This window comes from Streptomyces sp. NPDC004610, assembly GCF_040609715.1.
Taxonomy (GTDB): domain Bacteria; phylum Actinomycetota; class Actinomycetes; order Streptomycetales; family Streptomycetaceae; genus Streptomyces.
This window is the reverse complement of record NZ_JBEXLA010000009.1, coordinates 113038-228380: the sequence shown is the minus strand read 5'-3', so window position 1 is coordinate 228380 and position 115343 is coordinate 113038. Positions and strand designations below refer to the sequence as shown.

89 protein-coding genes, 1 tRNA gene and 3 pseudogenes (1 of these 93 running past the window's edge) are annotated in these 115343 nt (G+C 71.4%); 34 read left to right on the top strand and 59 right to left on the bottom strand.

Annotated features, from left to right (window positions below):
* Nucleotides 1-323: 323 nt before the first annotated feature.
* Nucleotides 324-1466: an ATP-grasp domain-containing protein gene (locus ABZX40_RS12750; protein ID WP_355732190.1), complete on the top strand. Its 1143-nt coding sequence runs from the start codon at nucleotides 324-326 to the stop codon at nucleotides 1464-1466.
* 71 nt (nucleotides 1467-1537) lie between these two features.
* Nucleotides 1538-3217 carry a carbohydrate binding domain-containing protein gene (locus ABZX40_RS12745; protein ID WP_355732192.1) on the top strand — a complete coding sequence of 560 codons (1680 nt, stop codon included), beginning with the start codon at nucleotides 1538-1540 and terminating at the stop codon, nucleotides 3215-3217.
* 75 nt (nucleotides 3218-3292) lie between these two features.
* On the opposite strand, the gene ABZX40_RS12740 is transcribed toward ABZX40_RS12745, so the two are convergent.
* Both ABZX40_RS12740 and ABZX40_RS12735 read right to left on the bottom strand, forming a co-directional pair.
* Nucleotides 3293-4174, bottom strand: a complete 882-nt coding sequence (locus tag ABZX40_RS12740) for a sulfotransferase (protein ID WP_355732683.1) — start codon at nucleotides 4172-4174, stop codon at nucleotides 3293-3295.
* Nucleotides 4175-4414: 240 nt separating this feature from the next.
* Nucleotides 4415-5755 carry a 6-phospho-beta-glucosidase gene (locus tag ABZX40_RS12735; protein ID WP_355732194.1) on the bottom strand — a complete coding sequence of 447 codons (1341 nt, stop codon included), beginning with the start codon at nucleotides 5753-5755 and terminating at the stop codon, nucleotides 4415-4417.
* A gap of 322 nt (nucleotides 5756-6077) precedes the next feature.
* Here ABZX40_RS12735 and ABZX40_RS12730 point away from each other — a divergent pair.
* The 3 genes and pseudogenes from ABZX40_RS12730 to ABZX40_RS12720 form a co-directional block, all read left to right on the top strand.
* A pseudogene (locus ABZX40_RS12730) lies at nucleotides 6078-6982 on the top strand (Tat pathway signal sequence domain protein); the annotation flags it as partial.
* Between the two features lie 262 nt (nucleotides 6983-7244).
* Complete coding sequence (locus ABZX40_RS12725; RefSeq protein ID WP_355732196.1) at nucleotides 7245-8555, top strand: histidine kinase; 1311 nt, start codon at nucleotides 7245-7247, stop codon at nucleotides 8553-8555.
* The gene (locus tag ABZX40_RS12720) at nucleotides 8552-9223 is read left to right on the top strand and encodes a response regulator transcription factor (RefSeq protein WP_355732198.1); all 672 of its coding nucleotides are present in this window, start codon (nucleotides 8552-8554) and stop codon (nucleotides 9221-9223) included. Before ABZX40_RS12725 ends, ABZX40_RS12720 begins: the two co-directional genes overlap by 4 nt.
* 562 nt (nucleotides 9224-9785) lie before the next feature.
* Here the strand turns inward: ABZX40_RS12720 and ABZX40_RS12715 are convergent.
* Entirely contained in the window at nucleotides 9786-10226 is a 441-nt protein-coding gene (locus ABZX40_RS12715; RefSeq protein ID WP_355732200.1) for a VOC family protein, read from the bottom strand.
* Between the two features lie 236 nt (nucleotides 10227-10462).
* On the opposite strand from ABZX40_RS12715, the gene ABZX40_RS12710 reads away from it, so the two are divergent.
* The 7 genes from ABZX40_RS12710 (at nucleotide 10463) to ABZX40_RS12680 (ending at nucleotide 21096) form a co-directional block, all read left to right on the top strand.
* Nucleotides 10463-12565, top strand: coding sequence for an MMPL family transporter (locus ABZX40_RS12710; RefSeq protein WP_355732201.1), 2103 nt, complete (start codon nucleotides 10463-10465; stop codon nucleotides 12563-12565).
* A 548-nt stretch (nucleotides 12566-13113) separates the two neighbouring features.
* Nucleotides 13114-14361, top strand: coding sequence for an Ig-like domain-containing protein (locus ABZX40_RS12705; protein WP_355732202.1), 1248 nt, complete (start codon nucleotides 13114-13116; stop codon nucleotides 14359-14361).
* Nucleotides 14362-14546: 185 nt separating this feature from the next.
* On the top strand, nucleotides 14547-15920 hold the full coding sequence (locus ABZX40_RS12700) for a glycoside hydrolase family 16 protein (protein WP_355732204.1): 1374 nt from the start codon (nucleotides 14547-14549) through the stop codon (nucleotides 15918-15920).
* A gap of 122 nt (nucleotides 15921-16042) precedes the next feature.
* Nucleotides 16043-17602: a glucose-6-phosphate dehydrogenase gene (zwf, locus tag ABZX40_RS12695; protein WP_355732205.1), complete on the top strand. Its 1560-nt coding sequence runs from the start codon at nucleotides 16043-16045 to the stop codon at nucleotides 17600-17602.
* Complete coding sequence (gene opcA, locus ABZX40_RS12690) at nucleotides 17599-18537, top strand: glucose-6-phosphate dehydrogenase assembly protein OpcA (RefSeq protein ID WP_355732207.1); 939 nt, start codon at nucleotides 17599-17601, stop codon at nucleotides 18535-18537. Before zwf ends, opcA begins: the two co-directional genes overlap by 4 nt.
* A gap of 108 nt (nucleotides 18538-18645) precedes the next feature.
* Entirely contained in the window at nucleotides 18646-19542 is an 897-nt protein-coding gene (gene gnd, locus ABZX40_RS12685) for a phosphogluconate dehydrogenase (NAD(+)-dependent, decarboxylating) (RefSeq protein ID WP_355732209.1), read from the top strand.
* A 90-nt stretch (nucleotides 19543-19632) separates the two neighbouring features.
* Nucleotides 19633-21096 carry a membrane-associated oxidoreductase gene (locus ABZX40_RS12680; RefSeq protein ID WP_355732211.1) on the top strand — a complete coding sequence of 488 codons (1464 nt, stop codon included), beginning with the start codon at nucleotides 19633-19635 and terminating at the stop codon, nucleotides 21094-21096.
* Nucleotides 21097-21106: 10 nt separating this feature from the next.
* Here ABZX40_RS12680 and ABZX40_RS12675 read toward each other — a convergent pair whose 3' ends face one another.
* Nucleotides 21107-21556, bottom strand: coding sequence for a PPOX class F420-dependent oxidoreductase (locus ABZX40_RS12675; RefSeq protein WP_355732213.1), 450 nt, complete (start codon nucleotides 21554-21556; stop codon nucleotides 21107-21109).
* A 254-nt stretch (nucleotides 21557-21810) separates the two neighbouring features.
* Here ABZX40_RS12675 and ABZX40_RS12670 point away from each other — a divergent pair, with 254 nt between their 5' ends.
* A complete protein-coding gene (locus ABZX40_RS12670) occupies nucleotides 21811-23043 on the top strand; it encodes a serine hydrolase domain-containing protein (RefSeq protein ID WP_355732214.1) in 1233 nt (410 codons plus the stop codon).
* A 71-nt stretch (nucleotides 23044-23114) separates the two neighbouring features.
* Here ABZX40_RS12670 and ribA read toward each other — a convergent pair whose 3' ends face one another.
* Nucleotides 23115-23774: a GTP cyclohydrolase II gene (gene ribA, locus ABZX40_RS12665; protein WP_355732215.1), complete on the bottom strand. Its 660-nt coding sequence runs from the start codon at nucleotides 23772-23774 to the stop codon at nucleotides 23115-23117.
* A gap of 162 nt (nucleotides 23775-23936) precedes the next feature.
* Here ribA and ABZX40_RS12660 point away from each other — a divergent pair, with 162 nt between their 5' ends.
* Complete coding sequence (locus ABZX40_RS12660; protein WP_355732686.1) at nucleotides 23937-24653, top strand: creatininase family protein; 717 nt, start codon at nucleotides 23937-23939, stop codon at nucleotides 24651-24653.
* Nucleotides 24654-24802: 149 nt separating this feature from the next.
* Here the strand turns inward: ABZX40_RS12660 and ABZX40_RS12655 are convergent.
* From ABZX40_RS12655 to ABZX40_RS12635, 5 genes and pseudogenes are all read right to left on the bottom strand, one after another.
* Nucleotides 24803-25732, bottom strand: a pseudogene (locus tag ABZX40_RS12655) (lysylphosphatidylglycerol synthase transmembrane domain-containing protein); the annotation flags it as partial.
* Nucleotides 25729-26580, bottom strand: coding sequence for a class I SAM-dependent methyltransferase (locus tag ABZX40_RS12650; protein WP_355732217.1), 852 nt, complete (start codon nucleotides 26578-26580; stop codon nucleotides 25729-25731). The gene ABZX40_RS12650 and the pseudogene ABZX40_RS12655, both read right to left, overlap by 4 nt.
* Nucleotides 26577-27683, bottom strand: coding sequence for a glycosyltransferase family 4 protein (locus ABZX40_RS12645; protein ID WP_355732689.1), 1107 nt, complete (start codon nucleotides 27681-27683; stop codon nucleotides 26577-26579). Before ABZX40_RS12645 ends, ABZX40_RS12650 begins: the two co-directional genes overlap by 4 nt.
* Before the next feature lie 146 nt (nucleotides 27684-27829).
* On the bottom strand, nucleotides 27830-28228 hold the full coding sequence (locus ABZX40_RS12640) for a 6-carboxytetrahydropterin synthase (RefSeq protein WP_355732219.1): 399 nt from the start codon (nucleotides 28226-28228) through the stop codon (nucleotides 27830-27832).
* Nucleotides 28229-28330: 102 nt separating this feature from the next.
* Nucleotides 28331-29314 (bottom strand): zinc-binding alcohol dehydrogenase, encoded by a 984-nt coding sequence (locus ABZX40_RS12635; RefSeq protein ID WP_355732221.1) that lies wholly within the window; start codon nucleotides 29312-29314, stop codon nucleotides 28331-28333.
* Between the two features lie 106 nt (nucleotides 29315-29420).
* Here ABZX40_RS12635 and ABZX40_RS12630 point away from each other — a divergent pair, with 106 nt between their 5' ends.
* Nucleotides 29421-30314: a CDP-alcohol phosphatidyltransferase family protein gene (locus tag ABZX40_RS12630; protein WP_355732223.1), complete on the top strand. Its 894-nt coding sequence runs from the start codon at nucleotides 29421-29423 to the stop codon at nucleotides 30312-30314.
* Between the two features lie 143 nt (nucleotides 30315-30457).
* Here the strand turns inward: ABZX40_RS12630 and ABZX40_RS12625 are convergent, their stop codons facing one another.
* The 10 genes from ABZX40_RS12625 to ABZX40_RS12580 form a co-directional block, all read right to left on the bottom strand.
* Complete coding sequence (locus ABZX40_RS12625; RefSeq protein ID WP_355732225.1) at nucleotides 30458-31618, bottom strand: MFS transporter; 1161 nt, start codon at nucleotides 31616-31618, stop codon at nucleotides 30458-30460.
* Complete coding sequence (locus tag ABZX40_RS12620) at nucleotides 31615-33330, bottom strand: ABC transporter permease subunit (protein WP_355732227.1); 1716 nt, start codon at nucleotides 33328-33330, stop codon at nucleotides 31615-31617. The genes ABZX40_RS12625 and ABZX40_RS12620 overlap by 4 nt, the downstream gene beginning before the upstream one ends.
* An 11-nt stretch (nucleotides 33331-33341) precedes the next feature.
* Entirely contained in the window at nucleotides 33342-34865 is a 1524-nt protein-coding gene (locus ABZX40_RS12615; RefSeq protein WP_355732229.1) for an ABC transporter substrate-binding protein, read from the bottom strand.
* A gap of 8 nt (nucleotides 34866-34873) precedes the next feature.
* Nucleotides 34874-35404: a GNAT family N-acetyltransferase gene (locus tag ABZX40_RS12610; protein ID WP_355732231.1), complete on the bottom strand. Its 531-nt coding sequence runs from the start codon at nucleotides 35402-35404 to the stop codon at nucleotides 34874-34876.
* Between the two features lie 234 nt (nucleotides 35405-35638).
* Nucleotides 35639-37012, bottom strand: coding sequence for a GH1 family beta-glucosidase (locus tag ABZX40_RS12605; protein ID WP_355732233.1), 1374 nt, complete (start codon nucleotides 37010-37012; stop codon nucleotides 35639-35641).
* A gap of 23 nt (nucleotides 37013-37035) precedes the next feature.
* Nucleotides 37036-37875 (bottom strand): carbohydrate ABC transporter permease, encoded by an 840-nt coding sequence (locus ABZX40_RS12600; protein WP_355732692.1) that lies wholly within the window; start codon nucleotides 37873-37875, stop codon nucleotides 37036-37038.
* Nucleotides 37876-37939: 64 nt separating this feature from the next.
* Complete coding sequence (locus tag ABZX40_RS12595; protein ID WP_355732235.1) at nucleotides 37940-38941, bottom strand: sugar ABC transporter permease; 1002 nt, start codon at nucleotides 38939-38941, stop codon at nucleotides 37940-37942.
* Nucleotides 38942-38952: 11 nt separating this feature from the next.
* Nucleotides 38953-40272, bottom strand: a complete 1320-nt coding sequence (locus ABZX40_RS12590) for a sugar ABC transporter substrate-binding protein (RefSeq protein ID WP_355732237.1) — start codon at nucleotides 40270-40272, stop codon at nucleotides 38953-38955.
* A 617-nt stretch (nucleotides 40273-40889) separates the two neighbouring features.
* Entirely contained in the window at nucleotides 40890-43091 is a 2202-nt protein-coding gene (locus ABZX40_RS12585) for an elongation factor G (RefSeq protein WP_355732239.1), read from the bottom strand.
* 328 nt (nucleotides 43092-43419) lie between these two features.
* A complete protein-coding gene (locus ABZX40_RS12580) occupies nucleotides 43420-44124 on the bottom strand; it encodes a nucleotidyltransferase domain-containing protein (RefSeq protein WP_355732695.1) in 705 nt (234 codons plus the stop codon).
* Between the two features lie 635 nt (nucleotides 44125-44759).
* Between ABZX40_RS12580 and ABZX40_RS12575 the strand changes: the two genes are divergently transcribed.
* Nucleotides 44760-45974, top strand: a complete 1215-nt coding sequence (locus ABZX40_RS12575; RefSeq protein ID WP_355732240.1) for an FAD-dependent oxidoreductase — start codon at nucleotides 44760-44762, stop codon at nucleotides 45972-45974.
* Between the two features lie 55 nt (nucleotides 45975-46029).
* On the opposite strand, the gene ABZX40_RS12570 is transcribed toward ABZX40_RS12575, so the two are convergent.
* On the bottom strand, nucleotides 46030-47223 hold the full coding sequence (locus tag ABZX40_RS12570; RefSeq protein WP_355732242.1) for a DUF6745 domain-containing protein: 1194 nt from the start codon (nucleotides 47221-47223) through the stop codon (nucleotides 46030-46032).
* A 219-nt stretch (nucleotides 47224-47442) separates the two neighbouring features.
* Complete coding sequence (locus ABZX40_RS12565; protein WP_355732243.1) at nucleotides 47443-47769, bottom strand: hypothetical protein; 327 nt, start codon at nucleotides 47767-47769, stop codon at nucleotides 47443-47445.
* A 224-nt stretch (nucleotides 47770-47993) separates the two neighbouring features.
* Between ABZX40_RS12565 and ABZX40_RS12560 the strand changes: the two genes are divergently transcribed.
* Genes ABZX40_RS12560 through ABZX40_RS12535 form a run of 6 tightly spaced genes read left to right on the top strand, consistent with a single transcriptional unit; the run spans nucleotide 47994 to nucleotide 54392 of the window.
* Nucleotides 47994-48950 (top strand): STM4015 family protein, encoded by a 957-nt coding sequence (locus tag ABZX40_RS12560; RefSeq protein ID WP_355732245.1) that lies wholly within the window; start codon nucleotides 47994-47996, stop codon nucleotides 48948-48950.
* 20 nt (nucleotides 48951-48970) lie between these two features.
* The gene (locus ABZX40_RS12555) at nucleotides 48971-49927 is read left to right on the top strand and encodes an STM4015 family protein (RefSeq protein WP_355732247.1); all 957 of its coding nucleotides are present in this window, start codon (nucleotides 48971-48973) and stop codon (nucleotides 49925-49927) included.
* The gene (locus ABZX40_RS12550) at nucleotides 49908-51197 is read left to right on the top strand and encodes an STM4014 family protein (protein WP_355732249.1); all 1290 of its coding nucleotides are present in this window, start codon (nucleotides 49908-49910) and stop codon (nucleotides 51195-51197) included. Before ABZX40_RS12555 ends, ABZX40_RS12550 begins: the two co-directional genes overlap by 20 nt.
* 1 nt (nucleotide 51198) lies before the next feature.
* Nucleotides 51199-52005, top strand: a complete 807-nt coding sequence (locus ABZX40_RS12545) for an STM4013/SEN3800 family hydrolase (RefSeq protein WP_355732698.1) — start codon at nucleotides 51199-51201, stop codon at nucleotides 52003-52005.
* A complete protein-coding gene (locus ABZX40_RS12540; RefSeq protein WP_355732251.1) occupies nucleotides 52002-53465 on the top strand; it encodes an STM4012 family radical SAM protein in 1464 nt (487 codons plus the stop codon). Before ABZX40_RS12545 ends, ABZX40_RS12540 begins: the two co-directional genes overlap by 4 nt.
* Before the next feature lie 27 nt (nucleotides 53466-53492).
* Nucleotides 53493-54392: an STM4011 family radical SAM protein gene (locus ABZX40_RS12535; RefSeq protein WP_355732701.1), complete on the top strand. Its 900-nt coding sequence runs from the start codon at nucleotides 53493-53495 to the stop codon at nucleotides 54390-54392.
* A gap of 141 nt (nucleotides 54393-54533) precedes the next feature.
* On the opposite strand, the gene ABZX40_RS12530 is transcribed toward ABZX40_RS12535, so the two are convergent.
* From ABZX40_RS12530 to ABZX40_RS12505, 6 genes and pseudogenes are all read right to left on the bottom strand, one after another.
* Complete coding sequence (locus ABZX40_RS12530) at nucleotides 54534-59744, bottom strand: SDR family NAD(P)-dependent oxidoreductase (protein ID WP_355732253.1); 5211 nt, start codon at nucleotides 59742-59744, stop codon at nucleotides 54534-54536.
* Nucleotides 59745-59819: 75 nt separating this feature from the next.
* Complete coding sequence (locus ABZX40_RS12525) at nucleotides 59820-60320, bottom strand: acyl-CoA thioesterase (RefSeq protein WP_355732255.1); 501 nt, start codon at nucleotides 60318-60320, stop codon at nucleotides 59820-59822.
* A 30-nt stretch (nucleotides 60321-60350) separates the two neighbouring features.
* Nucleotides 60351-60584 (bottom strand): DUF5988 family protein, encoded by a 234-nt coding sequence (locus ABZX40_RS12520; protein ID WP_355732257.1) that lies wholly within the window; start codon nucleotides 60582-60584, stop codon nucleotides 60351-60353.
* 262 nt (nucleotides 60585-60846) lie between these two features.
* Nucleotides 60847-61452, bottom strand: a complete 606-nt coding sequence (locus ABZX40_RS12515; protein WP_356162506.1) for a hypothetical protein — start codon at nucleotides 61450-61452, stop codon at nucleotides 60847-60849.
* A gap of 143 nt (nucleotides 61453-61595) precedes the next feature.
* Nucleotides 61596-61703: pseudogene (locus ABZX40_RS12510) on the bottom strand (Rieske 2Fe-2S domain-containing protein); the annotation flags it as partial.
* 312 nt (nucleotides 61704-62015) lie between these two features.
* Nucleotides 62016-62570 (bottom strand): hypothetical protein, encoded by a 555-nt coding sequence (locus tag ABZX40_RS12505; RefSeq protein WP_355732260.1) that lies wholly within the window; start codon nucleotides 62568-62570, stop codon nucleotides 62016-62018.
* A gap of 273 nt (nucleotides 62571-62843) precedes the next feature.
* Between ABZX40_RS12505 and ABZX40_RS12500 the strand changes: the two genes are divergently transcribed.
* The gene (locus ABZX40_RS12500; protein ID WP_355732262.1) at nucleotides 62844-63119 is read left to right on the top strand and encodes a hypothetical protein; all 276 of its coding nucleotides are present in this window, start codon (nucleotides 62844-62846) and stop codon (nucleotides 63117-63119) included.
* Nucleotides 63120-63224: 105 nt separating this feature from the next.
* Nucleotides 63225-63428 (top strand): hypothetical protein, encoded by a 204-nt coding sequence (locus ABZX40_RS12495; RefSeq protein ID WP_355732264.1) that lies wholly within the window; start codon nucleotides 63225-63227, stop codon nucleotides 63426-63428.
* Nucleotides 63429-63660: 232 nt separating this feature from the next.
* Here ABZX40_RS12495 and ABZX40_RS12490 read toward each other — a convergent pair whose 3' ends face one another.
* Nucleotides 63661-63861: a hypothetical protein gene (locus ABZX40_RS12490; RefSeq protein WP_355732266.1), complete on the bottom strand. Its 201-nt coding sequence runs from the start codon at nucleotides 63859-63861 to the stop codon at nucleotides 63661-63663.
* Nucleotides 63862-64217: 356 nt separating this feature from the next.
* Complete coding sequence (locus ABZX40_RS12485) at nucleotides 64218-64865, bottom strand: TetR/AcrR family transcriptional regulator (protein WP_355732268.1); 648 nt, start codon at nucleotides 64863-64865, stop codon at nucleotides 64218-64220.
* A gap of 336 nt (nucleotides 64866-65201) precedes the next feature.
* On the opposite strand from ABZX40_RS12485, the gene ABZX40_RS12480 reads away from it, so the two are divergent.
* The gene (locus tag ABZX40_RS12480) at nucleotides 65202-66710 is read left to right on the top strand and encodes a carboxylesterase family protein (protein ID WP_355732270.1); all 1509 of its coding nucleotides are present in this window, start codon (nucleotides 65202-65204) and stop codon (nucleotides 66708-66710) included.
* A 1247-nt stretch (nucleotides 66711-67957) separates the two neighbouring features.
* Here the strand turns inward: ABZX40_RS12480 and ABZX40_RS12475 are convergent.
* Nucleotides 67958-68212, bottom strand: coding sequence for a hypothetical protein (locus ABZX40_RS12475; protein ID WP_355732272.1), 255 nt, complete (start codon nucleotides 68210-68212; stop codon nucleotides 67958-67960).
* A 271-nt stretch (nucleotides 68213-68483) separates the two neighbouring features.
* Between ABZX40_RS12475 and ABZX40_RS12470 the strand changes: the two genes are divergently transcribed.
* Nucleotides 68484-69752, top strand: coding sequence for a transcriptional regulator (locus ABZX40_RS12470; protein ID WP_355732274.1), 1269 nt, complete (start codon nucleotides 68484-68486; stop codon nucleotides 69750-69752).
* A 15-nt stretch (nucleotides 69753-69767) separates the two neighbouring features.
* Nucleotides 69768-70487 carry a 5-formyltetrahydrofolate cyclo-ligase gene (locus tag ABZX40_RS12465; protein WP_355732276.1) on the top strand — a complete coding sequence of 240 codons (720 nt, stop codon included), beginning with the start codon at nucleotides 69768-69770 and terminating at the stop codon, nucleotides 70485-70487.
* Between the two features lie 67 nt (nucleotides 70488-70554).
* Here ABZX40_RS12465 and ABZX40_RS12460 read toward each other — a convergent pair whose 3' ends face one another.
* The 7 genes from ABZX40_RS12460 to ABZX40_RS12430 all read right to left on the bottom strand — a co-directional run bounded on the left by ABZX40_RS12460 (nucleotide 70555) and on the right by ABZX40_RS12430 (nucleotide 76351).
* Nucleotides 70555-71868 (bottom strand): DUF3987 domain-containing protein, encoded by a 1314-nt coding sequence (locus tag ABZX40_RS12460; protein ID WP_355732277.1) that lies wholly within the window; start codon nucleotides 71866-71868, stop codon nucleotides 70555-70557.
* Nucleotides 71869-72331: 463 nt separating this feature from the next.
* Nucleotides 72332-73051: a histone-like nucleoid-structuring protein Lsr2 gene (locus ABZX40_RS12455; protein WP_355732279.1), complete on the bottom strand. Its 720-nt coding sequence runs from the start codon at nucleotides 73049-73051 to the stop codon at nucleotides 72332-72334.
* A 454-nt stretch (nucleotides 73052-73505) separates the two neighbouring features.
* Complete coding sequence (locus tag ABZX40_RS12450) at nucleotides 73506-73766, bottom strand: hypothetical protein (protein ID WP_355732280.1); 261 nt, start codon at nucleotides 73764-73766, stop codon at nucleotides 73506-73508.
* Between the two features lie 159 nt (nucleotides 73767-73925).
* Nucleotides 73926-74834, bottom strand: coding sequence for a hypothetical protein (locus ABZX40_RS12445; RefSeq protein ID WP_355732282.1), 909 nt, complete (start codon nucleotides 74832-74834; stop codon nucleotides 73926-73928).
* A 14-nt stretch (nucleotides 74835-74848) separates the two neighbouring features.
* Nucleotides 74849-75193, bottom strand: coding sequence for a hypothetical protein (locus tag ABZX40_RS12440; RefSeq protein WP_355732284.1), 345 nt, complete (start codon nucleotides 75191-75193; stop codon nucleotides 74849-74851).
* A gap of 328 nt (nucleotides 75194-75521) precedes the next feature.
* Nucleotides 75522-76121: a hypothetical protein gene (locus ABZX40_RS12435; RefSeq protein ID WP_355732286.1), complete on the bottom strand. Its 600-nt coding sequence runs from the start codon at nucleotides 76119-76121 to the stop codon at nucleotides 75522-75524.
* A gap of 65 nt (nucleotides 76122-76186) precedes the next feature.
* Complete coding sequence (locus ABZX40_RS12430) at nucleotides 76187-76351, bottom strand: helix-turn-helix domain-containing protein (RefSeq protein ID WP_355732288.1); 165 nt, start codon at nucleotides 76349-76351, stop codon at nucleotides 76187-76189.
* Nucleotides 76352-76480: 129 nt separating this feature from the next.
* On the opposite strand from ABZX40_RS12430, the gene ABZX40_RS12425 reads away from it, so the two are divergent.
* On the top strand, nucleotides 76481-77032 hold the full coding sequence (locus tag ABZX40_RS12425) for a hypothetical protein (RefSeq protein ID WP_355732290.1): 552 nt from the start codon (nucleotides 76481-76483) through the stop codon (nucleotides 77030-77032).
* A 92-nt stretch (nucleotides 77033-77124) separates the two neighbouring features.
* Nucleotides 77125-78321 (top strand): tyrosine-type recombinase/integrase, encoded by a 1197-nt coding sequence (locus ABZX40_RS12420; RefSeq protein WP_355732292.1) that lies wholly within the window; start codon nucleotides 77125-77127, stop codon nucleotides 78319-78321.
* 88 nt (nucleotides 78322-78409) lie between these two features.
* Here the strand turns inward: ABZX40_RS12420 and ABZX40_RS12415 are convergent.
* From ABZX40_RS12415 to sucC, 4 genes are all read right to left on the bottom strand, one after another.
* A tRNA-Leu gene (locus tag ABZX40_RS12415) sits at nucleotides 78410-78497 on the bottom strand.
* A 279-nt stretch (nucleotides 78498-78776) separates the two neighbouring features.
* Nucleotides 78777-80330, bottom strand: coding sequence for an aldehyde dehydrogenase family protein (locus ABZX40_RS12410; RefSeq protein WP_355732294.1), 1554 nt, complete (start codon nucleotides 80328-80330; stop codon nucleotides 78777-78779).
* 240 nt (nucleotides 80331-80570) lie between these two features.
* A complete protein-coding gene (sucD, locus tag ABZX40_RS12405; RefSeq protein ID WP_355732296.1) occupies nucleotides 80571-81449 on the bottom strand; it encodes a succinate--CoA ligase subunit alpha in 879 nt (292 codons plus the stop codon).
* Between the two features lie 10 nt (nucleotides 81450-81459).
* Nucleotides 81460-82593: an ADP-forming succinate--CoA ligase subunit beta gene (gene sucC / locus ABZX40_RS12400; RefSeq protein WP_355732298.1), complete on the bottom strand. Its 1134-nt coding sequence runs from the start codon at nucleotides 82591-82593 to the stop codon at nucleotides 81460-81462.
* A gap of 143 nt (nucleotides 82594-82736) precedes the next feature.
* On the opposite strand from sucC, the gene ABZX40_RS12395 reads away from it, so the two are divergent.
* From ABZX40_RS12395 to ABZX40_RS12380, 4 genes are all read left to right on the top strand, one after another.
* Nucleotides 82737-84431 (top strand): thiamine pyrophosphate-binding protein, encoded by a 1695-nt coding sequence (locus ABZX40_RS12395; protein WP_355732299.1) that lies wholly within the window; start codon nucleotides 82737-82739, stop codon nucleotides 84429-84431.
* A gap of 9 nt (nucleotides 84432-84440) precedes the next feature.
* The gene (frc, locus tag ABZX40_RS12390) at nucleotides 84441-85673 is read left to right on the top strand and encodes a formyl-CoA transferase (RefSeq protein WP_355732301.1); all 1233 of its coding nucleotides are present in this window, start codon (nucleotides 84441-84443) and stop codon (nucleotides 85671-85673) included.
* A gap of 4 nt (nucleotides 85674-85677) precedes the next feature.
* On the top strand, nucleotides 85678-87822 hold the full coding sequence (locus tag ABZX40_RS12385; RefSeq protein WP_355732703.1) for an acetate--CoA ligase family protein: 2145 nt from the start codon (nucleotides 85678-85680) through the stop codon (nucleotides 87820-87822).
* Nucleotides 87823-87956: 134 nt separating this feature from the next.
* Entirely contained in the window at nucleotides 87957-89342 is a 1386-nt protein-coding gene (locus tag ABZX40_RS12380) for an OFA family MFS transporter (RefSeq protein WP_355732302.1), read from the top strand.
* A gap of 561 nt (nucleotides 89343-89903) precedes the next feature.
* On the opposite strand, the gene ABZX40_RS12375 is transcribed toward ABZX40_RS12380, so the two are convergent.
* From ABZX40_RS12375 to ABZX40_RS12305, 15 genes are all read right to left on the bottom strand, one after another.
* Nucleotides 89904-90944, bottom strand: coding sequence for a sugar phosphate isomerase/epimerase (locus tag ABZX40_RS12375; RefSeq protein ID WP_355732304.1), 1041 nt, complete (start codon nucleotides 90942-90944; stop codon nucleotides 89904-89906).
* A 97-nt stretch (nucleotides 90945-91041) separates the two neighbouring features.
* Nucleotides 91042-92496 carry a nucleotide pyrophosphatase/phosphodiesterase family protein gene (locus tag ABZX40_RS12370; protein WP_355732305.1) on the bottom strand — a complete coding sequence of 485 codons (1455 nt, stop codon included), beginning with the start codon at nucleotides 92494-92496 and terminating at the stop codon, nucleotides 91042-91044.
* Nucleotides 92493-93698, bottom strand: a complete 1206-nt coding sequence (eboE, locus tag ABZX40_RS12365) for a metabolite traffic protein EboE (protein WP_355732307.1) — start codon at nucleotides 93696-93698, stop codon at nucleotides 92493-92495. Before eboE ends, ABZX40_RS12370 begins: the two co-directional genes overlap by 4 nt.
* Nucleotides 93699-93701: 3 nt before the next feature.
* Nucleotides 93702-94550: a TatD family hydrolase gene (locus ABZX40_RS12360; RefSeq protein WP_355732308.1), complete on the bottom strand. Its 849-nt coding sequence runs from the start codon at nucleotides 94548-94550 to the stop codon at nucleotides 93702-93704.
* Nucleotides 94550-95251 (bottom strand): EboA domain-containing protein, encoded by a 702-nt coding sequence (locus ABZX40_RS12355; protein WP_355732310.1) that lies wholly within the window; start codon nucleotides 95249-95251, stop codon nucleotides 94550-94552. Before ABZX40_RS12355 ends, ABZX40_RS12360 begins: the two co-directional genes overlap by 1 nt.
* Complete coding sequence (locus tag ABZX40_RS12350; RefSeq protein WP_355732311.1) at nucleotides 95248-96408, bottom strand: TIM barrel protein; 1161 nt, start codon at nucleotides 96406-96408, stop codon at nucleotides 95248-95250. The genes ABZX40_RS12355 and ABZX40_RS12350 overlap by 4 nt, the downstream gene beginning before the upstream one ends.
* Complete coding sequence (locus tag ABZX40_RS12345; protein WP_355732313.1) at nucleotides 96405-97874, bottom strand: SCO3242 family prenyltransferase; 1470 nt, start codon at nucleotides 97872-97874, stop codon at nucleotides 96405-96407. The genes ABZX40_RS12350 and ABZX40_RS12345 overlap by 4 nt, the downstream gene beginning before the upstream one ends.
* Nucleotides 97875-98320: 446 nt before the next feature.
* On the bottom strand, nucleotides 98321-99577 hold the full coding sequence (locus tag ABZX40_RS12340; RefSeq protein ID WP_355732315.1) for an inositol-3-phosphate synthase: 1257 nt from the start codon (nucleotides 99575-99577) through the stop codon (nucleotides 98321-98323).
* Nucleotides 99578-100098: 521 nt separating this feature from the next.
* A complete protein-coding gene (locus ABZX40_RS12335; RefSeq protein WP_355732316.1) occupies nucleotides 100099-103818 on the bottom strand; it encodes a ThuA domain-containing protein in 3720 nt (1239 codons plus the stop codon).
* Between the two features lie 291 nt (nucleotides 103819-104109).
* Entirely contained in the window at nucleotides 104110-105108 is a 999-nt protein-coding gene (locus ABZX40_RS12330; protein ID WP_355732318.1) for a sugar phosphate isomerase/epimerase family protein, read from the bottom strand.
* Nucleotides 105109-105121: 13 nt separating this feature from the next.
* Nucleotides 105122-106435 carry a Gfo/Idh/MocA family oxidoreductase gene (locus ABZX40_RS12325; protein ID WP_355732320.1) on the bottom strand — a complete coding sequence of 438 codons (1314 nt, stop codon included), beginning with the start codon at nucleotides 106433-106435 and terminating at the stop codon, nucleotides 105122-105124.
* Nucleotides 106436-107620: 1185 nt separating this feature from the next.
* Complete coding sequence (locus tag ABZX40_RS12320) at nucleotides 107621-108664, bottom strand: substrate-binding domain-containing protein (protein WP_355732322.1); 1044 nt, start codon at nucleotides 108662-108664, stop codon at nucleotides 107621-107623.
* 17 nt (nucleotides 108665-108681) lie between these two features.
* Complete coding sequence (locus ABZX40_RS12315; RefSeq protein WP_355732324.1) at nucleotides 108682-109701, bottom strand: ABC transporter permease; 1020 nt, start codon at nucleotides 109699-109701, stop codon at nucleotides 108682-108684.
* The gene (locus ABZX40_RS12310) at nucleotides 109698-111215 is read right to left on the bottom strand and encodes a sugar ABC transporter ATP-binding protein (RefSeq protein WP_355732326.1); all 1518 of its coding nucleotides are present in this window, start codon (nucleotides 111213-111215) and stop codon (nucleotides 109698-109700) included. The genes ABZX40_RS12315 and ABZX40_RS12310 overlap by 4 nt, the downstream gene beginning before the upstream one ends.
* A gap of 417 nt (nucleotides 111216-111632) precedes the next feature.
* Nucleotides 111633-112814, bottom strand: a complete 1182-nt coding sequence (locus ABZX40_RS12305) for an ROK family transcriptional regulator (RefSeq protein ID WP_355732327.1) — start codon at nucleotides 112812-112814, stop codon at nucleotides 111633-111635.
* Between the two features lie 280 nt (nucleotides 112815-113094).
* On the opposite strand from ABZX40_RS12305, the gene ABZX40_RS12300 reads away from it, so the two are divergent.
* The gene (locus tag ABZX40_RS12300) at nucleotides 113095-113496 is read left to right on the top strand and encodes a PaaI family thioesterase (RefSeq protein WP_355732328.1); all 402 of its coding nucleotides are present in this window, start codon (nucleotides 113095-113097) and stop codon (nucleotides 113494-113496) included.
* A gap of 46 nt (nucleotides 113497-113542) precedes the next feature.
* Here the strand turns inward: ABZX40_RS12300 and ABZX40_RS12295 are convergent, their stop codons facing one another.
* On the bottom strand, nucleotides 113543-114220 hold the full coding sequence (locus ABZX40_RS12295) for a GntR family transcriptional regulator (protein WP_355732330.1): 678 nt from the start codon (nucleotides 114218-114220) through the stop codon (nucleotides 113543-113545).
* A 258-nt stretch (nucleotides 114221-114478) separates the two neighbouring features.
* A protein-coding gene (locus tag ABZX40_RS12290; RefSeq protein WP_355732331.1) for a beta-ketoacyl-ACP synthase III crosses the window boundary here: on the bottom strand, nucleotides 114479-115343 show its 3' portion. It continues 89 nt past the right edge of the window; 865 of the gene's 954 nt are visible here — the last part of the coding sequence; its start codon lies off the right edge, out of view — the gene reads right to left on this strand; its stop codon occupies nucleotides 114479-114481.

Sequence of the window (115343 nt, the reverse complement as noted above, 5' to 3'; positions counted from 1 at the left end):
CCTGAACCAGCGTGGATCATCCGAAGGTCACCACGAGAACACACTCCCCAGGTGGCGGGCAAGGGGCACCGGGGGCGGGTCGCCGCCCTGGCGTACGGGGGCGTCGGGACGGTGAACGGGGGGCCGCGTTCCGGGGGGACATCATCGGAAAATCCGTAACACGCATGTTGCACGCGGGGTTGCTTCAAACCCGTATGATCGCCCCGACACCACCCGCCGCGAACCCCCTGCCCCGCAGGCGGCTCGGTGTATCTCACAAACCACCCCTGTCCGGGTACGGACGTGCTTCGTCGTGCCCGCGAACCGTGGAAGGACGGCCCTGCATGGTCTCTCGCGTACGCGTCTGGCTCAACCGCACGTACGCGGAGAATGTGTTCTTCATGGATCAGCTGCGGCGAAATCCCAGCGACCGGGCCGTCGAGATCCACGCCACCCACGGTGACCCCGACTCCCCCGTGCTGGCCGCCGCCGACACCGCCGAGCTGGAGCCGGAGGGGCTGTCCCCGGCGGGGTACGTGGAGTACGCGCTCGACCAGTGCAGGCGGCGGAACATCGATGTCTTCGTGCCCCGGCTGAACCAGTCGGCGATCGTGGCGCACCGCGCCGAGTTCACGGCGGCCGGTACCGCGCTGCTGGCCCCGCCGCCGGAGGCCGTCGCGGTGTTCCGGGACAAGGTGATCGCCTATGAGGCCGTGCAGGCGATCGGGGTGCCGGTACCGCCGTGGTGGCGGGTGCGCAGCGCGGACGAACTCCTCGCCGCCGTCGAGGAGTTGGAGGCGGCCGGGCACAAGGCGTGCTTCAAGCCCGCGTCCGGGGCGGGCGGGGTCGGGTTCCGGATGATCACCCGGACGCCGTTCTCCCTGCTGCATCTCAATGGCTTCCCGACCCCCTATGTGCAGCTCGATCTGGTGCTGGAGGCGCTGCGGCAGGCGGAGGAGCCGGTGGACTGGCTGGTGATGCCCCGGCTGGAGCAGCCGGAGGTGTCGGTGGACTGTCTGACCGGGCCGGACAACCGGGTGCGGCTGGCGGTGGGCCGGACGAAGAACGGGCGGCGGCGGGGGTTCACTCTGAGCGAGCAGTGGGTGGGCCCGGCCCGGCTGACCGCGGAGGGCTTCGGACTGCACTATCTGTCGAACATCCAGTTCCGGATGTTCGGTGACCGTCCGGTGCTGATGGATGTCAACACGCGTCCGGCGGGCGGGCTGCACCAGCTGTCGCTGTGCGGGATCAACGCCCCCTGGGCGGCGGTGCAGCTGGCGCTCGGCGAGGATCCCGGCGAGATCGCGCCGCCGTTCCTCGGGCAGGACTACACGGTGGTCTCGGGGCCGCGTCCGCTGCTGGATTCCGTACCGGCGCAGCGTGTGGAGGAACCGGAGCCGGTGCGGGCCGCGCCGCCCGCCCCCCGGTCGGCGCACGCGGTCCAGACACCGGCCGAGGTGCTGCCGCTCCAGCCCTTGACACCGTAATTGGTCCATACCAACTTGGGTTGCGCACCACTCGTACTCCCGAACACCCCACACCATCCCAGGGAGATCGCGTGCGCAACCTACCTCTCAGACGTGCCCGCAGACGTCTGCTCGCCCTGTTCGGGGCCGCCGCCCTGGCGCTCGCCGGGGCCGTCGCCCTGCCCGGTACGGCCCATGCGGCCAATGTGCTGACCAACCCGGGGTTCGAGTCCGGCGCGCTCGCGCCCTGGACCTGCTCCGGCAACCTCGGGTCGGTCGTCTCCACCCCTGTGCACGGCGGTTCGCGCGCGCTCCAGGGCGCGGCGAGCGCGAGTGACATCGCCCGGTGCGCCCAGACCGTCGCCGTCCAGCCGTCCACCACCTACGCCCTGACCGGCTGGGTCCGCGGATCGTATGTCTATCTCGGTGTCGACGGCGGCGGTTCGACCTGGACGAACTCACCCTCCGGGTACGCCCAGCTCAGTCTGTCCTTCACCACCGGCGCCACCCAGACCAGCGCCACGGTCTATGTGCACGGCTGGTACGGGCAGGGCACCTACCAGGCCGACGACATCAGCCTGGACGGACCGGGCGGCAGCAACGACACCCAGGCGCCGACCGTGCCCGGCAGCCTGCGCTCCACCGCGCAGACCGCGACCAGCGTCAGCCTCGCCTGGAACGCCTCCACCGACAATGTGGGCGTCACCGCGTACGACATCTCCAACGGGGCCGGTCAGGTGCTCAGCGTCGCCGGGACCACGGCCACGGTGACCGGGCTCGCGCCCAGCACGACGTACACCTTCACGGTCCGGGCCCGGGATCTCGCGGGGAACACGTCGGGGGCGTCCAACGCGCTGTCCGTGACCACCGGGCCGGGCAACCCCGACCCCGGGTTCAAGCAGGCCGCGCCCTATCTGTACCTCGGCTGGGGTGACCCGCCGAGCGCGCCGACGGTGATGAGCGCGACCGGGATCAAGTGGTTCACGATGGCGTTCATCCTCTCCTCCGGCGGCTGCAACCCGGCCTGGGACGGCAGCCGGCCGCTGACCGGCGGCAACGACCAGGCGGTCATCAACTCCATCCGGGCGGCCGGCGGGGACATCGTGCCGTCGATCGGCGGCTGGAGCGGCAACAAGCTCGGCCCGAACTGCGCCACCGCCGAGGCCCTCGCGGGCGCCTATCAGCGGGTGATCGACGCCTACGCCCTCAAGGCCATCGACGTCGACATCGAGAACACCGATGAGTTCGAGAACGCGGTGGTCCAGGACCGGATCCTGAACGCGCTGCGGATCGTCAAGGCCAACAACCCCGGGCTGCGGACCATCATCACCTTCGGCACGACCACCACCGGGCCGACCACCTGGGGCAACCGGCTGATCGAGCAGGCGCGGGCGCTCAACGCCAATATCGACGTGTTCACCATCATGCCGTTCGACTTCGGCGGCGGCGCCGACATGTACGGCAACACGGTGAACGCGTCGGAGGGGCTGAAGAACAAGCTGAAGTCGGTCTTCGGCTGGGACGACGCCACCGCCTACGCCCATATGGGCATCTCCGGGATGAACGGGCTCAGCGACCAGCAGGAGCTGACCTCGGTGCAGACCTGGACGCAGATCCGTGACTGGGCCAACGCCCGCCATCTGGCCCGGCTCGCCTTCTGGTCCGTCAACCGCGACCGGCCCTGCCCGGGTGGCGGGGTGACCAGCAACTGCTCCGGCATCGCCCAGAACAACTGGCAGTTCACGTCGATCACGGCCGGGTTCACCGGCTAGCGCGGCAGGCGCCCAGAGACCGCGTGGGGGTACCCGGTGTCCTCGTACCCACGCCCCTGGTCCGACCGACCGGACCTAATCCGGGTACCCCCACGTCTTCGCCAGCTCCGTCAGCCGGGGCGGGAGGTCGAGGCCGGGCGCGGCGGGGCGGGCCGACTGGATGCGGCCGGACTTGATGGTGCTGCTCCAGTCGCCGAGCTGGGGCCGGAAGACACCGTGGTCCTGGCGGCCGTAGTCCAGCATCGACGCCTCCCACTCGACGCCGAGATGGCCGCACAGCTCGCGGGTGGCGGCCTCGGGTTCGGCGGTGAGGTGCTCGTAGCGGAGGACGTGGACCTGGGCCTGCGGCAGACCGGTGCGGGCCTCTTCCAGTTTCTCGCTGTAGCCGAGCACCTCCGCGCGGATCTTCTCGGGGTCGGGGTCGGTGCGGCGGCTGGTGAGGGAGGTGATCACCGCGCCGGGGTGGCGCAGCAGCAGGATGTACCGGGCGTCGGGCCAACATCGGTGCAGTCGGGGCCAGATGAGGGTGTTGGCGGGGGTCTTGTCGACGATGACGTCCTTGCCGCTGCGGTGCAGTTCCAGATGCAGCACCCGGTCCCAGAGGACATGCTCCAGCTCCTGCCTGTCCAGTGCCAGTTCCTTCATGGCGGCGGCGGTGAAGTCCCGGCCGAGCTGGACGTTCAGGGTGCGCAGATGCATCTCGTGCGGGGCGCGGATCCGGCTGTGGCTGTTGAGCAGCACTCGGAGCAGGGTCGAGCCGGAGCGGACCGAGGAGAGTATGAACACCGGGGAGTCCACCAGACGCGGGGCGAGCGGGGCGACATAGCCGTCGCGGACCGGGGTGGTGGGCTCGGCCCCGCGCGGGGCCGGGAGCGCGTTGAGGCGGCTGCGGGGCGGGCCGACCGCCTCGGCGATCAGCCGCCCGCGCCTCCTGAGTCCCTTGCCGATCGCGGACATACGCGGATCCCGCACGGTGCACCTCTTCTCCATGGACTGTCTCTGTCCGGGTGCTCCGCATCTCAGGGGCGGCAGGCGAACTCCAGATGTCCCGGAGACGACTCGGAAACGTCCTGGAGGCGACGCACCCGCGTCACCGCGCCCCCGGAATGGGGGATGATCAGCCGCTTTGCCGGTTCCTTAATTCTTCATGGGAATGGGGGCGAGAAATGCGGTCAATGGGGGATCCGGGCCAGGAAGTCAACTGAGATAGGCCAGGCCCGGATGGACCGCCGTGTACCCGTCGACCAGCCGTCGGGCCACGTTGACCGAGTCGACCAGCGGATGCAGGGCGAACGCCTTCACGGCCGTCGTCCGGGAGCCGGAGGCCGCCGCCGCCATCACCTCGCGCTCGACCGCCTTCACCGCGCACACCAGCCCGGTCGCGTGCAGGGGCAGCGGGTCGACGGTGACCGGGTGGGCGCCATGGGCGTCGACCAGACACGGCACCTCGATGACCGCCTCGACGTCCAGCGCGGCGAGGGTGGTGCGGTTGCGGACATTGAGGATCAGGGTGGTGCGCTCGTCCCGGGCGATGGCCCGCATCAGGGCCAGGGCGACCTGCTCGTATCCGCCGGACAGATCGTCGGCCTCGCGCTCGCCCGCTCCGGCGCTCTCCCGGTTCTCCGCCATATAGGTGGCCTCGCGCTCGGCGCGGGTGCGGTTCCAGGCGGCGAGGGCCGGGGCCGCCGGGTCGCCCAGTTCGGCGTAGAACCCGGCCTGCTGGTCGCGGAGGAAGGCGCCGCGGGTCCGCTCGGCCCGCCGGTAGGCGTCCACGGTCTCGCGGTTGAAGTAGTAGTAGTGCAGATACTCGTTGGGGATCGCGCCGAGCGAGCGGAGCCAGTCGGGGCCGAAGAGCCTGCCCTCCTCGAACGAGCCGAGCAGCGCAGGGTCGGCCAGCAGCCGGGGCAGGTGGTCCCGCCCGGCGACCCGCAGGCCGCGCACCCAGCCGAGATGGTTGAGACCGACGTAGTCGATCCATGCCTCGGCCGGATCCGTGACGCCCAGCACCCGGGCGATCCGGCGGCCGAGGCCCACCGGTGAGTCACAGATGCCGATGACCCGGTCGCCGAGGTGGCGGGACATCGCCTCGGTGACCAGTCCGGCCGGGTTGGTGAAGTTGATGACCCAGGCGTCGGGGGCGAGCCGGGCGACTCGGCGGGCGATGTCCACGGCCACCGGTACGGTCCGCAGCCCGTAGGCGATGCCGCCCGCGCCGACGGTCTCCTGACCGAGGACCCCCTCGGCGAGCGCCACCCGCTCGTCCTGCGCCCGCCCCTCCAGTCCGCCGACCCGGATCGCGGAGAACACGAAGTCGGCGCCGCGCAGGGCCTCGTCCAGGTCGGTGGTCGCCGTGACGGCCGGAGCGCCGGGGACCCCGGCGGCCTGCTCGGCGAGCACCCGGGTGACCGCGGAGAGGCGGGCGGCGTCCAGATCGTGCAGCACGACCTCATCGACCCGGCCCTCGCCCCGGTCGCCGAGCAGCGCCCCGTACACCAGCGGTACGCGGAATCCGCCGCCGCCCAGAATCGTCAGCCTCACGCCGTCTTCTCCGTCTCTCCGGTCGGTCGGTCGGTCACTCGGGTTGGTATCCCGGTCGGTGTCCCGGTCGGTGTCCCGGGTCAGTCGCCCGGGTCAGTCGCCCGGGTCGGCCGCCCAGGGCGGTCTCCGCTGATGAGCGATGGGTCAAGGGGTACCACTGGGCGGACACCGAAGGCACCCCGGGGCTTCAGGGCCGCTTCATCCGTGCGTCCGGGGGCCACGGCATTGTCCATCGGGTGAGTGACGGCAGACCGGCCGGACGCGCGGGCACGGGCGTCGGGCTCCATCGACACCGCGCGTTCGCGGCGCCGGTCCGGCTGGGGCGGCCAAGGGGCTGAACGCGCCGGAGCGCCGGGAGATCGAGCTGACCGGGGAGAACGACCGGTTCTCGGTGGAGATCGACTTCGGGCGGCGGTTCGCCGGGTTCGCGCCCGTGCCCGCGCGGCCCGCGCGCCCCGCCGCCGCGATGCTGGTGCGGGGCACACTGGCGTACTGGCGTACTGGCGTACTGGCGCTTCGACGGCCGTGCCGACGGCGCCGAGGTGACCGGCACGGTCCGTGATCTGTCGGGGCACGGCAACGATCTCACCCTCCAGCGGGTCCTGGACGGGACACTGACCTGGTCCGGTGACCACCACCCCGACCAGCCGGGCCACGGCAGCCTGCGGTTCGAGGCGGGCAGGTCGGCGCTGCGGGGGGGCGTATCTGCGGACCGTGGACGGGGCACCGCTCAACGCGGCGACCTTCCCGCGCGGGTACACCGTCGAGGCGTTCTACAAGGTGCCGGGCGACTGGACCGGCTCCCGCAACGCCTGGGGCGGTCTGATCAGCCGCACCGGCACCAACGGGCAGGCCGGGAACGCCGAGGGCGATCCGGAGGAGGCGCTGGCGACCCTCTCCCTGTCCGACGGGCCGGGACTCCAGTGGGCCGTGCGCCCGCTGAACCACCGGGGCATCGTCACCAACTGGAGCCATGAGACGGCCCGGGAGACCTGGTGGCACGCCGCCGTCGTCAACGACGGCCGCCACACCACGCTCTACGTCGAGGGCTGCCCGGTCGTCCGCGACCCCGCCGCCCGCACCACCGGGCTCACCTCGCTCGGGCTGCCGTGGCTGCTCGGCGGCTGTGAGTACGGGGGCCGGATCGAGCAGATCCACCATGGGTGGCTCGGCGATGTCCGAGGCGTCGAACGGGCGCTGCCGGTGTCCGGGTTCATGAACCGCTGACGCGCTACCCGGCGGTCGGCCGGTAGGCCGGTAGGTATGGGGTGGTGGCTCCCGGGTACGGGGGCGGCGGGTCCCGTGCCTCCCGGGTACGGGGGCCGTGGCTCTCGGGTGGGAGGCCCGGATATCCCTCTCATCGGTGAGGACCGGTGGGAGGGACGCGGCCGATACTGGAGCGGCCCGGTCGTCCCGCATGTGCCGGAGGGTGGCCGGTCCGGCCGGCCTCCGGCACCAGCCATCAGCCCCCGGTCCCGAGGAGCCGCCCATGTCCGTCGTCGTCCCGTCCTGGATCGCCCCCGTCGTCATCCGGCTGCGCACCACGCATCCGTATGTGGTGGACGGGGCGCTCGCCGCGCTCGTGCTGTTCGCGACCACCCTCCAGTGGATCTTTCCCGGCGAGAAGTCCGAGCAGTTGACCTGGCAGGGCTTCGTGCTGGGGGCGGCCACGGCGGTGCCGCTGGTGTGGCGGCGGCGGGCGCCGTTCCTGACGGCCTGCGCGGTGTCGGTGGTGACCCCGGTGATGGCGATCCATCACGCGCCGCCGCCGGACGTGGTGTACGGCGGGGTCGTGGCGCTCTACACGGTGGCCGCGCTGTGCCCGCCCGTGCAGCGGCGGATCATGCTGGCGGGCTGGCTGCTCGGGGTGGCGGCCACGATGAACCACTTCGAGGTGCCGAAGCCCTATGAGTACGCGTTCCATCTGATGACCGTGGTGTGCGCGTACGCGCTGGGCATGCTGGCGCGGCTCCAGCGGGCGTACACCGCCCAGTTGGAGGACCGGGCGCGGCGGCTGGAGCGGGAGCGGACCGCCGACACCCAGCGGGCCCGCGCCCAGGAGCGGTCCCGGATCGCCCGGGACATGCACGATGTGCTGGCGCACGCGGTCAGTCTGATGGTGGTCCAGGCGGAGGCCGGGCCGGTGGTGGTGCGCCGGGATCCGGAGCGCGCGGAGGCCGCGTTCGACGCCATCGCGGCCAGCGGGCGGGACGCCATGGGGCAGTTGCGGCGGATCCTCGGGGTGCTGAAGGAGGAGCAGGCCAAGGGCGTGGTGGTGGCGGAGCGGCTGCCGCAGCCGGGGGTGGTGACCCTGCCGGAACTGGTGCGTCAGGTACGGGAGTCCACCGGGCTGCGGGTGGAGATGCGGACCTCGGGTGAGCCGACGGCGCTGCCGCCGGACACCGATGTGGCCGCGTTCCGGGTGGTGCAGGAGGCCCTCACCAACACCGTCAAACACGCACACGCCTCCTCCGCCACGGTCGCGCTGGACTGGACGGAGGACGCCTTGACGCTGACGGTGACCGACGACGGGCGGGGGCCGGCCGACCTCTCCGGCCCCTCCGACCTCTCCCACCCCTCCGGCGCACCGGGCGCAGCGGGCGGGCCAGGCATGTCCGGCCGCCGCCCGCCCGGGAGACCGGAGGGTGAACCCGGTGGCGGTCAGGGGCTGATCGGTATCCGGGAGCGGGCCTCGGCCTGCGGCGGGACCGCGGAGAGCGGGCGCGGACCGCGCGGCGGGTTCCGGGTGCTGGTGCGGCTGCCGGTGGCCGCCGCCGAGCGGGAGGCGGCCGTCGGGTGAACGTACGGGTGGTGGTGGCCGACGATCAGGAGCTGGTCCGCAGCGGCTTCAGCATGATCCTGGAGGCGCAGCCGGACATCGAGGTGGTGGCGGAGGCCGGGAACGGCGCCGAGGCGGTGGCCGCGGTGCGCGACCACGCACCCGATGTGCTGCTGCTGGACATCCGGATGCCGGTGATGGACGGCCTGGAGGCGGCCCGCCGGGTGTGCGCGGGCTCCGGCTGCAAGGTGGTGATGCTGACCACGTTCGACCTGGACGAGTATGTGTACGAGGCGCTGTACGCGGGGGCGAGCGGCTTTCTGCTGAAGGATGTCCGCCGGGACGATCTGGTGCACGCGGTGCGGGTGGTGGCGGCGGGTGACTCGCTGCTGGCCCCGGCGGTGACCCGGCGGCTGGTGGCGGACATCGTGCGGCGCCGCCGGGCGGAGGCGGCGGCCGAGGTCACCCCGCGGCGGCTGGACGTGCTCACCGCGCGCGAGGTGGAGACCTTGCGCCTGCTGGCCCGGGGCCTGTCCAACGCCGAGATCGCCACGACGCTGTTCGTGAGCGAGCACACCGTGAAGACCCATGTCAGCAATGTGCTGAGCAAGCTGGGTCTGCGGGACCGGGTGCAGGCGGTGATCTGCGCCTACGAGACGGGGCTGGTGGCGCCGGGCGGTATGGGGTAGGGGTCTGGGGCGGATCCGCGATGGGGCCGGGACGGGTCCGCGTTGGGGCCGGGACGGGTCCGCGTTGGGGCCTGGGGTCCGGCCAGAGACCGGGGCCGGTCGGGGCCGGTCGGCTCGGAGACCTGGGGCCGCCGGTCGGCTCAGAGACCCAGGCCGGTCCCCTCAGGCGCCCGGGACGGGTCCGCATAGGAACCCGGGGGGCCAGCCAGAGGCCAGGGCCGGTCGGGGCCGGTCGGCTCGGAGACCTGGGGCCGCCGGTCGGCTCAGAGACCCAGGCCGGTCCCCTCAGGAGCCCGGGACGGGGCCGCGTAGGAGCCCGGGGGCCGGCCAGAGGCCAGGGCCGGTCGGGGCCGGTCGGCTCAGAGACCTGGGGCCAGTCGGCTCAGAGACTCCGGGCCGGTCCCCTCAGGCCCCCGGGACGGGGCCGCGTAGGGGCCCGGGGTCCGGTCCGCGTAGGGGCCAGGAGTCCGGCCAGAGGCCCGGGGCCGGTCGGCTCGGAGACCCCGGGCCCGGTCCCGCTCCGGCGCCCCGGGCCGGTCCGCTCAAGCGCCGGAGGCGATGCTCAGCGCTTCTCCTCGTCCAGTTCCTCGAAGAGGGTCAGTTGGAGGGCGCCCGGGGCCTCCAGACGGGAGTTGAGGGAGTTCCAGGGGGTGCGGGTCGGCTCGGCGACGATCTGCGCTCCGGCGGCGGCGAGCCGGGCCGTGGCGACCGTGGAGTCGTCGACCTGGAAGGCGACCCGGATCGGACCGGCGACGCGTCGGCCGACCTCGACGTCGTCGATGAACGCGGCGTGCTTCGGGTCGGTGATCTCCAGGGTGGCCCGGCCCGCCTCCAGGATGGTGACGTGTCCGCCGTCGGAGGAGAACGCGGCGCGCTCGGGCAGTCCCAGCACATCCCGGTAGAAGTGCAGGGCGGCGTCGTAGTCCTCGGCGGTGACGACCAGACGCAGTTCGCGGACGGGAGAGGGGGAAGAGACGGCGGGTTCGGTGGGATCGGCGGGCATGGGCGCTCCTTCGCTGGTCACGGACGATCACCTCAACCCGCGCGCGCCGGTGTCCATTCCTGGCCGGGGGCGGACACGCCGTTTCAGCGCCGCGCCCGGTCTCCCTCCCGGGAGTGAGCCGGGCCGTCGTCTCCCCCGTGCGGGCGAGTGGGAGAACCGCTCGTCCCGGCGATCCGGGCGGACCCGGTGCGCCGGGAGGCTGAGGGCATCCAGTCCACGATCTGCCGGGAGGCACCGTGTTGACCGCACTCGCCCGGACGGCGACCCGCCGCCCGCTCACCGTGATATCGCTCTGGGCCCTGTTCCTGCTGCTGGGCTTCGGGCTCGGTACGGGGGTGTTCGCCCGGCTCTCCGACAATGTCCCGGAGGTGCCGGGCACCGAGTCGGAGGCGGCGGCCCGGTATCTCGACCGGGCCGACCCCGACGGCGAGTCGATCACCGCCGTGGTGAAGGGGCCCTCCGTCGACGGCCCCGCGCTGCGCGAGGAGGTCGGGCGGGCCGTGGCCGAACTGCGGTCGCTCTCCGGGGTGGCCGCCGTCCCCGACCCGTACTCCACCCCCGGGCTGGCCTCGGAGGACGGGCGGGCCCTGCTGATCCCGGTCACCTTCGACGGCGGGCTGGACGACAGCGCCGAGGAGCGGGTCATCGACGCCACCGCCGAGCGCCTCCACGCGATCGAGTCGGCCGAGGTGCATGTCAGCGGCGGCCCGCTGCTGGGCACCCAGCTCGGCGGTCAGGCCCAGGAGGATGTGCGCAACGCGGAGCTGATCTCGCTGCCGGTGGTGCTGGCGCTGCTGCTGGTGATCTTCGGCGGGCTGCGCGCGGCCGGGCTGCCGCTGGTGATCGCGGTCAGCGGGATCGCCGGGGCGTTCCTGGCGCTGTTCGTGTTCAGCCAGGTCACCGATATCTCGGTGTACGCGATCCAGGTCACCACCATGCTGGGCCTCGGTCTCGCGGTGGACTACGCGCTGCTGATGCTGGTCCGGTTCCGTGAGGAGCGCCGGAGCACACCGGATGTGACGGAGGCGGTGCACCGGACGGTCGCGGCGGCCGGGCGGACGGTGCTGTTCTCCGGGCTGACCGTGGCGGTGAGCCTGACCGGGCTGCTGGTGTTCCCGAGCGTGTTCCTGCGCAGCATGGGGCTGGCGGTGGCCGCCGTCGTCGTCATCGACATGCTGGCCGCGCTGACGCTGCTGCCGGCGCTGCTGGCCCGGTTCGGGGCGAGGATCCCGGCGGCGAAGGAGAAGCCGGGGGGCGCGGAAGGCCGGGTCTTCGCCCGGCTGGCCCGGTTCGCCGCGCGCCGCAAGGTGGCCGTGGTCGCGGTGACCGTCCCCGCGCTGCTGGTGCTGGCGCTGCCGGTCGCCGGGCTGCGGATCAACATCGGCGACGCGACCCAGCTCCCCGCCGGCACCGAGGCCCGGCAGCTCCACGACACCCTCGGCGCGCACTTCCCGCCCGGTACCGGGGTGGCCCCCGTCACCGTCGTCATGGAGCCCGGCACCGACCCGGCGACCGCCGACCGGATCCGCGCGCTGTCGCCGCGCGCCGAGAGCAGGGAACTGCCGGGCGGCGCCACGGTCGTGGAACTCCCCCCGCCGGGCCGCGTCGACGGCGACGGGGCCACCGCCCTGGTCGAGCGAGTACGGGAGCTGCGCGGCCAGGAGCCGGTGACGGTGACCGGTACGGCGGCCCGGCTGGTCGACTTCCGGGAGATGCTGAACGAACGGGCGCCCTGGGCCGCGCTGACCGTGCTGGCGGGCATCTTCGCGCTGCTGTTCGCCTTCACCGGTTCGGTGCTACTGCCGCTGCGCACCATCGCCACCACGCTGCTCAGTCTGGGGGCGGCGCTCGGGGTGGTGGTCTGGGTCTTCCAGGACGGGCATCTGGCCGGGCTGTTCGGCTCGCAGGAACTCGGCGCGCTCAGCCTCACCGCGCCCCCGCTGATCATCGCCATCGCCTTCGGTCTCGCCATGGACTACGAACTGTTCATCCTGGCCCGGATGCGGGAGGCGCGGGCCGGTTCCGGTGACGACCGGGAGGCCGTGGTCACCGGGCTCGCCCGCTCGGGCCGGGTGGTGACCTGCGCCGCGCTGCTGCTGGCGATCGTCTTCGGCGCGTTCATGACCGGCGGTTTCGCCCCCATCCTCCAGATCGGCCTGGGTCTGACCCTGGCGGTCCTGATCGACGCGACGATCGTCCGGATGCTCCTGGTCCCGGCGACGATGGCCCTGCTGGGCCGCTACGCCTGGTGGGCCCCCGCACCCCTGCGCAGGGCCCACAACCGCATCGGCCTGACGGAAACGCCCCCGGCGCCGACACGGGAGCCTGCCCGGCTGTAACGGGGGCCCCGTCCCGGGCGGGTCGTCCCCGGGCGGGTCGTCCCCGGACGCCCTGCCCGGCCCACGGGCCCACGGGCCCACGCCCCAAGGGGACCCCACACGAGCCCCGCCCCAAGGGGGACCCCACGAGGCCCGCCCCGAGGGAGGACCTACCGGCCGGGCGGGGGCCTGCGCGCCCGGCGCCCCGGGCGGACTTCCACGGAGCCGGGAACCCTCCGGGCCCCTCCCCTCCCTTCCCCCACTCTCCCCTCCCCCCTCCCCTCCCGAGCCTGCCCCAGGGCCGAACAGGCATCGGGCAGGCCGCGAAGACCGGGCACCAGCGGGCCGGAACGGGCCATGGACGGACCGGCAAGGCCGTGGCCCCTGACCGGACCACAGTCACCCCAGCCCGAAAGCCCTCACGCGAGCCCCCGCCCGCCGCCAACCCCAGGGCCCCACGAGCCCCGGGCCCCCAGACCCCCCGGACCCCCCGGACCCCTTCACAGCCTCCCCCCAGCCAAGCAACGCACCATGCACTCACACGAGTCGTATGAACAGAAAGGCTCACCGTGGGTGTCCCGCACATACCGAACCGGCCCGGACGGCAACCGCAGGAGTGGTCGCGGCGGGGAGTGATAGCCCTGCTCGGCGCGGCGGGAGCCGCCGCACTCGCCGGGTGCACCGGCTCGGCGGACGCGAGCGAGACCGGCTCGGCGGAGTCGGGAGGCACCGCCGCCGAGTCCGCCGCGCAACGGCCCGAGATCACGGTCACCCCGGCCGACGGCACCACCGCCGCGACCTTCACCAGCCCCGTCGAGGTGACGGTAGGCGGCGGCGACGCCCAGCTGACCTCCGTACGCGTGGAGAGCAGTGACGGCGGCACCCTGGCCGGGTCGTTCGGCGCGGACCGTACGTCATGGGCATCGGACGGGAACCCGCTGTCCGGGACGGAGTACACCGTCACGGTGACGGCGGACGACGGGACGGAGTCCGTCGCCGCCTTCACCACCGCGCGGCCCGGCGAGACCTTCGTCGGCTACTTCACGCCCGAGGACGGTTCGACCTCCGGCGTCGGTATGCCGGTGTCGCTGAACTTCACCCATGCCGTCACCGACCGCGCGGCCGTCCAGCGGGCGATCACGGTGACCGCCGAGCCGCCCGTCGAGATCGTCGGCCACTGGTTCAGCGACACCCGGCTCGACTTCCGCCCCGAGACCTACTGGGCGTCCGGCACCACCATCACCCTCGGGCTGCGGCTGCGGGACGTGGCGGGCGCGGACGGGGTGTACGGCACGCAGTCCAAGGACGTCACCTTCCACATCGGGCGGGAGCAGATCAGCACGGTCGATCTGGCCGCCAGGGAGATGACGGTCCGTCGGGACGGCGAGACCTTCGCCACCTATCCGGTCACCGGCGGCGATCCCGACCATCTGACCTGGTCCGGGATCATGGTGATCAGCGAGCGGTTCAAGGAGACCCGGATGGAGTCCTCCACGGTCGGGCTCGGCGACGAGTACGACATCCCGGATGTGCCGCACGCCCAGCGGCTCACCACCTCCGGCACCTTCGTGCACGGCAACTACTGGGCCGCGTCCTCGGTGTTCGGCAGCGAGAACACCAGCCACGGCTGTGTCTCGCTGGACGACACCCGGGGCGCCGACGACTCCGCCGCCGACGGGTACCGGTTCTACGACAGCTCGATGCTCGGGGATGTGGTGATCGTGGAGAACTCCGGTGAGGTGACGGTCGATCCGGCCAATGGACTCAACGGCTGGAACCTGTCCTGGGCGGACTGGCGGGCGGGCAGCGCCCTGTAGCGGCGGCACCCGGCCACCCAGTCACCCAGTCCTCCTCCACTTTCTCAACCCCACCACCCCGGAAGGGAATTCACTGCTTCACCTCTTGACGACCGGAGTGACCGCGAGCACATTGACGGGACCTGAGAGCGCTCTCAGCCCGGTATCTCCCCGCACCCCCACTCCGTACCCGAGAGGGCCCCCACATGAGCGACTCCCCCCGCGTGCGCCGCGCCCTGCTCGCCGTGCTCGGCACCCTCGCGCTCACCGCGGTCGCCGCGACCGCCGCCGGGCCGTCGGCGAGCGCCTCCGCTCCCCCGCCGCCGTCCGGCTGGAGCCAGGTCTTCGTGGACGACTTCGACGGCCCGGCCGGGTCCGGTGTGAACACCGGCAACTGGCAGTACGCCACCGGCACCGGCTACCCCGGCGGGCCCGCGAACTGGGGCACCGGCGAGATCGAGCGGATGACGTCCAGCACCGAGAACGTGGCGCTGGACGGCGGCGGCAATCTGCGGATCACCCCGCGCCGGGACGCCTCCGGCGGCTGGACCTCGGGCCGGATCGAAACCCACCGGACCGACTTCCAGCCCCCGCCCGGCGGCACCCTGAGGGTCGAGTCCCGGATCCAGATGCCGAATGTCACGGGGGCCGCCGCGCGCGGCTACTGGCCGGCGTTCTGGATGCTGGGCTCCCCCTTCCGGGGCAACTACTGGAACTGGCCCGGCGTCGGCGAGATCGACATCCTGGAGAACGTCCAGGGCCTCAACACCGTCTGGGCCACCCTGCACTGCGGCACCTCGCCCGGCGGCCCCTGCAACGAGACCACCGGCCTCGGCGGCTCCGCCGCCTGCCCCGGCTCCACCTGCCAGTCCGGCTTCCACACCTACCGCGTGGAGTGGGACCGCTCGACGGCCGTGGAGGAGATCCGCTTCTCCGTCGACAACGTCAACTACCACACCGTGCGGGCCGATCAGGTGGACGCCACCACCTGGAACAACGCCACGAACCACGGCTTCTTCCTCATCCTGAACGTGGCGATGGGCGGCGGCTTCGTGGACGCCTTCGGCGGCGGCCCGGACGCGGCCACCGTGCCGGGGCATCCGATGGTCGTCGACTACGTCCAGGTGCTGTCCCGCTCCGGCGGCACCACCCCGCCGCCCACCGGCGACCGGGACGCCTACTCCGCCCTCCAGGCCGAGTCGTACGACGGTCAGTCCGGGACGCTGACCGAGGCGACCGGTGACACCGGCGGCGGGCAGAACCTCGGGGCGCTGTCCCACGGCGACTGGGCGCTGTACCGGGGGGTCCGCTTCGGGTCCACGCCCGCCCGGCAGTTCACGGCGCGGGTGGCGAGCGGGGCGGCGGCGGGCGTCAGCGGACTGGTGGAGGTGCGGCTCGGCAGCCGTACCGCCGCGCCGGTCGGGAGTTTCGCGGTGGGTGACACCGGGGGCTGGCAGTCCTGGCGGACCGTTCCCGCGAACATCTCCGCGGTGACCGGTACGCACGATGTGTATCTGACCTTCACCAGCGGTCAGCCGGCCGACTTCGTGAAGGTGAACTGGTTCCGGTTCGGCCACTGAGCCCGCCGGGCGGCAGGGACCCACCCCACCTTCCGGAATAAAAGTCTGACTTTTAAGGTCGAACACATCGGACCGAGCGGTCGTCACCGCTTCTGTCGATGTGTGAAGGGGACCGGCGTCAGATGAGCACGCAGAACAGGCAGACGCAGAGTCAGGGCGGCGCGTGGGTCAACCCGCTGCGCGATCCACGCGACCGGCGGCTGCCCAGGATCGCCGGTCCGTCCGGGCTGGTCATCTTCGGGGTGACCGGCGATCTGTCCCGCAAGAAGCTGATGCCGGCCGTGTACGACCTGGCCAACCGAGGGCTGCTGCCACCCGGGTTCTCGCTCATCGGGTTCGCGCGCCGGGACTGGGCGGACGAGGATTTCGCCCAGGTCGTCCACGACGCCGTCGCGGAGCACTCCCGCACCCCGTTCCGCGAGGAGGTCTGGCAGCAGCTCGCCGAGGGCATGCGGTTCATCCCCGGCGACTTCGACGACGACACCGCGTTCAAGGAGCTGCGCTCGGCGGTGGAGGAGCTGGACGCCTCCCGGGGGACCAGCGGCAACTACGCCTTCTATCTCTCCGTACCGCCGAAGTTCTTCCCCAAGGTGGTCCGGCAGCTGAAGAAGCACGGGCTGGCGGACGCCCCGGAGGGGGCGTGGCGGCGGGCGGTGATCGAGAAACCGTTCGGACACGATCTGGCGAGCGCCCGGGAACTGAACACGATCGTGCACGATGTGTTCGAGCCCGATCAGGTGTTCCGGATCGATCACTACCTCGGCAAGGAGACCGTCCAGAACATCCTGGCCCTGCGCTTCGCCAATCAGCTGTTCGAACCGATCTGGAACCGCAGCTTCGTGGACCATGTGCAGATCACCATGGCCGAGGACATCGGCATCGGCGGCCGGGCCGGCTACTACGACGGCATCGGCTCGGCCCGGGACGTGATCCAGAACCATCTGCTCCAGCTGCTGGCGCTCACCGCGATGGAGGAGCCCGCCGCGTTCGACGCGGAGTCGCTGCTCACGGAGAAGCTGAAGGTGCTGAAGGCGGTACGGCTGCCGGAGGACCTGGGGCGGCACACCGTACGCGCCCAGTACACGGCGGGCTGGCAGGGCGGTGCGCTGGTGCCCGGGTACCTGGAGGAGGACGGCACGGACCCCGGCTCGGCCACCGACACCTACGCGGCGCTGAAGCTGGCGGTCGACACCCGGCGCTGGGCGGGGGTGCCGTTCTATCTGCGCACCGGCAAGCGGCTGGGGCGCCGGGTGACGGAGATCGCGGTGGTGTTCCAGGGCGCCCCGCACTCCCCGTTCGACGCGACGGCCACCGAGGAGCTGGGCCGGAACGCGATCGTGATCCGGGTCCAGCCGGACGAGGGCGTCACGGTCCGGTTCGGTTCGAAGGTGCCGGGGACCTCGATGGAGATCCGGGACGTGACGATGGACTTCGCGTACGGCGAGTCGTTCACCGAGTCCAGCCCGGAGGCGTACGAGCGGCTGATCCTGGATGTGCTCCTCGGTGACGCCAATCTGTTCCCCCGTCACCAGGAGGTGGAAGAGTCCTGGAAGATCCTCGACCCGGTCGAGGAACACTGGGCGTCCCACGGCCGTCCGGCGCGCTACGCGTCGGGCACCTGGGGCCCCGCGGAAGCCGACGAGATGCTCGCACGAGACGGACGGAGCTGGCGCAGGCCATGAAGATCGACCTGACCGACACCACGGCAAGCAAGATCAACAAGGCGTTGGTGGAGGGCCGCCGCGCCATCGGGACACCGGCCGTGGGCATGGTCCTGACGATGGTGATCGTCACGGACGAGGAGAACGCCTACGACGCGATCCGGGCCGCCGAGGAGGCGTCCCACGAGCATCCCTCGCGCACCCTGGTGGTGATCAAGCGCCACGCCCGCACCCCGCGCGAGCGCACCCAGTCCCGGCTGGACGCCGAGATCCGGGTGGGCGCCGACGCCGGGACCGGGGACACGGTGGTGCTGCGCACCTACGGCGAGGTGTCCGACCACGCCGACAGCGTGGTGCTGCCGCTGCTGCTGCCGGACGCGCCGGTGGTGGTGTGGTGGCCGGTGGACGCGCCGGACAACCCCGCCAAGGACCCGCTGGGCGCGCTCGCGCAGCGCCGGATCACCGATCTGTACGCGGTGGAGAACCCGATGCGGGTGATGGAGACCCGCAAGCGGTCCTACGCGCCCGGCGACACCGACCTCGCCTGGACCCGGCTCACACCCTGGCGTTCGATGCTGGCCGCGGCGCTGGACCAGGGGCGGGTGGACATCGTGTCGGCGGCGGTGGAGGCCGAGGCGGAGAACCCGGCGGCCGAACTGCTGGCCCGCTGGCTGGAGGCCCGGCTCGGGGTGAGCGTGGACCGGGTGGTGACCGGCGGCCCGGTGGTCACGGCGGTACGGCTGGGCACCGCGGGCGGCGAGATCGTCATCGACCGGCCCGACGGCCCGCTCGCCACCCTCACCCTGCCGGGCCAGCCCCCGCGCACCCTCGCTCTGAAGGTACGGCCCACCTCCGAACTCATCGCCGAGGAACTGCGCCGCCTCGACGCCGACGAGATGTACGCCGTCGCCCTGCGCGGCGGGACCCGGACGGCACAGACCGGGGCGGGCGTCTGACGGACCCGGGCCGCACCACCGGACCCGACCCCACCCCACCCCACCGCACCACCGAACCGAACTGATGGAACGCACGGAACTGCGGGAACTCACGGAAAGCGAACTGACATGCAGCTGGGTCTGATCGGTCTGGGCAAGATGGGCGGCAACATGCGCGAGCGGATCCGCCGCGCGGGCCACACCGTCATCGGCTACGACCGCAATCCCGAGGTCACCGATGTCGGCAGCCTGGCCGCGCTGGTCGGGGCCCTGGAGGCACCGCGCACGGTGTGGGTGATGGTCCCGGCGGGGGCCGCCACCCAGTCCACCGTCGACGAGCTGGCCGGGCTGCTGGAGCCCGGGGACGTGGTGGTCGACGGCGGGAACTCCCGCTGGACGGACGACGAGAAGCACGCCGCCGAACTGGCCGCCCGGGGCATCGGCTTCGTGGACGCCGGGGTCTCCGGCGGGGTGTGGGGCCTGGAGAACGGCTACGCGCTGATGGTCGGCGGCGAGAAGGAGCATGTGGAGCGGCTCCAGCCGGTCTTCGAGGCGCTCAAGCCGGACGGCCCCTACGGCTATGTCCACGCGGGCAAGGTGGGCGCCGGGCACTTCTCCAAGATGGTCCACAACGGGATCGAGTACGCCATGATGCAGGCGTACGCGGAGGGCTGGGAGCTGCTGGAGAGCGCCGGTTCGGTGGACAACGTCCGGGAGGTGTTCCGCTCCTGGCAGGACGGTACGGTGATCCGCTCCTGGCTGCTGGACCTCGCGGTCAACGCCCTCGACGCCGATGAGCATCTGGACAAGCTGCGCGGCTACGCCGAGGACTCCGGGGAGGGCCGGTGGACCGTGGAGGCGGCGATCGACCACGCCGTACCGCTCCCGGCGATCACCGCGTCGCTGTTCGCCCGGTTCGCCTCCCGGCAGGACGACTCCCCGCAGATGAAGATGATCGCGGCGCTGCGCAACCAGTTCGGCGGCCACGCGGTGGAGTCCAAGGGGGGCGGGAAGCCGGAGAAGTAGCGGCACCGGGGCGGGGGTCCGGATCGCTCAACCCCGCCCCGCCCACGCCTGGTTGACAGGGCTCCGCCCTCGGGTCAGAGTCGGCCTGCGATGGAGATCAACGATCTGACGGCGGCCGAACAGCGGGTGTGGCGGGCCTTCCCCCGGGGCGCGACCGTGGACTTCCGGGCCGCGCCGGGCGAGAACGCCGAGGACGGCGCCGACTGGGGCCCGGAACGGACCCTGCGGGCCTCGGTGCTGAAGGCGCTGCTGGTGAGCGGGCCCCAGGAGGACGGCGAGGTTCCGGCGCTGCGGGTGGCCGGGGCCCGGATCACCGGCCCGCTGGATCTGACGCACGCCGTGCTGGACACCCCGATCCGGCTGAGCCGCTGTCACTTCACCGACCCGCCCGACCTCTACGGCGCCCAGCTGCGGCGGCTGAGCCTGCGCGGCTCCTCGCTGCCCGCGCTCGACCTCGGCAGTGTGCGGGTCGAGGGGCTGCTCCAGCTGTCGGACATCCGGATGCGCGGACGGATCCAGCTGGTCGGCGCCCAGCTCGGCGGCGCGCTCTTCCTGGCGCGGGCGTCCCTCACCTCGCAGGATCCCGCCAAGCCCGCCCTCCGGCTCAACCAGGCCACCATCGGCGAGGACCTGTGGGCGCCGGGACTGCGCGCGACCGGCGAGATACGGCTCAACGGGGCCACCGTCGGCGGCGGCATCGACCTCTCCGAGGCCCGCCTCGACCCGCCCTCCGGGCTCGCCCTGGACGCCCAGAAGATCACCGTCGACGGCGACCTGATCGTCAAGCGGGCCCGGGTGCGCGGCTGGATCGGGCTGCGCGGCGCCCGGATCACCGGCCGCCTGGATCTGTCGTCCATCGATCTCGCCCACCCCGGGGACACCGTGCTGCGGGCGGCCAGCGCGGTGATCGGGCAGCTCTGGCTGCGCGCCGGGCCGCCGGTCGACGGCCGGGTCAGCCTGCGGCACACCCAGGTCGACGTGCTGTTCCTGGAGCCGGACAAACTGCCGGGCACGGTCCATCTGGAGAGCCTGGTCTACACCTCCCTGATCCCCAACGAACCCGCCGCCCGCCGTCTGCCCCTGCTGGAGCGCGACGGCGACGGCTATGTCCCCTACGCCTATGAGCAGCTGACGGCCGCCTACCGCCGGATCGGCGACGAGGACGCGGCCCGGCGGGTGCAGCTCGCCAAGCAGCGCCGCCGCCGGACCACCCTGTCCTGGTACGGCCGGGCGTGGGGCGTGGTCCAGGACATCACCGTCGGGTACGGGTTCCGGCCGCTGCGGGCCGGTGGCTGGCTGCTCTCCCTGGTCGCGGTCGGCTCCCTGGTCTTCGGGCTGCACCCGCCGCGCCCGCTGAAGCCCGCCGAGGCGCCCGGCTTCGACCCCGTCTTCTACACCCTCGATCTGCTGCTGCCGGTGATCTCCTTCGGCCAGGAGTCCGCGTTCGCCCCCGACGGCTGGTACCAGAAACTGTCCTACGTCCTGGTGCTGGCGGGCTGGGTGCTGGCGTCCACGGTCGTCGCGGGCGTGGCCCGGATCGTCAACCGGCCATGATCCAGGGGGCTCAGCTCCGGGGCATGCCGTAGACCCGCTCGACCGGGATCCGCAGGACCAGGCGCCGGTCCCGGACCATCGCCGCGCGGTAGTCGTCCCAGTCGGGATGCTCCCCGGAGAGGCCCCGGTAGAGGCGGACCAGTTCGTCGACGGTGGCGTCGGCGGGGTCCGCGGCGACCGGGGTCAGCTCGGCGGTGCCCTCGGCGACGGCGTAGGCCCAGCGGTCGGCGCTGGTGACGTGGTAGGAGACCCGGGGGTCACGGCGGGCGTTGCGGGTCTTCGCCCGGTCGTCGGTGACCGAGATCCGGATGACCCGCTCCTCGGGGTCGTAGGCGTGCACCACATTGGACAGCTGGGGCCGGCCGTCGCGCTTGAGGGTGACCAGCACCCCGCCGCGCTCCTCGGCGAGCAGCCGGTGCAGCGCGTCGTCCGTCGTCTCGGTCGCGTCCTGTTCAGTCATGACCGGTCCAACGGGTCGGGGCGGAGGGCCATTCCCGGATCGGGCGGGGTTCACCGGGATGGCGGGCGGCCGGGAAGGGCGGAGCCAGTGGTGCACAACGCCGGTCACCCGTACGGCAGTAACCGGCGCCACACCCCGGATCCCGTCCTTCCACCCGCCCCCACATGCGGTTCTGCGCGACGATGAGGGCTGAGTTCGCGGAGGCGGGGGTATATCGACCCGCACTCCGTCGTAAGAAAGCTGAGGAGCGCGCGATGGCAGGACTGCGGCAAGAGGTCGACCCGGTCGAGGTGGGGCTGGACGCGAAGGCACTGGACCGGCTCGACCAGCATTTCGCGCATCTCGTGGACGAGAGGCGGCTGCCCGGGTTCCTGGTGTCCGTCGCCCGGGGCGGCCGGGTCGCCCATCTCACCGCGCACGGCGGCCGGGACCTCGCGGCCGGACTGCCGGTCGAGCCCGACACCCTGTGGCGGATCTACTCCATGACCAAGCCGGTCACCGCCGTCGCCGTGCTGATGCTGATGGAGGAGGGCCGGCTCTCCCTGGACGACCCGGTCGCCCGCCATCTGCCCGTCTTCGCCGACACCCGGGTGTACGCGGGCGGTTCGGGGGACACCCTGCGGACCCGCCCTCCTGAGCAACCGATTCTGCTCCGGCATCTCCTCACCCACACCGCGGGCCTGACCTTCGCCTTCTACCGCACCCACCCCGTCGACGCGCTCTATCTCGCCGCCGGTCTGGAGTCGTCCGTGCCGCCGGGCGCCGACCTTGAACAGACCGTCGCCGTCTACGCCGGGCTGCCCCTCCAGTTCGAGCCGGGCACCCAGTGGAACTACTCCGTCGCCAGCAATGTGCTCGGCCGGGTCATCGAGGTGGTGTCCGGGCAGCCCCTCGATGTCTTCCTCGCCGAGCGGCTGTTCCGCCCCCTCGGCATGGCCGACGCCGGTTTCGAGGTCGACCCCGGGCAAGCGCTCCGGCTCGCGGAGCTGTACGGCGACCGCGCCGACGGCGACGGCATCGAGCCGATCGCCGGGCTGCCCCTCAAGGGCCGCCCCCGGTTCCTCTCCGGCAGCGGCGGCATGGTCGCGGGCGCCCATGACATCCACCGGTTCATGGAACTGCTGCGCCGCCGCGGGGAACTGGACGGCGTACGGCTGCTGTCGCCCGCGACCGTCGCCCTGATGACCGCCAACCAGCTCCCCGGCGGCGCCGATCTGCGCGCCTTCGGCAGCCGCCCCGCCCATGACGAACCCGGCAACGAGGGCCTCGGCTTCGGTCTGGGCGTCTCGGTGGTGATCGACCCGGCCCGCACCAGGGCCCCCGCCGGGCCGGGGACGTACGGCTGGACCGGGGCGGCCACCACGACGTTCTTCGTCGACCCGGGCCGCGATCTGACCGTGCAGTTCTACACCCAGCTCCGGCCGCGCGCCTCCCACACGATCTTCCCGGACCTGAAGCGGCTGGTGCACGAGGCGGTGCTGGAGTAGGGCGGGGGGGGAGAGCGAGGGGAGTCGGGCAGGGGGCGTGGCGTGACCCCGTGGGCCCTCGCGTCCGGCGGTCATGACCAGTGGGCCGCCGCGTCCAGATGGGGCAGATGGTGGTCCAGCCGCTCCCGCTTGGTGCGCAGATAGGTGATGTTGCTCTCGCACGGCGGGATGAGCAGCGGGACCTGCTCGGTGACCTGGATGTCGTGCCGGACGAGGGCCTCGCGCTTGCGCGGGTTGTTGGAGAGCAGCCGTACCGAGCGGACGCCGAGATCGCGCAGGATCTCGGCGGCCACCCCGTAGTCGCGGGCGTCGACCGGCAGCCCGAGGGCGAGATTGGCCTCCACGGTGTCCAGGCCCTCCGCCTGGAGCGCCATCGCCCGCAGCTTGCCCAGCAGTCCTATGCCGCGGCCCTCATGGCCTCTGAGGTAGACGACGACCCCGCCGCCCGCGACCACGACCGCGCGCAGTGCCGAGGCGAGCTGATCGCCGCACTCGCAGTGCTGGGAGCCGAAGGCGTCACCGGTCAGGCACTCCGAGTGCAGCCGGGTCAGAACGTTCTCGGCGCCCGGTTCGCCGTGCACCAGGGCCACTTGCTCCTCGCCCCGGTCGTGGTCGAGATAGCCGACCGCCTGGAATTTCCCGTACACCGTGGGCAGCGGGGCATTCACCATGCGTTCCACGCCGGTCCGCTGCGGGGACTTCTTGCCGAGTACGCCGATGTTCTCTGTCATGATCTGGTTCCTAAGGATTCCTGGGATTCCTGGGCAGGGACTGAAGCGAGACAATGCGGGACGAAGGGCCGGGAAATGATGGGTGATTCGGCAATACGCTCGGCGAGCGGGACCGGGGTCGCGGCCGGGGCAGGGGCAGGGGCCGAGACCGCGAGTGGTCCGCTGCCGGTGGACACCACGGAGGAGGTACGGCGCCGTGGCGCCTGCGTGGCCACCCAGATCGCGGTGCTGCCGGTGGGGAGTTTCGAGCAGCACGGCCGCTTTCTGCCGCTGGCGACCGACACGCTGGTCGCCTGTGCCGTGGCCCGCGAACTCGCCGCCGCGTACCCGGTGCACCTCCTTCCTCCGGTGACGATCTCCTGCTCCCACGAGCACGCCGCCTGGCCAGGGACGGTGAGCATCTCCGCCGTGACCCTGCACGCGGTCGTCCGGGACATCGCCGACTCGCTGCGGCGCTCGGGGGTCGACGCCCTGGTGGTGGTGAACGGCCACGGGGGGAACTATGTCCTGGGCAACGTGGTCCAGGAAGCCTCCGCGCGCGGGGAACGGATGGCGCTTTTCCCGGCCGCCGAGGACTGGGAACGGGCGCTGGAGCGGGCCGGGGTGGAGACCTCGCTGCTCACCGATATGCACGCGGGGGAAATAGAGACCTCCATCCTTCTGCACGCTCATCCGGATATGGTCAGGCCCGGATATGAGAGCGCCGATTTCATCCGGGACGACCGGCGGCATCTGCTGACTCTCGGTATGTCCGGCTATACCGATTCGGGGGTCATCGGCCGTCCTTCCCTGGGGTCCGCGGAAAAGGGGAAGGAACTGCTGGCGAGCCTCACGGAATCCTTCGGGGCGTATGCGGCGCTGCTCGGGGATGAGGGGTAGGCGGCGGCCCGCCGTCGTGTGCGGATACGGATGCGGATTCGGGTGCGCAGTGCGGTCGCCGTGCGGGTCAGGAGGACGAGCGCGCCGGGCAGGCTCGCGGCGAAGCTGAGGACTCCGTACACCACCGCCGTCGTCAGGCCGCTGCCCGCGCCGAGGCCGGCGGCGGAGAAGGCCCAGGCGGTGACGCCCTCGCGCGGGCCCCAGCCTCCGACGTTCAGCGGGACGCTCATCGCGAGCAGGGCGAGCATCGCCAGTGGCAGCAGGGTGAGCACCGGGGCGGTGACCCCGGCGACGCGCGCCGCGACGACGAACAGTGCGAGGTGGCCCGCGAGGACGAGGAGCGAGGTGACGGCCACGCCGGGGCCGTTGCGGCGGGACAGCAGCGCCGCGCGCGCCTCGGTGAGCCAGGGGCGGGGGCGGTTGATGCCGAGGGCCACCAGGACGGCGGCGGTGCCCGCGGTGCCGATCAGGAGGAACAGGGCCAGCTGGCGGGTCTGCTGCTGGACGGGGGACGGGAGGGTGAGGAGTACGGCGGTTCCGGTGACGGCGAGGGCGAGTTGACCGGCGGTGCGCTCCAGGACGACGGAGCGGATGCCGCGGGCCAGGTCGCCGTGGGTGCGGCCGTGGCGGACGGCGCGGTCGACATCGCCGAGGACACCGCCGGGGAGGGCCGCGTTGAGGAACAGGGCGCGGTAGTAGTCGGCGACGGCCGGGGCGAGGGGGAGGTGGAGGGTGAGGGCGCGGGCGACCAGGTGCCAGCGGTAGGCGCTGAGGAGGGTGGTGAGGGCGCCTAGGGCCAGGGCGGTGGTGAGGGCGGGGGCGGTGATGCGGTGGACTCCGTCGGTGAAGGCGGAGGTGCCGAGGTTGAGGGCGAGGAGGGTGAGGATCGCCGTGCCGGCGGCTGTGCCGAGGTGTTTTTTGAGGGTGGGGGGGAGGGTGAGTTTGAGGGTGCGGGTGGGTGGGGGGTTTTTGCGCAGTTCCCCGCGCCCCTGGGGGGTGGGTGGGTGTGTGCGGGTGCGTTGTGGCTGGGTGCGCAGTTCCCCGCGCCCCTTTGGGGGCGTTGTCGTCGGGCCCGTCATGAGGTGCGGCCTGTCTTGCTGGGGAGGGCCAGGAGGTCGGTGTGGTGGATGGTGGCTCGGGGTGGGTGGGGCAGGCGGGTTTGGAGGTAGGTCGTTGCCTGGGGGTGGAGGTGGGGGGATTGTTCTGCCGCTGCCGCTACCCAGCCTCTTAGCCATTGGGTCGTCAGGGCCGCCTGGGTGGGGCCCAGGTGCCAGGGGCTCGGGCGGATGTGGACCGTGGCGCCCCGGCGGGAGAACGCCTCGCACGCCGCGGTGACCGCGTCCGGGCCGAGCAGGCCGGTGCGGCGCTGGTGGGCGTTGAACGCCTCGGTGAGTTCGCCGTCCAGGGGGTGCGCGGGGGCGAGGTCGACGCGGCCCGCGACGGAGAGGGTGAGCAGGGCCGGGCAGCCGGCGCCGGTGCAGGCGGCGGCGAGGGTGTCGATCTCGTCGGCGGTGAGGACGTCCAGCAGGGCCGAGGCGGTGACGAGGGACGCGCCGTCGAGGGCGTCCGGGGTCAGCCGGGACACATCCCCCCGGCGGGTCTCGACCGTCACCTCGCTGCCGTCGGCGGCCGAGCGGGGGGCACCGGCGGCGGCGAAGCGCAGGAGATACGGGTCGCGGTCGTGCAGGACCCAGTGCTGGGGGCCGTCGAGGCGGGGGGCGAGCCAGCGGCCCATGGAGCCGGTGCCGCAGCCCAGGTCGTGGACGACCAGCCCGCTCCCCGGGCCGAGCCGGGCGCGCAGGGGGTCGAGCAGGTCGGTGGAGCGGGCGGCGGCGTCGGCGGGCTCGCGCAGTTCCAGCCACTCGGGGGCGTAGCGCGGCGGTCCTTCGGGGCCCGCGCCCGGGAGGGTGGTGTCCGTGTCGGTCATGCCGCCCTCCTGGGTTCGCCGGGCAGCCGACTCAGTACGCCCGCCAGGGACTTGGCGGTGGAGGCCCAGCCGTCCAGGGCGGCCCGGCGGCCCCGGGCGGCGGCCTTGAGGCGGCGGCGGACGTCCGGCTCGCCGAACCAGCCGCGCAGTTCGGCGGCGAGCGCGGCCGGGTCCTCCGGCGGGACGAGGATGCCGGGGACCCCGCCGTCGGGGGCCCGCCCGACCGCCTCCGGGAGGCCGCCGACATCGGTCGCCAGCACCGGGACACCGCGCGCGAGCGCCTCCGTGACGGCCATGCCGTAGGTCTCGGCGTACGAGGTGAGGACCATCAGGTCGGCGGTGGCGTAGCTGGCGTCGAGGGCGGCGCCGGTGCGGGGGCCGGCGAGTTCGACGCGGTCGGTGAGGCCGTGCCGGGCGATGAGGGCGCGGAGCCGGTCGACGTAGGCCGGGTCCTGGGTGAGGGCGCCCACGCAGACGCAGGACCAGGGCAGTTCGGCGACCCGGGCGAGGGCCTCCACCAGCCGGTGCTGGCCCTTGCGGGGGGTCACGGCGGCCACGCACAGCAGGCGGGAGACGCCATCGGTGCCGGAGGCGAGGGGGGCGATGTCGGCGCCGGGGGTGGCGACATGGACCCGGTCGGGGGCGAGGCCGTGGTGGGCGACGAGGCGGCGGGCGGCCCAATCGCTGGTGGCGATCACCGCGGGGACCCCGCGCAGCAGGGCGCGTTCACGGGTGTCGAGTTCCCCGGCGGCCTCGGGGCCGAGGCCCGTCTCGTCGCCGAGCGGGAGATGGACCAGGACGGCGAGCCGGAGCCGGTCGGCCTCGGGGAGGACGGTCTCGGGGACCCCGCAGGCGACCAGGCCGTCCAGCAGGACGACCGCCCCGTCGGGCAGGGCGGCGAGGAGCCCGGCGAGTTCGGCGCGGGCGTCCCGGCCGGGGCGCGGCCAGGCACCGGCGACCAGGTGCCGCCGGACCCGCCAGCCGAAGCCGGGCAGGTCGAGGCAGATCCGGCGGTCGTAGGCGTTGCCGCCGCTCGGGGCGGCGGGGTCGTCGACGCCGGCCGGCATCACGAAGTGCACGGTGCGCAGGGACATGGGGATGATCCCGCCGTCGCGGGGAGCGGGCGGGGCGGCCGTGGCGGGGACGGATTCGGGGGCGGGGACGGAGGCGGGGACGGGGACGGGGGCGAGGACGGAGGCGGGGACGGAGTCGGAAGCGGGGACAGGGACGGGGAGGAGCGTCACGTCGGTCACAGGGCACGCTCGTAACTCGCCCAGGCGACATGCGACTCGTGCAGGGTGACGGAGAGGGCGGTGAGGCCGCGGGCGCCCTCGCCCAGGGCGCCCCGGTGGACGCGTTCGGCGAGCCGGTCGGCGATCACCTTCGCCAGGAACTCGGTGGAGGTGTTGACGCCCGCGAAGTCGGGTTCGTTGTCGAGGTTGCGGTAGTTCAACTCGCCGGTGACGGCGCCGAGTTCCCGGGCGGCGAGGCCCATGTCGACGACGATGTTGTCGTCGTCCAGCTGCTCCCGCCGGAAGGTGGCGTCCACCAGGAAGGTCGCTCCGTGCAGACGCTGCGCCGGGCCGAACACCTCACCGTGGAAGCTGTGGGCGATCATGATGTGATCACGGACGGTGACACTGAACAACGGGCGACCCTCCTGGTACCGGACACGGGATCCATCCGGGTGACGGGACCCGGACACCCGGTAATACGGCTGTCCGGCACCGACCGTTCACCGCCGGACGGGTCAGGTCACCGGAGGGTGGCGGACCCGGTGGCACAGGGCCGGGGTCCGGCCGGAGGCCAGCAGCGGCATGACCACGGGGAGTTCCGCGAACGCGCACTCTCCGGTGATCAGCGCGTCCAGCGCCGGATCGGTGAGCAGATCGAGGGCGAGGGCGAGCCGGTCGGCGTAGCTGCGGCTGGCGCGGCGGGCCGGGGAGACGGTGCCGACCTGGCTGCTGCGGACGACCAGCCGACGGGAATGGAAGGCTTCGCCGAGCGGCAGACTCACCCGGCGGTCGCCGTACCAGCTCAGTTCGAGGACGGTGCCCTCGGGGGCGAGGAGTTCGAGCGCGCGGGTCAGTCCCTGCTCGGTGGCGCTGGCGTGGACGACGAGATCGCGGTCGCCGAGGGCGTCCTCGGAGGCGGCGAACTCCACGCCGAGGGCGGCGGCGGTGGCCGCGCGCGCCGGGTCGGCGTCGACGAGCTGCACGTGGACGCCGGGGAAGCGGGCCAGCAGGGCGGCCACCGAGCAGCCGACCATGCCGCCGCCGACCACCGTGATCCGGTCGCCGATCAGCGGCGCCGCGTCCCACAGCGCGTTCACCGCGGTCTCCACGGTCCCGGCGAGCACGGCCCGCGCGGCGGGCACCGACTCCGGTACGGGGGTGACGGCGGCGGCGGGGACGACGTAGCGCGTCTGGTGCGGGTAGAGGCAGAAGACGGTCCGGCCGACCAGGGTGTCCGGGCCCTCCTCGACCGTGCCGACGCTGAGGTAGCCGTACTTGACCGGGGCCGGGAAGTCGCCCTCCTGGAAGGGGGCGCGCATGGTGGTGCGCTGGTTGGCGGGGACGCCGCCGCGGAAGACGAGGGTCTCGGTGCCGCGGCTGATCCCGGAGTAGCGGGCGCGGACCACGACCTCGCCGGGGCCCGGCTCCGGGAGGGTGACCTGGCGGATCTCGCCCTCACCCGGCCGGGCGAGCCAGAACGCGTGCGCGGAGCGGTTCATCCGGATCCCCCTGAACCATCGGGAAGCTGTTCACGTACCTGGTGTGCACAGGCCGCGCACAGTACGCGGCGACGAACGACTCTGTCACACGGCCGGAGGATGCGCGGTGGCCCTGAACAACGCCCTTGGAGCCAGGACCTGTCCCAGGACCCGGCCGGTTTTCCAGGAACCCGCGGTCGGCGCGGGGGCGCAGCTGCTGTTGCTGGCGCTGCTCGGCACGGCGATCGGGCTGGGTCCGGTGGGCTGGCTGAGCGGGCTGGTCTTCGCGGTCGCCCTGTGGGCGGTGCTGTCGGTGGCGCTGCGCCGCTCGCGGCTGAGCCGGTTCGGTCCGGCCAACCGGGTCACCCTGGGCCGTGCCACCCTGGTCGGCGGGGTGACGGCGCTGGTCGCGGACTCGTTCCGGTCGGCGCCGCCGGTCACCCTGCTCGTCGGTCTGACGGCGGTCGCGCTGATCCTGGACGGGGTCGACGGCAAGGTGGCCCGCCGCACCGGCACCTCCTCGGCGCTGGGCGCCCGCTTCGACATGGAGGTGGACGCGTTCCTGATCCTGGTGCTGAGCGTGTATGTCGCGATGTCACTGGGTCCATGGGTGCTCCTGATCGGCGGGATGCGGTACGTGTTCGTCGCCGCCGCCCGGCTGTGGCCGTGGCTGACCGCGCCGCTGCCGCCGAGCACGGCCCGCAAGACGGTGGCCGCGCTGCAAGGGGTGCTGCTGCTGGTCGCGGGCGCGGGGGTGCTGCCGCACGCGGCGAACGCGGTGGTCGTGGGCCTGGCCCTGGCGCTGCTGGTGTGGTCGTTCGGACGGGATGTGCGCTGGCTCTGGCGGACGTCCCGGCGGACCCGGCGCGTGACGCCGGTGGCGGTGCGGGTCGCGGTGGAGGAGGGACGGGTGCTGCGGGAGGAGGGACGGGTGATGCGGGAGGAGGGACGGGTGATGCGGGAGGAGGGACGGGTGATGCGGGAGGAAGGTCGGGTGGTACTGGAGCCGGTGGCGGGCTGATGGCCTCACGGACTGACGGGCTGATGGGCTCACGGGCTGACAGGCTGACAGGCTTACGGGCTTACGGGCTTACGGGCTGATGGCCTCACGGACTGACGGGCTGACGGACTAGCCGGCTGACGGACTAGCGGGCTGACGAGCTGTCAGTTCCGCTCCGCGGGCCGCCCCCCGCGCGGCAGCACCAGCACCGCCCCCAGCGGCACCGCCGCCAGTGCCAGCCACGGCACCGCCACCGGCAGTCCCGCGTCCAGGAGCAGCCCGGTGACCGCGCTCCCGGCCAGCACGATCAGCCCGGACACCGAGGACAGCGCCCCGGTGTAGAGCCCCAGCCGCCCGTCCTCGGCGAGGTCGGGGACGCACCCCCGGGCGGCGGGCACGACCAGCATCTGGCCGAGGGTCAGCAGCACCACGAACCCGGCGCCGGGCAGCAGCCCCGCCACCCCGGTCCACCCGGCGGGCCGCGCGAGGGCGACCACCGCGAACCCGGCCGCGATCAGCGCCAGCCCCGCCGCCATCGCCGCGCGCGGCGCGAGCCGCTCCCCCGCCCACCGGGTCACCGGCAGCTGCGCGGCCACCACCAGCAGCGAGAACAGCGCGAACAGCCAGGCCAGCGGCTGCTGGGAACCGGCGGCCCGCTCCACCTCGGCGGGCAGCGCCAGATACAGCTGGTTGTAGGCGAGCAGACAGGCCCCGTAGGCACAGCACAGGGCGAGGAAGCGCCGGTTGCGCAGCAGCGTGCCCGTACCGCCGCGCGGGCGGACCGGTTCCCGGCCGGGGACGCGCTGCGGCAGCAGCCACAGATGTCCCGCCAGCACCAGCACGAACACCCCCGCCCCGGCGAGACAGACCGTGCGGAAGCCGACCCCGAGCAGCAGCGCGCCCAGCAGCGGCCCGATGAACGCGCCCGCCTGCCCGGCGACCGTGAACAGCGCGAGCACCCGGGTGCGGGGGCCGTGCCCGGCCGTCTCCCATCGCACCGCCTGCCGGGTCACCTCGGACTCGACGGCCGGGGAGAACAGCGCGGCGGCGAACCCGGTCAGCAGTACCGCGCCGATCACCGCCCAGGTCCGTTCGGCGAACCCCAGCCAGGCGAGCGCGCCGCCGACCACGAACAGTCCCTGCTGGCTGAAGGTGCGCAGCCCGAGGACCAGCCCCACCAGCCAGCCCGCCATCCCGACCGCCCCGCCGAGATGCGCGGCGAGGAACGGCAGCACGGCGAAGAAGCCGAGGTTGAAGGCGAGCTGGGTGAGGATCAGCAGCCGCAGGAGGGGAGACAGGGGTGCGGGCCGGGCTCTCCCGCTCATCGTGTCCGGCGCCGGGGCCGTCGTACGCCGCCCGCCGTGCTCACCGCGAGGGCGCCGAGCAGGGCGAGGACGGCGGCGGGGGCGAGGACGGCCCAGGGGGCGCGCTCGGCGTAGGGCTGGTTCTCGGCGAGGAGCAGGCCCCATTCGGGGTTCGGCGGCTGGGCGCCGAGGCCGAGGAAGGCGAGGGAGGCGAGGGTGAGGGCGATACCGGGGAGGCGGAGCAGGGCGTGGCGGGTGACCGGCGGGACGATCGCGGGGAGCAGTTCGTGCCGGAGCAGGTACCAGGGTCCGGCGCCGAGGGCGCGGGTGGCGGTGAGATGCAGGGCGGCGCGCTCCTGGGCGAGCAGGGCGGCGGTGTGGGTGGCCAGCGGCGCCCAGGCGACGGCGGCCACGGCGAGGGCGGGGGTGCCGGGGCCGCGCCCGGCGAGCGCGGTGACGAGGAGGGCGCCGAGGACGGGCGGTACGGCGTTGACGGTGTCGGCGACCGGGCCGGACAGCCGGGGCAGCAGCCCGAGGACGACCCCGGCGACCAGGCTGGCGGCGGTGAGGGCGAGGGCGAGCAGCAGGGTGTCGAGGGCGCCGTGGGCGACCCGGGCGAGCAGATCGCGGCCGAGGGCGTCGGTGCCGAACGGGTGGGACCAGGAGGGGGGCCGCAGCCGCTGTCCGGTGTCGAGGGCGAGGGGGTCGCGGGGCAGCCCGGCGGCGATGACGGTGAGCAGCGTGGCGGCGAGCACCCAGGGCAGGACGGTCCGGGGCTCGGGCGGGCGGCGGTGCAGGGTGGGCAGGGCGCCGTCGGCCAGGGCGGGCCCGGTCAGCAGGCGGGCCAGCAGGTGGGCGGCGCCGGTGGCGCAGGCGGCGAGCAGGACCAGGGCGAGGGTGCCTGCCTGGAGCACCGGGAGGTCCTGGGCCAGCGCCGCCTGGAGGGTCGTCCGGCCGAGACCGGGGATGTCGAAGATCTGCTCCACGGCGACCGCGCCGCCGGTGAGGCCGACGACGAACAGTCCGGCGTTGGGCAGCAGCGCGGGCAGGGTGCGGCGGACCGCCTGGCGGGCGATGCGCCGCGCCGGTATGCCCCGGGCGGCGGCGGCCTGCGCCCAGGGTTCGGCGAAGGCGCCGGGCAGCAGATCGTCCAGCAGCCGGCCGAGGACCGCCCCGGCGGACAGTCCGAGGGCGAGGCCGGGCAGCAGGGTGTACTGGGGGCCGTACCAGCCGAGGGCGGGGAGCCAGCCGAGCTGGACGCCGACGACGGTGGCCAGCACGGACGCGGTGAGGAACTCGGGCAGCGCGGCGAGCACCGCCGATCCGCTGCCGCCGCGCCCGCCCCGGCCGCCGGTGCGCAGGGTGCGGGCGCAGACCAGGGCGGCGGTGAGCGCGGCGACGGCGAGGGCGACGGCGGTCAGCAGCAGGGAGACGCCGAGCGCCTGGAGGACGGCCGGGGCGACCTCGGTGCCGGAGATCCAGGAGCGTCCGGCGTCGCCGCGCGGCAGGCCGGTGAGCCAGTCGCCGAGCAGCCGCAGCGGGCCCCGGTCCAGTCCCAGTTCCGCCCGGACGGCGGCGAGCGCCTCCGGGGTGGGGTCGCGGTCGGCGGCGCGCGCCCGGAGCACCGTGCGGGCGGGGTCGGTGCGGGCGAGCCAGGGCAGCAGGCCGACCAGGGCGAGCAGCAGCGCGGCGAGCAGGGCACGCCAGAGCAGCGGGCCGGCCGTAGGTCGCATGGGTGGGCCCGTCAGCGCCGGGTGGCGGGGGTGACGAGGGTGCGCTCGTAGGGGTCGAGGCGGACCTCGCGCACGCTCTCGCCGACGCCGGTGATGATCCGCTGGTGGACGAGGGGGATCACGGCGTCGGTGGCCATGAGGCGGGCCTCGGCGGTCATGGTGGCGTCCCGGCGCCGCTCGGTGTCGGCGATGCCCTCGGCCTCGGCGATGGCCTGATCCACGCCCCGGTCGCAGAGGTGGGCGAGGTTGTAGCCGCCGTCGCAGGAGTAGTCGGAGGCGAGGATGGCGACCGGGTCGCCGGTGTCGACCAGGCTGTTGCGGGCGAGGACGAACGCGTCGAACTTCCCGGCGAGGGCGTCGCTCTCGATGCGTGAGTACTCGCGCACATCGAGGGTGACCCGGAACCCGGCCTCCTCCAGCTGCTGCTTGAGGACCTGGGCGGCCTCGGGCAGCTCGGGCCGGTTGTCGTAGGTGGCCAGGGTGATGGCAGTGCCGTCCGGGTCCTTGGCGTCGGCCCGTCCGGTCGGCTGCTGCCGCCGCTCCCCCGCCCAGCTGACGGCGGGCCCGTAGACCCCGGCGCCGGGGTCGGCGTGGCCCTCGTAGACACCGTCGGTGAGGGCGGCGGTGTCGACGGCGGCGCGGGCGGCGGCCCGCAGGCCCGGGTCGCGGAAGGCGCCGGTGGTGCTGTTGAGGAGCAGGTTGGTGGTGCGGGTGGTGGCGGTCTCGCGGACCGTCCCCTCGTCCAGGGTGGCGGCCTGGGCGACCGGGATCGCCTCGGCGATGTCGACCTGCCCGGTGCGCAGGGCGGCGGCGCGGGCGGTGCCGTCGGCGATGAAGCGGACGTCGATCCCGGCGGCGCGGGCGGGGTCGCCCCAGTGGTCGTCGTTGCGGCGCAGGGTGGCGGAGGTGGCGCCGGACACCTCGGTCAGCTCGAAGGGTCCGGTGGCGGTGCCGACGGGATCGACCGGGTCGCCGGTGTCGCCGGAGTACGCCTTCGCCGACAGGATCCCGAGGTTGGGGCTGGCCAGCCGCAGCGGGAGGACGGGGTCGGGGGCGCCGGTGGTGATCCGTACCGCGCGGTCGCCCCGGGCGGTGGCGGTGAGGGTGACGCCGGTCAGGGCGGCGGGCCGCGGCTCGGCCCGGGCGGCGTGGCCGAGGGCGGCGGCGACGGCGGCCGGGGTGACCTCGCCGCCGTCCTGGAAGACGGCCTCACGCAGGGTGAACTCCCAGGTGCGGTCGTTCTCCCGGGTCCAGCCGGTGGCCAGCGCGGGGACGGCGGTGCCGTCGGCGTCCAGCGCGGTCAGTCCCTCGGTGACACCGAGGCGGCTGAGGATGGTGGCGTCGGCGCCGTACGGGGAGAGCTGCTCGGCGGGCGGGAAGGCGAGGGCGATCCGCAGCCGGGAGCCGTCGGCGCGGTCGCCGGTGGTGTCCTCACCGGGGCCTGCGGAGAAGCAGCCGGCCAGCAGGGGGGTGATCAGCAGCGGGGCGAGCAGCCGGGGGCGGAACGGAGGAACGGAGGAGAAAGGGGAACGCATGGTGGTGGCTACCGGCCGATCGGTATCTCGAAGTGGATGATGCCCTGTCCGCCGCCGGGATCGTCCCGTTCGTCGTGCACGGCCCGGCCGAGCGAGCGCCAGAACGCCTCGGCGCCGGGTACGGCCGGGTCGGTGTGCAGATACACCGCCCGGTAGCCGTGTCCGGCCGCGAACTCCAGCAGGGCGGTGACCAGCCGACGGGCGATCCCGCGCCGCCGGTGCCCGGGGCGGACGTAGATCCGGCGCAGTTGCGCGGTCGGGCCGGACGGGTAGCGCGCGGCGAGGTGTGCCGGGTTGGGCGGGTGCAGGGGGCCGCGCGAGTCCAGCGCCCCGGTGCCGATCACCTCGCCGTCGGCGTCCAGCGCGACGAGGAGGGTGTGGCGGTCGGGGGCGAGGTAGGCGGCGGCCGGGTCGATGATGTCGGCGTGCCAGCGGGGCACGTATCCGGAGCCGAAGTCGCGGTAGACGGTGTCGAGCATGACCGCCCGCGCCCCGTCCACGTCCTGCGGCCTTGCCGTCCTGATGATGAACTCACACACCTGCACATCGTACGCAACAGGGTAAATGGGCTGATCAGGGGGCTGGCATCAAGGGCCGGTATCAAGCGACGGCCATCAGGGGCCGGCATCAGGGGAGGGAGCCGAGCCGGGCGGTGGGGCGCCCGGCCTGCTCTGCGCGCGTCGGTCGACCGGCCATCAGGGGTCTCGCCCCCGGCGGGGAACCGATGGGGAATCGATGGGGAACCGGCGAGGGACCGGTGCGGCCCGGAGGGTCTACGCCGCCTCGGCCGCCCGGCCCCGGTGGGCGCGGATGAGGTCGGCGTAGCGGTGGCCGGAACCCTTGATCGTGCGGCGCTGGGTGGCGTAGTCGACATGGACCAGGCCGAAGCGCTTGTCGTAGCCGTAGGCCCACTCGAAGTTGTCGAGCAGCGACCAGGCGAAGTAGCCGGCCAGCGGGGCGCCCTTGCGGGCGGCGGAGGCGCAGGCGGCGAGATGCTGGACCAGGTACTCCTGGCGCTCGGGGTCGTCGATGGTGCCGTCGGGGCGGATCACGTCCGGGTAGGCCGAGCCGTTCTCGGTGACGTACAGCCTGCGGGCGCCGTACTCCTCGGTGAGGCGGAGCAGCAGTGTCTCGATGCCGCCCGCGTCGACCTCCCAGTCCATGCCGGTGCGCGGGACGCCGCCGCGGCGGACGGTGTCGACCTGGGGGGCGGGGGCGGCGGGGTCGTCGGCGACGGTCTGCGGGAAGTAGTAGTTCAGGCCCAGCCAGTCCAGCGGCTGGGCGATGGTCTCCAGGTCGCCGGGGCGTTCGGGCAGGTCGACGCCGTAGACCTCGCGCATGTCGGCCGGGAAGCCGCGGCCGTGCACCGGGTCGAGCCACCAGCGGTTGGTGTGGCCGTCCATACGGCGGGCGGCGGCGAGGTCCTCGGCGCGGTCGGAGGCGGGCAGGACGGTGGAGAGGTTGTTGACGATGCCGACCTGGGCGCCGGGCACGGCCGCGCGGATGGCCTGGGCGGCGAGGCCGTGGCCGAGGAGAAGGTGGAAGGAGGCGCGGACGGCGGCGGTGAGATCGGTCCAGCCGGGGGCCATCTTGCCCTCCAGATGGCCGATCCAGGCGGAGCAGAGAGGCTCGTTGAGGGTGGTCCAGTGGGTGACCCGGTCCCCGAGCCGCTCGGCGACGGCGGAGGCGTACGCGGCGAAGTGCTCGGCGGTGGCGCGCTCGGGCCAGCCGCCGCGGTCCTGGAGCACCTGCGGCAGATCCCAGTGGTAGAGGGTGACGGAGGGGGTGATCCCGGCGGCGAGCAGCCCGTCGATCAGCTCGTCGTAGAAGGCGAGGCCCTTGGCGCCCACCGGGCCGTCGCCGCCGGGCACCACCCGGGGCCAGGCGAGGGACAGCCGGTAGGCGTTGGTGCCGAGCCGTCGCATCAGGTCGATGTCCTCGCGCCAGCGGTGGTAGTGGTCGGCGGCGACATCACCGTGGTCGTCGTTGTCGATCTTCCCCGGGGTGTGCGAGAAGGTGTCCCAGATCGACGGCGACCTGCCGTCCTCCGCCACGGCCCCCTCGATCTGGTACGCCGATGTGGCCGTGCCCCACAGGAAGTCGTGCGGGAGGGCGGCGAGGTCGATGCGGTCGAAACGTTCGGACACGGAAGTCCCTTCGGGAGTGTCGGTCACTTGACGGCCCCCGCCGTCAGACCGGTGACGAGATAGCGCTGGAGAAGCAGGAATCCGGCGACCACGGGCACGCTCACGACCAGCGACGCGGCCATGATCTGATTCCAGTAGACGTCGTTGAGGGTGGAGTAGCCCTGGAGGCCGACGGCCAGGGTGCGGGTGGTGTCGTTGGTCATGACCGAGGCGAACAGCACTTCGCCCCAGGCGGTCATGAAGGCGTAGACGGCGACCGCGACGATGCCGGGCACGGCGGCCGGGACGACGACCCGGAACAGCGCGCCGAGCGGCCCGCAGCCGTCCACGAGGGCCGCCTCGTCCAGATCGCGGGGCACCGAGTCGAAGTACCCGATGAGCATCCAGATCGAGAACGGCAGCGAGAAGGTGAGATACGTCAGGATCAGCCCGCCGCGCGAGCCGAACAGGGCGATCCCGGTGGCGTTGCCGATATTGACGTAGATCAGGAAGAGCGGGAGGAGGAAGAGGATGCCGGGGAACATCTGGGTGGACAGCACGGTGACCGTGAAGATCCGCTTGCCGCGGAAGCGGTAGCGGCTGACGGCGTAGGCGGCGAACACCGCGATGACGACCGAGCAGACGGTCGCCGCGCCCGCCACGATGAGGGAGTTCAGGAAGTACCGGGCGAGCGGCACGGTCGACCAGATGTCGATGTACGGGCGGACGGTCAGCCCGCTGGGCAGCCAGCGGAACTGTCCGGTGACATCGGCGAGCGGCTTGAGCGAGCTGGAGACCATCACATAGACGGGCAGCAGCACGAAGCCGGTGAGCAGGGTGAGGAAGATCCGCCGGGACCAGAGGAAGGAGCGGGGCGGGGCCATCGGGGAGCGGGGCGGGGCCGCCCTCGGGGAGCGGCTCCGGGTCGCCAGGGCGTTGCCGGGTGTGTCAGACATCGGCGGTGTTCCTCCGTCCACGCGAGGTGAGCCACAGATGGACGCCGGTCACCAGCAGCAGGAAGAGCAGCAGCAGTACGGACATGGCGGAGCCGGTGCCGAAGTTCCAGGTGACGAAGGACGCCTGGTAGATGTGGACGGAGATGAGGTCGGCGGCCTCCGGCGCGGACTTGCCGAACATCACATAGGGCGTGTTGAAATCGTTGAACGTCCACAGGAACAGCACCAGCACCAGCACCTGGTTGACCGGGCGCAGCGAGGGCAGGGTGATCCGGCGGATCTGCTGCCACAGCCCGGCGCCGTCGAGGGCTGCGGCCTCGTACAGATCGCGCGGGATGTTCTGGAGCCCGGCCATCACGATCAGGAACGCGAACGGCCAGCCCTTCCACACCGAGACGGTCAGCAGGGCGTAGAAGCTGTTGTCGCCGATCAGCCAGAAGGACGGCTCGTCGGTGATGCCGAGCTGGTCGTGCAGGACATGGTTCACCAGCCCGTTGTCGTGCTGGAACATGAACACCCAGGTGATGACGGCCGCGTAGACGGGCAGCGCGTAGGGCACCAGGAACAGGGCGCGCAGCAGGCCCCGGCCGCGGAAGGTGTCCTGCATGAAGACGGCGGCGGCGGTGCCGATCAGCCAGCACAGGCCGACCGACAGCACGGTGAAGAGGCAGGTGGTGAGGAAGGAGCGGAGCAGGGCCTCGCCGACGGGGGCGTCGAAGTCCACCGACATCGCGTAGTTGTCGAGGGCGGTCCAGGGGGCCGTGCCCCAGTCGCGGATGTAGAACTGGGTGAGTTCCTTGAAGCTCATCACGATGCCGATGACCATCGGCACCAGATGGACCAGCAGTTCCAGCAGCAGCGCGGGCAGCAGCAGGAGATACGGCAGACAGACGCGCCTGAGCCGCCCGGAGCGGCGCGGGCGGGGCGCCGTTCCGGGCGGGGACTCGCGCACCGCGCTCTCCCCTGCCTGGGCCGAGGCAGTGGTGGTGGTCACGTGGTTTGCGCTCACGCCGTCGGCATCTGCTGCTGGGCCTTCTCCAGCGCCGCCTTCACCGAGTCCTCGGTCACCGGGCGCCCGGCGGCGGCATCGGCGAACAGATCCTTGATGGCGGTGCCGACGGCGGTCTCGAACTGGGACTCGTCGGGCACCTGCGGCGCGGCGACGGCGCTGCCCGCGAGGGTGTCCTTGAGGACCGCGTTGGCGTCGGTGGAGAAGGCGGCGTCGGCCTGGGCGCCCTTGACCGGCGGGATGGAGCTGTAGGCGGTGTTGAGGATCTTCTGCTCGGCGTCGCTGGTCATGAACTTCACGAACTCGGTGGCGCCGTCGAGGTTGTCGCTGTTCTTGAAGACGGCCAGGTTGATGCCCATGACCATGGAGTTGACGCCGGTCCCGGTACCGGGGGTCCCGGTCTGGACGGGCACGGGGGCGACCCCGTAGTCCTCCTCGCTCATCCCCTGCGACTTCAGGTTGGCCGAGGCGGACTGCCAGAGCAGCATGGCCGTCTTGCCCTTGGCGAAGTCGCTGACGGACTGGTTCTGCGCGTACTCGGCGTTGCCGGGGGCGACGATCTCGTCCTTGGCCATCAGGTCGACGAACTGCTTGACGCCGGTGACGGCGGCGTCGGAGGTGAAGTCGGGCTTGCCGTCGGCGGTGAAGAAGTCGGCGCCGTGCTGTTTCACGAAGACGACGGCGTGGTGGATGTTCTCGGAAGGGTTGGAGCCCTCGACGGCGAGGCCCCATTTCCCGTCCCCGCTGAGCTTCTTGCCGTCGGCGACCAGCTCGTCCCAGGTGGTGGGCGGCTCGGTGATCCCGGCGTCCGCGAACAGTTGCTTGTTGTAGTAGAGCGCGTACGCCATCGAGTACAGCGGCACGGCGGCCGGGTCCTGGCCCTCGGCACCGGTGGAGCCGAGCGCGGAGTCCACGAAGCGGTCCTTGCCGCCGATCTTGTCCAAGGTGGCCTGGTCCCAGGGCAGCAGCGCGCCGGTCGCCTGGAGGGAGGCGCTCCAGGTGTTGCCGATGTTCAGCACGTCCGGGCCCTGACCGGAGGTGGTGGCGGTGAGGATCCGGTTCAGCAGATCCGACCAGGGGACGACCTCCAGCTCGACCTTGATGCCGGTCTGCTCCTCGAACTTGTCCAGCTCGGGCTGGAGCACGTCCTTGTCGACCTCGATGCTGGCGCCCTGGTTCGAGGCCCAGTAGGTGAGGGTCTTCGGGGAGTCGTTGGACCCCCCGCCATCGGTCGAGGACCCACCCCCACAGGCCGAGGCGGCAAGCGCGAGTGACATGGTGACGGCGCCTACGGCCGCGGCTCGGATGCTGCGCATGCAGGGGGTCCCTTCGGGAGGCCATCATGGCTTAATTTAGGACGTGAGTTAAACCGGTGAAGCGGTCGGCGTCAAGGGATTGGACGGGGGGCGGGGGGCGTTTTTTGGGGGGCTGAGAGGTGGGGTGGGGGGGATCGGGGGTGTTCCGGCCTCGGGGGGGGCGGGGGGATCGCGGGGGGGGTGAGGGCCTGAGGGGGGCGGGGGGATCGCCGGGGGTGTTCCCGCCTCGGGGGCGCGGGGGGATCGCCGGGGGTGTCACGGCCTCCGGGGGCGGGGGGATCGCTGGGGGTGTGAGGGCCTGAGGGGGTGGAGGGGGTGGAGGGGATCGCCGGGGACTGCGTCGCCGCCAGGGACGCGGAGGCATCGCCGGGGACTGCAACGCCGCCAGGGGCGCGGAGGGGATCGCCGGGGGTGCGAGGGCTGCCTGAGGGGCCGGAGGGGATCGCCGGGGACTGCGTCGCCGCCAGGGACGCGGAGGCATCGCCGGGGACTGCAACGCCGCCAGGGGCGCGGGGAACTGCGCGACCAGCCCCCACGCACCCGCAGACGACGACGGCCGGACCCCACCAGAACCCGACCGCCGTCACCCCTCAACGAGCCACAGGCTCACCTGTCAACTACCCCACGGCCACCCCACTCCCCACTTCCGCATAGCCCACCGGCCGACTCACAAACGTCCCCCGACCCCGCGTACGCCCCCGCAACCGCGTCGCATACCCGAACAGCTCCGCCAACGGCACCACCGCCCGGACCACGGTCACCCCGGCCCGCACCTCGGTCCCGGACACCCGGGCCCGCCGCGCCCCGAGATCCCCGAGCACGGCACCGACGTAATCACCACCCGGGGCACTCCCGACGGAGTCGGTCCGCGCACCCCCGACGGAGTCAGTCCCCCCGACGGAGTCACCCGGCAAGGTCACCTCAACCTCGACAACCGGCTCCAGCAAGGCCATCGCACACCCCCGCAACGCCTCCCGCAGAGCGAACCGCCCCGCCGTCCGGAACGCGGCCTCCGAAGAGTCCTTCACATGCGTCGCCCCATCCGTGAGGATGACCCGCAGCCCCGTCACCGGGTGCCCACCGAGCGGCCCCTCGGCCAACGCGTCCCGGCAGCCCGCCTCGACCGCCCGGACGAACTCCCGCGGCACCCGCCCTCCGACCACGGCCGACTCGAACACGAACCCGTCCTCACCCGGCGCCACATCGAGCACGATCTGCGCGAACTGCCCGGCCCCGCCGTCCTGCTTGACATGCCGGTACACGAGCCCGGTCACCCCCCGCCGCACGGTCTCCCGGTACGCCACCCCGGGACGCCCGACGACGAGATCGATCCCGCCCCCGAAGCCACCGGAACGCCCGCTCCCCCCGTCACCCGTGCCGCCGCCGACACCCGCACCCGCGCCCGCGCCCGCGCCCCGCCGGATCTTCTCCACCGCCACCTCCAGATGCAGTTCCCCCATCCCGGACAGCAGGGTCTGCCCGGTCTCCGGGTCGGTGCGGACCACCAGCGACGGATCCTCCTCGGCGAGCCGCGCCAGCGCCCCGGCGAGCCGTCCGGTGTCGGCGGACCGGCGTGCCTCCACCGCCACGGACACCACCGGCTCGGCGACGCCGGCAGGCTCCAGCACCAGCGGAGCGCCCGGCGCGCAGAGCGTGCTGCCCGCGCGGGCCGACTTCAGCCCGATCACGGCCACGATGTCCCCGGCGACGGCCCGTTCCAGCGGCTCGTGCCGGTCGGCCTGCACCCGCAGGATGCGCCCGATCCGCTCCGCCCGGCCCGCCGTCGCGTCCCACACGGTGTCCCCCTTCCCGATCGTGCCCGAGTACAGCCGTACATAGGTCAGCCGCCCGGTCGCCGTGGCACTCACCTTGAACGCCAGCGCGGCAAGCGGCGCACCGGGATCGGCGGCACGCTCCTCCTCCACCTCCCCGACGCCCGTACCCCGCACCGGCGGTACGTCCGACGGCGACGGCAGATACGCCACCACCGCGTCGAGCAGCGGTTCGATCCCACGGTCGCGGTACGCCGACCCGCACAGCACGACGACACCCTCACCGCTGTGGGTGAGGTCGCGCAGGGCGGTGCGCAGGGTGGCGTCCGTGAGCACGCCCTCGGCGCAGAACTCGTCCAGCGCGCCCGGATGCAGCTCCGCCACCGCCTCCTCCAGCGCCCGGCGCCGCCGCCCGGCCTCCGCCCGCAGCTCCTGCGGAACGGGCCCGTCGGCGAGCCGACCGCCGGTCCACACCAGCGCCCGCCCGCGCACCAGATCGACGACGCCCCGGAACCCGTCCTCGGCGCCGATCGGCAACTGCACCACCAGCGGGGCCGGGTGCAGCCGCGCGCGGATCGAGGCCACGGCGCTGTCGAGATCGGCGCCCGCGCGGTCCAGCTTGTTGACGAAGGCGATCCGGGGCACGCCGTACCGGTCGGCCTGCCGCCACACCGACTCGCTCTGCGGCTCCACCCCGGCCACCGCGTCGAACACCGCGACCGCGCCGTCGAGCACGCGCAGCGCCCGCTCCACCTCGTCGGCGAAGTCGACATGGCCGGGTGTGTCGATCAGGTTGAGCCGGTGCCCGTCCCACGCGCAGCTCACGGCCGCTGCGAAGATGGTGATCCCACGGTCCCGCTCCTGCGGGTCGAAGTCGGTGACGGTGGTTCCGTCATGGACCTCACCCCGCTTGTGGGTGACACCGGCCGCGAACAGGATCCGCTCCGTGACGGTGGTCTTTCCGGCGTCGACATGCGCGAGGATGCCGAGGTTGCGGACGGTCTCGATGCCGGTGGTTTCCTTGATGACGTGATGGCGGTTGCGCACGGCCCGTTGGCCTTTCAGGTGATCCTGACAGGGGCGGCGCGATTCCCGGACGAGCGGACCGCAGGGGACTACGGACCGGTGGACGAGGTCGAGGGCGGGGGGTGTCGGAAAGGTGCCGTCGCCTCAGTGACTCGTCACGGGCATCCGGTACCGGCCGCGCAGCGGGCACCGGACGCCCGGAGACACCAGGATCACCTGGTACCGGGCACGGGAGGGGGAAACGACCACAGCGGTACGGTCACGCACGGCCGGCTCCCCTCATCTCGTCTCGTCGTCGGCACGCCGAGTGTAGGGAGCGACGACCGCACCGGGCACGCCATTTAATCCACTAATCCACCCCCGCCTCCACCTCGTAGAACCGTCTCCGCACCCCCCGCAGCCACGCCTCCGCCGCCCGCTCGTCCGGCTCCGCGGGCAGGACGCCGGGGTGGGCGTCGAACGCCTCCTCGAAGTGGCGCAGCAACGGACGCGCCGCGTCCGGGTCGGCGGCGACCTGCTCACCGAACCGGTGGAACGGCTCCGGATCGTCCAGCCGCACCGTCAGCCGCCCGGTGCGGTACAGCTCATAGCCCTGGTGGCAGAGCCGTTTGAGATGGCGGGCGTGTTTGGCGGTGCGTTTGCGGGTGTCGGCGGAGAAGGTGCCGTCACCGCGCCGCTCCAGCCGGCGGAACTGCTGGACGGCGTACCCGAGATAGGCGTCCCGGACGCGGCGGGCGCTCAGGAAGCTGGCGCGGATACCGATCAGCTCCTCCCCCGCCTCGGTCCGTACCTCGTACAACTCATCAGGCAGCCAGACAAGTTCCATCACCGTGGGATTCCCGGCGAGGGCCAACCGGCACCATTTGGCCGCCTCGTGCAGGGTGCGGTCGGGGTGGGTGGTGACATACGACTGCGGGGGCGGTCGCAGACCGTGCAGTTCCTCGGTCGGTGCGGCGAAGAGACCGAGCCGGTCGACATCGGAGTCCTGATGGGCGAGCCCGTAGGCGGTGGAGCCAACGATCCCGGAAAGCAGGATGTGCCGCCCGACCCCCAGCTCCGCCTCCGCCGTCCCGGCCGCCCCCGCGTCGCCCCTCCCGCCCGCAGCCTCCGTCACACTCGCCCCCGCCGTCGCCCTCGCCCCCGCCCTCGCCGTGGCGGTCCCGGCCGCGGTCGCCGCCACCTCCGCCGTCCCGGCCGCCCCCGCATCGGCCCTCCCGGCCACAGCCTCCGTCACACTCGCCCCCGCACCCGCCCCCGCATCGGCCCTCCCGGCCACGGCCTTCCCCGCCCCCGCCCTCGCCGTGACGGTCCCGGCCACGGTCGCCGCCACCTCCGCCGCCGCCACTCCCGCCGTCCCGACCTCCACCCTCCCGACCTCGGCCGTCGCGCTCGGCGCCGCCGCGGTCAGCGCGCCGGTCAGCGCCGGGGTCCCGGCCGCCCCCGCACTCTCGCCCGCCCCCGCGCGCGTCGACGTGTTGTTCCCGTCCGTCGTGGCCATGCCTGTACCCCCTGGTGCCGAACGCGCCGCCCTCACCCGGTCGGGCGGTGGCGAACCGTCATGATGCACAGCCGCTACTCCGGACGGCCTCCCCTTTTCCGCCCCGCGCCGTCCGGGTCGTGGACGCGGACCGGCCCACCGGGTACCCCAGGAGGACGACGGCCCCGAGCAACCGACAGGAGCGGACGACCGTGCCGACCCGGACCCTCACCACCCGATGCTGTGTCGTCGGCGGCGGCCCCGCCGGAATGATGGCGGGCCTGCTGCTCGCCCGGCAGGGCGTGGACGTGACCGTGCTGGAGAAGCACGGCGACTTCCTGCGCGACTTCCGCGGCGACACCGTGCACCCCTCCACCCTCCAGATCCTCGACGAGCTGGGCCTGATCGAGGAGTTCCTGCGGATCCGGCACAGCGAGGTACGCGCACTCACCGTGGAGACCCCGGCCGGGTCCACCGAACTCGCCGACTTCTCCCGGCTGCCCGGCAAGTACCGGTACATCGCCTTCATGCCGCAGTGGGACCTCCTGGACTTCCTCGCCCGCAAGGCGCGGGAGCTGCCGTCGTTCCGGCTGATCCTCACGGCCGAGGCGACGGACCTCGTCCGGACGGACGGCCGGGTGCTGGGGGTGCTGGGGGTGCTGGCCCGGACGGAGGACGGCCCGCTGGAGATCCACAGCGATCTGGTGCTCGCCGCCGACGGACGGCACTCGGCGGTGCGCCGCGCGGCCGGGCTGCCGCTGTCGGTGAGCGAGGCCCCGATGGATGTGCTGTGGTTCCGGCTGAGCCGGGAGCCCGGCGAGACCATGAGCTTTCTGCGCACCGGCCCCGGCCATCTCCTCATCACCATCGACCGCGGCGACTACTGGCAGACGGCCTATGTCATCCCGTCCGGTACCTACGACGCCGTGCGCGCCGAGGGTCTGGCGCGGCTGCGCGAGCGGATCGCGTCCGTGCGCGGCGCGTTCGCGGACCGTCTGGAGCGGGAGATCACCGACTGGGACGATCTGAAACTCCTGAACGTACGGGTCGACCGGCTGCGCACCTGGTGGCGGCCGGGCCTGCTGTGCATCGGGGACGCCGCGCACGCGATGTCCCCGGCGGGCGGGGTCGGCATCAATCTCGCCGTGCAGGACGCGGTCGCCGCCGCGCGGATGCTCGGCCCCGCCCTCAGGGCCGGGCGCACCCCCGGCGCGCGCAAGCTGGCCGCCGTCCAGCGCCGCCGCTCGCTGCCGGTGCGGGCGGTGCAGTTCGTCCAGGTCCAACTGATGAGGGACCTGTACCCGACGGCGGCGGGAACGTCCGGCAGGCCCCCGCTCGCCGTCCGGGTCGTACGGCGGTTCCCGTTCCTGCGGCACTGGACGGCCCGGTTCATCGGACTGGGGCTGCGACCGGAGCACGTGGGCTGAACACCCCCGGCGGCTCCCGCGCCACCACCCTCCCCGGGCGGGGCCGGGCTCCGGCTCATGTCTCCCGCTCCGGCGTGTAGTCCCCCTCCTCCAGCCCGAACGTCCAGGCCACGCCCTCCTTCGCGGTCCTGATCCGCGGCGGCACCCGCAGCCAGTACGTCTTGTGCGTGCCGTCCGGCTCGGGGGTGGAGTTGACCACCTCGACCATCACCAGCGGCTCGTCCCCGACCAGTTCGATCCGCCACAGCACACCCGCCTCGTCGCGCTGCACGGGCTCGGCGCCGGACTCCTCCAGATACCGTTCGTAGCCGTAGTGCTCCAGCATCACCCGGCGCAGCTCCGCGTTCTCCTCCTCGCGGATCCGGTGCGGGGTCAGCCCGTCGAGCCCGGCGAGGAACTCGGCGGGGACGGGCATCCCGCGCCACGCGTGCAGGGCGAAGCCGTCGGGGTAGGCGAGCGCCGGGCCGTCGCCCCGGTCGAGTCGGCCCGCCTCGTCCCGGTGCAGCTCCAGTGGCCGCTCGCAGACGATCGCCGTCCGCTCGTACGGCCACCACCAGCCCGCCGCGCGGGCCACCGCGAGGACCCCGGCCAGTGACTCGGCGCCCTCCTGGCCGTCGAAGGCGGCCAGCCAGGCGGCGTCGTGCTGGCCGAGCACCGCGTCCAGCAGGGTGAGCCGCACCGCCCGTTCACCGCCGACCGCCGTCCCGGCCACGGCCTCGATGATCCCGGTCCGTATCCGCTCGGTCAGCAGCGCCGTGCCGTCCCACAGCGCGGCGCCGGTCAGCGCCCAGTGCTCGGCCCAGCCGGCCGGCCCGAGGCGGTCGAAGACCCGCTGCCGGGCGGCGGCCCAGGGCCGGGTGCGGACCGCGTCCCGCACGCTCGGACCGGCCGTCCCGTCCGCCGTCAGCCGGGCGGCGGTGAGCACGCCCTCACGCGGCGAGCCCACCCAGACGACGGCCTCCGGCTCGGCCAGCCCCGCGAGCCGGTACGCCAGCCGCACCCCTTCCTCGGCCGCCGCGCGATCGGCGGGCCAGGTCGCCGCCACGACCTCACGCCACTCGGCCGTCACGTCCCTCCACTCCTCCGACGCCACCTCGCCCCACTCGCCGTCGGCCGTAACAACCCCCACCGCCATGCCCTCATCGGGCGTGGCGCTCCCCACCGTCGCCGCGTCGTCCGCCGTCGCGGTCCCCATCGTCACCCCGCCGTCCGCCACAGCGTTCTCCGCCGTCATCCCGTGCTCCGACATCCCGTTCTCCACCCTCGCCGCTTCCATCCGTGCCGTCCCCGTCCCGCTGCCTATGCCTGTACCTGTACCTGTATCTGTACCTGTCCCCGGACCCGTCCCGATCCCCGTACCAGCGCCTGTGCCCGCGCCCGCGCCCGTCGTCATCACCGCACTCCCCCTCCCCCCTGCTCCCCCCTCCCCCCCTGCTCCCCCTCCGCCCCTCCCGGCGCAGCCGCCCGCTCAGTCCGCCACCACCCGTACCGCGCCCGGCGCGTACTCGCGCTGCCGGATCACCCGGTACCAGCCCTTGGGGAGGGGTATCGCCGCGTGCTCCTCGTGCACCACCCGGCCGCCGTCCGGGAGATGGAGGTACGCGGCGCCGAACGGACCGGCCTCGCGGACCAGCGTGCCCGGTCCGACCACGGCGTGGGCGTGGCCGGTGACCTCGCCGAGGGCCAGCACGAGCCTGCCCCGTACGTCCCTCGGCTGCTGCGGCAGCCGGTCGGTGCCCGGCGGCACGGCCGCCTCCTGGACGGGCACGATCAGGACGTCGCCCTGCCGGTACATACCTGTCTCCGTTCGCCGTTCTCCGCCGGCACCTCGCCGACCGACACCCACGACGCTACGGGGTGGCACTGACAATCCGCTCTGACCAGGCACTTCGCCGCTTCCGCAGGGTCGTCGGGGGCCAGCCGGGGCGGCAACCGGCCCTCCCGGTCGGCGCATTGTCAGTGCGGGTTGGTAGAAATCTCGCGACCACCCACTGTGTCCGGTCCCAGGAGGCCAGCACCATGTCCTATGTCGAGCATCTGAGCGAGTTGTACGGCCTCCCGGTCTTCGATTTCCCCGACCTGAAGGAGGAGAAGGCGCTGCCGGAGGCGGGCGCGGTCGCCTGGCGGCTGGCCGTCGACCCGTACGGGGACTCCTCGGACGAGGAGTTCGGCGACCGCTGGGAGCGTTTTCTGGACACGGTGGACCCGGCCGGGGTCCGGGCGATCGTGGTGGGCCCGTGGGGCGAGGTGTACGACCACGACTCCAGCGATGTCGTGCGGCGCCTGGTGGACGCGCACGAGGAGCTGACGGGGCTGCGGGCGGTGTTCCTGGGCGACCTGGTGAGGGAGGAGGCGGAGATCTCCTGGATCGAGCAGTCCGATGTGACGCCGGTCCTCGCCGCGTATCCGCTGCTGGAGGAGTTCGGGGTGCGCGGCGGCGGCGGACTGCGCTTCCCCGCCCTGGCCCACCGTGCCCTGCGCGCCCTGTCGTTCGAAGCCGGCGGGCTGCCCGGCGAGGTCGTGCGCGGTGTCGCCGCCAGTGAGCTGCCCGCGCTGGAGCACCTCGACCTCTGGCTCGGCGTGAACGAGTACGGCGGTGACGCGACGGTCGCCGACCTGGCGCCGGTGCTGGCCGGAGGGCGTTTCCCGGCGCTGCGCCACCTGGGCCTGCGCAACAGCGAGATCCAGGACGAGATCGCCGTCGCCGTCGCCGGGGCCCCGGTCGTGGCCCAGCTGACCTCCCTTGACCTGTCGCTGGGGATGCTGACCGACGAGGGCGCCATCGCGCTGCTGGACGGCCAGCCGCTCACCCATCTGACCGGCCTGGACCTCAACCACAACTACATCACCGACCCGGTGGCCCAGCGCATACAGGCGGCGCTGGAGCCGCACGGCGTCGAGGTCGACCTGTCCGAGACGGGCGAGGAATGGGACGACGACGGCGAGATCCACCGCTTCACCGCCGTCGCGGAATGATGGGGAGCGACCTGACCTCCATGGATCTCCTCGAAACCTGCCCCGGCAGGAAGACCTTCACCCTGTCCACCACCGACACCGCCCAGCACCTCCCGCCCGCCGGAGAGGTGACCTGGCGGCTGGACTGCGCGGGCGAGACACCCTTCGCCGACCTGTGGCGGTACTTCACCGAGCGGGTGGCGACCGAGGAGGTGCGGTCGCTGGTCCTCGGCCCCTGGTGGCACGACGACGACTACTCGGACCTGCGGCCCGCCCTGGAGCGGTTGCTCGCCGACGCCGACCGCTTCCCAGCGCTGCGGGCCCTGTTCCTGGCCGATGTCTCCAGCGAGGAGTGCGAGATCTCCTGGCTCATGCTGACCGACATCACCCCTGTCCTGGAGCGGTTCCCGCTGCTGGAGGAGCTGGGTGTGCGCGGCGGCGACTCCCAGGGCATGGGCGAGGAACCGCTGTCCCTGCGCCCGGTGCGGCACGAGGCGCTGCGGGTCCTGCGGTTCGAGTCGGGCGGGCTGCCCGCGCCGGTGGTGCGCGCGGTGGCCGCCAGCGATCTGCCCGCTCTGGAGCGGCTGGACCTGTGGCTGGGCATCTCCCACTACGGTGGTGATGCCACGGTGGCGGACCTGGCACCGCTGCTCACCGGGGGACGCCTCCCGGCACTGCGCCATCTGGGCCTGGAGGACAGCGAGGTGCAGGACGAGATCGCGGCGGCGGTCGCCACGGCGCCGGTGGTGGCCCAGCTGGAATCGCTGAGCCTGGCCATGGGCACCCTCGGCGACACCGGGGCGGAGGCGCTGCTGCGGGGCCAGCCGCTGACCCACCTCAAACGGCTGGATCTGCACCACCATTTCCTCAGCGACGCCATGACCGCCCGGATCCGGGCCGCCCTGACCCCGGCCGGGACCGAGGTGGACCTGTCGGACCGGCAGCGCTCCCTGGGCCGGCGGAGCGAGGAGCGGCGCTATGTGGCCGTCTCCGAGTGACACGGTTCGCCTCCCCGGCCCCGTAAAGAAACGGGACACCCCCCGGCCCTCCGCCCCCACCGGCCGACAAGGCACCGACACCGAACGCCCCAGCGACGCCCCCCAACCCCGCCTCACCCTCATCGGCAACCCGGAGAACCGTCGTACCACCCTGTTCCGCGACGCCGCCCGCGCCGCCGGTCACGCGCCCCCGCGCGTGCTCGCCTGGCGGGACGTACTGACCGGCGTGCCGTACGCCTTCTCCCCCGGCGAGTTCGTCCGTATCGACTCGCCCGGGGAGAACGCGGAGGTGGACCGGCTGCTGCGGGACACCGAGGAGCCGACCCGGGTGGAGGGCACGGCCCTGTGGTACCGGCGTTTCACCGGCGCCCTCAGGGAGGTGGCGGCCACGGCGCGCCGCGCGGGCGCGGTCACCTCGGCCGACCCGGAGGAGGTCGCGGTGCTGTTCGACAAACGGCTCTGCCACGCCCGGCTCACGGCGGCGGGCGTCCCGGTCCCCCCGGCCCTGACGGGCCCCGTGGACGGCTGGGACACACTCCGGGCGAGGCTGCGGGCGGCCGGCATGTCCCGGGCGTTCGTGAAACCGGCGCACGGGTCGTCCGCGTCCGGTGTGGTGGCCCTGTCCGTGGCCGGTCCCGGGCGGGTCAAGGCGACGACCTCCGTGGAGACCACCCCGGACGGCCGTCTCCACAACTCCCTCAGGGTCCGGGACTACACCTCGGAGAGCGAGGTGGCGGCCCTGATCGACGCCCTGGTGCCGGACGGCGTCCATGTCGAGCGCTGGCTGCCCAAGGCGTCCCAGGGCGGGCGGGCCGCGGATCTGCGGGTGGTGGTGATCGCGGGCCGGGCCACCCACGCCGTCGTACGGACCAGCCGTCACCCGATGACGAATCTGCATCTCGGGGGCGCCCGGGGCGATCTGGCGGCGGCCGAGGAGGCCATCGGCGCGGCGGGCGGGCGTCTGGCCGATGTCCTGGAGACCGCCGAGCGGGCGGCGGCGTGTTTCCCGGGCACGCTGTGCGTCGGGGTGGACATCCTGCCCGCCACGGGCTGGCGCCGTTTCGCCGTGGGCGAGGTGAACGCCTTCGGGGACCTCCTGCCCCGGCTGACCGGCCTGCCCGGCAGCGGCGCCGAGGGCCTGGACACCTACGCGGCGCAGCTCGCCGCGGCACCCACCTGGGGAGCCACCCCCGTACCACCACCACGGGACCCCGGTACCGAGCAGTACGAGAACCACCGTGCGGAGCACCACCATGACCGAATCCCCTGACATGAACGCCGTCGTGGGCCGTCACGACATCCTGTTCGTCACCCTGGACACCCTCCGCTACGACGTCGCGCAGGAGCTGGCCGAGGCGGGCCGGCTGCCGCACCTGGCGCGGTATCTGCCGGGCGGCACCTGGGAGCGGCGGCACGCGCCCGGGAGCTTCACCTACGCCTCCCATCAGGCGATGTTCGCCGGTTTCCTGCCGACCCCGGCCGCGCAGGGTCCGCATCCACGGCTGTTCGCGGCGCGTTTCGCGGGGAGCGAGAGCACGGCGGACGGCACCTTCGTCTACGACACGCCCGACCTGGTGTCCGGGCTTGCAGAGGCGGGCTACCGCACGGTGTGCATCGGCGGGGTGGGCTTCTTCAACAAGCGGGGCCCCTTGGGCTCGGTGCTGCCCGGGATGTTCCAGGAGAGCCACTGGGAGCCGGAGTTCGGGGTGACCTCGCCGACGTCGTTCGAGGCGCAGGTGAACCGGGCGGAGCGGATCGTCGCCGATCTCCCGCACGCACAGCGGCTGTTCCTCTTCCTCAATGTGTCGGCGCTGCACCAGCCCAACTGGTTCCATCTGCCCGGCGCCACGCGCGAGACGGGCGACACCCGCCAGACCCATGCCGCGGCCCTGGCCGCCGTGGACCGCCATATGGGCCGACTGCTCTCCGCCATGGCGAGCCGCCGCCCGTGCTTCGCCATCGTCTGCTCCGACCACGGCACCGCGTACGGCGAGGACGGCTACACCGGTCACCGCGTCGGCCATGACGTCGTCTGGACCGTTCCCTATGCCCACTTCTTCGTCGACGAGGCCCGATGACGCTCACCGAGACACCGACCACCACAGCCGCCACCGCAACCCCGGCCACCGCCGCGACCACCGCCACCCCAACCACCCCAGCCGCCACCGCAACCGCAACCACCGCCGCGACCACGACCACGGCCACAGCCGTCCGCCCATACCAGCAGTACGTCTACGCCTACCCGCACAAGACCGCGTACCGCCCGCTGCCCCGCGAGCGGGCGGCCTTGCGCGACCTCTGGGCGGAGGAACCGAAGACCGCGCTCTCCCTCTACTTCCACATCCCGTTCTGCGAGGTGCGCTGCGGCTTCTGCAACCTCTTCACCCGGATCGGCGCGCCCGGCGAGCTGACGACGGCCTATCTGGACGCCCTGGAGCGTCAGGCCGCCGCGACCCGTGAGGCGCTCGGCGGCCCGGCGGGGTTCGCCAACGCGGCGTTCGGCGGCGGCACGCCGACCTTCCTCACGGCGGCCGAGCTGGAGCGGCTGTGCGATCTGGCCGAGGAGGGCCTGGGCGCCGATCTGGCCGCGATCCCGCTGTCGGTGGAGGCGTCCCCGGCCACGGCGACCGCCGACCGCCTCTCGGTGCTGGCCGCGCGCGGCACGACCCGGCTGAGCCTCGGGGTGCAGAGCTTCGTCGACACCGAGGCGCGGACCGCCGTACGCCCGCAGCGGCGCGCGGACGTGGAGGCGGCGCTCGCCCGGATCCGCGAGGCGGCGATACCGGTGCTGAACATCGACCTGATCTACGGCATAGCGGGCCAGACCGAGCGCACCTGGACCCACTCCCTGGACGCGGCCCTCGCCTGGCGCCCGGAGGAGCTGTACCTGTACCCCCTCTACGTCCGCCCTCTCACCGGCCTGGACCGGCACCGGCGCGGCACGCCGGACGACGAGGCGGCCTGGGACGCACACCGCCTGCGCCTCTACCGCCACGGCCGCGACCACCTCCTCGCCCACGGCTACGAGCAGGTGTCGATGCGGATGTTCCGCCGCGCGGACGCCCCGGCGACCGGCGGCGGGGACTACGCCTGTCAGACGGACGGCATGGTGGGCCTGGGCTGCGGCGCCCGCTCGTACACCTCGGCGCTGCACTACTCCTTCGACTACGCGGTCGACATGCACCGCATCCGGGGCATCATCGACGCCTACACGACCCGCTCCACGGCCGGTTTCGCGCACGCCGACCACGGCTGGGAGATGACCCCGGAGGAGTCCCGCCGCCGCCATCTCCTCCAGTCCCTGCTCCAGGCCGAGGGCGTGGACCTGACCGACTACCGCACTCGCTTCACCACCACCCCCGCCGACGACTTCCCCGCCGAACTGGCCCGTTTCCACGACCGGGGCTGGCTGGACGAGACGGCCGGACCGGACCGGCTGCGGCTGTCCCCGGAGGGCCTGGCCCACTCGGACGCGCTGGGCCCGGAGCTGTTCTCGGCGGCCGTGACCACGCGCATGGCCGCGTACGAACCGAAGTGAGGTGACGGTGAGATGACGGTGACCCCGATGGACCTGACGATCCTGTACCGCGGCCCGCTCGCGTCCTGCGACTACGACTGCCCGTACTGCCCCTTCGCCAAGCGCCGTGACAGCCGCGCCCAGCTCACCGCGGACCGCGCCGCGCTGGAGCGATTCGCCGACTGGGCGACGGCCCAGCGCGAGGACCGCCTCTCCCTCCTGTTCACCCCCTGGGGCGAGGGCCTGGTCCGCTCCTGGTACCGCCGGACCCTGACGGAGCTGAGCCACCTCCCGCACATCGCGCGGGTGGCGATCCAGACCAACCTCAGCTGCCGCACCGACTGGCTCGCCGAAGCGGACCTGGACACCGTCGCCCTGTGGTGCACCTTCCACCCCGGCCAGACCCCGTACGACCGCTTCCTCGCCAAGTGCCACGAGCTGGCCCGCCTGGGCGTCCGCCACAGCGTCGGCGTCGTCGGCCTCCCCGAGCACCTGGCACCGGCCCGCCGCCTGCGCGCCGACCTCCCGGCCCAGGTCTACCTCTGGATCAACGCCGCCGAGGGCCACACCTACACCGACCCGGAGGCGGCGGACTGGACCGCCCTGGACCCCCTGTTCCCCTACAGCCGCCACCCGCACCCCAGCGCGGGCCTGCCCTGCCGCACCGGCGAGTCGGTGATCTCCGTCGACGGCGAGGGCACGGTCCGCCGCTGCCATTTCGTCCCCACACCCCTGGGCAACCTCTACGACGGCTCCTACCGCCCGTCCCTGCGCCCCCGCCCCTGCCCCCTCACCACCTGCGACTGCCACATCGGCTACGTCCACCTGGAGAGCCTGCCGTTGTACGACGTGTTCGCGGGGGGTGTGCTGGAGCGGATACCGCACCGGGACCGCGAAGAACCCCCGAATTCTCGGGGGTTCCTGCCGGCGGGTGATTCACATAGCTGAATGACCTATCTGAATGACCAGTGTCGATGGCCTGCTCGAAGGGCTGCGAGCACAGGCCGAGCCCGGACCTCAGCACGGAGATTTGGCAGTGTTCGGTGGTGCCGGGCCCGGTGACGATGGCTGGGCTGGGCGGGGTGCTTGCTACAGGTGGGCGAGGATCCAGTCGGTGAGTCCGGCGGGGGTGGGGCTGGCCCACAGGGCGGCGGGGTCGATGGCGATGCCGAGGGAGTGTTGGAGGCGGGCGCGGAGCTGGGTGGCGGTCAGGGAGTCGACGCCGAGGGTGACCAGGGAGGTGGTGGCGGTGATGTGGAGTGCGGGGTCTTTGAGGGTGGTGCGGACCGTGTCGGTGATGTGGGTGCGCAGGATGTCCCGCCGGGTGGCCTCGTCGGCGGTGTCGAGGGCGGTGAGGAGGCTGGTTTCGGCTGCCGGGGGTGTGATGGGCCGGAGTGCGTGGGCGAACAGGGCGCTGGTGGCGGTGGCCGGGTAGTCGGACAGCCAGCGTTCGAGGCTGAGTGGGGCGTAGGCGAGTTGGGGGTGGCCGGTGGCCAGGATGCGGTCGAGGGCGTCGGTGCCTTCGGTGGGTGAGATGAGGGTGAGGCCGTGGTCGGCCATGTGCCGGCCACGGCCTGCCGAGGCCCAGGCGCCCCAGTTAACGCTGGTGGCGGGCAGACGGTGGGCGGCGCGGTGGGCGGTGAGGTCGTCGAGGAAGGCGTTGGCGGCGGCGTAGGCGGCCTGGCCGGGGGATCCGATCAGTGAGGCCATGGAGGAGTAGAGGGCGAAGAAGTCGAGGGGGTGCCCGGTGGTGGCCTGATGGAGGTGCCAGGCTCCTTCGGCTTTGCCGCGCCACACCTCGTCGATGATGTGATCGTCGAGGGTGGCCAGGGTGGCGTCGGTGACGACTCCGGCCGCGTGCAGGACCCCTCGCAGGAGGCGTTCACCGGTGGTCGCCACGTCGATGGCCTGGTCGGTGGTGGCGCGGTCCGCGATGTCGCCCTGGACGATGCTGACCTGTGTGCCCTCGGCCTGGGCGGCGGCGATGACCGTCCGGGCGTGCGGAGTGGGGGCGTTGCGGCCGATGAGGACCACGTGGCCCGCGCCGCGGCCGGCGAGCCACTGGAGGGTGAACAGGCCCAGTCCGCCCAGTCCCCCGGTGAGGAGGTAGGAGCCGTCGGGCCGGATCGGTGTGGTGCCGGGTTCGGGGATGTCGCGAACCGGAGTCGGGTGGGCGGGGGCGAGGCGGGCAATGAGCCGCTGGGTGGCTGTGAGGTGGACTTCGCGCGGGGCGGGGTCCTCGCTCAGGAGTTCGCGGGCGATCTCCTCCAGGGGGGTGGCGGTGTCGGTGGTGAGGAGACTGGTGGCCAGTTCGGGGTGTTCGTAGGCGGCGGTGCGTACGACGCCGCGCAGACCGGCGGTGGTGAGGCTGCCGGGGGCCTGGTGGTGCGCGGTGATCCACAGGCGTGGCGGGTGGGGCTGGGCGGCGGTGAACTTGATCAGGGAGCACAGCCGGGCGACGTTGTCGCGGGCTGTCGTGGAGGGGTCGGCGCCGCCGGTGGTGTCGATGGTGAGGACGATGTGGTGCGGCTGCGGGTCCGCGGCCGTGTCCCACCATCGCGGGGCGGGTGTGCGGTTGTGGGGTGGGGTGGCGGGCTCGGCGGTGGCGCCCCGCGCGGTGAGGGCGTCGACCAAGGCGGCGCCGGTGCCGCTCTCGGCGGGGGCGAGGACGAGCCAGGTCCCGGTGCTGGTCGCGGGAGCGTCGGGGGCCGGGGTGTGGGTGTGGGTGATGTGGGTGAGGTGGCGGGCGAAGCGTTCCGCGGGCGGGGTGATGTTGGTGACTCGTAGGCCGGTGATCCGGGCGACGACGGTGCCGTCGGCGGTGGTCAGCAGTGCGTCGGCGGTGCAGGCGAGCGGGTCGGCGGAGGTCAGGGTGAGGTGGGCGGTGCGCGCGTGGCCGGTGGGTCCGAACACCTCGACCTTCCCGAAGCCGGCGACGACTGCGGGGCCGGGTTCCAGGTCGTAGTGGTCGCACCAGATACTCATGGCCGCCTGGACGGCTTCGTCGAGGAGTGCGGGGTGGATCAGCATCATCCAGGCCGAGTGGCGGGCTTCGTCGGCGATGCGCAGGGTGACGGCGGCCTCGTCGCGGTGGGGGTGGACGCGGATGCTCTCCAGGGCGTTGAAGGCGGGTCCGTGCACGACGTGGTGGTGGTCGCGGACGTACTGGTAGAAGCCGGTGACGGAGGTGGTGGGCCAGTCCCGGCCGTGTCCGGGGTCCGCGTCCTCGGGTGCGTCGTCGCTGGGGGTGAGGGTGGCGCGGGCGTGGACGACCGGGGTTCCGTCGCCGGGGCGGGTGAGGATCTCGACCCGCAAGGTGTCGCCGGTCTCTTCGGCGCGGACGGTGACGACGGGTTCGGGGTCCAGGATCAGCGGGTTGAGGATGTCCACGCCGGTGGCGGTGACCCAGTCGGTGTCCCAGACCTGGCCGGCGGCGGCCAGTGCCATCTCGCACAGTCCGGCCCCGGCCATCACCGGGGTCCCCGCGACCTGGTGGTCCGCCAGCCAGGGGATACGGCCCGCGCTGATGGGGGTCTGCCACAGATGGCGTCCGGGACGGTCGGGGTCGTGGACGTGCCCGCCCAGGAGGCTGTGCTGGCGGGCCCCCACCAGGCCGGGGGCGACCAGGACATGGGGCTCGGCGGGCCGCATCGTGGTGCGGTGCCAGGTGGTGGGCGGCGCGTCGACGAGGCTGCCAGGGTAGGCGCGCTGCCAGTCGATGACCGCGCCGGCGCAGTGGGCGGCGGCGACATTGGCGAGGAACGCGTCCACATCGTCGGTGCCCCGGCGCAGGCTTCCCAGGGTGACGACGTCGCTGATGCGGGCTTGCGCGGCCGTCTCGCGGACCGCGCGCACGGCCAGCGGGTTGGGGGAGCACTCGATGAACAGGCGGTGCCCGTCCTGGAGGGCCGCGGTGCAGGCGTCGGTGAAGCGGACGGCGTCGCGCAGGTTCAGCGCCCAGTAGTCGCCGTCGAAGGGCAGCGGGCGGCGCGGGTCGTCGTACGTGGTGCCGTACAGGGGGATGGCCGGGGTGCGCGGGGTGATGGTCTTGGTCTGGTCGCGGATGGAGTCGAGGATGGGATCGACATGCGCGGAGTGGGAGGCGTAGTCGACGCGGATGACGCCGGCCGGGATGTCGCGGGCCTGCCAGGTCTTGACGAGGGCTTCGACCTGTTCGCGGTCGCCGGAGACGACGGTGGTGGTCGGCGCGGTCAGCACGGCGATCGCCACCTTGTCGAAGCCCGCGGCGTCCAGGTCGGCCCGTACGTCCCCGGCCCCCAGGACCACCGAGGCCATGGCCCCGCCCATGACCTGGGTGGCCAGACGGGCCCGGCGGCACGAGACGAGGATCCCGTCCTCAAGGCTCAGCCCACCGGTGACCACGCTCGCGGTGATCTCCCCCAGCGACTGCCCGATCACCGCGGCCGGCTCCACACCGAAAGAACGCCACATGGCGGCCAGCGCGTACTGGACGGCGAACAGGGTGGGCTGGACACGGTCGTCCCCGGACAGTTCCCCGGGGTGGGCGATCATGCGGCGGACGGAGAAGCCCGCCTCCGCGGCCATCAGCGGCTCGACCTCGTCGATCGCCGCGGTGAACGCCGCGTCATGGTCCAGGAGTTGCTGGCACATCCCCGGGGACTGGGAGCCCTGCCCGGTGAACACGAACACCGGGCCCGGATGGTCGGGGGACAGCACCGGCCGGCCGGTTACCGTGCCGGTGCTGTCCCCCCGTCCTTGCCCCTCGGATGCGAAGGCGCGCAGACGGGCCGTGAGCTGGGCGTGGTCGCCCGCCTGCACGGCCAGCCGCTCGCTCGTGTGGGTCCGGCGAGCGGCCAGTGTGTGGGCCAGATCGGGCAGGGGCGGGGATTCCCGCTCGATGTGGTCCGCCAGCCTCGCCGCGGCCAGGGGCAGCGACGGGGCCGACGGCGTGGACAGCAGGAACAGCCGCTGCCGCCCGCGTCCGCTCCGGGGGGCACGGCGCCGGGCACCGGACGCACGCGTCGCGGGGGCCTGTTCGACCAGGACGTGGGCGTTGGTGCCCGCCAGCCCCGAGGACGCCACCGCTGCCAGCCGCGGCCCCCCGCTCACCGGCCACTCCACCGTCGCGGTCGGCACGAACAGCCGCGAACCGGCGTCGACGGCGATCTGCGGACTCCACTCGCGGAAGTTCAGATTCGCCGGGACCTGCCCGGTGCGCACCGCCCAGACCGCCTTGATCAGGCCCGCGACCCCCGAGACGGGCTCGGTGTGACCGATGTTGGTCTTGATCGACCCCAGCGCGCACCGGTCACGCCCCCGCCCGTACACGGAGTTGACGGCGGTGTACTCGACGGGGTCGCCGGTCAGGGTGCCCGCCCCGTGGGCCTCGACCAGCCCCACCTCGCCAGGATCGACACCGGCCCGCTCCAGGGCGAGGCGCGAGGCGGCCTCCTGCATGAGCGCGGACGGCGCCGTGAGCCGTTCCGCCTGTCCGTCGCAGGTCACCGCCGAACCCCGCAGCACCGCCAGGATCCGGTCCCCCGCGGCGACAGCGTCGTGGTGCCGCTTGAGGAGCAGCATCCCGCAGCCCTCACCCCGTACGAAACCGTCCGCCCGCCCGTCGAAGGCGAAGCACCGGCCCTGCCGCGAGGTCAGCCACGGTGCCTCCGCGTGCATCGACTCCGGGGACGTCATCAGCATGGAGGCGCCGGCCAGCGCCATGTCGCACTCCCCGGCCGCCAGAGCCCGCGCGGCGGTGTGCACGGCCACCAGTCCCGAGGAGCACAAGGTCTCAACCGCCATGGCGGGGCCCCGCAGATCCAGGGCGAAGGCGATCCGGCCCGGCGCGTTGCCGGGATTGCCGCCCAGCATGGCGGGACCGTCGATGTGATCCCGTACCGGACGGGACTGGCTCATCAGGAAGTCCAGCGCGTACAGGCCCAGATACACACCCGTACGTGATCCGCGGATCCGGTCCGGCGGGAGACCCGCGTGCTCCACCGCCTCACGGGCCACCTCCATGGCGAGGCGGTGCTGGGGGTCGATGGTGGCCCCCTCCTGCGGGGACACCGCCAGCGCGGTCGGCTCCCACGCCCAGATGTCACCCTCGACGAAGCAGCCCCGCCCGTAGCGGGGCGCGTCATCGGGATGTTGATGGGCCATCAGATCGGCGGCGGGCCACCGCCCCGCGGGGACCGGGCCGACGGTGTCACGGCCGTCGAGCAGCAGCCGCCACAGCGCGGCCGGGGTGTCGGCGCCTCCCGGAAACCGGCAGCCGATACCGATGACGGCGACGCGCGAGTCCGCGAACTCAGACATGGATCTCTCCTGTAACGAAAGGAAGTGAGGGGTGGTCCGGTGGAAGGGTCCGGCAGGGGCGGGGGACGAGGCGGACTACTCGGCGGTGGCCCCGGATACGTCCGCGCCCAGCAGACGAGAGAAGGTGATCATGTCGGCCGGCCAGGGCGACGGCGTACCGTGCGCGTCCGCGTTCACCCACAACTGCGTGCCGTGCGCGACGAGTTCCTCCCCGGCTCCGCTGCCGCGGTAGAAGGTGAAGTCGCCCAGCATCCGGAAGCCCCTGACCATGGGCACGGTCACCCGCAGCGAGATCGACTCCCCGAACTTGATCTCCGAGACGTACTCGCAGGACACGGACTGCGTCAGCATCAGACGGCCCTCGGTCAGACCGCGCGCGTAGTCGGGAGTCATGTCCACGGCCACGGTCTCCCTCAGCTTTCCCTGCCAGTCGATGAGGCGGGAGAAGTAGACGAAACCCGCCATGCTCGTCTCCCCATAGGTGACCAGATGGTCCAGGGCGTAGCGGCGCAGTCCGTCCTTCTCGTCCGGCGGCAGCAGTACACCGACTTTCGGGGTCGGGTGATTCTCAGTCATGCCGGCTCCCTCCATTGGGCTCGCATCCGGCTACTCCGCGATCTTCGTGCTGTAGGACCACCGGAAGACGCACAGGGTCCCCTTCTCCGTGAAGGTGCTTTCGACGGTCCGCTCGAAATGCTCGTTGCACCCGTAATAGGCCACCGCGATCTTCTCGCTGCTTTCCGGTACGTCCGGTGGCAGTCGGTACACCTGTGGAAGTTCCGGAGGCCCACCCGAGAGCAGCACGAAACTCTGGGCGGGTTCCTCGATATCGGCGGACATTGCCCTCCTCCTCGGATCGGGATGGATCTTTCGTCAGGCCACCGCCCCACGGACAGGGGCGGAACTCTCTCCTGCGGCCGGTCACGAGCCGTGCGCATCGGCCCAGCGACCGGTGATGGAGAGGACCAGGCCGGGCAAGGGCCGAGAATTCCCGGTGTGGAAAGGCCGTCGGCTCCTCCGGACCCGAACCGGGACGTCCCGCCCCGGAACTGACCTTCTCCACCGGGAACTCACGTGTTCCTGACCTGCTCCTCCGGACAGATCAGTAGAACTGCTTGGCCCACTTGCGGAACGTGCCGATGGGGCCGTCCCCCTTGGCCAGGCTGGGGGGTTCGGTGTACCGCTTCGAGTCCCAGATGAAGAAGTCGCGCGCGGCATCGTTGGCGAGCGTGCGGTGGTTCAGCAGATTGGCCGCCTGGGAGAGCTGGAGCAGCATGCGAGGCGGCAGCTTTCCGGCCGGGGGAGTGAAAGCGACGCTGCTGGCCAGGTACATACGGACACGCCAAGGATCCACGGGAGTGGGATAGAACATGGCGTCGAGAGTCAGTCCCAGGCCCGGAATCTGCACATTCACGTTGAAGAAGCCGAGTCCGTGAAGCGTGATCCGTACGTCGGTCATGCGGGTACCGAAAGGGGGATAGCGGCGCCCGGCACACAGCCAGTGCGAGAAGACATGCTTGTCCGCGACGGGATCGCGAAGGCTGGGGTTGATGAAATGGTGCAGCGGCGCCAGATGCCGCACGTCGACGGTGTTCTCGCAGATCTCCTGCGGATGGGTGGACAGCTCGAATGCGGTGTACCTGGGAGCGCTGTGCGCAGGGGTGAGCACGCTGGGAAGCTCCCAGGCGGGCGGTCGGGCCCGCTCCACACGACGATGGCCCCGTCGACCTCCTGGACGGGCAGCAGCGTGAGCCGCTCGTGCCGGGGCAGCGCCTCGTAACCCGGCGCAGGGCGGGACAGACTCCCGTCGGGGGTGAAGGCGAAGGAGTGGAAGGCGCAGACGATGTCCTCCCCCACGACACACCCCCGTCCCAGGTGTGCGCCCAGGTGCGGGCAGTGGGGGCGCGTCGCCCGGATCCTGCCGCTTCGCGTCCGGTAGACGACGACGTCCTCACCCATGAGACGCCTGGTCGTCACCGCGCCGGGGGCAACCTCCGACGAGGGCGCGAGCATGTACCAGCCGTGGGCGTACGGGAGAGGCACCGGCTCGCTGTCGTACGGACGACTCGGCTGATGGGCCCTGCCGGCCCGGTGATTGAGCGATGACATCGTGCCTTCCAGATCAGTCGAGTGCTTACTGGGTACCTGGCAGCTGTTCGTGCCGGTGACGGTGGTGAGGCGGTACCGCCCGGCGGTCACTGCGCCGGGCTTTGACGAGCCTCCGGGACAGCCCGGGGAAGGGGGGAAGCCTCGCATCCTGCATGCCGGTGCTCAGGGCGCACCGGTGCCGACGGCCACCCGCCGCCCACCGCGAGCGCGCTGCTCACGGAGAGCCTCGGCGACGCTGATCACCCCGGCCACCCCGGCGCAGAACGATCGCGGGAAGGCCGGCAGCAGCGTCCTGGGCCCCGTGCTTCGCGCCCGGGAGTCCACGGCTGCCTCCGCGACCGGCGGCTGTCTCGCCTCGTGAGCCGCCACCACGACGGCCACTCCACCAGAGCCCTTCGTGCCGGCGGGTTCTCCTGCCCGGTCGGCACGCGCGGCGGTACGGGCGACGGTACGGGCGGCGCGGGCCCGGAGACGGCTGCCCGACCCCTCGTCCAGCAGCCGGACAGCGCCCTCGACCGCCACGGGGCCCACGGACCCCGCGGAGCCCACGGGGCCCACGGAGCCCGCGGAGCTGAGCGCCCTCGCGGCCACCGGTACGGCAGGGCAGGCCAGGACGAGCCCGGCGGGCCACAGCAGTTCCTCGGCCTCCAGCATCTGACCGGCGGGTGGCGCCACCGCTGGGGCGGTGGCCGGGCAGGGCACGGAAGACGGAGACATGGGTGTTGCTCGCTATCTGCAGGGGAGATCGACATGGGGGGAGGTGCCCGCCGGGAGGGGACCGCTACGTGAACACGGGCAGCCCCGGCGGCACACCGGCATGGGGGTAGGCGCCCGATCCGGGCGGGTACCTCACATCCAGTACATACCGTGAAGTCCCCTTCTGTGCAGGGGTGTCGGCGCGCGGATGTGGTGCACGCGCTGCAACTATGCGCGCTTGTGAACACGGCGGGTCCAGGTCACCCCGCTCCTGGGTGAGAACGAAGGGGAGCGGTGTCCTCCCAGCAGCCCACCGCACCACTCGCGCAACTGCCGGAGGAGGCGGCACGGACCGCGGCCCAGCTCGCCCACGCTGTGTCGCTGATGCCGCCCGAACACGGTGACGATCTGACCGTGCATCGCTCGACGGTGACGCACCGGCTCTCGGGCACCCACCCGCGCCCGCCCGCGCCCGTCTACCTTCTGGAGGCGCCGTCCCGTCGCCTGGGCAGACCCCTGGCAGCCGCCGACGCCGGTCTGACCCGCGCCCCCGCCCGCATACCGGACTGATCCTGGAAGGCCGACCCCGTCCACCGTCCGGCCAAGCTCACGCACAGCCAACTCGCCCCCGGCCACGGCGCCGTCCCCGGGGCGGACGTCTACAGCCCCGCCGCGATGGCCGTCCCGGAATGGGAGGACCTGCTCTCACGGACCACGGCCCGCCGCGCCGGGGCCATGACCGGACGCCGGGTGGGCCGTGCGGAAGTGGAGACACTGCGGAGCACGACCGCGTTCTTCGCCACCTCCCTCGCAGCCTTCGGCGGCGGCCGTGCCCGCACCGCGCTCACCGCACACCTCGCCGACGACGTCACCCCCTGACTCCTCGCCGCCGGCGACCATCCTCCTGGGCACCATGTGCGCCGACGACGACGCCCATCCCTTGGCTGAGCACTACCACCGCACCGCCGCCCACCTCGCCGCCGAAGTCGAAGACCCCCACACCCACACGATCATCACCAGGGCCTTCGCCACCCACGCACTGGACCTCGGACACCCCCACCCCGCACCCGCCCTCACCCAACAGGCCGCCGCCACCGCGCCCCGCCGCTCCTCACCTCTCACCCAGTCCCAACTCGCCCACGCCCGAGCCCACGACCGCCACCGCGCCCTCCTCGCCCTGCACCACGCGGAAGTCCTCCACCCCCGAGCGGACCAGCCCCCCGACCCCTTCGACAGCTCCCCCCACCCGCCCCACCAGCCACTGCCAACCCGGCACACCCGGCACACCCGGCACACCCTGCGCCTGCGGCAAGACCGTCACCCTCCGCCCCGACGGCATGGCCTGGACCCACCAGCACAGCATCTGGGGCACCACCACCTGGGCCGCCGACTACGGACGCCGCGCCGCCATCGAATCCGGCAACGCCGAGATCAAAACAAACCGCCTCCACACGCCACCTCCCCGCCCCCTGGGCCGCCCTCACCGGAGAAACATCAGCCGAACCAAGGGCCTCCCTCGGCCACGCAAACGCACCCGCCACCGCGAAACCAGCCTCAAAACCCTCACCAGCGGCGGCCCGCCCGGACGCCCGGGGAGATTCCCGAGCAGCACCGGAGTGACGGCGGTCAGCGCCTCGCCGACCTCGTCATGCGCTCACGGCCGCCCGGTCACGCCCGGGGGTGGCGCAGTCCGTCGATGACCAGGTCGGCCACAGCGAGCGCGTGCCGCTCGATCTCGTCCTCGGCGAACGGCGTATCGCCGAAGAGGCGCCGTGTCAGGGCGACGTTGCTGAAGGCGGCGCCTCCTCCGAAATTGATCAGGTAGAAGAAGGTGTGCAGAGGCACCTCGCGCAGGCGCCCGGCCTGCACCAGTTCGTCGTACAGCGTCACGACGATGCTCAGCTTCGGGCGTACGAAGGTGTCCAGCATGTAGTCGAGCCGCGCGCTCTCCTGCCCAGCCTCGTTGGTGACCAGCCGCGGCAGATCAGGGTTGCGCGCGGCGGAGCGCACCAATGCTCTGATCATGGCCTTCAGACGGACCTCGGCGTCCGCGGTGACATCGTCGGCCTGGGTCAGCTCGGCTGCCACGCGGCCGAATCCCCAGCTCACAGCCGCGTACCAGATGCCTTCCTTCGAGCCGAATCGCTTGTGCAGCAGATTGTGACTCACCCCTAGCACGCGGTTCAGCTCCCGGACCGAGACTCCTTCGTAGCCATGGATGGCGAACGCGTGCAGCGCCTGGGCGAGAACCCGCTCCTCGGGCGCCGGGTCGCAATCCTTCCTCGGCCTGCCGCGCCGCGCCTCCACCTCGCTCATGACACGGATCCTACGCGCCCGACCACGACGTTCGGGCGGTCATCGCCCAGGGACTGCCTTCATCGTCCGAAACACCGTCCGGTCGACCCGTCCTGCCTGCTCAGCGTGGCGGAAGCGTCTTCGGGAGTGCGCTGTACGGCTCATTCATCCGGGCATGGAAGCAGGCGCCTCCCGCGCAGGGGTACTGGATCGAGTTTCGACAAGTGCCCGCTCGTCGGATAAGTTGACGCATGACAACTTCAGTGTGGGGTTACTCAAGGGCGGCCCCATGGACTCTTCAAGTACTGGTGGTGTTCTGCCTTGACACGACGCTCCACAACGCTGATAGGTGCCAGCGTGCTCGCACTGGCCCTCGCCGGATGCACGACGGAATCCTCCGATTCCGGCGATGACGACGCGGTGGTCTCGGTGACCGGCGGCTCGGTTCGCGGCACCGTGCACTCCGACTACCGGGTGTTCAAAGGAATTCCCTACGCGGCGGCTCCGGTCGGCGAGCTTCGGTGGCAGCCGCCCGAGCCCGCACCGTCCTGGAACGGCACGCGCGACGGCTCCCGAGCGGGAGCCCAATGCCCGCAGAGCGGGACGAGCCTGCCGGGGTTCGTCTCCTCGCTCCCGCAGAGCGAGGACTGTCTGTTCGCCAACGTATGGGCGCCTCCGGCCGAGGACGCAGGCGGAAAGCCGGTGCTGGTCTGGATCCACGGCGGCGGCAACCTGATCGGCAACGCCGATCTGTACGACGCGCAGCGCCTGGTCACCCAGGGTGACGTGGTGGTCGTCACGATCAACTACCGGCTCGGGGCGCTGGGCTGGCTGGCCGACCCGGCACTCGCCGCAGACGGGAACACGGGGAACTACGGAATGCTCGACCAGCAGGCCGCGCTGGGTTGGGTACGCGACAACATCGCCGAATTCGGAGGCGATCCGGCGAAGGTCACCATCGGCGGTGAGTCCGCGGGCGGGGACGGAGTCTGCACCCAGTTGGCCGCGCCCGGCTCGGACGACCTCTTCCGGGCCGGGATCGTCCAAAGTGGTCCTTGTTCATCGAATCTGTCCACCACCCCGGAGCGCAGCCAGACGTTCGCGGTCGCCGCCGGCTGCGCCGATCCCGCGGACGCCGCCGCATGCCTGCGGGGGCTCCCCGTCAGCACCCTGCAGAAGACAGCGAACCCACCGAACGGCCCGGTCGCAGGCGGTCCAGGTCTCCCCGAGGCTCCCCCACAAGCGCTGGCGAACGGCGCGGGAAACCAGCGACCGGTGCTGATCGGCACCAACACCGACGAGGGCAACTTCTTCAGCGCCCTTCAGCCCCCGCTGACCGACGAGGAGTACCCGCGCCGACTGGCCACCACCTACCCGGCAATCGCGGACCGCGTCCGGCAGGCGTACCCGATCTCCGAGTACGACGACGACCCGAACCTCGCCTACGCCGCCCTGACCACCGACGCCATGTTCGCCTGCTCCGCCGAGACAACGATCGAATCACTGCGCACCACCGGATCAGCGGTGTACCAGTACGAGTTCGCCGACACCACCGCGCCGGCTCCACTGGACATGCCCGAACCCTCGTTCCCGCTCGGCGCGGCACACACCCTCGAACTGCGCTACCTCTTCGACATCGAGGGCTTCGACCCGCTCACCCCGGCACAGCAGGAACTCGCCGACCAGATGGTCCGCTACTGGGCACAGTTCGTCCACACCGGCGACCCGGCGACGCCGGAGCAGGCCGCCTGGCCATCCCGGCAGTCCGACGCCCCGACCCGGCTCGCCCTGCGCGCCGACGGCCCTCAGTTCGTCACCGAGCCCGACCGGGACCACCACTGCGATCTCTGGTCCGAGGAGCCGTAAGCAGCCCGAGCAACAACCTCCGGGCCCCCGGAGCAGCACCGCCACCGAGCAAGACCCCGAGCACACGAAACAACTCCCAGCACGGACGAATCCGTACTGGGAGTTGTGTGAACCTGACCTGGGTGTTTGTGTGAAACACCCCTGGTGGTGTCCGAGGGGGGACTTGAACTCTCCACTCGGGCACCAGTCCGTTAGTTAGCTGACCTGGGGAAACGTTGCCGGAGAGCCGTTTTGGGCAGTGCCGGGTTTCACCGCGCTGACCTGCTGTTTCTGCCCGCTCCTGTCCGCTGTTGGTCATGCGTTGGTCACGTGGCCAACCGGCTCTGAGCCGTAAGAAGCCCCCGCCCGATGCCTGACGGAAGGACGCATGAACGGGGGTCTTCTCTTCCCTGTAGCAGGCGGCTGTTTCCGACCGGCTACAGGGGGCCTGGGTGGCTCATACGGGGTTCAGCCGGTCCGGGGCCGCCGTCCACTCGCACCCGCCGCTCTCGGGCCACACGAACGCCGTGGGGGCCGTTCGACGGGCGTTCGGGGGAGAGGCCGGATCGGTCCATGCCCGGTCGACTTCCTTGAGAATGCCGACCCGCCGACCGTCCGTGACGCGCTGGCCGACCATGCGTTCGGTGACCGTCACCCCCACCCCCGGAGAGGCCGTTGGGTGTTCGGATCGTTCGGGTGGCCCGCACGGGCGTGATAGCCCATGGAACCGAGAACCACGCGTACACCCAGGGTGTTGCCTTCCCCCGCGACAGCGGCGAGTGCCTGGTGAAGCTGTCGGCAGATCTGGCATGTGTCCGGGCCCACGGGCCCCGGCTGGGGGGTGCGGACATCGATCAGCACGGGTTCCCCTCCCCGATCGGGCGAGTGTCCTGCGGGTGCCCGTAGATCTTGTGAGCCCGCATGTCCTCCAGGACTCTCACGAGCCCTGGCCGATGGCGGGCGGTCAGAACGGACGAGAGTTCCTTGCGCAGCTCGGCGCAGAGGGGGCAGACGTTCGGGTCGACAAGTCCCGGTCGTGGCCTGCGGATGTCAGATGCCCGCAGCAGCATCGCGGCCCCCCTTGCAGCGATCGCAGGGAAAGGGGCACGGCGGGAGCGTGTAGCGGGGGAACGCGATCACGCCGGATGCCGGGTCGCGCCGACCGCCGTACTGCGTCCACCAGCCGCTCACGGGCCCGTCCGCGAGGCTGACCAGCTCTGGGTCCGGCAGCGCGCTCGCACGGGCGTTCACGCGCCTTGCTGGGGTCGTCACGCGTCCCCCTCTGCCAGGCTCCGGTGCAGCACCTCTTGCGCCGCCGCCTCGGTGCACAGCTCTTCCCACGTCGGCGCGTCCACGGTGTGCGCGAGATTCCATGCCGGTTGGTCTGACCTGCTGGCGCCGTACCGCTCGCGCAGTGCGAACACGCTGCCGCTGTACGGGGGCGTTGCGTACCAGCGCGGGGGCTCGTCGCTGCCCCGCTTCGACTGGAAGAACTTCCATCCCTCGGGGAGTTCGGCACTCATGTCACATCCCACCGCCCCGAGGCGCGCACTGGTGGTCTGACGGATGGCTGGCTGTAGTTTTGTGCACTGTCGTCAACCTCTTGGTGGTTGGTGGCCACGCCCCCGGACGTTCGCCCGTCGCGGGGGTTCCTGCCGTCTCAAGAGCTTCAACCGCCTGCAACGCATCCGGGAACGTCGAACGGGGAACCCCGCAAGCCCATTTGGGGAACCCCGCTGGGGTGTACGCGGATACCCTGGGGGAGATCACTCTTCTTCTCACCAGGTGGCGCCCATGGTCGATCGAATGGCGAGTCGCACAGGCTACGTACTGACGATCCCTGATGGATTGTTAGATAGTGAGGCCATGCGCGGGGCCTGTGCGGCACGTGACTTCCAAGAGATTTTCCGGCTCGTCAACCGGCGCACTGGTTCCAGCTACGCGGTAATTGCTTCGGCAGTTGGAAAGATGACCAGTGGCCGCGTGAGTGACATCATTCGAGGAGTCCGCAGCATTCGCGGACAAGAAGTGATCGAGCGGGTATGCGATGGCTTCGGAATCCCTGGGGAGATGTTGGGAGTTTCCAAGCGGTCGTGGGAATCTAATCCAGCTTCGGACGACATTTCGAAGAACAAGGAATGGAACTCGGAGAAGAAGTCAGAAAACCTTGATTTCGTCACCGTGGCCAAGTTGCGACAGCAGATCCAAACTCTGGACTCACGGTACGCAACCGAGCCTTCTACTGTGCTGGTCGCCGAAACTGGAAGTCTCCTCGGGACGCTGGTCCAATGGCTCGATCACAGCGCACCGCACCCCGTGATCCGCGATTTGCAGGCTGCCGTGACCGAGGCTTCCACACTTATGGGGCAATTGGTCTGGGACGCGTCAGGCAGAACCGACCACTGCACAGCACGCGGATATTTCGATCAAGCTGCCAGCGTTGCGCGAGAATTGAGAGATCCTGTCGCTGAAGGGCTCGCAACGCTTCGCACGTCGTTTATCGCCCTCTATGGACAGAAGAATCCGCCCGAAGGGCTTCAATTAACCCGTCAAGTAGCGGCCAAGGTGAGAAAATCTAGCAGCGCCCTAACTGGACTTGCTTTGCTCCATTCCGCCGAGGCTCACGCGATGCTTCGCCAGCGAAGCGAATGCGAAGAATCGCTCCGGGACGCAGAAAGATTCTTTGATAGGGCAGGGGAGAATGATGCAGGATTCTCCTTGATTTCCCCAGGGCAGTTCGGTCGCCTAGCTGGATCATGCTTCCTCTTCCTGGGTGACGCTCCTAGGGCCGAGACTATTTTGCAGGAAACGGCCAACAGAGTTCGACAGGGGTCCAAGTCTCAGGCGATTGTTCTCGGTAATCTGGCTTTGGCGCACATCCGGCAAAGAAAGATTGACGAAGCAGTCGGCGCAGTCCACAGAGCCATTGAGGTAGTTGAAGGCAACCGTGGAGGTGGAGGGCTAAGTCTGATCTTCAAGGCGGGGAAGGAATTGCAGAACTGGAATGATTCCTCAGATGTGAAGAGCCTCAATAGTCGACTCTTCGGGCTGATCGCTGCTTGAGAAGGGAAGTGCCGAGTGACCGCCGACGCTATCCGAGGCGAAAAACAGAAGATCCGTGAGCGTGTGTGGAGACTACTCGAAAGAGAGAATGCGGTTTCGACCAACGCGACTGGGAGAATCCCTTCATTTGTTGGCTCCGCTGCCGCTGCTCTTCGCCTCTCCGAGCATCCCGCATGGCAGGAATCCCGGATCATCAAGGCCGTTCCAGACAAGGCTCAGATGCCAGTACGAGAGTTGGCGCTACAGGAAGGAAAGAGGGTGTACATGGCTGCGCCAAAACTTGCCGCAAGCAAGCCCTTCTATTTCCTGGACCCTGAAGTTCTAACCATTACTCCCGGAGAGGCCGCAGAAAGGCGGGCGGCGGAGCGGCACGCTTTGCTGGTGGATGTGCAAGAAATGCCGCCGGTTGATCTAATTGTCTGCGGCAGTGTAGCCGTTAATGCCAAGGGTGCGAGATTGGGGAAAGGGGCTGGATATGCCGATATCGAGATTGCCCTACTCCAAGAGGCAGGATTGATTGCGCGAGATGTGCTCATCGTGACTACCGTGCACGATCTGCAAGTAGTCGATGGTGAAATCCCAGAATCTCCCCATGACTTTCGGGTCGATCTTATCGTCACTCCAGAGCGAGTAATTGAGTGCCCGCCTCATAAGCGGCCCCAAGGAATCCTCTGGGAGTCCCTGAATCCGGAAATGATCGCAGAAATCCCCGTGCTGGCGAACCGGCGGCCGTGAACCAACTCGGTAACTCCACAGCACGAAACAACCCCGACTCTGTGGCCGGGGTTGTTTCGAGGGTTTGTTAGAGGAGTGCGCGGAAGGGGTTGGGGTCTGTGGATGGTTCTGGCCGTTCGGGTGCGGGGTTCGGGGCGGGGGTGTTTCGGGTTTCGGGTCGGTAGGTGTTCAGGTTCACGATCCGGGCGCGATTCCGGTCATGCTGCGGGGTGGCCGGCGTGTGGTCCGGGGCTGTTTCTGTCGACTCTGTGTGAGGGGTTGCGTGGTCGGTGAGGGTGAGGACGGTGGCCGGTCGGCCGGTCCGTCCTGCTCGTTCCACAGTGACGGTGATGCCGGGGAGTGCTTTGACCTCTGCGGCGGTGGCGCCGACGTACGGGAGTACCTGGGAGGAGGTGGCGCGTCCGCCGTGCAGGGCGATCCGGGCACGCACTTTCTCTTCAAGGGTGAGGGGTTGCCGTGCCGGTCTGGGGGTGGTGGCTCCCCGGTTGATGCGGACGGCGTCCTGGACGGAGCGGCGTACCAGGGTGAACGCGGCGGCCAGGGTTTCCTCCGTGATGTGTTCGCTGCATTCGGATGCTGCGAGGCAGGCGGCGACCCGGAGGGTCTGTTCTGCGGTGCGCTCGATGAACACGGCCTGTGCTTCGGGGAGGGTTTCGCCCAGGATGCGGGCGTAGCGGCGGACGATGCGCCACAGGGGCCGGGCGTCCTCGGTGAGGGTGATGGTGCGGGGGCGGGCGGTGGCCCATCCGTAGGCGTCGGACAGGTCGCGCCCGTCCACCTCGGGCAGGCTCAGGCGGTCGTCGTCCAGGAGGGGGACCGATCCGAGGAGGAAGGGGAGGATGCGGTTGTACGAGCCTCCGGCCGCTTCGGACTCACCCACGTATTTGGTCCAGTCGGAGGGGGTGACGTGGCAGTGCAGGACCATGGACGGGTCGCGTACTTCCTGTGCGTCGTCCTTGGTGGTGTTGCGCAGGGTCGCCCCGTCCCACGCGGTGCGCAGCTTGGTCGTGAACGACGCGTCGCGCTTCACCCGGCGGAGTACTTCCGACCACTCTTCCTCGCACACGAACGCCCGCACATCCCGCCCGTGTTCTGTCTCCGTGGTGGCTTCCTGCTGTTCCCACAGGTGATTCACCAGGGACGCGCCGGAGGTGATGCCGGAGGTGGTGTGGGTGGCCAGGAAGCGGCCCAGGGGCCGGTCCAGGATGTGATGCGCCGCCCGCAGCGCGGTTCCCTTGCCCCGTCCCGTTCCGGCGACCAGGGCGGACCACAGCAGTACGGGGCGTGCGCTGCCCCGAGAGGAGACTTTCACGCTTCCGCCGATGGCTGCCGACCACATCGACAGGGCCGCCACGTACACGCCGAGTGGGTCTGCTTCCACGTGGGGGGTGATGCGGCGGACCGCGCGCCCGATGGGACCGTGGAGAACGGGGGTGTTCATGCTGCCTGCGCTTTCCGGGAGTTGGTTTGGTCGGGGTGGGGGTGGACGGGGCGCCACCGGCCGCCGTCCTTGATGACCGCTTGGGGGTGTCTTCTGGTCCTGGGGCACAGCGGCAGGGTTTCGCCGCCGTCCGCCGGGATCACCACGGCTTTGCAGCGTGCTTCTTTGGTCTCTCCGACCTGAGCGGTCCGCTTGACGGTGGCCAGGGTGAACGGGTCATCGCTGACGATTCCCGTGCGGCGCCTGCCGCTGGGCGCATCCCACGACACCCAGCTACCGGGGGAGTAGTCGCTTCTGCTGGGTCTGCTGCCCGCGCCGTATCCGGTGGCGTTCTTCCAGACGCTGAGGTCTGTGGGCCGGGGGTGACGGCCGCTGACTGCGGCCGTCACGGTGGGTGCGGCACTCAGGCCGCTGCCGCTTTTCCCTCGGGCGCGTCCCGGTGGGTGAGTTCGTAGGCCTGGCGGACGTGCATGGGGATGCGTCCCTTGGCGGGTACGGCGTATCCGTTCTCTCTGGCCCAGGTGCGCAGTGCGTGATTGCGTTCGCGCTCGCTCATGCCGGACCGGTCCGCTCGGGCAGGCTCCGGAAGCGGATCACCTCCCACCAACTCGCCGTTGCGGACGGCGGTCTGGAACCGTCCGGGCGCCCGGACGTCCATGACAGGGATTCCCAGCTCGGACGCGTCCCTGAGTTTGGTGGTGTTCCGGTCCCCGCCCTCCCCGAGAATCAGCAGGACGGTTGAGTCGTCCGCCCTGCCGACCACCTCATAGCCCAGATTACGGACCGCTTCCCGCGCGTCGTCCCACTCATAGCCCGGAACCTCACCAGCGATCATCACGGACCGGGCAGGCTCAGGAGCGGACTCGACCACCGGAACCTCTTCCGGCTCCGGCTCCGGCTCCGGCTCCGGGGCAGTCTCAGCAACCGGCACAGCCTCAACCGCCCCCGGGGTGCCGAGTGCGTCTGTGAGGTACCGGCCGAACACCGTGTCGTGTTCCCGGCACAGATCCCACGTGTGCGCCCCGAGCGTGAGCGTCGTCGCCGCTTCCGCCTCACTTCCGTCACGCGCCAAATGTGCGTCGCACAGAACCTTTTCCACGGGCACGAGAACGGTTTTACGCATGACACAGCACCCCTTTGTTTGAATAGAAGTATCAGCGATTAACCGGAGCCTCGCTCCAACGGCTTCCCGCTTGACTTCTATTCTCCCAAAGCGTTATCACGAGACGATAAATGACACATAACTGACGCATTACTCAAATGATAGAAATGACGGGGGTAATGCTTTATTTCAAAGGGATTGGACCCACCGGGGGTGCCGTCCTTCCATCACGTTCGCCAATCAAATCCCCAAGAATGTCAGCGGTTCACTTCCTGGCAGCACATGAAACACTTCTCCGACCGGTGTTCCGGTTCGTCGTCCCACGGTTTAGAGTTTCCGGTCGCTCGCCACGCGATGTGAGCGGCGGACTCCCATGCGCATTCCGGGCACTGCGGCTCGACCCACGGGCATTCGCGGCCGGTCCGGTGTATGCCGTCGTGTCTGCCAGCCGCCCCGGCCTTGGCCGCGCGCCTGCTCACTCGTCCCCCTCGAAGACCCACCCGAGGCGCTTCATGCCGTCCGCCGTCAGGCCCAGGGAAGTGGCCAACTGCCGGTACTCGGTCAGGTGATCACGCGTCGCGGTCCCGTCGAGGATCTTCCCGTAGTAGGCGAGCATGACGGCCACGGTCGGCACGTACGACTCGTCCCACCGCGCCGCCTGCGGGCTGTTCCACCACTGTTCCCACTGCTCGCACTCGGCATCCGACCATTCCCGCACCCGGGGCAGACCGGGCACGGGCAAACCGTGGTCGTTCGGCAGGACATCAAAACCCTTGTAACGGGAATGAGGGGAGTTCGGGTCACGCATTCTCGGCATAGAGCCTCCAGAAAAGGAAACGCAAACGGAAACCGGGTCCCGCCGGAAGGGTGGCGGGACCCGGTCTAAGCAACTAAATCAGGCGGTGGGCCAGGTGACGGAAGCCTTCACGATTCCCTTGGTGGGCTTGGTCTCGTCAAAGGTGCCATCAGCCTTCTTGGTGTCCAGGCCAGGGAAGCGGATGACGCGGGCGCCGAATAGGTGGAGCGTGTCCAAGTACATGGCCCGGTACTTCTCCGACTGACCTTCCCTGAATCCGGTGAACTGGCTCGCATAGGTGGCGAATTCGGAATGCCCGGCCACGATGTCCACCCCGGCGGGCATGGCCGTGGTCGTCAGGATCGTGAACCCCGCAAGACGCGCCACGACACCGTTGGCGGTGACGCCGCTCTCCCCGTACGCGGCGGCATTCGCTACCGCCGGGTGCTCGATCAGGTACCGCTTCACACGCGGTGAGACGACCACGTAGCGGCCTACGGGGATGTCGTGGTCATCCAGGGCCAGCATCATGTCCAGGATGGCGCTGTAGAGGCTCTGAGGGATGCCTCCGGCAGCCGGTACGACGGCCGGGAGCGCCGTCGCCGCAGCGGTGATGATCCCGCCCATGAACGTGTCGGCTTCACGGGCCAGGGCCCGGATCATCTGCTGGTTGATCGGGGAATCCAGGGTCCCGGCGAGCTGGACCCGTTCCGCATCCTCCACGAGAACCTGAAGGTACTTCGCCTCGGTGATGACCAGCTTCTGGTCAACGGTCTCCGGCCGCTGGGCCGTCATCCCCTCCGGCAACTTGTAGTCACCCACGGTCGGCCGAAGAAGGCTGTTGATGTGAACGACATCCCCCTTCTTCCGAATGTCGCCCTCGTACTTGTTGTTGGCGACGAGCGGCGACGCCCACACCAGGAGCGGATCGAAGGCGGTGAGAAGTTCCGAATCCCAGAGTTCGGGAATGAAAGGAACGGTTCCGGGCTGCTGGTAGGCAAGAGCCATACAGGTACTCCTAGTTATCGCTTGCGGACATCGAGGGAAAGCGAGCGGCGCTCAGAGAAGGGGAGGCCGCCCCGGTTGTGTTGTGCACCGGCCAGATGAGGGAACGCGGACCGGCCGGGGCCGAACGGCGCCAGTGCCTCGCCCATGGCCTCAGCGGACGGCTTCCCGTCCTCACCGACCAGCTTCGACAGGTCCAGGTAATCGGCATACCCATCAGGGACGGTGATCCCGGACTCAGCGGCATAGGCCCTGAGTTCAGCCCGCGTCAGCCTCCCTGAATACTCCCGTTCCACCTCGGCCCGGACAGCATCGGCAGGCTCGGCCGGCCGGGCCTCTGGAATCTGTTCTGCGTCGCTCACAGCGACACCTCCTAATGAACTAATCAGTGTGAAAAGAAGAATCGTAGAGAAGGGCCGCTTAAGGGCGGCCCTATACCTCACAACAGGACAACGAAAGAGAAGACAGGTCCCCTACCCCGTACATTTACTTCACAGGGTGTGGGGCTGACTCTGTGTTGTAGCCGCTGTCTCACAGGCAGGTATCCGCAGAGCTGCATTCGAGCACCTTCGTGGTGCTCTGGACTTCAAACAGGCCCGGACTCTCATCCGCGTCAGAGGCTCACCGCCCAGTGAGCTTGACTCCGAGGAGAAAGCCCCCTCACTCATATAAAAAATCGGACAGGGTCTGTCACTCGCTCATGCCGAACGGTTCCATGCGTTCTGCCGGTCCTCTTGTGCACAGGTGCTCCCTGGGCTGGTTCGCCTCTCGCCAAGGGCGCGCAGATCCGATGACGGCTATCTTCCGGCCCTTCGTCGCTGTCTGGCCCAGATAGTCACCTGTCTTGACGGCCAGGCTGTCCTGAAACCACCTCTCGACTGTCTTCCGGTCTTCGTCATTCGAGTACGCGACGGTGCTGTCTACGTGCGTGACGCCATTGCTCCGCCAGTCGTCCCAGAGACGGCCATCGACCCCATCGTCCAGGCCCGCTTCCAGAGAGCGGTGCCACCAAGGCCGTTCGACTGCATCCCGTCTGGCGGATTCTTCCTCCACGGTCAGGTTGTCCACCTTGGCCGGTGGGTGAAGGTTCCATGCTTCGTAGGAAATGCCTTCACGTTCTTGCGCGCGACGGATGGCGCGGTTCTGGTTCTGCCGTTTCACTCCGCATTGTGGGTGGTCGGGGTTGGTCACCGGGTTCGGGCCCCGCTTGCTCTTCGGGCGGAGAAACGTCCATTCCTCCTTACACCAGGCGCAAACCAATTGAACGCGCTTCGTCTCCGCTGCCGCCATTCCGCCCCTCTTGCTGGAAACAGAAAACCCCCGGTTGCCCAGGGGCGTTCACTCACCACAGTTCGTCAGTTCTGGCCGTCCAGCCACTTCTCAAGGTCGCCCGGTCGGCACCGAAGCGCCTGACCGACCTTCCGAAACGGGATCTTCTCTCTCTGCCAATTCCCGTACACCCACGACCGGGGCTTGTTCAGGTACTCGGCCACGTCGTCCAGCGTCATCAGCTTGGTCAATGCTTCTCCCTTGTCTTGCCGGTGGGCGACTGTTTCCGCCCGCTGCTGTCCGGCCTGCTTCCAGGAGTACGTTCATCAACCCACGCTGTCAAGCCTAGGTGTGACCACCCGGGGTGTTACGGTGGGGGTATGAGTCCACACATTCAGATCACCCAGGACGTAGGACCCTGGCGAGTGCTCCTGACATGGGCGTCCGACGCAGACCCGGCCAGCGGCCCCACACGCGTGCTGATCACTCCGCACCCGGACGCCGACCCCGCTTCCATCCAGGGCGGGACGTCCTCCACGGTCCTGCGGCAGATCGACTTCAAGAAGGCAGGCGACCAGTTCCGCGCGGCCCGACCCACCGACACCCTTCACGAGGTGGCGCAGGACACAGAGGCCGAAGCCCTTCGGTGGCTTCTGGCCACCGAAGGCGTCTCGGACGCCTATCTGGCGTTCCTCGCCGAGTCGTACGTCCGGGCGGTCGCACGAGCCGCACCCAACGTCACGGCGCACCTGGCCGAACTAACCCACAAGCGCCCCGAGACGATCCGGGGCCACCTCAAAGAGGCCCGGAAACGGGACCTGCTGACCACCGTGCCAGGAAAGGCCGGGGGCAAACTCACCATCAAAGCGAGGGAGATCACCACGGGCGAATACCTCGACAAGATCACCGATTACCTGATGGGGAACGACTAGAAAGGAAATCCGTTCACGTGGCAAAACGCGGTAACGGGCTCGGGGGGACTCCGGTGGAGATCCCGCGCACGGGCAGACCGAACACCTGGGGTGTGCGTGCGCCCCTTCACCTCAATCCGGCGACAGGCAGGAAGGAACGCCCCTGGATCGGACGCGAGTACAAGACCAAGACCGGGGCGGAACGGGCGCTGCGCAAGTGGCAGAGCGACCACGAAGCGGGGAATCTCGCCCCCCGCTCGGATATGAAGCTGGGTGACTGGCTCGACAAGTGGCTGTCGAATCTCAGGAAGGAGGGAACGACGGTGGCCGGATACGAGACGAAGATTCGTCTTCACATCAAGCCGCACATCGGGGACGTGAAGCTGCGCGAGGTCACCGACGACACGCTTGATGATCTGTACCGGCTCTTGGAGACGGCTCCGTGCCCGACCAACAAGGGCAAGCCCCTCGGGGCGAAGAGCGTCCGCCACGTCCACAACATCCTCTCCGGTGCCCTCGGTGCCGCTGTGCCCAAACTGATCCCGAGCAATCCGGCAGCGGTGGCGCACCCGCCCACCGCGCGGGAGATACGGGCCCAGGAGCAGAAGCACCCCACCTTGGACGATGGCCGGACGGCCCGATTCCTGGCCGCAGTGTGGGAGGCGTGCGGGAACCGCGTCTGTGACGGCGGTCTGACACACCACTGCCTCAGAGACGCACCCCTGTGGACCGTGTACGCGGCCACCGGGGTGCGGCGCAGTGAGGCTCTGGGAATGAAGTGGTCCCTCGTCCGCTGGGACGAGGGGGCGATTGAGCTGGGCTGGGTCGTGGTCGAAGAGGGCAACTCCTACCGTCTGCGCAAGCTGACCAAGGACGGCGACGACAACGCCGTGATCTACGTGGATCAGTCCGTGATCGGCATTCTGAAGCGGCAGAAGGAGCGCCAGGACGAGGAGCGGAAGCGTCTCGGGGTGGCGTGGGCTGACCATGACCTTGTGTTCGCCCGTGACGGCTTCAAGCTCTACCGGGGCGAGGCGGGCGGACCGCAGGACCCGGAAAAGGTGTCGGCACGGTGGCGCACCCTGCGTAACCGTCTGCACCTCCCGGACGACTTCCGGATACACGACTGGCGCCACAGTTGGGTGACCAATTCTCTGGAGGCCGGGGAGAACCCCGTCGAGGTCTCCGCCAACGTCCGGCACCACTCGCCGGGCTACACCATGGCCAGGTACGGCCACTCTCGTAAGGACGGGGCGCGGCGACTGGCCGCGTCCGGCGCGGGCCGACTCGGCCTGTCATCCCTGGTCTGACCGGGAAACTCGCTCGGCTGTTGGTCACGTGGTTGGTCACGCCACAGTCGGGGAAACAGAAAAACCCCAGGTCAACTGGGGTCTCTGCTGGTGTCCGAGGGGGGACTTGAACCCCCACGCCCGATAAAGGGCACTAGCACCTCAAGCTAGCGCGTCTGCCATTCCGCCACCCGGACAAGGTGTCCGCCGCTTGGCGCGGGGGTTTCCCCGCAGCAACGTGGACAACCATACCAAGGTTTCGGAGCGCCTCTCACCTGCGTTTTCCGTCGCCCGGACACCCCTGTGGGGCAGGGGTGCGCCGGGGTCGGAGGCGTCACTCATCGCGAGGGATCGGTCACCTCAGGTGCGCGGCACCATCGCGCGGGACGGAGTCGGGCGTACGGCGGGGGATGTACGGCATCGCGCGGGACGGAGTCGGGCGTACGGCGTCGGGTGGACGGCATCACATCGATGGATCAGGCCGACGGCATCAAGTGGTACTCCCGGAAGTTCCCCGCCAGCCGCTCCCCCGTCGGTCCCCGGGTCACCGCGCGGACCAACAGGTCGCCGCCGACGAAGGCGCCGCGCCAGGACGCGCCGAAGCCGCCGAAGAGCTCGTCGCGGTCGCCCCGGGAGCGGGGCCTGCCGTGGCCCACCTTGAACGCGCGGATCTGCGGGGCGAGCCGGTCGTAGGTCGCGCGGTCGTCGGTGGAGAGCGTGGCGACCAGCGCGCCGTTGGATGCGTTCATCGCGGCCAGCAGTTCCGCCTCGGTGTCGACCAGGACGATGGTGTCGACCGGGCCGAACGGCTCGGCGTGGTGGAGGGGCGAGGACGGCGGGGGGCCGAGGAGGGTGACCGGCTGGACATAGGCGGAGGTGTCCTGGCCGGGGAGGAAGCGGGCGTCCGCCAGCCGTCCGCGGTGCAGCGGGACGGCGCCCCGGTCGACGGCCTCGGCGACCTGGTCGGTGAGTTCCTTGGCCTTGGCCGCGTTGATCACCGGCCCGAAGTCCAGGTCGGGGTAGGGGTCGTCGGGGTGGGCCACGGCGAGCGGGTGCCCGACCTTCAGGGTGCGGACCGCCGGGAGGTAGGCCGCGAGGAAGTCGTCGAACAGCGCGCGCTGGACCACGAAGCGCGGATACGCCGTGCAGCGCTGTTTGCCGTAGTCGAAGAGTTTGGGGACGACCGCGGTGAGGGCGTCCCAGTCCGAGTGGTTCCAGATGCCCCAGGTGTTGAGTCCCTCCTGTTCGAGGATGTGGCGCTTGCCGAGGTCGGCGACCGCGGTGGCGACGGCGGCGCCGGTGTCCCGGCCGCCGACGAAGGAGACGCAGCCGATCTCGGGCGCCCGCACCAGCGCCTGGGACAGCTCGCCTCCGCTGCCGCTGACGAGGGTGACGGGGATGCCCTCGCGGGCGGCGAGGGCCGCGGCCAGGGTGAGGCAGGCGACGCCGCCGTCGGTCGGGGTCTTGGCGATGACCGCATTGCCTGCCAGTGATTGGACCAGCATGGCGTGAACGAGCACGCTCATCGGATAGTTCCAGCTGGCGATGTTGGACACCGGTCCGTCCAGCGGGGCCCGGTTCTCCAGCATGGGTTCGATGCCGTCGACGTACCAGCGCACACCGTCGATGGCCCGGTCGACATCCGCGGTGGCCAGCCGCCAGGGTTTGCCGATCTCCCAGACCAGCAGCAGGGCGAGCAGTTCGCGGTGCTCGGTGAGGGCGTCGAGGGTGGCCGCGACCCGGGCACGGCGTTCGGCGAGCGGGAGGTGGCGCCAGGCCCGGTGCTGGTCGAGGGAGGCGCGTACGGCTTGCTGGGCGGTGGCGCGGTCGAGGCGGGGCGGGCCGGTGATGGGGCTGCCGTCGACGGGGGTGGTGGCGGGCAGGGTGCGGCCGTCGGGCTGCCAGCCGGCGTTCCAGAGGTTGAGGACGCGGTCGTCCCGGAATGCCTCCGGGACGACGGCCAGGCACCGCTGCCAGGCGTCCGTCCAGGAGGTGCCGGATTTCAGGGTGAGGGTAGGGGTGGGTGCCATCGGTGGACTCCGCTCTCGGTGCACAGTCGGGGCGGGAGGGTGCGGGGCGAGGGGGGTGGGGGGTGCAGGGGTGCGGGGCGGCGGCTCGGGTGCTGGTCCTGGCGTCGGGGCCGGAGGCCCGGGAGGACGCCGGAGAGGACGCCGGAGATGGGCGCGCGCCGGGCCCGGTGGACGGGGACGTACGGGAAGGTCCCGTGCACGGCGCGCGCACCGCGGTGCACAGGGCCGTAGGGGCGTCCCCTACTGGTCCAGCGCGGCGACCACCAGGCGGGCCGTCTCCGTCGGGGTGCTGCCCACCCGGACTCCGACCGCTTCCAGGGCTTCCTTCTTGGCCTGGGCGGTGCCGGAGGAGCCGGAGACGATGGCTCCGGCGTGGCCCATGGTCTTGCCCTCGGGGGCGGTGAATCCGGCGATGTAGCCGACGACGGGCTTGGTGACATGCTCGCGGATGTAGGCCGCGGCCCGTTCCTCGGCGTCGCCGCCGATCTCGCCGATGAGGACGATCAGTTCGGTGTCGGGGTCGTCCTGGAAGGCGGCGAGGCAGTCGATGTGGGTGGTGCCGACGACGGGGTCGCCGCCGATGCCGACACAGGTGGAGAAGCCGATGTCGCGCAGTTCGTACATCAGCTGGTAGGTGAGGGTGCCGGATTTGGAGACCAGGCCGATGCGGCCGGGCTTGGTGATGTCGGCGGGGATGATGCCGGCGTTGGACTGGCCGGGGGTGATCAGGCCGGGGCAGTTGGGGCCGATGATGCGGGTGCCGCGCCGGCGGGCGTAGGCGGTGAAGGCGACGGAGTCGTGGACGGGGATGCCTTCGGTGATGACGACGGCGAGGGCGATCCCGGCGTCGGCGGCCTCGGTGACGGCGGCCCTGGCGAAGGCGGGCGGCACGAAGACGACGGTGACCTCGGCGCCGGTGGCCTCCATGCCCTCGTGGACGGTGCCGAAGACCGGGACCGCGCGGTCGTCGAAGTCGATGCTGCGGCCGGCCTTGCGCGGGTTGACACCGCCGACCACCTGGGTGCCGGCGGCGAGCATCCGCCGGGTGTGCTTCATGCCCTCGCCGCCGGTCATGCCCTGGACGAGGACCTTGCTCTCCTTGGTGAGGTAGATGGCCATGTCCGGCTCCTCAGGCTGCGGCGTGGGCGAGTTCGGCGGCGGTGCGGGCGGCGTCGTCCATGGTGGGCGACTGGCGGAGCAAGGGGTGCGCGTGCGCGTCCAGGATGGCGCGGCCCCGGGCGGCGTTGTTGCCGTCGAGGCGGACGACCAGTGGTTTGGTGAGGGTGACGGTGTCCAGGGCGTGGACGATGCCGTCGGCGACGGCGTCGCAGGCGGTGATGCCGCCGAAGACATTGACGAAGACGGACTTCACATCCGGGTCAGAGACGATGACCGACAGTCCGTCGGCCATGATCTGCGCGGAGGCGCCGCCGCCGATGTCCAGGAAGTTGGCAGGGCGGGCGCCGCAGCCGGCGACCACGTCGAGGGTGGACATGACGAGTCCGGCGCCATTGCCGATGATGCCGACCTCGCCGTCGAGCTTGACGTAGTTGAGGCCCCGTTCGGCGGCGACGGCCTCCAGCGGGTCGTCGTGCTCGGTGGCCTCGGCGCCCCAGCGGGCCTGCCGGAAGGCCGCGTTGTCGTCCAGGGTGACCTTGCCGTCGAGGGCGAGGATCCGACCCTGGGCGGTGCGCACCAGGGGGTTGACCTCGACGAGCAGGGCGTCCTCGCGGATCAGTACCTCCCAGAGGCGGACCAGGACGTCCACGGTCTGCGCGGGGAGCTTGGCCGCCAGGGCGATCTCGCCGGCCTTGGCGGAGGTGACCCCGGTCGCCGGGTCGATCGGAATGCGGGCCACCGCTTCCGGCCGAGTCGCGGCGACCTCCTCGATGTCCATACCGCCCTCGGCCGAGGCGATGGCCAGGAACTGGCCTGCGGCGCGGTCAAGGACGTAGGAGATGTAGTACTCGGTCTCGATGTCGACGGGCTGGGCCAGCATCACCGTGCGAACCAGGTGGCCCTTGATGTCCATACCGAGGATCTGACGGGCCGTCAGTTCTGCGGCGGCCGGGTCGGCGGCCCGTTTGACGCCGCCCGCTTTGCCGCGGCCACCCGTCTTGACCTGGGCCTTCACCACGACCCTGCCGCCGAGCCGACGGGCGATCTCACGGGCTTCCTTGGCCGAGTCGGTGACCTCGGCCCGCGGCACCACGATGCCGTATTCCTCGAAGAGTTCCCTTGCCTGGTGTTCGTACAGGTCCATCTCGGCTCCTGACTGAAAGTGTCGCACGCCCCCTGGACACCACCCACCGGATGCGGGATAACAAGCTTCATACAGTATTCGTCGACTGTATGCAATGTACCGCGAGACTGCTCCAACCCCCTACGAAGGGACAGGACTTCGCCATGCCTGACGACAGCCGCGACCAGAACGAGCAGCTCATCTCGGGTGGGCACCTCGTCGCCAAGGCCCTCAAGGCGGAGGGTGTGGAGGTCATCTACACCCTGTGCGGCGGGCACATCATCGACATCTACGACGGCTGCGTCGACGAAGGCATCGAGGTCGTCGACGTCCGCCACGAGCAGGTCGCCGCCCATGCCGCGGACGGCTACGCCCGGATCACCGGCAAGCCCGGCTGTGCCGTGGTCACCGCGGGGCCCGGCACCACCGACGCCGTCACCGGTGTCGCCAATGCCTTCCGCGCCGAGTCCCCCATGCTGCTCATCGGCGGCCAGGGTGCGCTCACCCAGCACAAGATGGGGTCCCTCCAGGACCTCCCTCACGTCGACATGATGAACCCGATCACCAAGTTCGCGGCGACCGTGCCGGACACGGCCCGCGCGGCGGACATGGTGTCGATGGCGTTTCGGGAGTGCTTCCACGGCGCCCCCGGACCCTCCTTCCTGGAGATCCCGCGCGATGTACTGGACGCCAAGGTCCCGGCCGAGAAGGCGCGTGTACCGAAGGCCGGTGCCTACCGGGCCTCGACCCGCTCGGCCGGTGACCCCGAGGCCATCGAGAAGCTCGCCGACCTGCTGGTGCACGCCGAGAAGCCGGCCATCCTGCTCGGCAGCCAGGTCTGGACCACCCGCGGCACCGAGTCAGCCATCGAACTCGTCCGCGGGCTGAACATCCCCGCCTATATGAACGGCGCCGGTCGCGGCACCCTGCCGCCCGGCGACCCGCACCACTTCCAGCTCTCCCGCCGCTACGCCTTCTCGAACGCCGATGTCATCGTGATCGTCGGCACCCCCTTCGACTTCCGGATGGGCTACGGCAAGCGGCTCTCCGCCGACGCCACCGTCGTCCAGATCGACCTGGACTACCGCACCGTCGGCAAGAACCGTGACATCGACCTAGGCATCGTCGGCGACGCCGGACTGGTGCTGAAGTCCGTCACCGAGGCCGCCACCGGGCGACTCAACGGCGGTGCCTCCAGGCGCAAGGAGTGGCTGGACGAACTGCGCGCCGCCGAGCAGACCGCCCTGGAGAAGCGGCTGCCCAGCCTGAGGTCCGACGCCTCGCCCATCCACCCCTACCGGCTGGTCAGCGAGATCAACGACTTCCTCACCGAGGACTCCATCTACATCGGCGACGGCGGCGACATCGTCACCTTCTCCGGCCAGGTCGTCCAGCCGAAGTCCCCGGGCCACTGGATGGACCCCGGCCCGCTCGGCACCCTCGGTGTCGGTGTCCCGTTCGTCCTCGCGGCCAAGCAGGCCCGGCCCGACAAGGAGGTCGTCGCGCTCTTCGGCGACGGCGCCTTCTCCCTGACCGGCTGGGACTTCGAGACCCTCGTCCGCTACAACCTCCCCTTCGTCGGGATCGTCGGCAACAACTCCTCCATGAACCAGATCCGCTACGGCCAGGCCGCCAAGTACGGCAAGGAGCGCGAGCGGGTCGGCAACACCCTCGGCGACGTCCACTACGACAAGTTCGCCCAGCTGCTCGGCGGTCACGGCGAGGAGGTCCGCGACCCGGCCGACATCGGCCCGGCGCTGCGCCGCGCCCGCGAGTCCGGCAAGCCGTCGCTCATCAACGTCTGGGTCGACCCGGACGCGTACGCCCCCGGAACCATGAACCAGACCATGTACAAGTGAGGTGATCCGGTGACCGCCAAGGCACTCGAAGGCATCCGCGTCCTGGACATGACCCATGTCCAGTCCGGGCCCTCCGCGACCCAGTTGCTCGCCTGGCTGGGCGCGGACGTGGTCAAACTGGAGGCCCCGTCCGGTGACATCACGCGCAAGCAGCTGCGTGATCTGCCCGATGTGGACTCGCTCTACTTCACGATGCTGAACAGCAACAAGCGCAGCATCACCCTCAACACCAAGACCGAACGCGGCAAGGAGATCCTCACCGAGCTGATCCGGCGCTCCGATGTCATGGTCGAGAACTTCGGACCGGGCGCGGTCGACCGCATGGGCTTCACCTGGGACCGCATCCAGGAGATCAATCCCCGTATCGTCTATGCCTCCATCAAGGGTTTCGGCGACGGGCCGTACACCAACTTCAAGGCGTACGAGGTCGTCGCCCAGGCCATGGGCGGGTCGATGTCGACCACCGGGTTCGAGGACGGGCCGCCGCTGGCGACGGGAGCCCAGATCGGTGACTCGGGCACCGGTGTGCACGCCGTGGCGGGCATCCTCGCGGCGCTCTACCAGCGGGAGCACACCGGGCGCGGGCAGCGGGTGAACGTGGCCATGCAGCACGCGGTGCTCAACCTCTGCCGGGTGAAGCTGCGCGACCAGCAGCGCCTGGCCCATGGTCCTCTCGCTGAATATCCGAACGAGGACTTCGGCGACGAGGTTCCCCGATCCGGAAACGCGTCCGGCGGCGGCCAGCCCGGCTGGGCCGTCAAGTGCGCGCCGGGCGGCCCCAACGACTATGTGTATGTGATCGTCCAGCCGGTCGGCTGGGCGCCCATCACCGAGCTGATCGGCCGTCCCGAGCTGGCCGAGGACCCCGAGTGGGCGACCCCTCAGGCCCGGCTGCCCAAGCTCGGCAAGATGTTCCAGCTGATCGAGGAGTGGTCCGCGACGCTTCCCAAGTGGGAGGTGCTGGAGAGGCTCAACGCGCACAACGTCCCGTGCGGGCCGATCCTGTCCACCCGGGAGATCATCGAGGACGCCTCGCTGGCCACCAACGAGATGGTCGTGAGGGTCCCGCACCCCCAGCGCGGCGAGTACATCACCGTCGGCAGCCCGCTGAAGCTGTCCGACTCCCCCGTCGACGTGGTCGGTTCACCGCTGCTGGGCGAGCACAACGAGGCGGTCTATGTCGGCGAACTGGGCCTCGGTGACGAGGAACTGCGCCTGCTCAAGTCGAACGGAGTGATCTGACGTGATGGCGGAAGACCGGGTGCTGAGGGTGCGTACGCTCCTCGACGCGGTGCGGGCCGAGGGGCGGACCGCGCTGACGGCACCCGAGGGCAAGGTCATCGCCGACGCCTATGCGATCGCCGTACCGGGCGAGGAACTGGCGACGGACGTCGACGAGGCCGTGGCGTACGCGGCGCGGTTCGGCGGACCTGTCGTCCTGAAGATCGTCTCCCCGGACATCCTCCACAAGACCGACGCCGACGGGGTCGTCGTCGGGGTGGAGGGCGCGGCCGAGGTGAGGGCCGCGTTCCACCGGATCGTGGACAACGCGCGCGCGTACGACGCCGGTGCCCGGATCGAGGGCGTCCAGGTGCAGGAACTGCTGCCCAAGGGACAGGAGGTGATCGTCGGCGCGGTCACCGACCCGACGTTCGGCAAGGTGGTGGCGTTCGGCCTGGGCGGGGTCCTCGTGGAGGTCCTCAAGGACATCACCTTCCGGCTGGCGCCGGTCACCGGTGACGAGGCGCTGTCGATGCTGGACTCGATCCGGGCGGCCGAGATCCTGCGCGGGGTGCGCGGCGCGCCGGCCGTGGACCGGTGGGCGGTCGCCGAGCAGATCCGCCGGGTCTCCGAGCTGGTGACGGACTTCCCGGAGATCGCCGAGGTCGACCTCAACCCGGTGATCGCCACGCCGGACGGCGCCCTGGCGGCCGACATCCGGGTGATCCTCTCCGACGCTCCCGTCAAGCAGCGGAGGCAGTACACGCGCGCGGAGATCCTCACCTCGATGCGGCGCCTGATGCAGCCGTCCTCGGTGGCGGTCATCGGCGCGTCGAACGAGCAGGGCAAGATCGGCAACTCGGTCATGCGCAATCTGGTCGACGGCGGTTTCGCGGGCGAGATCCACCCGGTGAACCCCAGGTCCGATGACATCCTCGGCCGTAAGGCGTACAAGAGTGTCACGGACGTTCCCGGTGAGGTGGATGTGGCCGTGTTCGCCATTCCCGCCAGGTTCGTGGCGGCGGCGCTGGAGGAGGTCGGCCGCAAGAGGATCCCCAACGCGGTGCTGATCCCCTCCGGGTTCGCCGAGACCGGTGAGCAGGAGCTCCAGGACGAGATCGTGGCCATCGCCGAACGGCACGGCGTCCGGCTGCTGGGCCCGAACATCTACGGCTACTACTCGACCTGGCAGGACCTGTGCGCCACGTTCTGCACGCCCTACGACGTCAAGGGCGGGGTCGCGCTGACCTCGCAGTCGGGCGGCATCGGGATGGCCATCCTGGGCTTCGCCCGCACCACCAGGACCGGCGTGTCGGCCATCGTGGGATTGGGCAACAAGTCGGACCTGGACGAGGACGACCTGCTGACCTGGTTCGGTGAGGACCCGCACACCGAGTGCATCGCGATGCACCTGGAGGACCTCAAGGACGGCCGCGCCTTTGTGCGGGCCGCCCGGGAGACGGTGCCCAAGAAGCCGGTCGTCGTCCTCAAGGCGGGCCGTACGGCGGCGGGCGCCAAGGCGGCCGGTTCGCACACCGGGGCCCTGGCGGGCGACGACGCGGTGTACGACGACATCCTGCGGCAGGCGGGCGTCATCCGGGCCTCGGGCCTGAACGACATGCTGGAGTACGCGCGCGCGTTGCCGGTGCTCCCGGCCCCCCAGGGCGACAACATCGTGATCATCACCGGGGCGGGCGGCAGCGGTGTGCTGCTCTCCGACGCGGTGACCGACAACGGTCTTTCGCTGATGGAGATACCGGACGACCTGGACGCCGCCTTCCGCGCCTTCATCCCGCCCTTCGGGGCCGCGGGCAACCCGGTGGACATCACCGGGGGCGAGCCGCCGTCGACATACGAGGCGACGATCCGGCTCGGGCTGGAGGACCCCCGTATCCATGCGCTGGTCCTCGGCTACTGGCACACCATCGTCACGCCTCCCATGGTCTTCGCCGAGCTGACCGCGCGCGTGGTGGCCGAGTTCCGGGAGCGGGGCATAGAGAAGCCCGTGGTGGCCTCGCTGGCCGGTGATGTCGAGGTCGAGGAGGCGTGTCAGTACCTCTTCGAGCGGGGTGTCGTGGCGTATCCCTACACCACGGAGGAGCCCGTGGCCGTGCTGGGCGCCAAGTACCGCTGGGCGCGCGCGGCGGGCCTGTTGGGGGGCGGTTCATGAGCTGAGGGAGCGGGGGCCGGGCGGCGCGGTGCGCGTCGCCCGGCCCCGGAGCCCGAGCGCGCACGCGAGTGCACACGAAAGGCATGGACAGGGGGCGCTGGCCAGAACTTTCGACGCAAGGGGTGCAAGGAATCATGACGACCACCGACGTTCCACAGGTGGCCTCGTACCGCGAGGTGACCGACAAGAACGGACGCGTCTATCGCGTCGGCGAGTCCGACATCGATGTGATGGGACGCAAGCGCAAGTGGATGGTCATCCTGCCGTGGATCGGCATGATGGGCATCTCCTCCGCCGAGTACGCGTTCGCGTCCGCGGAGGACACGCTGCATATCGCGCACAGCTGGAACAGCATGCACATCTTCTGGATGATGACCGTCTGGATCTTCTTCCAGGCGGCCGTGGCCTTCCCGGCGGGAAAGCTGCGGGAGAGCGGCAAACTACCGGCCCGCTGGGCGATGATGCTCGGCGCGGCGGGCACCTTGGCGGGTTATGTGTCACTGGCCTACGCGCCGCATGTCATCGTCGCCTATATCGGCTTCGGTATGTTCAGCGGTATGGGCGCGGGCATGGTGTACGCCACCTGCGTCAATATGGTCGGCAAGTGGTATCCGGAGCGCAAGGGCGGCAAGACCGGCTTCGTCAACGGCGGTTTCGCCTATGGCTCGGTGCCCTTCGTGTTCCTTTTCACCGGCTATATGGACATCACCAACTTCCGCTGGGTGCTGGTCGCGGTGGGGGTGTTCCTCGCCGGTGTCGTGGCGTTCGCCGGATTCTTCTTCCGGGACCCGCCGAAGAACTGGTGGCCGGCCGATATCGACCCGCTGAACCCGCCGAAGGATCCGCGCGCGGCCCGTTCGCTGCGGATGAATCCCCCGGCGGTCCACCAGTACACGCCCAAGGAGGCTTGGCAGACCGGCCGGGTGGCCCTGATGTGGTTCTGTCTGGCCTGCACGTCCGGGGTGAACATCTTCGGTATCGCCTTCCAGGTGGACATCGGCGAGGAGGCCGGATTCGCGGGCGGCATCGTGGCCACGGCCATGTCGCTGAAGGCCATCGTCAACGGCACCGGCCGCGGGGTCATCGGCTGGCTCTCCGATCTGTACGGCCGTAAGCGCTGCCTGCTGGTGGTCTGTGTGATCCTGGGGCTTTCCCAGTACGGCATTCTCTGGGCGGCGGAGCTCCAGAACCTCCCGTTGTTCCTGGTCTTCTCCTCGATCTCCGGATTCGGCGGCGGTGCCATCTTCCCGATGTTCGCCGCGCTCACCGCGGACTACTTCGGTGAGAACAACAACGCGTCCAACTACGGCATGGTCTACAGCGCCAAACTGGTCTCCGGTCTCGGCGCGGGGATGGGTGCCGTGGTGGTCGGCGCCTGGGGTCACTCCGGGGCGTTCATCCTGGCCGGTTCCATCTCGCTGTTCGCCGGCTGCATGGCCCTGTTCCTCTCGCCACCGGGACGCGACAAGGACAAGCGCATCACCCCCAATCCCCAACCGCTCGGCGAGGAAACCGCGTGACCTGACGGCGGATCCGTACGCGGCACAGAACAGCATGTCGTCCGACGCCGCACACCGTCCCCATCGCGAAGTGTCCGACGCGCGCGGCCGGCTCCACCGCCTCGGTGCGACCGGCCGCCGACGTCGCTCTCCCCCTTCCCCGCCACCGGCCGGAAGTTCGGTTGCGCGCTCGACAGGAGCCCCCGGCGGTACGGCGGTGCACACCGATGCGGGCGAGCCGCACCGGGATGCCGCCGTTCTCCGGGGCCGTAGGCCGTCCCGGTCTTCGTGGTCGTCGTCCTGGGCCCGGCCCCCCGTGCGGGGTCGTCCGGGCCGGGCGGCGGCTCGGGTTCCCCGGCCGTGGCCCGCGTGGCTGCTAAGGCGCCTGCCCGCCGGTCGGTGGTCTGCCGATGGTCGCCTCGGCCATCGGACTGGTGCCGCGTCAGCCGGGGCGCGGCGCGACCGGTGGCCGGGGCGCGCCGACCGGACCGCGTCCACGGCCTGCGGGGGGCTGCCGCCGCACGGAGGAGGCCCTCCCCGGTCACCGGGGAGGGCCTCTTCAGCCGTGCGCGGGGTGTGCGGTCAGCACTTCTCGCGCAGCGAGTGCAGATGCTCGCTGGAGCGGCGGGCGAAGCGGAGGGAGTCGCCCGGGTTGTCGTGCTCGGCCTGCCAGTGGTGGTAGTGGCGCTGGCCGCGCAGCCGGGTGACCGCCGAGATGAACTTCTGGTAGTCGATGTCGCCGTCGCCGACATCGGTCATGTTGTAGCCGTAGGCGGTCGACGGGTCGTACTCGCCGTCCTTGACGTGGAACAGGGGGTAGCGGTCGGGCTGCTTGAGGACGTAGCGCACCGGGTCGAAGGGCGCCGGGGTGCCGTCGGGGCGCTTGGAGAAGCGGTGCTGGCCGACGAACGCCCAGTAGATGTCCATCTCCAGGTAGACGAGGTCGGGGTCGGTCTCGGCGAGCAGCACGTCGTAGAGCCGGACCTTGGGGTTGTCGGTGGCGAAGGAGAACTCCTCGGAGTGGTTGTGCTGGTAGAACTTCATGCCCCGCTTGCGGGCGGCGGCGCCGTAGGTGTTGAAGTCCGCGGCGGCGCGCTTCCAGGCGTCGACGGTGGAGCCGTAGCGGAACGGGCCCGAGGCGGTGCCGATGTGCTTGAGGCCGAGGGCCTGGGCGTCGTCCAGGACCTTGGTGAGGTTCTGCGCGAAGGTGTAGGCGTTGGGGTCGCTGGAGTAGTAGCCGACGTGGCTGCCTATGGGGTTGAGGCCGTGGTTCTTGGCCAGCCGCTTCAGCTGGGCGAGGGTGATCGGGCCGGCCGCGCCCTGGCTGTACCCGGCCAGCTCGATCTCGTCGTAGCCGTAGCGCTCCAGCTCGGCGAAGACGGGGGCGAAGCCGAGGGTGGAGATCTTGTCGCGGAGGCTGTAGAGCTGGATGCCGAGGCGCCCGGGGGGCAGCACGGGACGGCCCCGGCCACCGCGGTCGGCGGAGGCGGCCTGCGCCGGGGCGGCGGCTCCCACCAGGGCGGCGGCGGAGGCACCGGCGGCCACGCCGAGCATGCCTCTTCTGCTGAGGCGGTGGGACAGTTCGGGGTCGTGCGCCTTGCTGGTGCGGGACGTGCGGCTCATGGGAACTCCTTGTGATCGCGAAGCGTTGTCAGTGGTGAGTGCTTCACTGATGACCAGTGAGAACTACGAGTGAGAACTACTGATGGGCAGTGAGTGCTCACCGCTGGGTGGAAGTCGGATCGCCGGGTCCGACGGGCCGGCCGAGGCCGGCGAGATGGAGCAGGAGTGACTTGACATCGGTGGCCGCTACGCGGTCGCCGACAGCGCGGGGGGTGGAGCAGATGATGAGCGGACCGTCGTCGTCGCTCAGGGGCAGGCGGCCATGGCTGCCGCGAATAGGTGAGGGATCCAGAGGCACGACCGCCATGCGGTAGCGCATGCCGAGCTTCTTGCGGGCCAGCGCGGTCGCCGCCTTGACCTTCACATAGGGGTCGAGGGGATCCAGGAACAGCTCGACCGGGTCGTAGCCGGGTTTGCGGTGGATCTCTACGAGCTGCGCGAAGTCGGGCGCGCGGTCGTCGTCGAGCCAGTAGTAGTACGTGAACCAGGCGTCGGGTTCCGCGACGGCCACGAGTTCTCCGGCGCGCGGATGGTCCAGTCCCTGGGTCTTCTTGCCCTCGTCGTCCAGGAGTTGCTCGATGCCGGGCAGGCCGTCGAGGGCGGCGCGGGTGGCGTCGAGGTCCTCGGGGCGGCGGACATAGACATGGGCGATCTGGTGGTCGGCGACCGCGAAGGCGCGGGAGGCCATCGGGTCCAGGTACTCCATGCCGTCCTGGGTGTGCACTTCCAGCAGTCCGGCGCGGCGCAGGGCGCGGTTGATGTCGACGGGCCGGCTCACCGGGGTGATGCCGTACTCGGACAGGGCGACGACGGTGCGGCCCTCGGCGCGGGCGTCGTCCAGCAGCGGGGCCATGGCCGCGTCGAGGTCGGCGGCGGCCCGGAGGGAGCGCGGGTCGTCGGGGCCGTAGCGCTGGAGGTCGTAGTCGAGGTGCGGGAGGTAGCACAGGGTGAGATCGGGGTGGCGGGTGCGCATGATGTGGCGGGTGGCGTCGATGATCCACTGGCTGGAGACCAGATCGGCGCCGGGGCCCCAGAAGTGGAAGAGGGGGAAGGTGCCCAGTTTCTCGGTGAGTTCGTCGTGCAGGGCGGGCGGCCGGGTGTAGCAGTCGGGTTCTTTGCGGCCGTCGGCGTAGTAGACGGGACGGGGGGTGACGGTGATGTCGGTGTCGGCGCCCATGGCGTACCACCAGCAGATATTGGCGACGGTGTAGCCGGGGTGGGCGCGGCGGGCGGCGTCCCAGAGTTTGTCGCCGGTGACCAGGCCGTTGTGCTGGCGCCAGAGCAGGACGTCGCCGAGTTCGCGGAAGTACCAGCCGTTGCCGACGATGCCGTGGTCGGAGGGCGGGGTGCCGGTGAGGAAGGTGGACTGGGCGGCGCAGGTGACGGCGGGCAGGACGGTGCCGAGCGGGGCGCGGGAGCCGGACCGGCCGAGGGCTTTGAGGTGGGGCATGTGGTCGAGCAGCTTGGGGGTGAGACCGACGACATCGAGGACCAGGAGGGGGGTGGGGCCGCTGTCCGCGGAGGTGGCCGGGGGTTCCGGGGGCGGGGTCACGGCAGCTCCTTGAGTCCGAGGTCGGTCAGCAGATCGCGGGCGAGGGTGAGTTCGGCGGCGATGCCGTCGGCGAGCTGGTTGCGGGCGCGGGGCCGCAGCTCGGGCGGGAGGGCCTGCCAGGTGTAGGTCTCGACCTCCAGATGGCGGGTGAGCGGGACGGGGCCGCCGACCAGCCGGGTCAGGGTGGTGCGCAGCACGGGGAGGGTGGAGGTGAGGGGCGCGGCGGGGGCCGCGTGCAGGGGGACATGGAAGTGGGAGCGCCAGGGGGCGGCGTCGGGGAGGTGGTCGCCGCTCAGGGCCTCGCCGAGGTCGTCGGTGCCGAGCAGACCGGCGGCGATGGGGGTCCCCCCGCTCGAACGCAGTTGAGAGGAGGGGGAGGTGCGGGTCTGGTGGAGGAAGCGGGGTTCGTCGAAGGCGGCGAGGGCCTCGCGGACCTCGGGGAGATGGGGCTGCTCGGCGTGCAGGGCGGCCGACAGCTGGGTTTTGACGACGGGGACGCCATGGGCGGTGAGGGCGTCCAGGGCGGTGTGCGGATCTTCGAAGGAGGTGGCGAGATGGCAGGTGTCGACACAGATGCCGATGCGGGGGTGGCCGATGGCGGTGAGCGGGGCGAGGGCGTCGGCGGTGGTCTCGATGACACAGCCGGGTTCCGGTTCCAGGCCGATGCGCAGGGAGCGGCCGGTGAGTTCTTCGAGGGCGTCGAGGCGTTCGGCGAGGGTGAGCAGGGCGGTGCGGGCCGTGTCGAGGCGCTCGGGGTCGGCGGCGGTGCGCCAGGCGAGGGGGAGGGTGGAGATGCTGCCCTCGGTGACATCGTCGGGGAGCAGTCCGGCGAGCAGCCGGGCGAGGGCGGTGGTGTGCTCCAGCCGCTCGGGGTCGGCCCAGTCGGGCTTGTAGACACGGTACTTGACCTCTTCGGCGCCGAAGCCCTCGTAGGGGAAGCCGTTGAGGGTGACGACCTCCAGGCCGCGCTGGTCGAGTTCGGTGCGCAGGGTGCGCAGCGCGGAGGGGTCGGAGACCAGGGTGCCGGCGGCGTCCTTGGCGAGCCAGAGGCCGATGCCGAGGCGGTCGCGGCCGAGGCGGCGGCGGACGGGTTCGCAGTGGTCGCGGAGCTGGGCGAGGACCCCCTCGAAGGTCTCGGCCGGGTGCACATTGGTGCAGTAGGCGAGATGGACGGTGGAGCCGTCGGGGTGGCGGAAGCGCATCGCTCACTCCCCGCCGCGCAGGATGGAGTTGCCCTCATGGGTGGCGTCGGTCTCGCTGACATCGAGGGTGAGCCGCCCGCTCAGCCCGTAGAAGGCGACCGGGTTGCGCCACAGCACCCGGTCGACGTCGTCGTCGGAGAAGCCCTCGGCCAGCATCAGATCGGCGACCTTGCGGGTCTTCAGGGGGTCGCTGCGGCCCCAGTCGGCGGCGGAGTTGACGAGCACCTGCCCGGGGCCGTACTCGCGCAGTACGGCGACCATCCGGGCCTCGTCCATCTTGGTGTCGGGATAGACGGAGAAGCCGAGCCAGCAGCCGCTGTCCTTGGCCTCCTTCACGGTGGTCTCGTTGAGATGGTCGATCAGGACGCGGTCCAGGGGCAGCGCGGACTCGCGGACCACGTCGATGGTGCGGCGCAGCCCGGCCAGCTTGTCGCGGTGCGGGGTGTGCACCAGGGCGGGCAGACCGTGGTCGGCGGCGAGCTGGAGCTGGGTCGACAGGGCGGTGTCCTCGGCGGGCGTCATGGAGTCGTAGCCGATCTCGCCGACGGCGACGACCTGGTCCTTGACGAGATAGCGGGGCAGTTCGTCCAGGACGGGCAGGCAGCGCGGGTCGTTGGCCTCCTTGGGGTTGAGGGCGATGGTGCAGTGGTGGGCGATGCCGTACTGGGCGGCGCGGAAGGGTTCCCAGCCGAGGAGGGAGTCGAAGTAGTCGAGGAAGCTGGCGGGCGAGGTGCGGGGCTGGCCGAGCCAGAAGGCGGGTTCGACGACCGCGCGGACGCCCGCGGCGTACATGGCCTCGTAGTCGTCGGTGGTCCTGGAGGTCATATGGATGTGGGGATCGAAGATGCGCATCAGGACTCCTTGCCGTGGGGGGCGGCCGTGCCGCTCTCCTGGCCGGTCGGGGGGCCGGTCGGGGGGCCCGTCATGGTCAGGGCCAGCACGCGGTGCAGGTCCCCGGGGACATCGCGGCCGGCGGCGGTGCGTTCGGCGGCGTAGTCGGCGAGCATCCGGGCCAGTTCGTCGTCCCCGGCGGCACGCCGGGCGAGATCGGTGACATCGGCGACGGGCACACCGGTGAACAGGCATTTCAGCACCGCGTGGCGCCAGGCGTGGGGGGTGAGATGGGTGGCGCCGTAGGGGCCGAGGGCGGCGGCGACCAGGGTGGTGTCGTTGGTGCGCAGGGCGTCCTCGACCAGCGGGAGGGCTTCCGGGCCCGGTACGAGATGGGTGAGGGCGTGCAGGACGGCGCGGCGTTCGGCGGCGGTGCCCTGGGAGTAGACCCGGTCGAGGGCGGCGGCGTCGGCGCGGGCGGCGTGCAGGATCAGCACGCGGGCGGCGTCGGCGTGGTCGGGGCCGCAGCGGCGGCCGGCCTCGGCGAGGCGCAGTTCCCACACGGAGATCGGGCCATGGGTGCCGGGGTTCTCGGCGGCCTCCTCCAGTGCGCGGTCCAGCCAGGTGGCGGCGGACTCGTCGAGCCGGGTGGTGAGACGGGTGCGCAGATCGCCCAGGGGGGTGCCGGTGGGCCGGGGGTCCAGGCTGCTGCGATGGTTCATCTGGGGCTCCCTTGTGGGGATGGCGCGGCATGGCGGAGGAACGGGAGAGAGAGTTCCGCGTAGTGCGGGCCGGCGTGGGAGTGGCGGGGCAGTTCCACGACGGTCAGTCCCCGGTAGCCGGTGGCGGCGAGGGCGGTGAGCACCTCGGGGAAGTCGATCTCGCCCTCGCCGAACGGGAGGTGCTCATGGACACCGCGGCACATGTCCTCGATCTGGACATGGCGCAGCCAGGGTCCGGCGGCACGGACGCAGTCGGCGGGCGGGAGCGGTTCCAGGCACTGGCAGTGGCCGATGTCCAGGGTGAGGCCGAGATGCTCGGGGTCGCCGAGTGCGCGGCGCAGCCGGTGGAAGTCGGCGAGGGTGGCGAGGAGGTGACCCGGTTCGGGTTCGACGGCGAGGGGGATGCCGGCGGTGGCGGCGGCGTCCAGGACGGGGGTGAGGGTGTCGGCGAGACGGGCCCAGGCGGTGTCCGGGTCGGTGCCGGGCGGGAGGGTGCCGCTGAAGCAGTGCACGGCGTGGGCGCCGAGGTCGGCGGCGATGGTCACCGCGCGCAGCAGCAGATCCACCCGGCGGGCGCGGTCCTCGGGGTCCGGGTCGAGCAGCGAGGGGCCGTGCTTGCGGCGGGGGTCGAGGACATAGCGGGCACCGGTCTCGACGGTGACCTCCAGGCCCAGTTTGTCCAGGAGTTCGGCCGTCCTGCGGGTACGGGCGGCGATGTCCGGGGCGAAGGGGTCGAGGTGCATGTGGTCGAGGGTGAGACCGAGACCGTCGTAGCCGAGGTCGGCGAGGAGATGGAGGGCGTCGTCCAGCCGGAGATCGGCGAGGCCGTTGGTGCCGTAGCCGAAGCGGAGGGGGTGGGGGTCGAGGTGGGGGTGAGGGTGCGGGTCGAGGTGGGGGTGGGAGTTGGGTGAGTCGGGTGCGGTGGCGTGACCTGGCGTTTCCGGTGTGGTGGCCTGGCCTGGCGTTTCCGGTGTGGTGGCCTGGCGCGGCGTTGCCGGTGCGGCGGCCCGGTGCGGCGTTGCTGGTGCGGTGGCCCGTCCCGGCGTTCCCGGTGCGGTGGCCAGGTGCGGCGTTCCGGGTGCGGCGGACGCCCACTCGGCCCCCTGTGCACCCGGCGTCCGCTGCTGCGAGGGGGCGCCCTGCGGCTCGGGGGTCATGTGACGCTCACCTTCTTCGCGAAGCGGGCCGCGAGGGGGCCCAGGGCGGCGATAGCCAGCGCGGTGACGGGGGCGCCGGAGCGGGCTGACAGGGCGGCCTGGAGCGGGATCGTGGCGCGGATGCCACCGCCGACGGCACGTTGGGTGAGCGGGGGTGAGGGGTTGAGGGCGGCGTGGAGGTAGGGGCGGGCCGCGGTGGAGGCGTAGAGGAGGGCGAGGGCGGTACGCAGGGTGGTGCCGGGCGGGACGGGGGTGGACGAGGGGCGGGTGAGGAGGCCCGGGAGGCCGGACGCCGAGAGGGCGCGGGTCGTGGTGCCGGGGAGGCTGGACGCGGAGGAGGTAGGCGGGTTGGTGCCTGGGAGGCCGGATACGGAGGAGGTGGGCGAGTTGGTGCCAGGCAGGCCGGACACGGAGAGGGCGCGGGTCGTGATGTCGGCGAGGCCGGACGCGGAGGAGGTGCGGGTCCTGGTGCCAGGGAGGCCGACCGCGGAAAGGGCACGGAGGGTGATGCCGGCGAGGCCGGGCAGGGGAGGTGCCGGTGAGGGCCGGTCGCTGGTGCCCGGGAGGGACGGCGCGGACGGTGGACGGGGCGTGGTGCCCGGCAGGCCCCGGGTGGCTGCATCGCCGGGACCTGCCGGGGGTCGGGTGGTGAGGTGGGACAGCAGTGCGGTGGTCGCGAGGGCGGCGAGCGGGACGAGGGGGGCGCCGCCCTGGGTCTCGTTGCGGGAGACGGTGGTGACGGCGAGGGTGTGGGTGCCCAGCAGGGCGGCGGACGGGAGGGCGGCCCGGGTGTGCCCGGCGGTGGCCGCCGCGCCGAGCAGCAGGTCCAGGGCGCGGGCGCCTGCCATGGCGACGGGACCGGCCGGGGTGTGCTTGAGACCGAGGTCGTAGGCCCAGACGGTGGCCGCGAGCGGGGCGGCGACGGTGAGGGCGGGGCGTCCGGCGCGGGCGGCGAGGGCGAGACCGGCCACGGTCAGGGCACCGGCCGCGGCGAGGGCCTCGACGGGACGGATGCGGCCGGAGGGGAGGGGGCGGTGGGGGCGTTCGGCGGCGTCCTCGTCGCGGTCGGCCCAGTCGTTGAGGGCCATGCCGGCCTCGTAGAGGCAGACGGAGGACCCGATGGCGAGGAGCGTGCGGGAGGTGGGGCGGACGCCGGTCGCGGCGACCCCGGCGAGGGCGTCGCCAGGGACGGTGAACAGGGCGGGCAGCCGGAGGAGTTCGGCCCAGGCGCGGAGGCGGGCCGGGGGCGGCAGGGGACGCGGTTCCCCGTCGTCCGGGGTACCTCGGTCATGGGCACCCCGGTCAAGGGTGGTCCGGTCCGGGGTTCCCCCGTCGGACGGGGTGTCTGGCCCGGAGCCCAGTTCGTCGGCGTCGAGGTCGTCGTCCTCGCCCCAGCCGCCGTCGGCCGAGGAGCGGCGGCGCAGCCCGAGGATCACGCCGCCGAGGGATACGGCACGGGAGGGCACCGACGGCGTCCGGGATGCCGTCCCCGGCTCACCGGGCGTACCGGGCGCACCGGGCACGCTCGGCGACCCCGCCGGGCCCGGGGCGCCGGAGCGCGCGGCACCCGAACCCGAAGGACCCCCGTCCACAGCCCCGGAGGAGCCCGAGAAGCCCGAAACACCCGAAACACCCGAAACTGAACGATCCGACCCTGAAGCCGAACGACGCGAGACCGAAGCGCCCCGACCCGAGTCCGAAGCGCCCCGCCCCGACCCCGAAGCACCCCGCCCCGGCAAGGAAGCACCCCAGCCCGAGACCGAAGCGCCCCAACCCGAGCGCGAGGAAGCCCAACCCGAGCCCCCCGAGCCGTCGGCCCCCGCTCCACCCCCCTTCCCGGCCCCCAGCCGCGCAGCGATCACCACGCCCACCGGCAGCAGCACGGCGATCCCGGTGGTCAGCGTCCGCAGCCTCATGACAGCTCCCCGCCCTCGGTGGTCGGAGGCGTCACCTCGGTGTCCGGCCCCGCAACCCCGCGGTCAGCTCCCCCCGCCCCGCGGTCCGCTCTCCCCACCCCGCGGTCAGCGCCCCCCACCTCACGGTCAGCGCCCCCCACCCCTCTCAGCCTCTCCGCCAGCCCCATCAGCTCCCGGTACTGGTCGCCCAGCGCCGCCGGGCCGTGGCCGACCGGGTCCTTGAAGTAGAAGCCCAGTTCGGAGAGGGGGCCGGTGACGCCCGCCTCGTGGGCGCGAGCCGTCAGCCGGGCCAGGTCCAGCACCAGCGGAGCGGCCAGCGCGGAGTCGCAGCCCTGCCAGATGGTCTGCATGATCATGCGGGTGCCGAGGAATCCGTCGAAGGCGATGTGGTCCCAGGCGGTCTTCCAGTCGCCGAGGGCGGGGACGTCGTCGATGTGGACCTCGCCCTCGGGGGCGGCGCCCAGCGTGTCGGCGAGGACGCGTTCCTTGCCGGCGTTCTTGGCCGCGGCGGCGGCCGGGTCGGCGAGGGCGGCGCCGTCACCCCCGCCGAGCAGATTCGCCCCGGACCAGGCACGGACGTGCAGCGCCCGCTGGGCGAACATCGGGCCGAGGACGGAGCGCAGCAGGGTCTGCCCGGTCTTGCCGTCGCGGCCGGCGTGGGGCAGTCCGCGGGCGAGGGCCTCGCGGGCGGCGACGGGGTGGTGCAGTCCCTCGGAGGGGGTGAAGTTGATGTAGGGGCAGCCCGCGCGCAGGGCGGCGAGGGCGTACAGGGTGGAGGGCGGGAGGGTGCCGCCGGTGGACGCCGGTTCGGTGGAGGCCACATTGACGACGACCGCCCGTGCCAGGCCGTGGCGGTGGACGAAGTCGCGGATGTCCGCGGTGAAGGCGGCGATCAGCTCGGCCTCGGTGCGGGTGTCGCCGGGGGTGGGGCCGCCGGGGCGGATCTCGCGGTCCGCGGCGGTCAGTTCGGTGGTGACGGCCGCGGCCAGGCCGGGGGGCAGGACGCCGCCCGCCGTGAGGGCCTCGGCGCGTTTGGGCAGGGGGCAGTCGACGGTGTCATGGCCGCCGAAGACCAGATCGGACAGTGCGGGCAGACCGCTGTCGGTGAACGCGGGTGTCTCGGTCACCATGCCGGTGGGCGGGTGCAGTCCCGCGGTGACCGCGGCGCACCCCGTGACGACGGTGGTGGCGACGGAGCCACGGGCTCCGATCAGCCACACCCCGACACGCGGTCGGGAGAGGGACGCGGACATGGGCAGCCTCCTTGTCGTGCGCGAATCCCAAAGGGCCCAGAGGACCCGGAGCTCCAGTAGACCCAACGACCCGGAGGATCCGGGAGGGTGCGGGGGTCCGGGAGGGTCCGGGAGGACCCGGAACGACCCGGAGGGACGGTCCCGGAAGCCCGGGGACCACCCCGGAGGGATCGGCCCCGGAACCCCCGGAACCACCCCGAAGGAACCGGCCCCGGAACCCCCCGGAACCATCCCGAGGGGACCGCCCCGGAACCCCGGGAACCACCCCGAGGGATCGGCCCAAGGTCCCGAAGCACCCCGGAGGAACCCCGCGGGACCGGTCCCGGAGCGCCCCCGAGAGCGACGGACCGTTCCCGGATTACCCCCTGAGGGCACCGTTCCCGGACCGCCCCGGAGGGCACCGTTCCCGGACCGCCCCGAAGGGCACCGTTCCCGGACCGCCCCGAAGGGCACCCCTGCCGGACCCCCGGAAGGGGGACGGCGGGCGGGGGTCCGGCGTCCCCCGCCCGCCGCCGTATCGGTTACCCGGTGACGGGCAGTTCCTTCAGCTGGATGTTGCGGAAGGAGACCTGGTCATTGGCGCCATGGTTCTGGAGGCCGATGTAGCCGTCCGCCAGGCTCCGCTGGGGGTCCTTGTTGGTGAAGTCGTTGATCTTGACTCCGTTGAGGAACACCTGGAGGCGTTCGCCCTGGACCTTGATCTCGTAGGAGTTCCACTGGCCGGGGGGCCGCAGGACCTGGTCACGGGCCTTGATGTTGGCCGACTTGAAGGAGTAGACCGAGCCGGTGGTGCGGTCGGGCGCGTCCGTCGCGTCGATCTGGATCTCATAGCCCTTGTTGACGGCGGACCAGGGGTCGTCGGAGGCCGGGAAGCCCACGAAGATCCCGGAGTTGTCGTCGCCCCGCATCTTCCAGTCCAGCTTGAGCGAGTACGACTTCAGCTCCTTGGCCTGGTACCAGAGCAGACCCATGCCGCCCTCGGACACCAGGGTGCCGTTGCTGACGTTGAACTTGCCGGGGCCGGCCTGCTTCCAGCCGTCCAGGGTCTGGCCGTTGAAGATCTTCCGGTAGTCCTTGTTCGGCTTGCAGTCGGCCTTGACCTGGCCGGTGGCGTACTGCATGCCGCCGAGCAGATGGGCCCGGAAGGCTTCCTCGGTGTAGGACTCCTTGGTGTGGCCGCCACCGGTGTAGAAGGACCGGCCGCCGCCGTAGGACTGGCACCAGGCGATCGGGTGGTCGCCCTTCATGTTGCCGCCTGAGTAGGTGGTCTCGTCCAGGGTGGCGAGGACCTTGGCCTGCTCACGCGGGTTGGTGCGGTAGTTGTACCACTCGTCGGTGCGCTCCCAGGTCTCGCCGAGGTGCGCGGTGGACGGGTGGTCGTGGTCCTCGACGCGGACGGTGGCCTTCTGGATCTGCGGGTGGGAGTCGAAGTAGGCGCCGACGAGGCCGCCGTAGAACTCCCAGCTGTACTCGGTGTCGGCGGCGGCGTGGATGCCGATGTAGCCGCCGCCGTTCTTGACGTAGTTCTCGAACGCGGTCTGCTGGGCCGCGTTCAGCACGTCGCCGGTGGTGGAGAGGAAGGCGACGGCGTCGTACTTGGCGAGGTTGGCCGTGGTGAACTGGCCGGCCTCCTCGGTGGCGGTGACGGAGATGCCGGCCGGGCCGCCCAGCTCCTTCAGGGCCGCGACACCGGCGGGGATGGAGTCGTGCCGGAAGCCCGCGGTCTTGGAGAAGACCAGGACCTTCTTGCCGCCCTTGAACGGCTCCTTGGAGAACTCGAAGTCGTCGACGTCGTAGAGCGCGCCGGGGCCGCCCTTGAAGACGAGGAAGATCTCGGAGGTGTTCTTGGGGAGCGAGCGCAGGGGGACGTCGACGTCCTGGAAGGTGTCCCAGCTACCGGTCGGCGGGATGTACGCCGAGCCGTGCAGGGGGCCCTCGGGGGAGCCGGTGCGCAGCTCGATGAAGCCGCCGGCGCCGCCGGAGGAGGCCCTCACGGTGAGCTTCTTCTGCCCGTCGAACTTGTAGGGCGTGAAGGAGATCCAGTCGCCGTCGTCGATGTCACCGACGGTCTTGCCGCCGTTGGCGGTGGCCTTGTCGTAGGTGCGGATGCCGGACTGGCTGGTGAAGTGCTCGGCCTGGCGGTGCAGCGGCTGGAGGACGGTCCGGGCGGTGCCGGTGAGGGTCTCCTGGCCGTTGGCGCCGCCGTCGGTGTAGCTGGCGCCGACGACACCGTAGATGTTGGCGTTGGGGTCGTGGCCGCCGTCACCGGGCGGCGGGTTGAGGGTGCCGGTGCAGCCCTGCTCGCTGGTCAGCTCGTGGGCGTGGGAGTCGTGGCCGAGGCTGTAGGAGACCTTGACCTTGGAGCAGTCGATGTTCTCCTCGGGGTCGGTGACGGTCACCTTGAACGGGACCGGCTTGCCGAACTCGGCCAGGGTGCCGTTGCCCGGGATGTCGATCTTCACCTTGGGTTCGGTGTTGCCGACGACGATCCGGACGCTGGCGTTGCCGGTGTTGCCCTCGGGGTCGGTGGCGGTGAAGGTCGCGGTGTAGGTGCCGACCTTCTTGTACCGGTGGGTGGGGTTGAGGCCCTCGCCCTTGGTGCCGTCGCCGAAGTCCCAGCTGTAGGTCAGCTCGGGTGAGTCGGCGTCGGTGGCGGAGCCGGTGAAGGCGACCTTGAGGCCGGCGGCGCCGGAGGTCTTGTCGGCCTTGACCTCGGCGAGCGGGGAGAACCCGTCCTGGGCGTACTCGATGCGGTAGAGCGCGGAGTGCTCGTCGCCCTGGAACCAGGAGACACCGTAGTCGAGGACGTAGAGGGCGCCGTCGGGCCCGAAGTCCATGTCCATGATCTGGGTGCCGGTCCACGGGAAGCTGTTGATGGAGGCGACGGAGCCGTCCGTGTTCTGCTCGATCCGCTTGATCCAGCGGCGGCCGAACTCACCGGCGAAGAAGTCGCCGTCGTAGGCCTCGGGGAACTTGACGCTGGACTGGAGGTTCGGGTCGTAGCGGTAGACCGGGCCCGCCATCGGGGACTCGGAGCCGCTGCCGAACTCGGGCAGGGACCCGCCGTCGTACGGGATCCAGGCGGCCTGCGCGGGCGGCAGGTCGACCAGGCCGGTGTTGTGCGGCGAGGTGTTCTTGAGGTTGGCGCAGTCGAACTTGGCGCCGGAGGTGCCGTTGCCGAAGTCGTAGTCGACGTACGGCTCGTTGTTGCCGACGCAGAACGGCCAGCCGAAGTTCGCGGCCTTGGTGACCTTGGCGAACTCGACCATGCCGGCCGGGCCCCGGTTCGGGTTGGCGGCGCCCGCGTCGGGGCCGTAGTCGCCGACGTAGACGATGCCGGTCTGCTCGTCGACGCTCATCCGGAACGGGTTGCGGAAGCCCATCGCGTAGATCTCGGGACGGGTCTTGTCCGTGCCGGGGGCGAAGAGGTTGCCGTCGGGGACGGTGTACGAGCCGTCGTCGGCGACCTTGATGCGCAGGATCTTGCCGCGCAGGTCGTTGGTGTTGCCGGAGCTGCGGCGGGCGTCGAAGGCCGGGTTGCGGTTGTCGCGCTGGTCGATCGGCGTGTAGCCGTCGGAGGCGAAGGGGTTGGTGTCGTCGCCGGTCGAGAGGTAGAGGTTGCCGTCCGCGTCGAAGTCGATGTCGCCGCCGACGTGGCAGCAGATGCCGCGGGAGGCCGCGACGTCCAGGACCTTCTTCTCGCTGGCCAGGTCCAGGGTGCCGTTGGCGTTCAGCACGAAGCGGGAGAGGCGGTTGACGCCGTCGAACTTGGCGAAGTCGGCGGCGGTGCCGGTCTCCGGGGCGTCGCCCGCGGGGGTGTTCAGCGGCGGGGCGTAGTAGAGGTAGATCGCCCGGTTGGTGGTGAAGTTAGGGTCGATACCGACGCCCTGGAGGCCCTCCTCGTCATGGGTGTAGACGGGGATCTTGCCGGCCACCTTGGTGACGCCGGACTGGTCGGTCAGGCGCAGGGTGCCGTCCCGCGAGGTGTGCAGGACGCTGCGGTCCGGGAGGACGGCCAGGGACATCGGCTCGCCCATCTCGGGCTCGCCCTTGGCGAGCGGCACCTGCTGGAACTGCTCCTCGGCGACGGCCGGTTCCTCGTGCTCCGGGTGCCCGGGGTGGGCTCCGGCCACGGTCGCCGGGGTGCCCACGGCCAGCAGCAGGCCGGTGAACAGGGCGACGGCGGTGCGCAGTCGGGGGCGCCTGAGGAGGCGGTCGGTTCTCAGTCTGGTTCTGTGCACGAATTCCCTCCGGGAACGGGGGTGGGCCGTACGGGGTGGGTGCGCGGGGGGTGCGTTGGCGTGGGCGGTGCGGGCGCCGGGGTACGCCGTTACCCCGGAGGTCTGTGTGTCCTGAGCACGGTCCTGAACACTTCAGGGACGGTATCCGCCTCTGTGCGGGCCGAACAGCCCTTGCGTCAGGATCGGTCCAACTTTTTCCCATCACAGGACAAAGCGGGATTCGGGCAGGTCGGAGAGGGGACCGGCGGTGGGGCCGGTCCCCGTTCCCGACCTTCGGTCAGGCGGGCTCGGTCAGCTGTTGAACGCCGCGTCGAAGGACGCGCTGGGCGGGTCGAAGTCGAACGCCTTGAGGCGGGTGAGCGCCTCGGGGGCGCCCTGGAGCCGGTCCATACCGGCGTCCTCCCACTCCACCGAGATCGGGCCCTGGTAGTCGATCGAGCGGAGCATCCGGAACACGTCCTCCCAGGGCACATCACCGTGACCGGCGGAGACGAAGTCCCAGCCGCGGCGCGGATCGCCCCAGGGCAGATGGGAGCCGAGCCGCCCGTTGCGCCCGTCGAGGCGCTTGCGGGCCTCCTTGCAGTCGACGTGGTAGATCCGGTCGCGGAAGTCCCACAGGAACCCGACGGGGTCGAGGTCCTGCCAGACGAAGTGCGAGGGGTCGAAGTTCAGGCCGAAGGCGGGGCGGTGGTCCACCGCCGCCAGGGCCCGCTGGGTGGTCCAGTAGTCGTAGGCGATCTCGCTGGGGTGCACCTCGTGGGCGAAGCGCACGCCCTCGGCGTCGAAGACGTCCAGGATCGGGTTCCAGCGGTCGGCGAAGTCCTGGTAGCCCCGTTCGATCATGGACTCGGGGGCGGGCGGGAACATCGCGACCAGATGCCAGATCGCCGAGCCGGTGAAGCCTATGACGGTGTCCACGCCGAGGGCCGCCGCGGCGCGCGCGGTGTCGGCGATCTCGGCGGCGGCCCGCTGCCGGACGCCCTCCGCGTCGCCGTCGCCCCAGATCCGCGCCGGGAGGATGCCCTGATGGCGTTCGTCGATGATGGCGTCGCAGACGGCCTGCCCGACCAGATGGTTGGAGATGGCCAGGCATTTCAGGCCGTACCTGGCCAGCAGCTCATGACGGCCCTTGACATAGCCGGGGTCGGCGAGGGCCTTGTCGACCTCGAAATGGTCGCCCCAGCAGGCGAGTTCCAGTCCGTCGTAACCGAAGTCACGGGCGAGCCGGCAGACCTCCTCAAGGGGGAGGTCGGCCCACTGGCCGGTGAAGAGGGTGAAGGTACGCGGCATCTGACGTGGCCTCCTAGACCGCGATCGGGGTGTAGACGGAATTCTTCTCGGCGCTCTCCTCGACGGCGGCCAGGACCCGCTGGACCTGGAGCCCGTCGGCGAAGGAGGGGGTGGGCCCGCGGCCCTCGGCGATGGCGTGCACCAGGTCGCGGGCCTGGTGGACGAAGGTGTGCTCATAGCCGAGGCCGTGGCCGGGCGGCCACCACGCCTCCAGATAGGGATGGCCGGGCTCGGTGACGAGGATCCGGCGGAAGCCGTTGTGCTCGTCGGGCTCGGTGGCGTCGTGGTACCAGAGTTCGTTCAGCCGCTCCAGGTCGAAGGAGAGCGAACCGCGCTCGCCGTTCAGCTCCAGCCGCAGGGCGTTCTTGCGGCCGGTGGCGTACCGGGTGGCCTCGAAGGAGGCCAGGGCGCCGGACGGGAAGCGGGCGGTGAACAGGGCGGCGTCGTCCACGGTGACCTCGCCGGTGCCCTCCGCCGCCGCGGCCGACAGCCCGCTGGCCGCGCCGGGCAGCGGGCGGTGCCGGACGAAGGTCTCGGTGATCGCGGAGACCCCGGCCAGCCTCTCCCCCGCCAGATACTGGGCCAGGTCGATGATGTGGGCGCCCAGGTCGCCGAGCGAGCCGGAACCCGCCTGGTCCTTGCGCAGCCGCCAGGTCAGCGGCGCGGCCGGATCGGCCAGCCAGTCCTGGAGGTAGGTGACCCGCACATGGCGCAGGGTGCCGATCCGGCCCTCGGCGACCATTCTGCGGGCCAGCGCGGTGGCGGGCACCCGGCGGTAGTTGAAGCCGACCATGGCGAGCTGGCCGCGGGCCGCGGCGGCCTCGGCGGCCTCGGTCATCGCCACCGCCTCCTCCACGGTGTTGGCCAGCGGCTTCTCGCACAGCACATGCTTACCCGCGGCCAGCGCGGCGAGGGCGATCTCGGCATGGCTGTCGCCGGGGGTGCAGATGTCGACGAGGTCGACGTCGTCGCGGGCGATCAGCGCGCGCCAGTCGGTCTCGGCGGCGGCCCAGCCGTGCCGGTCGGCGGCGGCGCGCACGGCCTGTGCGTCCCGGCCGCAGATCGCGGACATCATCGGGCGCAGCGGCAGATCGAAGACGCGGCCCACGGTCCGCCAGCCCTGGGAGTGGGCGGCGCCCATGAAGGCGTAGCCCACCATGCCGATCCGCAGCGCGGGTCTGCCGGCCGGGTCCGCGGTGCCGGTACCGGAGACGGCGGTCCGGTCCGACTCCGCCGCCCCGGCGTCGTCCGCCTGCTGCTGCGCGCCGGCGTCACTCGTTCCCGGCGTTGCGGCCGCTGCCCCTGCGGGCTGCTGCGGCTGTCCCATGGATCAGTCCTCTCGTCGTGGTGGCGCGGTGGGGGGTCGGGTCCGGTGTTCCGTCCGGGCGACGTGCGACGGGGCCGGGCGACGTGCGACGGGGCCGGCCGGCCTGCCGACACCGTCCCGGCGGCCGGGGCGTCCGCCCTGGCAACACGGTCCGGGTGCCAGCACCGGAACGCGGTCCGGGCATCGGTGCCGGTACCCCGGTCCGGCGTCGGTGCCGGTACGCGGTCCGGGCATCGGTGCCGGTACGCGGTCCCGGCATCGGTGCCGGTACCCCGGTCCGGCATCGGTGCCGGTACGCGGTCCGGTGCAAAGCCGGTACGCGGTCCGGGCCAGTGCGGGTACGCGGTCCGGGCATCGGCCCTGATCGCGGTCCGGGCCAGTCCCGGCACGCGGTCCGGGCATCAGCCCCGCTCACGTTCCGGGCATCGGGCCCGGCACACGTTCCGGGTGTCAGCCCCGATCACGGTCCGGGCATCAACCAGGCACGCGGTCCAGGCCAATCCCGGCACGCGGTCCGGGCATCAGCCCCGGCACGCGGTCCAGGCCAGCCCCGGCACACGGTCCGGGCACCAGCCCCGGTACGCGGTCCGCGGGGTCACGGGGATCGGGTCACCCCTGCGGACCGCGCACCGGTCGCGGCCGTACCGCCGGACAGGTCCCCGGCCGTACCGCCGACGGGCCCCGGTCGGGTCGCCGGTCAGGTCCCCGGACGGGTCCCCGATCGGCCACCGGTCGGGCCACGCCCAACCGGTGGCCCACCGAAGGACCGTCGACGAACCCGCCGACGAACCCGCCGACGGCGTCGACGGTCCCGCCCGGTCGCCTCGGAGTCGCCACCCGGGGTTCTCCCGGTGGCGTCTCCCGTAACGACCGACGCGGTGCCGCCCGCTGCCGGGGCGCACAGGGCCGCGGTGCGCGCCGGGCCCCTGGTCCCGGCGTTGCACTGCCGCGCCCCGTGCCCCGGATCCCCGCCGTTCCGGCTCTCGCGATTCCGGAACGCCCGGTTCTCCGGGGTTCAGGTACCCCGGCCGGACCGTCCGGGCGTCGCCGCCGCACGGCCGGACCGGGACCGGGAGAACTCCCGGGCCCCCGGTCCCGTCCGGCCGCGTTCTGCGTGCCCGGAACGGAACACCGAACCCTGGGCCCGTCCGCCCTCGTGTGCGGGCGGGCCCGGTCTCGGTGCCCCTACTTGAACCCGGTGGGCATGTACTGGTCGACGTTGGTCTTGTCGACGACGGCCGAGTACAGGGAGACCGACGCCGGGATCTCGAACTCGGCCATCCCGCCGACGCCCTTGCCCTGGCCGAGGGCGCGGGCGAGGTCGATCGCGGAGGCGGCCATCGTCGGCGGGTACAGGACCGTCGCCTTGAGGACGCCGCTGTCCTGCTTGATGGCCTGGAACGCGGAGAGCGCGCCCGCGCCGCCGACCATCAGGAAGCCGTCGCGCCCGGCCTGCTCGATGGCGCGCAGCGCGCCCACGCCCTGGTCGTCGTCGTGGTTCCACAGGGCGTCGAACTGCGACTGGGCCTGGAGCATCTGCGCCATCTTGGCCTGCCCGGACTCGACGGTGAAGTCGGCCGCCTGACGGGCCACCTTCTCGATGTTCGGGTAGTTCTTCAGGGCGTCGTCGAAGCCCTGGGTGCGCTGCCGGGTCAGTTCCAGCGCGTCCACCCCGGCCAGCTCGATGACCTTGGCGTTCTGCTTGTCCTTGAGCCGCTCGCCGATGTAGTGCCCGGCGTTGAGGCCCATGCCGTAGTTGTCGCCGCCGATCCAGCAGCGGTACGCCTGCGGGGAGTTGAAGATCCGGTCGAGGTTGACCACCGGGATCCCGGCCCGCATGGCCTTCAGCCCGACCTGGGTGAGCGCCTTGCCGTCGGCGGGCAGGATGACCAGGACGTCGACCTTCTTGTTGATCAGCGTCTCGATCTGGCCGATCTGGGCGGCGGTGTCGTTGGAGCCCTCGGTGATCTCCAGCGTCACGTCCTCGTACTTCTCGGCGCGGCTCTTGGCGTTGTCATTGATCGCGTTGAGCCAGCCGTGGTCGGCCTGGGGACCGGCGAAGCCGATGGTGACGGGCTTGCCGGGGGCGTCGGAGGCGGCCGGCTGCTCGTTGTTGGCCGGCTCGTCGTCCGCGGAGGACTCGTTGCTGGTGCATCCGGCGAGGAGGACACCCGCGCCGACGGCGGCGGTCCCGAAGAGCATTCCTCTGCGGCTGGTGAACTCTGGCATGGTGGCGAACCCTTTCCTCAAGTCGTGCTCGCGGTACGGCGCTGGACCAGCACGGCGGCGACGATGATCGCGCCCTTGGCGATCTGCTGGACGTCGCTCTGCAGGTTGTTCAGGGCGAAGATGTTGGTGATCGTGGTGAAGATGAGGACCCCGAGCACCGAGCCGACGATCGTGCCCCGGCCGCCGCTGAGCAGCGTGCCGCCGATGATCGCCGCGGCGATGGCGTCGAGTTCGTAGAGATTGCCGTTGGTGTTCTGGCCCGAGCCGGACAGGATGATCAGCAGGAAGGCGGCGATACCGCAGCACAGCCCGGAGAGCAGATACAGATACAGGCGCTGGCGGCGGACGTCGATCCCGGCCAGCCGGGCGGCCTCGGCGTTGCCGCCGACGGCGACCGAACGGCGCCCGAAGGTGGTGCGGTTGAGCAGCAGCCAGCCGATGACGGTGACCGCGGCGAAGACCAGGACCAGCGGCGGGATGCCCAGGATGTAGGCGTCGCGCTCCCCGAGGTCGAGGACGCTGGGGACGGTGACGATCTGGGTCTTGCCGTCGGTGATCTGGAGCGCGAGTCCGCGGGCCGAGGCCAGCATGGCGAGGGTGGCGATGAACGGCACCATCCCGCCGTAGGCGATCAGCACCCCGTTGACCAGTCCGCAGGCCACACCGACGATCACCGCGGTGAACAGGATGCCGAAGAAACCGTACTCCTGGGTCGCCACCGTGGTCGCCCAGACCGAGGCCAGGGCCACGATCGCGCCGACGGAGAGATCGATGCCGCCGGAGATGATGACGAAGGTCATCCCGACGACGACGACCCCGATGATCGACGCCTGGGTGAGGACGAGTTGCAGATTGCGGGTGTCCAGGAACTGGTCGGGCTTGGTGATGCCGCCGATCACGATCAGCGCGGCGAGCACACCGAGCAGCGACAGGGTGCGTACGTCGGTACGGAACAGCGTGGCACGCCAGGCGGGCGGTCCGCTCACCGGCGGCGCCTTGTCGGTGCTGTCCCGCGGCGGGGAGACGGGCTGCGTCATGACGCCGGGCTTCCTTCCATCACAAGGTCGAGGACGCGGTGTTCGTCCAGTTCCTGGGCCGGTGCGGTGTGCACGACCCGGCCCTCGCGCAGGACCAGGACGCGGTCGGCGAGGCCGAGCACCTCGGGCACCTCGCTGGAGACCAGCAGGACGGCGAGGCCCTCGTCGGCGAGGCGCCGGACGACGGCGTACAGCTCGGCGCGGGCGCCGACGTCCACACCGCGGGTGGGTTCGTCGAGCAGGAGGACCCGGCAGCCGCGCAGCAGCCAGCGGGCGAGGACGGCTTTTTGCTGGTTGCCGCCGGACAGGGTGCGGATCGGGACGGCGGGGTTGTCGGGCCGCAGGGACAGCTCGCGGGTGGTGGCGCGGGCCGCCTTCAGTTCGGCGCCCCGGTCGATCCAGCCGAGGCGGGCGAAGCGGGACATGGAGGAGACCGACACATTGTTGGTGACGGACTCCAGCATCAGCAGGCCCTGCGCCTTGCGTTCCTCGGGGGCGAGCCCGAGTCCGGCGCGCACGGCGGCGCGGACGCTGCCCGGCCGCAACGGCCTGCCGTCGACCAGGACCTGACCGGCCGTCGGTTTGCGGGCCCCGTAGATGGTCTCCAGGATCTCGGAGCGGCCGGAGCCGACCAGTCCGGCGAAGCCGACGATCTCCCCGGGCCGCACGCTCAGGTCGAAGGACTCGAACTCGCCGTCCCGGGCCAGTCCGCGGACCTCCAGCAGCGGATCGCGCGGCTTCGGCGCGGTGGGCCGCTCGGGGAAGACGTACTCCACGTTGCGGCCGGTCATCAGGGCCACCACGTCCTTGGTGGGGGTGGACTTGGCGGGCAGTCCGCCGGCCACCGCCCGGCCGTCCTTGAGGACGGTGACCCGGTCCCCGATCCGGCGGATCTCCTCCAGCCGGTGCGAGATGTAGACGACGGCGACCCCGTCGGCGGTCAGATCGGCCACGATCCGGAAGAGGTTGTCGACCTCGTCCGGGTCGAGCGCGGCGGACGGCTCGTCCATCACGATCAGCCGGACGTGGTGGGACAGCGCCCGTGCCATCGACACGATCTGCTGCTGGGCGGCCGACAACTCCCCCACCAGCCGGGCCGGGTCGATCTCGGGGTGGCCGAGACGTTTGAGGAGGGCCGCGGTGGAGGCGCGCGCGGTGCCGCGCTTCACGACGAATCCGGCGGCGGTCGGCTCATGGCCGAGGTGGACGTTCTCGGCGACGGACAGATGCTCCACCAGGTCGAGTTCCTGGTAGATGGTGGCGATACCGAGGCGCATGGCGGCGATCGGCGAGCGCAGGGTGACATCCTCGCCGAGCCAGCGGATGGTGCCGCCGTCCGGCTGGTGGGCGCCTGCCAGCACCTTGATCAGGGTGGACTTGCCGGCTCCGTTCTGGCCGAGCAGACAGTGCACTTCACCGGCCTGCACATCGAGGTCGACGCCGTCGAGGGCCCGGACGCCGGGGAACGACTTGGTGATGCCGGACATGCTGAGCAGCGGTGGTTCAGGTGCCATGTGGGTTCCCCTCGGCGGGCGGGCCGGGTTTCAGGGCAGAAGAGGACATAAAGAGGTAGGGAAGCGTCTACAAAAGGGGCAGATCACAGCAGGAAGGATCGTGGTGCCAAGAACACGCGGACCCGGGAGGGCAGGCCGCTGACACGAGTGACTGGCATGGCTCGACCAGCAGCCGCGAGAAACGCGACCGCCGCCGTGAGACGTTGCTTATAGCGTGAATGACTACTGACGCGGATGACTGCTTGCGCGGGCGAAATCTGACGCGGATAACTGCTTACGCGGGTGACTGCTTGCGCGGATGACTACTGACGCGAGTGACTACTGACGCGAGTGACCGCTTGCGCGGGCGAAAATGACGCGGGCGAGAAATGACGCGGGTGAAAACTGACGCGGGCGAAGACTTGCGCGGGTGACCGCTTACGCGGGTGAGTACAGATGGTCGCTGATCAGCCGGGCCGCGCCGATGACCCCGGCGGTGGGGCCGAGTTCACCGAGCACGATGGGCAGATTGCCGGTCGCCAGAGGCAGCGACTGGCGGTAGACCTGGGTGCGGATCGCGGCGAGCAGATTGTGGCCGAGGCCGGTCACTCCACCGCCGATCACCACGAGCCCCGGGTTGAAGAAGCTGACCAGGCCGGCGATGACCTGGCCGACATGGTTGCCGCCCTCGCGGATCAGATCGAGGGCGGTGGCGTCCCCCGCGGAGGCCGCGGCGGCGACATCGACGGCGCTGAGCGTGCCGGTCGCCTCCAGCCTGGCCGCGAGTTCCGGTGAGCGCCCTTGCTGGACCGCCTCCAGCGCGTCCCGCGCGAGCGCGGCACCGCTGAAGTGGGCCTCCAGGCACCCCCGGTTGCCGCAGGCGCACGGCCGTCCGTCGGGCACGGCCTGGATGTGCCCGATGTCGCCCGCGCTGCCCGTCGTACCGCGGTGGACCTCTCCGCCGACGACGATCCCGCAGCCGATACCGGTACCGATCTTGACGCAGAGGAAGTCGCCCACGGAACGGGCGACGCCCGCGTGCTGCTCCCCCATCGCCATCAGGTTCACATCGTTGTCGACCATCACCGGGCAGCCGAGTTCCTGACTGAGCGCCTCCCGCACGGGGAAGCCGTCCCAGCCCGGCATGATCGGCGGCGCCACGGGGACGCCCTCCGGGAAGCGGACCGGTCCCGGTACGCCGATCCCGGCCCCGTCGAACCCTTCGACCAGCCCGGACGCCTTGAGTTTGGCGGCCATGGAGAGGGCTTGCTCGAAGACCGCGACGGGTCCCTCGCGGACCTCCATGGGCTGGTTGATATGGCCCAGGATCTCCAGTTCGGCGTTGGTGACGGCGACGTCTATCGAGGTGGCGCCGATGTCGACGCCGAGAAAGCGCAGCCCCGGATTGAGCCGGATGTTGTGGGAGCGGCGCCCCCCGCGCGAGGCGGCGAGTCCGTCGGCGACCACCAGTCCCGTGTCCAGCAACCGGTCCACCTCGACCGCCAGTTTCGACCGGGAGAGGTCGATCTGGTCGCCGAGCTGGGCACGGGAGTTGGGGCCGCCGTCGCGCAAGAGCTTCAGCAGCCGGGCCTGATGGGCGTTAGCGGGTCGTGCGGTCATACGTCTCACGAGCCCCTCCCCGCCTCATATCGGCTGTCTCCGTGTGGCTTTCGAGGGGAACGTAGCAGTGGCTGCCGTGATGGGGAAGAACTTGCGCAGAGATTGCCGTCGACTTTTTCCACTGACAGGACAAAGAGGGGGTGAGGGAGGGTCGACGTGAGGAGATTGATGGCGATTTCTCCCGATTATCGACCCCTTACCTCGGAGGTCATCGACACCGGCGGGGCGGAAGAGAACGGTGGGACTCACGACTCACCCACCCCGACCCCTGGAGCCCGGTATGCCCGACCCCGACCCCGTCACCCCGCTCGCCGCCGTCCCCTTCGCCGTCGAACTGGGCGTGACCCTGGCGGAGGCGTCCCGGGACCGGGTCGTGGCGCACCTCGCCTGGTCCGCGCGGCTGAGCACGCTCGGCGGCGCGCTGCACGGCGGTGCGCTGATGACCCTGGCCGACACGGCGGGCGCGGTCTGCGCCCACCTCAATCTGCCGCCGGGCGCGGCGACCGCCACGGTGGAGTCGGGGACGCGTTTCTTCCGCGCGGTCCGCTCCGGCGCCGTCCGCGCCGAGTCCCGCCCACTGCACACCGGCCGCTCGTTCACGGTCGTGGAGACCCGGCTGTACGACGACGAGGGACGCGAGGTGGGCCGTACGACCCAGACCCAGGCGGTGCCGGCGCGCTAAGGGCGTGTCTTACGGATCTCCGCGGCGTAGCGACGCCCGGCACGCCCTAGTCGCGCGGGCGGTCGTGGTACGACCTGCGGGTGTGCTCGGTGTGGGCGCGCATGATCTGGGTGGCGCGGGGTTCGTCGCGGGCGGTGATCGCGGCGATCAGCTCACGGTGCTCGATCCAGGACTGGCGGCCCCGCTGCCGGGCCACCGGCGCGTAGTACCACCGCACCCGGCGGTCGACCTGGCGGGCGAGTTCGGCCAGCACCGTGTTCCCGGCCAGCTCCATCACCTTGGCGTGGAAGCGGGCGTTGAGCAGCACCGCCGCGTCCACATCATCGGCGGCGACGGCCCGCTCGCCCTCCGCGCACAGCTCCTCCAGCGCGGTGACCCCGGCCGTGCCGGCGTTGGCGGCGGCGAGCCGGGCGGCCTCGGCCTCCAGCAGGGTGCGGACGGTGAGCAGCTGGTCGGCCTCCTCCTCGGTGGGCTCATGGACGAACGCGCCCTGGGCGGGGCGCAGATCGACCCAGCCCTCGGTGTTCAGCCGCTGGAGGGCCTCGCGCACCGGCTGGCGGGAGACTCCGAGATGCCCGGCGAGTTCGCTCTCGACCAGATGCTGGCCGGGCTGGAGGGCGCGGGTGGTGATCAGCTCCAGCAGCGCTTCGTAGACGCGGTCGCGCAGTGGGCCGGGGCGCTCCAGCTTGGGCACAGCCCCCAGCGGCAGTCCTGTCGACAGCATCGCGGTCCCCCTCCTGGGCAGGCACTGCGGGCATTACTCCACGACAACCGTAATGACCGGGCAAAAGCAGTATCGATGGCAGTATCGATTGTCTTTCGTCTACAGTCTACGGCGCACCGATTCCAGGAAATCGGTCAGTTGGGCACATCACACCGCACCCCGCCCAGGGCGACGGCCGGGATCTGCCCGAACGGGCAACGCGCCACGCACACGCCCAGGGCGCCCCAGGACGTCACCCGGAGCGCCCCCGCCCCTCACTCAGGGGCAGCGGACGACCTGGCCCGCGTAGGAGAGATTGCCGCCGAAGCCGAACAGCAGCACCGGGTCGCCGGAGCCGATCTCACCGCGCTCGACCAGCTTGGACAGGGCCATCGGGATGCTCGCGGCGGAGGTGTTGCCGGAGTCGGTGACATCGCGGGCGACGACCGCGTTGACCGCGCCGATCTTCTCGGCGAGCGGTTCGATGATCCGCAGATTGGCCTGGTGCAGTACGACGGCGGCCAGATCGGCGGGGGCCAGCCCGGCGCGCTCACAGGCGGCGCGGGCGAGCGGCGGGAGCTGGGTGGTGGCCCAGCGGTAGACGGCCTGGCCCTCCTGGGCGAACCGGGCCGGGCTGCCCTCGATCCGGACGGCGTGCCCCATCTCCGGCACCGAGCCCCACAGCACCGGGCCGATCCCGGGTGTCTGACCGGCCGGCCCGTCCATCCCCTCGACGACGGCCGCTCCGGCGCCGTCGCCGACCAGGACGCAGGTGGTGCGGTCGGTCCAGTCGGCGACGTCGGACATCTTGTCGGCGCCGATCACCAGGGCGCGGGTCGCGGCCCCGGCGCGCAGGGTGTGGTCGGCGGTGGCGAGGGCGTGGGTGAAGCCCGCGCACACCACATTGACGTCCATCGCGGCCGGGGAGGGGATACCGAGCCGGGCGGCGACCCGGGCGGCCATGTTGGGCGAGCGGTTGATGGCGGTGGAGGTGGCGACCAGCACCAGATCGATGTCCTCCGGGCCGAGCCCGGCCGCGGCGAGCGCCTTGGCCGCGGCGTGCGCGGCGAGCTCGTCCACCGGCTCGTCGGGGCCCGCGATATGCCGGGTACGGATACCGACCCGGCTGCGGATCCACTCGTCA

What these genes read in the sequence shown, in the direction of transcription:
- ABZX40_RS12750 (WP_355732190.1), top strand. Translation starts at nt 324, where the DNA reads ATGGTCTCTCGCGTACGCGTCTGGCTCAACCGCACGTACGCGGAGAAT.
- ABZX40_RS12740 (WP_355732683.1), bottom strand. Translation starts at nt 4,174, where the DNA reads ATGTCCGCGATCGGCAAGGGACTCAGGAGGCGCGGGCGGCTGATCGCC.
- ABZX40_RS12725 (WP_355732196.1), top strand. Translation starts at nt 7,245, where the DNA reads ATGTCCGTCGTCGTCCCGTCCTGGATCGCCCCCGTCGTCATCCGGCTG.
- ABZX40_RS12715 (WP_355732200.1), bottom strand. Translation starts at nt 10,226, where the DNA reads ATGCCCGCCGATCCCACCGAACCCGCCGTCTCTTCCCCCTCTCCCGTC.
- ABZX40_RS12700 (WP_355732204.1), top strand. Translation starts at nt 14,547, where the DNA reads ATGAGCGACTCCCCCCGCGTGCGCCGCGCCCTGCTCGCCGTGCTCGGC.
- zwf (WP_355732205.1), top strand. Translation starts at nt 16,043, where the DNA reads ATGAGCACGCAGAACAGGCAGACGCAGAGTCAGGGCGGCGCGTGGGTC.
- opcA (WP_355732207.1), top strand. Translation starts at nt 17,599, where the DNA reads ATGAAGATCGACCTGACCGACACCACGGCAAGCAAGATCAACAAGGCG.
- gnd (WP_355732209.1), top strand. Translation starts at nt 18,646, where the DNA reads ATGCAGCTGGGTCTGATCGGTCTGGGCAAGATGGGCGGCAACATGCGC.
- ABZX40_RS12680 (WP_355732211.1), top strand. Translation starts at nt 19,633, where the DNA reads ATGGAGATCAACGATCTGACGGCGGCCGAACAGCGGGTGTGGCGGGCC.
- ABZX40_RS12675 (WP_355732213.1), bottom strand. Translation starts at nt 21,556, where the DNA reads ATGACTGAACAGGACGCGACCGAGACGACGGACGACGCGCTGCACCGG.
- ABZX40_RS12670 (WP_355732214.1), top strand. Translation starts at nt 21,811, where the DNA reads ATGGCAGGACTGCGGCAAGAGGTCGACCCGGTCGAGGTGGGGCTGGAC.
- ribA (WP_355732215.1), bottom strand. Translation starts at nt 23,774, where the DNA reads ATGACAGAGAACATCGGCGTACTCGGCAAGAAGTCCCCGCAGCGGACC.
- ABZX40_RS12650 (WP_355732217.1), bottom strand. Translation starts at nt 26,580, where the DNA reads ATGACCGACACGGACACCACCCTCCCGGGCGCGGGCCCCGAAGGACCG.
- ABZX40_RS12635 (WP_355732221.1), bottom strand. Translation starts at nt 29,314, where the DNA reads ATGAACCGCTCCGCGCACGCGTTCTGGCTCGCCCGGCCGGGTGAGGGC.
- ABZX40_RS12625 (WP_355732225.1), bottom strand. Translation starts at nt 31,618, where the DNA reads ATGAGCGGGAGAGCCCGGCCCGCACCCCTGTCTCCCCTCCTGCGGCTG.
- ABZX40_RS12620 (WP_355732227.1), bottom strand. Translation starts at nt 33,330, where the DNA reads ATGCGACCTACGGCCGGCCCGCTGCTCTGGCGTGCCCTGCTCGCCGCG.
- ABZX40_RS12615 (WP_355732229.1), bottom strand. Translation starts at nt 34,865, where the DNA reads ATGCGTTCCCCTTTCTCCTCCGTTCCTCCGTTCCGCCCCCGGCTGCTC.
- ABZX40_RS12600 (WP_355732692.1), bottom strand. Translation starts at nt 37,875, where the DNA reads ATGGCCCCGCCCCGCTCCTTCCTCTGGTCCCGGCGGATCTTCCTCACC.
- ABZX40_RS12590 (WP_355732237.1), bottom strand. Translation starts at nt 40,272, where the DNA reads ATGCGCAGCATCCGAGCCGCGGCCGTAGGCGCCGTCACCATGTCACTC.
- ABZX40_RS12570 (WP_355732242.1), bottom strand. Translation starts at nt 47,223, where the DNA reads ATGTCGGAGCACGGGATGACGGCGGAGAACGCTGTGGCGGACGGCGGG.
- ABZX40_RS12565 (WP_355732243.1), bottom strand. Translation starts at nt 47,769, where the DNA reads ATGTACCGGCAGGGCGACGTCCTGATCGTGCCCGTCCAGGAGGCGGCC.
- ABZX40_RS12560 (WP_355732245.1), top strand. Translation starts at nt 47,994, where the DNA reads ATGTCCTATGTCGAGCATCTGAGCGAGTTGTACGGCCTCCCGGTCTTC.
- ABZX40_RS12555 (WP_355732247.1), top strand. Translation starts at nt 48,971, where the DNA reads ATGGATCTCCTCGAAACCTGCCCCGGCAGGAAGACCTTCACCCTGTCC.
- ABZX40_RS12550 (WP_355732249.1), top strand. Translation starts at nt 49,908, where the DNA reads ATGTGGCCGTCTCCGAGTGACACGGTTCGCCTCCCCGGCCCCGTAAAG.
- ABZX40_RS12545 (WP_355732698.1), top strand. Translation starts at nt 51,199, where the DNA reads ATGAACGCCGTCGTGGGCCGTCACGACATCCTGTTCGTCACCCTGGAC.
- ABZX40_RS12540 (WP_355732251.1), top strand. Translation starts at nt 52,002, where the DNA reads ATGACGCTCACCGAGACACCGACCACCACAGCCGCCACCGCAACCCCG.
- ABZX40_RS12535 (WP_355732701.1), top strand. Translation starts at nt 53,493, where the DNA reads ATGGACCTGACGATCCTGTACCGCGGCCCGCTCGCGTCCTGCGACTAC.
- ABZX40_RS12530 (WP_355732253.1), bottom strand. Translation starts at nt 59,744, where the DNA reads ATGTCTGAGTTCGCGGACTCGCGCGTCGCCGTCATCGGTATCGGCTGC.
- ABZX40_RS12525 (WP_355732255.1), bottom strand. Translation starts at nt 60,320, where the DNA reads ATGACTGAGAATCACCCGACCCCGAAAGTCGGTGTACTGCTGCCGCCG.
- ABZX40_RS12520 (WP_355732257.1), bottom strand. Translation starts at nt 60,584, where the DNA reads ATGTCCGCCGATATCGAGGAACCCGCCCAGAGTTTCGTGCTGCTCTCG.
- ABZX40_RS12505 (WP_355732260.1), bottom strand. Translation starts at nt 62,570, where the DNA reads ATGTCTCCGTCTTCCGTGCCCTGCCCGGCCACCGCCCCAGCGGTGGCG.
- ABZX40_RS12495 (WP_355732264.1), top strand. Translation starts at nt 63,225, where the DNA reads ATGGCCGTCCCGGAATGGGAGGACCTGCTCTCACGGACCACGGCCCGC.
- ABZX40_RS12485 (WP_355732268.1), bottom strand. Translation starts at nt 64,865, where the DNA reads ATGAGCGAGGTGGAGGCGCGGCGCGGCAGGCCGAGGAAGGATTGCGAC.
- ABZX40_RS12475 (WP_355732272.1), bottom strand. Translation starts at nt 68,212, where the DNA reads ATGAGTGCCGAACTCCCCGAGGGATGGAAGTTCTTCCAGTCGAAGCGG.
- ABZX40_RS12470 (WP_355732274.1), top strand. Translation starts at nt 68,484, where the DNA reads ATGGTCGATCGAATGGCGAGTCGCACAGGCTACGTACTGACGATCCCT.
- ABZX40_RS12455 (WP_355732279.1), bottom strand. Translation starts at nt 73,051, where the DNA reads ATGCGTAAAACCGTTCTCGTGCCCGTGGAAAAGGTTCTGTGCGACGCA.
- ABZX40_RS12445 (WP_355732282.1), bottom strand. Translation starts at nt 74,834, where the DNA reads ATGGCTCTTGCCTACCAGCAGCCCGGAACCGTTCCTTTCATTCCCGAA.
- ABZX40_RS12435 (WP_355732286.1), bottom strand. Translation starts at nt 76,121, where the DNA reads ATGGCGGCAGCGGAGACGAAGCGCGTTCAATTGGTTTGCGCCTGGTGT.
- ABZX40_RS12425 (WP_355732290.1), top strand. Translation starts at nt 76,481, where the DNA reads ATGAGTCCACACATTCAGATCACCCAGGACGTAGGACCCTGGCGAGTG.
- ABZX40_RS12410 (WP_355732294.1), bottom strand. Translation starts at nt 80,330, where the DNA reads ATGGCACCCACCCCTACCCTCACCCTGAAATCCGGCACCTCCTGGACG.
- sucD (WP_355732296.1), bottom strand. Translation starts at nt 81,449, where the DNA reads ATGGCCATCTACCTCACCAAGGAGAGCAAGGTCCTCGTCCAGGGCATG.
- sucC (WP_355732298.1), bottom strand. Translation starts at nt 82,593, where the DNA reads ATGGACCTGTACGAACACCAGGCAAGGGAACTCTTCGAGGAATACGGC.
- ABZX40_RS12395 (WP_355732299.1), top strand. Translation starts at nt 82,737, where the DNA reads ATGCCTGACGACAGCCGCGACCAGAACGAGCAGCTCATCTCGGGTGGG.
- ABZX40_RS12385 (WP_355732703.1), top strand. Translation starts at nt 85,678, where the DNA reads ATGGCGGAAGACCGGGTGCTGAGGGTGCGTACGCTCCTCGACGCGGTG.
- ABZX40_RS12380 (WP_355732302.1), top strand. Translation starts at nt 87,957, where the DNA reads ATGACGACCACCGACGTTCCACAGGTGGCCTCGTACCGCGAGGTGACC.
- ABZX40_RS12375 (WP_355732304.1), bottom strand. Translation starts at nt 90,944, where the DNA reads ATGAGCCGCACGTCCCGCACCAGCAAGGCGCACGACCCCGAACTGTCC.
- eboE (WP_355732307.1), bottom strand. Translation starts at nt 93,698, where the DNA reads ATGCGCTTCCGCCACCCCGACGGCTCCACCGTCCATCTCGCCTACTGC.
- ABZX40_RS12360 (WP_355732308.1), bottom strand. Translation starts at nt 94,550, where the DNA reads ATGCGCATCTTCGATCCCCACATCCATATGACCTCCAGGACCACCGAC.
- ABZX40_RS12355 (WP_355732310.1), bottom strand. Translation starts at nt 95,251, where the DNA reads ATGAACCATCGCAGCAGCCTGGACCCCCGGCCCACCGGCACCCCCCTG.
- ABZX40_RS12350 (WP_355732311.1), bottom strand. Translation starts at nt 96,408, where the DNA reads ATGACCCCCGAGCCGCAGGGCGCCCCCTCGCAGCAGCGGACGCCGGGT.
- ABZX40_RS12340 (WP_355732315.1), bottom strand. Translation starts at nt 99,577, where the DNA reads ATGTCCGCGTCCCTCTCCCGACCGCGTGTCGGGGTGTGGCTGATCGGA.
- ABZX40_RS12330 (WP_355732318.1), bottom strand. Translation starts at nt 105,108, where the DNA reads ATGCCGCGTACCTTCACCCTCTTCACCGGCCAGTGGGCCGACCTCCCC.
- ABZX40_RS12325 (WP_355732320.1), bottom strand. Translation starts at nt 106,435, where the DNA reads ATGGGACAGCCGCAGCAGCCCGCAGGGGCAGCGGCCGCAACGCCGGGA.
- ABZX40_RS12320 (WP_355732322.1), bottom strand. Translation starts at nt 108,664, where the DNA reads ATGCCAGAGTTCACCAGCCGCAGAGGAATGCTCTTCGGGACCGCCGCC.
- ABZX40_RS12315 (WP_355732324.1), bottom strand. Translation starts at nt 109,701, where the DNA reads ATGACGCAGCCCGTCTCCCCGCCGCGGGACAGCACCGACAAGGCGCCG.
- ABZX40_RS12310 (WP_355732326.1), bottom strand. Translation starts at nt 111,215, where the DNA reads ATGGCACCTGAACCACCGCTGCTCAGCATGTCCGGCATCACCAAGTCG.
- ABZX40_RS12305 (WP_355732327.1), bottom strand. Translation starts at nt 112,814, where the DNA reads ATGACCGCACGACCCGCTAACGCCCATCAGGCCCGGCTGCTGAAGCTC.
- ABZX40_RS12300 (WP_355732328.1), top strand. Translation starts at nt 113,095, where the DNA reads ATGCCCGACCCCGACCCCGTCACCCCGCTCGCCGCCGTCCCCTTCGCC.
- ABZX40_RS12295 (WP_355732330.1), bottom strand. Translation starts at nt 114,220, where the DNA reads ATGCTGTCGACAGGACTGCCGCTGGGGGCTGTGCCCAAGCTGGAGCGC.